This window comes from Streptomyces sp. BK208 (assembly GCF_004364245.1).
Lineage (GTDB): Bacteria > Actinomycetota > Actinomycetes > Streptomycetales > Streptomycetaceae > Streptomyces.
In genome coordinates this window covers 343,617-458,959 of the sequence record NZ_SOAV01000003.1, presented here as the reverse complement: position 1 = coordinate 458,959, position 115,343 = coordinate 343,617, and the positions used below count along the sequence as shown (strand labels likewise).

92 protein-coding genes and 1 riboswitch (2 of these 93 cut by a window edge) are annotated in these 115,343 nt (G+C 71.2%); of the genes, 57 read left to right on the top strand and 35 right to left on the bottom strand.

Going from position 1 to position 115,343, the window contains the following annotated elements; genetic code table 11:
* Together EV562_RS10410 and EV562_RS10405 are read left to right on the top strand one after the other, a co-directional pair.
* Positions 1-3,949 carry the 3' portion of a DEAD/DEAH box helicase gene (locus EV562_RS10410; protein ID WP_133886428.1) on the top strand. 2,729 nt of this gene lie to the left of the window's left edge, so 3,949 of the gene's 6,678 nt are visible here — the last part of the coding sequence; its start codon lies beyond the left edge, outside the window; it ends in the stop codon at positions 3,947-3,949.
* Positions 3,946-6,216, top strand: coding sequence for a UvrD-helicase domain-containing protein (locus tag EV562_RS10405; RefSeq protein WP_133886427.1), 2,271 nt, complete (start codon positions 3,946-3,948; stop codon positions 6,214-6,216). Before EV562_RS10410 ends, EV562_RS10405 begins: the two co-directional genes overlap by 4 nt.
* 168 nt (positions 6,217-6,384) lie before the next feature.
* Here EV562_RS10405 and EV562_RS10400 read toward each other — a convergent pair whose 3' ends face one another.
* The gene (locus EV562_RS10400; protein ID WP_133886426.1) at positions 6,385-7,818 is read right to left on the bottom strand and encodes an endo-1,4-beta-xylanase; all 1,434 of its coding nucleotides are present in this window, start codon (positions 7,816-7,818) and stop codon (positions 6,385-6,387) included.
* Between the two features lie 483 nt (positions 7,819-8,301).
* On the opposite strand from EV562_RS10400, the gene EV562_RS10395 reads away from it, so the two are divergent.
* On the top strand, positions 8,302-9,726 hold the full coding sequence (locus tag EV562_RS10395) for a non-reducing end alpha-L-arabinofuranosidase family hydrolase (protein WP_133886425.1): 1,425 nt from the start codon (positions 8,302-8,304) through the stop codon (positions 9,724-9,726).
* 54 nt (positions 9,727-9,780) lie between these two features.
* Here the strand turns inward: EV562_RS10395 and EV562_RS10390 are convergent, their stop codons facing one another.
* From EV562_RS10390 to EV562_RS10380, 3 genes are all read right to left on the bottom strand, one after another.
* A complete protein-coding gene (locus tag EV562_RS10390; RefSeq protein WP_133886424.1) occupies positions 9,781-10,566 on the bottom strand; it encodes an OBAP family protein in 786 nt (261 codons plus the stop codon).
* 133 nt (positions 10,567-10,699) lie between these two features.
* Complete coding sequence (locus EV562_RS10385; protein ID WP_133886423.1) at positions 10,700-11,905, bottom strand: acyl-CoA dehydrogenase; 1,206 nt, start codon at positions 11,903-11,905, stop codon at positions 10,700-10,702.
* A gap of 25 nt (positions 11,906-11,930) precedes the next feature.
* Positions 11,931-13,514 (bottom strand): AMP-binding protein, encoded by a 1,584-nt coding sequence (locus EV562_RS10380; RefSeq protein ID WP_133886422.1) that lies wholly within the window; start codon positions 13,512-13,514, stop codon positions 11,931-11,933.
* A 140-nt stretch (positions 13,515-13,654) separates the two neighbouring features.
* On the opposite strand from EV562_RS10380, the gene EV562_RS10375 reads away from it, so the two are divergent.
* Complete coding sequence (locus tag EV562_RS10375) at positions 13,655-14,251, top strand: TetR/AcrR family transcriptional regulator (RefSeq protein ID WP_133886421.1); 597 nt, start codon at positions 13,655-13,657, stop codon at positions 14,249-14,251.
* Here EV562_RS10375 and EV562_RS10370 read toward each other — a convergent pair.
* The gene (locus EV562_RS10370; protein WP_243860019.1) at positions 14,218-15,996 is read right to left on the bottom strand and encodes an MFS transporter; all 1,779 of its coding nucleotides are present in this window, start codon (positions 15,994-15,996) and stop codon (positions 14,218-14,220) included. The two genes, EV562_RS10375 and EV562_RS10370, sit on opposite strands and share 34 nt — an antisense overlap.
* 104 nt (positions 15,997-16,100) lie before the next feature.
* Between EV562_RS10370 and EV562_RS10365 the strand changes: the two genes are divergently transcribed.
* The 3 genes from EV562_RS10365 to EV562_RS10355 all read left to right on the top strand — a co-directional run bounded on the left by EV562_RS10365 (position 16,101) and on the right by EV562_RS10355 (position 20,241).
* Positions 16,101-17,288, top strand: coding sequence for a serine hydrolase (locus EV562_RS10365; RefSeq protein ID WP_166661702.1), 1,188 nt, complete (start codon positions 16,101-16,103; stop codon positions 17,286-17,288).
* Positions 17,289-17,713: 425 nt separating this feature from the next.
* Complete coding sequence (locus EV562_RS10360; protein WP_133886420.1) at positions 17,714-19,111, top strand: MFS transporter; 1,398 nt, start codon at positions 17,714-17,716, stop codon at positions 19,109-19,111.
* Positions 19,108-20,241 (top strand): FAD-dependent monooxygenase, encoded by a 1,134-nt coding sequence (locus tag EV562_RS10355; protein ID WP_133886419.1) that lies wholly within the window; start codon positions 19,108-19,110, stop codon positions 20,239-20,241. Before EV562_RS10360 ends, EV562_RS10355 begins: the two co-directional genes overlap by 4 nt.
* A 118-nt stretch (positions 20,242-20,359) precedes the next feature.
* Here EV562_RS10355 and EV562_RS10350 read toward each other — a convergent pair whose 3' ends face one another.
* Positions 20,360-21,835, bottom strand: a complete 1,476-nt coding sequence (locus EV562_RS10350; protein WP_133886418.1) for an MFS transporter — start codon at positions 21,833-21,835, stop codon at positions 20,360-20,362.
* A 145-nt stretch (positions 21,836-21,980) separates the two neighbouring features.
* On the opposite strand from EV562_RS10350, the gene EV562_RS10345 reads away from it, so the two are divergent.
* The 4 genes from EV562_RS10345 (at position 21,981) to EV562_RS10330 (ending at position 26,598) form a co-directional block, all read left to right on the top strand.
* Positions 21,981-22,640, top strand: a complete 660-nt coding sequence (locus EV562_RS10345) for a TetR/AcrR family transcriptional regulator (protein ID WP_133886417.1) — start codon at positions 21,981-21,983, stop codon at positions 22,638-22,640.
* 53 nt (positions 22,641-22,693) lie between these two features.
* Complete coding sequence (locus EV562_RS10340; RefSeq protein ID WP_133886416.1) at positions 22,694-24,040, top strand: APC family permease; 1,347 nt, start codon at positions 22,694-22,696, stop codon at positions 24,038-24,040.
* Positions 24,041-24,171: 131 nt separating this feature from the next.
* Positions 24,172-24,819 (top strand): TetR/AcrR family transcriptional regulator, encoded by a 648-nt coding sequence (locus tag EV562_RS10335; RefSeq protein ID WP_133886415.1) that lies wholly within the window; start codon positions 24,172-24,174, stop codon positions 24,817-24,819.
* Between the two features lie 156 nt (positions 24,820-24,975).
* Complete coding sequence (locus EV562_RS10330) at positions 24,976-26,598, top strand: MFS transporter (RefSeq protein ID WP_133886414.1); 1,623 nt, start codon at positions 24,976-24,978, stop codon at positions 26,596-26,598.
* 42 nt (positions 26,599-26,640) lie between these two features.
* Here EV562_RS10330 and EV562_RS10325 read toward each other — a convergent pair whose 3' ends face one another.
* From EV562_RS10325 to EV562_RS10305, 5 genes are all read right to left on the bottom strand, one after another.
* Positions 26,641-27,489 (bottom strand): ATP-binding cassette domain-containing protein, encoded by an 849-nt coding sequence (locus EV562_RS10325; protein ID WP_133886413.1) that lies wholly within the window; start codon positions 27,487-27,489, stop codon positions 26,641-26,643.
* Positions 27,486-28,235: a cobalt ECF transporter T component CbiQ gene (cbiQ, locus tag EV562_RS10320; protein WP_133886412.1), complete on the bottom strand. Its 750-nt coding sequence runs from the start codon at positions 28,233-28,235 to the stop codon at positions 27,486-27,488. The genes EV562_RS10325 and cbiQ overlap by 4 nt, the downstream gene beginning before the upstream one ends.
* Positions 28,236-28,577, bottom strand: a complete 342-nt coding sequence (locus EV562_RS10315) for an energy-coupling factor ABC transporter substrate-binding protein (protein ID WP_133886411.1) — start codon at positions 28,575-28,577, stop codon at positions 28,236-28,238.
* A complete protein-coding gene (locus EV562_RS10310; RefSeq protein WP_133886410.1) occupies positions 28,574-29,281 on the bottom strand; it encodes an energy-coupling factor ABC transporter permease in 708 nt (235 codons plus the stop codon). The genes EV562_RS10315 and EV562_RS10310 overlap by 4 nt, the downstream gene beginning before the upstream one ends.
* A gap of 29 nt (positions 29,282-29,310) precedes the next feature.
* Positions 29,311-29,497: riboswitch (cobalamin riboswitch) on the bottom strand.
* Positions 29,498-29,733: 236 nt separating this feature from the next.
* Complete coding sequence (locus EV562_RS10305; RefSeq protein ID WP_133886409.1) at positions 29,734-31,086, bottom strand: chloride channel protein; 1,353 nt, start codon at positions 31,084-31,086, stop codon at positions 29,734-29,736.
* A 406-nt stretch (positions 31,087-31,492) separates the two neighbouring features.
* Between EV562_RS10305 and EV562_RS10300 the strand changes: the two genes are divergently transcribed.
* The 8 genes from EV562_RS10300 to EV562_RS10265 all read left to right on the top strand — a co-directional run bounded on the left by EV562_RS10300 (position 31,493) and on the right by EV562_RS10265 (position 40,337).
* On the top strand, positions 31,493-31,954 hold the full coding sequence (locus EV562_RS10300) for a hypothetical protein (RefSeq protein WP_133886408.1): 462 nt from the start codon (positions 31,493-31,495) through the stop codon (positions 31,952-31,954).
* Positions 31,955-32,229: 275 nt separating this feature from the next.
* Positions 32,230-32,622, top strand: a complete 393-nt coding sequence (locus tag EV562_RS10295; RefSeq protein WP_208298327.1) for a cell division protein SepF — start codon at positions 32,230-32,232, stop codon at positions 32,620-32,622.
* A 195-nt stretch (positions 32,623-32,817) separates the two neighbouring features.
* Positions 32,818-34,053, top strand: coding sequence for an ATP-binding protein (locus EV562_RS10290; RefSeq protein ID WP_133886406.1), 1,236 nt, complete (start codon positions 32,818-32,820; stop codon positions 34,051-34,053).
* 58 nt (positions 34,054-34,111) lie between these two features.
* Positions 34,112-34,474, top strand: a complete 363-nt coding sequence (locus EV562_RS10285) for a nucleotide pyrophosphohydrolase (protein ID WP_133886405.1) — start codon at positions 34,112-34,114, stop codon at positions 34,472-34,474.
* A gap of 183 nt (positions 34,475-34,657) precedes the next feature.
* Positions 34,658-35,128 (top strand): DUF6099 family protein, encoded by a 471-nt coding sequence (locus tag EV562_RS10280; protein WP_133886404.1) that lies wholly within the window; start codon positions 34,658-34,660, stop codon positions 35,126-35,128.
* Positions 35,129-35,198: 70 nt separating this feature from the next.
* The gene (locus tag EV562_RS10275) at positions 35,199-36,122 is read left to right on the top strand and encodes an LLM class F420-dependent oxidoreductase (RefSeq protein ID WP_133886403.1); all 924 of its coding nucleotides are present in this window, start codon (positions 35,199-35,201) and stop codon (positions 36,120-36,122) included.
* Positions 36,123-36,288: 166 nt separating this feature from the next.
* The gene (locus EV562_RS10270; protein ID WP_133886402.1) at positions 36,289-37,776 is read left to right on the top strand and encodes a 3' terminal RNA ribose 2'-O-methyltransferase Hen1; all 1,488 of its coding nucleotides are present in this window, start codon (positions 36,289-36,291) and stop codon (positions 37,774-37,776) included.
* Positions 37,773-40,337: a polynucleotide kinase-phosphatase gene (locus EV562_RS10265; RefSeq protein ID WP_133886401.1), complete on the top strand. Its 2,565-nt coding sequence runs from the start codon at positions 37,773-37,775 to the stop codon at positions 40,335-40,337. The genes EV562_RS10270 and EV562_RS10265 overlap by 4 nt, the downstream gene beginning before the upstream one ends.
* 69 nt (positions 40,338-40,406) lie before the next feature.
* Here EV562_RS10265 and EV562_RS10260 read toward each other — a convergent pair whose 3' ends face one another.
* A complete protein-coding gene (locus tag EV562_RS10260; RefSeq protein WP_133886555.1) occupies positions 40,407-41,693 on the bottom strand; it encodes a cation:proton antiporter in 1,287 nt (428 codons plus the stop codon).
* A 183-nt stretch (positions 41,694-41,876) separates the two neighbouring features.
* On the opposite strand from EV562_RS10260, the gene EV562_RS10255 reads away from it, so the two are divergent.
* From EV562_RS10255 to EV562_RS10245, 3 genes are all read left to right on the top strand, one after another.
* Positions 41,877-43,100 carry an arginine deiminase gene (locus tag EV562_RS10255; protein WP_166661701.1) on the top strand — a complete coding sequence of 408 codons (1,224 nt, stop codon included), beginning with the start codon at positions 41,877-41,879 and terminating at the stop codon, positions 43,098-43,100.
* Between the two features lie 91 nt (positions 43,101-43,191).
* Positions 43,192-44,199 carry an ornithine carbamoyltransferase gene (argF, locus tag EV562_RS10250; protein WP_133886400.1) on the top strand — a complete coding sequence of 336 codons (1,008 nt, stop codon included), beginning with the start codon at positions 43,192-43,194 and terminating at the stop codon, positions 44,197-44,199.
* A gap of 127 nt (positions 44,200-44,326) precedes the next feature.
* Positions 44,327-45,757, top strand: a complete 1,431-nt coding sequence (locus tag EV562_RS10245) for an amino acid permease (RefSeq protein ID WP_133886399.1) — start codon at positions 44,327-44,329, stop codon at positions 45,755-45,757.
* Here EV562_RS10245 and EV562_RS10240 read toward each other — a convergent pair.
* Positions 45,717-46,157, bottom strand: a complete 441-nt coding sequence (locus EV562_RS10240) for an ATP-binding protein (protein ID WP_208298326.1) — start codon at positions 46,155-46,157, stop codon at positions 45,717-45,719. The two genes, EV562_RS10245 and EV562_RS10240, sit on opposite strands and share 41 nt — an antisense overlap.
* 199 nt (positions 46,158-46,356) lie before the next feature.
* On the opposite strand from EV562_RS10240, the gene EV562_RS10235 reads away from it, so the two are divergent.
* Both EV562_RS10235 and EV562_RS10230 read left to right on the top strand, forming a co-directional pair.
* Complete coding sequence (locus EV562_RS10235) at positions 46,357-47,184, top strand: enoyl-CoA hydratase family protein (protein WP_133886398.1); 828 nt, start codon at positions 46,357-46,359, stop codon at positions 47,182-47,184.
* Positions 47,185-47,188: 4 nt separating this feature from the next.
* Positions 47,189-49,594 (top strand): bifunctional salicylyl-CoA 5-hydroxylase/oxidoreductase, encoded by a 2,406-nt coding sequence (locus EV562_RS10230; RefSeq protein WP_133886397.1) that lies wholly within the window; start codon positions 47,189-47,191, stop codon positions 49,592-49,594.
* On the opposite strand, the gene EV562_RS10225 is transcribed toward EV562_RS10230, so the two are convergent.
* From EV562_RS10225 to EV562_RS10215, 3 genes are all read right to left on the bottom strand, one after another.
* Positions 49,582-50,493, bottom strand: a complete 912-nt coding sequence (locus EV562_RS10225; protein ID WP_133886396.1) for a sulfotransferase — start codon at positions 50,491-50,493, stop codon at positions 49,582-49,584. The two genes, EV562_RS10230 and EV562_RS10225, sit on opposite strands and share 13 nt — an antisense overlap.
* 83 nt (positions 50,494-50,576) lie before the next feature.
* The gene (locus tag EV562_RS10220; protein WP_133886395.1) at positions 50,577-51,422 is read right to left on the bottom strand and encodes a PaaX family transcriptional regulator C-terminal domain-containing protein; all 846 of its coding nucleotides are present in this window, start codon (positions 51,420-51,422) and stop codon (positions 50,577-50,579) included.
* 1 nt (position 51,423) lies between these two features.
* Entirely contained in the window at positions 51,424-53,133 is a 1,710-nt protein-coding gene (locus EV562_RS10215; protein WP_208298332.1) for an AMP-binding protein, read from the bottom strand.
* A 76-nt stretch (positions 53,134-53,209) separates the two neighbouring features.
* Between EV562_RS10215 and EV562_RS10210 the strand changes: the two genes are divergently transcribed.
* Genes EV562_RS10210 through EV562_RS10200 form a run of 3 tightly spaced genes read left to right on the top strand, consistent with a single transcriptional unit; the run spans position 53,210 to position 55,737 of the window.
* Entirely contained in the window at positions 53,210-54,487 is a 1,278-nt protein-coding gene (locus tag EV562_RS10210; protein WP_133886393.1) for an acyl-CoA dehydrogenase family protein, read from the top strand.
* Positions 54,484-54,882 (top strand): RidA family protein, encoded by a 399-nt coding sequence (locus EV562_RS10205; RefSeq protein WP_133886392.1) that lies wholly within the window; start codon positions 54,484-54,486, stop codon positions 54,880-54,882. The genes EV562_RS10210 and EV562_RS10205 overlap by 4 nt, the downstream gene beginning before the upstream one ends.
* Before the next feature lie 27 nt (positions 54,883-54,909).
* Positions 54,910-55,737 (top strand): alpha/beta hydrolase, encoded by an 828-nt coding sequence (locus tag EV562_RS10200; RefSeq protein ID WP_133886391.1) that lies wholly within the window; start codon positions 54,910-54,912, stop codon positions 55,735-55,737.
* A 23-nt stretch (positions 55,738-55,760) separates the two neighbouring features.
* On the opposite strand, the gene EV562_RS10195 is transcribed toward EV562_RS10200, so the two are convergent.
* On the bottom strand, positions 55,761-55,970 hold the full coding sequence (locus EV562_RS10195) for a DUF5999 family protein (RefSeq protein ID WP_133886390.1): 210 nt from the start codon (positions 55,968-55,970) through the stop codon (positions 55,761-55,763).
* A 239-nt stretch (positions 55,971-56,209) separates the two neighbouring features.
* Here EV562_RS10195 and EV562_RS10190 point away from each other — a divergent pair, with 239 nt between their 5' ends.
* The gene (locus tag EV562_RS10190; protein WP_133886389.1) at positions 56,210-56,653 is read left to right on the top strand and encodes a DUF6299 family protein; all 444 of its coding nucleotides are present in this window, start codon (positions 56,210-56,212) and stop codon (positions 56,651-56,653) included.
* 130 nt (positions 56,654-56,783) lie between these two features.
* Here the strand turns inward: EV562_RS10190 and EV562_RS10185 are convergent, their stop codons facing one another.
* The 3 genes from EV562_RS10185 to EV562_RS10170 form a co-directional block, all read right to left on the bottom strand.
* Positions 56,784-57,641 carry a DUF2637 domain-containing protein gene (locus tag EV562_RS10185; RefSeq protein ID WP_133886552.1) on the bottom strand — a complete coding sequence of 286 codons (858 nt, stop codon included), beginning with the start codon at positions 57,639-57,641 and terminating at the stop codon, positions 56,784-56,786.
* 705 nt (positions 57,642-58,346) lie between these two features.
* Complete coding sequence (locus EV562_RS10175) at positions 58,347-59,048, bottom strand: NUDIX domain-containing protein (RefSeq protein ID WP_133886387.1); 702 nt, start codon at positions 59,046-59,048, stop codon at positions 58,347-58,349.
* The gene (locus tag EV562_RS10170) at positions 59,045-59,428 is read right to left on the bottom strand and encodes a DUF4406 domain-containing protein (RefSeq protein WP_166661700.1); all 384 of its coding nucleotides are present in this window, start codon (positions 59,426-59,428) and stop codon (positions 59,045-59,047) included. Before EV562_RS10170 ends, EV562_RS10175 begins: the two co-directional genes overlap by 4 nt.
* A gap of 48 nt (positions 59,429-59,476) precedes the next feature.
* On the opposite strand from EV562_RS10170, the gene EV562_RS10165 reads away from it, so the two are divergent.
* Positions 59,477-60,235 carry a DeoR/GlpR family DNA-binding transcription regulator gene (locus EV562_RS10165; RefSeq protein WP_133886386.1) on the top strand — a complete coding sequence of 253 codons (759 nt, stop codon included), beginning with the start codon at positions 59,477-59,479 and terminating at the stop codon, positions 60,233-60,235.
* 103 nt (positions 60,236-60,338) lie between these two features.
* Here the strand turns inward: EV562_RS10165 and EV562_RS10160 are convergent, their stop codons facing one another.
* Entirely contained in the window at positions 60,339-61,004 is a 666-nt protein-coding gene (locus tag EV562_RS10160; RefSeq protein ID WP_133886550.1) for a nitroreductase, read from the bottom strand.
* 177 nt (positions 61,005-61,181) lie between these two features.
* Between EV562_RS10160 and EV562_RS10155 the strand changes: the two genes are divergently transcribed.
* Both EV562_RS10155 and EV562_RS10150 read left to right on the top strand, forming a co-directional pair.
* Entirely contained in the window at positions 61,182-61,775 is a 594-nt protein-coding gene (locus EV562_RS10155) for a TetR/AcrR family transcriptional regulator (protein WP_133886385.1), read from the top strand.
* 541 nt (positions 61,776-62,316) lie between these two features.
* The gene (locus tag EV562_RS10150) at positions 62,317-62,835 is read left to right on the top strand and encodes a transglycosylase SLT domain-containing protein (RefSeq protein ID WP_133886384.1); all 519 of its coding nucleotides are present in this window, start codon (positions 62,317-62,319) and stop codon (positions 62,833-62,835) included.
* 263 nt (positions 62,836-63,098) lie between these two features.
* Here EV562_RS10150 and EV562_RS10145 read toward each other — a convergent pair whose 3' ends face one another.
* Positions 63,099-63,485, bottom strand: a complete 387-nt coding sequence (locus tag EV562_RS10145; protein WP_243860017.1) for a hypothetical protein — start codon at positions 63,483-63,485, stop codon at positions 63,099-63,101.
* A 1,026-nt stretch (positions 63,486-64,511) separates the two neighbouring features.
* Here EV562_RS10145 and EV562_RS10135 point away from each other — a divergent pair.
* The 4 genes from EV562_RS10135 to EV562_RS10120 all read left to right on the top strand — a co-directional run bounded on the left by EV562_RS10135 (position 64,512) and on the right by EV562_RS10120 (position 68,694).
* Positions 64,512-65,642: a type III polyketide synthase gene (locus EV562_RS10135; RefSeq protein WP_133886381.1), complete on the top strand. Its 1,131-nt coding sequence runs from the start codon at positions 64,512-64,514 to the stop codon at positions 65,640-65,642.
* The gene (locus tag EV562_RS10130; RefSeq protein ID WP_133886380.1) at positions 65,639-66,592 is read left to right on the top strand and encodes an aldo/keto reductase; all 954 of its coding nucleotides are present in this window, start codon (positions 65,639-65,641) and stop codon (positions 66,590-66,592) included. The genes EV562_RS10135 and EV562_RS10130 overlap by 4 nt, the downstream gene beginning before the upstream one ends.
* Positions 66,592-67,047: a nuclear transport factor 2 family protein gene (locus EV562_RS10125; RefSeq protein WP_133886379.1), complete on the top strand. Its 456-nt coding sequence runs from the start codon at positions 66,592-66,594 to the stop codon at positions 67,045-67,047. Before EV562_RS10130 ends, EV562_RS10125 begins: the two co-directional genes overlap by 1 nt.
* A 222-nt stretch (positions 67,048-67,269) precedes the next feature.
* Positions 67,270-68,694, top strand: a complete 1,425-nt coding sequence (locus EV562_RS10120) for an FAD-binding oxidoreductase (RefSeq protein ID WP_133886378.1) — start codon at positions 67,270-67,272, stop codon at positions 68,692-68,694.
* Positions 68,695-68,889: 195 nt separating this feature from the next.
* On the opposite strand, the gene EV562_RS10115 is transcribed toward EV562_RS10120, so the two are convergent.
* Together EV562_RS10115 and EV562_RS10110 are read right to left on the bottom strand one after the other, a co-directional pair.
* Entirely contained in the window at positions 68,890-69,858 is a 969-nt protein-coding gene (locus EV562_RS10115; RefSeq protein WP_133886377.1) for an acyltransferase domain-containing protein, read from the bottom strand.
* Positions 69,855-70,445, bottom strand: coding sequence for a carboxymuconolactone decarboxylase family protein (locus tag EV562_RS10110; protein ID WP_133886376.1), 591 nt, complete (start codon positions 70,443-70,445; stop codon positions 69,855-69,857). The genes EV562_RS10115 and EV562_RS10110 overlap by 4 nt, the downstream gene beginning before the upstream one ends.
* A gap of 443 nt (positions 70,446-70,888) precedes the next feature.
* On the opposite strand from EV562_RS10110, the gene EV562_RS10105 reads away from it, so the two are divergent.
* Entirely contained in the window at positions 70,889-72,334 is a 1,446-nt protein-coding gene (locus EV562_RS10105; protein ID WP_133886375.1) for a hypothetical protein, read from the top strand.
* A gap of 54 nt (positions 72,335-72,388) precedes the next feature.
* Here the strand turns inward: EV562_RS10105 and EV562_RS10100 are convergent, their stop codons facing one another.
* Positions 72,389-73,099, bottom strand: a complete 711-nt coding sequence (locus tag EV562_RS10100) for a nitroreductase family protein (RefSeq protein ID WP_166661699.1) — start codon at positions 73,097-73,099, stop codon at positions 72,389-72,391.
* A gap of 713 nt (positions 73,100-73,812) precedes the next feature.
* Between EV562_RS10100 and EV562_RS10095 the strand changes: the two genes are divergently transcribed.
* The 3 genes from EV562_RS10095 (at position 73,813) to EV562_RS10085 (ending at position 75,572) form a co-directional block, all read left to right on the top strand.
* The gene (locus tag EV562_RS10095; RefSeq protein ID WP_133886373.1) at positions 73,813-74,352 is read left to right on the top strand and encodes a hypothetical protein; all 540 of its coding nucleotides are present in this window, start codon (positions 73,813-73,815) and stop codon (positions 74,350-74,352) included.
* A gap of 76 nt (positions 74,353-74,428) precedes the next feature.
* On the top strand, positions 74,429-74,995 hold the full coding sequence (locus EV562_RS10090) for a hypothetical protein (protein ID WP_133886372.1): 567 nt from the start codon (positions 74,429-74,431) through the stop codon (positions 74,993-74,995).
* Positions 74,996-75,047: 52 nt separating this feature from the next.
* The gene (locus tag EV562_RS10085; protein ID WP_133886371.1) at positions 75,048-75,572 is read left to right on the top strand and encodes a hypothetical protein; all 525 of its coding nucleotides are present in this window, start codon (positions 75,048-75,050) and stop codon (positions 75,570-75,572) included.
* Between the two features lie 11 nt (positions 75,573-75,583).
* Here the strand turns inward: EV562_RS10085 and EV562_RS10080 are convergent, their stop codons facing one another.
* The gene (locus EV562_RS10080; protein WP_166661698.1) at positions 75,584-76,258 is read right to left on the bottom strand and encodes a tRNA-dependent cyclodipeptide synthase; all 675 of its coding nucleotides are present in this window, start codon (positions 76,256-76,258) and stop codon (positions 75,584-75,586) included.
* A gap of 261 nt (positions 76,259-76,519) precedes the next feature.
* Positions 76,520-77,476: an RDD family protein gene (locus EV562_RS35500; RefSeq protein ID WP_243860016.1), complete on the bottom strand. Its 957-nt coding sequence runs from the start codon at positions 77,474-77,476 to the stop codon at positions 76,520-76,522.
* A gap of 286 nt (positions 77,477-77,762) precedes the next feature.
* Here EV562_RS35500 and EV562_RS10070 point away from each other — a divergent pair, with 286 nt between their 5' ends.
* On the top strand, positions 77,763-78,074 hold the full coding sequence (locus tag EV562_RS10070) for a trypco2 family protein (RefSeq protein ID WP_166661697.1): 312 nt from the start codon (positions 77,763-77,765) through the stop codon (positions 78,072-78,074).
* A gap of 493 nt (positions 78,075-78,567) precedes the next feature.
* Entirely contained in the window at positions 78,568-81,024 is a 2,457-nt protein-coding gene (locus EV562_RS10065) for a hypothetical protein (protein ID WP_133886369.1), read from the top strand.
* Between the two features lie 86 nt (positions 81,025-81,110).
* On the opposite strand, the gene EV562_RS10060 is transcribed toward EV562_RS10065, so the two are convergent.
* Complete coding sequence (locus EV562_RS10060; protein WP_133886368.1) at positions 81,111-81,608, bottom strand: hypothetical protein; 498 nt, start codon at positions 81,606-81,608, stop codon at positions 81,111-81,113.
* Between the two features lie 142 nt (positions 81,609-81,750).
* On the opposite strand from EV562_RS10060, the gene EV562_RS35865 reads away from it, so the two are divergent.
* Positions 81,751-81,873, top strand: coding sequence for a hypothetical protein (locus tag EV562_RS35865; RefSeq protein ID WP_279588480.1), 123 nt, complete (start codon positions 81,751-81,753; stop codon positions 81,871-81,873).
* 807 nt (positions 81,874-82,680) lie between these two features.
* Positions 82,681-83,214: a hypothetical protein gene (locus tag EV562_RS10050; RefSeq protein ID WP_133886367.1), complete on the top strand. Its 534-nt coding sequence runs from the start codon at positions 82,681-82,683 to the stop codon at positions 83,212-83,214.
* 391 nt (positions 83,215-83,605) lie between these two features.
* On the opposite strand, the gene EV562_RS10045 is transcribed toward EV562_RS10050, so the two are convergent.
* Positions 83,606-85,135, bottom strand: a complete 1,530-nt coding sequence (locus EV562_RS10045) for a UDP-N-acetylglucosamine 1-carboxyvinyltransferase (protein ID WP_133886366.1) — start codon at positions 85,133-85,135, stop codon at positions 83,606-83,608.
* Positions 85,136-85,221: 86 nt separating this feature from the next.
* The gene (locus tag EV562_RS10040) at positions 85,222-85,419 is read right to left on the bottom strand and encodes a DUF4236 domain-containing protein (RefSeq protein ID WP_133886365.1); all 198 of its coding nucleotides are present in this window, start codon (positions 85,417-85,419) and stop codon (positions 85,222-85,224) included.
* 305 nt (positions 85,420-85,724) lie between these two features.
* On the opposite strand from EV562_RS10040, the gene acnA reads away from it, so the two are divergent.
* Positions 85,725-88,439, top strand: coding sequence for an aconitate hydratase AcnA (acnA, locus tag EV562_RS10035; RefSeq protein ID WP_133886364.1), 2,715 nt, complete (start codon positions 85,725-85,727; stop codon positions 88,437-88,439).
* A gap of 97 nt (positions 88,440-88,536) precedes the next feature.
* Here the strand turns inward: acnA and EV562_RS10030 are convergent, their stop codons facing one another.
* Together EV562_RS10030 and EV562_RS10025 are read right to left on the bottom strand one after the other, a co-directional pair.
* Positions 88,537-89,478, bottom strand: a complete 942-nt coding sequence (locus tag EV562_RS10030) for a VCBS repeat-containing protein (RefSeq protein WP_133886363.1) — start codon at positions 89,476-89,478, stop codon at positions 88,537-88,539.
* 167 nt (positions 89,479-89,645) lie between these two features.
* A complete protein-coding gene (locus EV562_RS10025) occupies positions 89,646-90,638 on the bottom strand; it encodes an acetylxylan esterase (protein ID WP_133886362.1) in 993 nt (330 codons plus the stop codon).
* A gap of 294 nt (positions 90,639-90,932) precedes the next feature.
* Here EV562_RS10025 and EV562_RS10020 point away from each other — a divergent pair, with 294 nt between their 5' ends.
* The 5 genes from EV562_RS10020 to EV562_RS10000 are packed head-to-tail and all read left to right on the top strand — an operon-like array spanning position 90,933 to position 96,664.
* Positions 90,933-91,853: an ABC transporter permease subunit gene (locus tag EV562_RS10020; RefSeq protein WP_133886361.1), complete on the top strand. Its 921-nt coding sequence runs from the start codon at positions 90,933-90,935 to the stop codon at positions 91,851-91,853.
* Positions 91,847-92,728: a carbohydrate ABC transporter permease gene (locus tag EV562_RS10015; RefSeq protein ID WP_133886360.1), complete on the top strand. Its 882-nt coding sequence runs from the start codon at positions 91,847-91,849 to the stop codon at positions 92,726-92,728. Before EV562_RS10020 ends, EV562_RS10015 begins: the two co-directional genes overlap by 7 nt.
* A 26-nt stretch (positions 92,729-92,754) precedes the next feature.
* Entirely contained in the window at positions 92,755-94,404 is a 1,650-nt protein-coding gene (locus tag EV562_RS10010) for an extracellular solute-binding protein (protein WP_133886359.1), read from the top strand.
* Positions 94,401-95,984 (top strand): xylan 1,4-beta-xylosidase, encoded by a 1,584-nt coding sequence (locus tag EV562_RS10005; protein ID WP_133886358.1) that lies wholly within the window; start codon positions 94,401-94,403, stop codon positions 95,982-95,984. The genes EV562_RS10010 and EV562_RS10005 overlap by 4 nt, the downstream gene beginning before the upstream one ends.
* The gene (locus EV562_RS10000; protein WP_133886357.1) at positions 95,981-96,664 is read left to right on the top strand and encodes a hypothetical protein; all 684 of its coding nucleotides are present in this window, start codon (positions 95,981-95,983) and stop codon (positions 96,662-96,664) included. Before EV562_RS10005 ends, EV562_RS10000 begins: the two co-directional genes overlap by 4 nt.
* A 195-nt stretch (positions 96,665-96,859) precedes the next feature.
* Here EV562_RS10000 and EV562_RS09995 read toward each other — a convergent pair whose 3' ends face one another.
* Both EV562_RS09995 and EV562_RS09990 read right to left on the bottom strand, forming a co-directional pair.
* Entirely contained in the window at positions 96,860-98,875 is a 2,016-nt protein-coding gene (locus tag EV562_RS09995; RefSeq protein ID WP_133886356.1) for an alpha-glucuronidase, read from the bottom strand.
* A gap of 169 nt (positions 98,876-99,044) precedes the next feature.
* Positions 99,045-102,851, bottom strand: coding sequence for a GH92 family glycosyl hydrolase (locus EV562_RS09990; protein ID WP_133886355.1), 3,807 nt, complete (start codon positions 102,849-102,851; stop codon positions 99,045-99,047).
* A 746-nt stretch (positions 102,852-103,597) separates the two neighbouring features.
* On the opposite strand from EV562_RS09990, the gene ngcE reads away from it, so the two are divergent.
* From ngcE to EV562_RS09955, 7 genes are all read left to right on the top strand, one after another.
* Positions 103,598-104,941, top strand: coding sequence for an N-acetylglucosamine/diacetylchitobiose ABC transporter substrate-binding protein (gene ngcE, locus EV562_RS09985; RefSeq protein ID WP_166661719.1), 1,344 nt, complete (start codon positions 103,598-103,600; stop codon positions 104,939-104,941).
* Positions 104,942-104,948: 7 nt separating this feature from the next.
* Entirely contained in the window at positions 104,949-106,010 is a 1,062-nt protein-coding gene (locus EV562_RS09980; protein ID WP_133886353.1) for a sugar ABC transporter permease, read from the top strand.
* Positions 106,007-106,915, top strand: coding sequence for a carbohydrate ABC transporter permease (locus EV562_RS09975; RefSeq protein WP_133886352.1), 909 nt, complete (start codon positions 106,007-106,009; stop codon positions 106,913-106,915). Before EV562_RS09980 ends, EV562_RS09975 begins: the two co-directional genes overlap by 4 nt.
* A gap of 233 nt (positions 106,916-107,148) precedes the next feature.
* Positions 107,149-108,360: an ROK family transcriptional regulator gene (locus EV562_RS09970; protein WP_133886351.1), complete on the top strand. Its 1,212-nt coding sequence runs from the start codon at positions 107,149-107,151 to the stop codon at positions 108,358-108,360.
* Between the two features lie 133 nt (positions 108,361-108,493).
* Entirely contained in the window at positions 108,494-109,597 is a 1,104-nt protein-coding gene (locus tag EV562_RS09965; protein ID WP_166661718.1) for a sugar ABC transporter substrate-binding protein, read from the top strand.
* A gap of 160 nt (positions 109,598-109,757) precedes the next feature.
* Positions 109,758-110,549: an ATP-binding cassette domain-containing protein gene (locus EV562_RS09960; protein ID WP_031046702.1), complete on the top strand. Its 792-nt coding sequence runs from the start codon at positions 109,758-109,760 to the stop codon at positions 110,547-110,549.
* The gene (locus tag EV562_RS09955) at positions 110,546-111,835 is read left to right on the top strand and encodes a sugar ABC transporter permease (RefSeq protein WP_133886349.1); all 1,290 of its coding nucleotides are present in this window, start codon (positions 110,546-110,548) and stop codon (positions 111,833-111,835) included. The genes EV562_RS09960 and EV562_RS09955 overlap by 4 nt, the downstream gene beginning before the upstream one ends.
* A gap of 111 nt (positions 111,836-111,946) precedes the next feature.
* On the opposite strand, the gene EV562_RS09950 is transcribed toward EV562_RS09955, so the two are convergent.
* A complete protein-coding gene (locus tag EV562_RS09950) occupies positions 111,947-113,470 on the bottom strand; it encodes a chitinase (protein WP_133886348.1) in 1,524 nt (507 codons plus the stop codon).
* Between the two features lie 380 nt (positions 113,471-113,850).
* Here EV562_RS09950 and dxs point away from each other — a divergent pair, with 380 nt between their 5' ends.
* Positions 113,851-115,343 carry the 5' portion of a 1-deoxy-D-xylulose-5-phosphate synthase gene (dxs, locus tag EV562_RS09940; protein ID WP_133886347.1) on the top strand. Its footprint extends 436 nt past the window's final position, so only the first 1,493 of its 1,929 coding nucleotides appear in the window; the start codon lies at positions 113,851-113,853; the stop codon falls past the right edge of the window.

Here is a 115,343-nt window from a genome sequence, read left to right as displayed (position 1 = left end):
CACCCTGGGCTCGGCACAGAACTGGTACCAGGACTGGACCACGCGCTGCCTAGGCCTGCCCCGCGACGCCGCCGCGGAGTTCGTCCGCGCACTGCTGCCCCGCCTGGCCGAGGCGGGCATCCTCTGTGTCCGCACGGCCAAGGACGGAGCGACCCGCGTCTACGGACTGCAACCCGGCCACATCCGGATCCGTGCGCTCGCCGACGACGTCCTGGGCGACGCCTACGCGCGCTGTTCCGTCTGCGCGTGGCAGCAGACGGTCCACCCCGAGCGGCTGGACCACTGGCACCGCCAGCCCTGCCCGCGCTACCAGTGTTCCGGCGTCCTGCTCGCCGCCGGGGCACGGAACGCCGACCCCGACAGTGACTCCCTGGCACGCCTGCGCGACTACACCAAGGACTACTACCGGCGGCTGTACCGGGAGACCGGTGCCTACACCGTCGTGACCGCCGAGCACACCGGCGCCCTCACCCGTAAGGAGCGAGAGACGGTCGAGGCCGCCTTCCGTCGCGGCACCCACTACACCGACCCCAACGTGCTGTCCTGCACCCCCACCCTCGAACTCGGCATCGACATCGGCGCCCTGTCGGCCGTCGTGCTCGCCTCCCTGCCCAAGGGGCCGGCGAACTACGTGCAGCGGGTCGGCCGTGCCGGACGGTCCAGCGGCAATGCCTATCTCCTCACCCTCGTCGACCGCGGCCCGCGTGACCTCTACTACCTCCAGGAACCCCGGCAGATGATCGCCGGAGAGATCCACCCGCCCGGCTGCTACCTGTCGGCCGCCGAGATCCTGCGCCGCCAGTATGTGGCCCGGCTGCTCGACCTCGCGGCCCGCGGCCTGCTGCACGGACCCGACGAGGACGGCGCCCCCGAAGTCCTCCCTCTGCCGCGGCAGGCCTCCGCACTGTTCGGCGACACCGGCTGGCTGCACGACCTCACCGACGCCGCACTGGCCCGGGGCCCACATCTGGTGGAGGAGTTCCTGCACCTCTTCGTGGACCAGAAAGACGGGTCCGCGATCGATGAGGAGACAGCGGACACCCTGCGCGCCTTCGCCACCGGCGGCCTGCGCGCGGCCGTCGAGCGGGCCGCCGCCACCTGGGAAGAGCGCCTTACCGACCTGCGTGGGCGCCTCGCCGCGATCGACGAGGCCCGTGCCCAGCTCATCGCCGGTGACCCGGAGCACGTCCGGCAGGACCGTGAACTCAGGGCCGAACGGGCCGCCGTGTCCCGCCGGTTCGCAGAGATCGGCCGGGAGAACGCCCACGGCACCCTGGTCGATCTGGGCCTCCTGCCCAACTACAGCCTGGTGGACGGTGGCACGGAGCTGGAGGCGACGCTCACCTGGAGCGAGGAGGACGAGGCGGGTAACACCGTCTACGACAGCAAGGTCGTCAGCCACGAGCGGGCCGCCAGGCTGGCGCTCACCGACTACGCGCCGGGCAACTTCTTCTACTTCAAAGGCTACAAGCACCGCGTCTCCGGCCTGGACGTCGGCAGCGCCGAACGCCCCAAATGGCTGGTCTGGCGGGTCTGCCCCAACTGCGGTTACGTCCGTACCCACCGGGCCGAGGACGACACCTCCCGCTGTCCCCGCTGCCACACCAGCGCCATCGGCGACCGCGGCTGTCTGCACCGCGTGCTCCAGCCCACCCGCGTCACCTCCCGCGACCGGCGCGACGACGCCCGGGTCCGGGACGAGTCGGACGACCGTGAGCGCCTCACCTACACGGTGGTCACCGCCGTCGACATCCCCACCGAGCACATCGAGACCGCGTGGCGCCATCAACAGGCCACCTTCGGATGGGACTTCAGCCGGCGCGCAGCGGTGCGCGCGTTCAATCTGGGCCAGACGCGCTTCGACGCTCCCGCCACCGACTCCTTCGCCGGCGAGGACGTCCGCCTCAACCCCTTCTATGTCTGCACGCAGTGCGGCGGGGCGACGGCGAAGGGACGGCCGGCGCCGGACCAGTCCCCGGACGCCCTCAGCCCGTCCCTCGCCCGGCGGCCCGACCGGTCCCACCACCGTCCGTGGTGCCCCCGCTTCCGTGGAGGAGGGCGACCGGACGCCGACGTCCCCCTGCTGCTCGCCCACGAACTCCACACCGAAGCCCTGCGCATCCTGCTGCCCGCCGCCACCACCCATGTCGAGGAGCGGTTGTCCTCCTTCAAGGCGCTGCTGCGGGCCGGTATCGCCGAAACCTACGGCGGCAACCCCGACCATCTGGAGGCCGTTGTCGCGTCCATGCCCGACCAGTCGGGCGACGGCGAGATCCGGCGCCGTTTCCTCGTGCTGTACGACACTCTTCCCGGCGGCACCGGCTATCTGCACCGCCTGGCCACCCCGGACACCTTCCGGGAGGTCCTCGATGCGGCACGCCACCGCATCGACACCTGCCCCTGCACCGAGGAGGGCAGGGCGGCCTGCCACCGTTGCCTGCTGCGCCACGTCTCCGGTTCCGAGTACGCACACGTCAGCCGGAAAGCCGCGCTCGGCATGCTGCGCGAGATCCTGGGCGACACGACCGAGGGCTGGCAGGTGACGCCGGCCACGGCCACCCACGAGATCCCCCTCGGGCGTCAGGTGGAGAGCGAACTCGAGGCCCGCTTCCTGGAAGGCCTCGTCGCCTGGGCCCGCCGCAAGGACACCCAGGCGAGCGTCCGGCACGCCCAGGACCCTTCCGGCACCGTCGCCACCGACCTCAGGCTCACCGGCCCGGACGGACACACCGTCGTCCACTGGCAGATCAAGCCACAGGAGGACCTCGGATGGACGCGGCCGGACTTCGTCGCCCGGAGACTGGACGCCGAACCCCTGCGCGTCGCGGTCTACCTCGACGGCTTCCACTACCACGCCTCGGCCGACCACAACCGCATCGCCGAGGACGCCGCCCGGCGCGCCCGGCTCCGCGCCGAGGGCTGGGTCGTCTTCCAGCTGACCTGGACCGACCTGGCGCACTGGGACGGCGACGGGGCGAAGAACGGACGGCCGGCGTGGGAGCCGTACCAGAACAACGCCATGCGCATAGCGGGGCAGGTTCTGCAGGGCCAGTACGGCGGTGATCCGCGCGAACTGCGCGACGCAGTGTGGCAGAACCCGGTGGTGACGCTGCTGAAGTTCCTCGCCGACCCCGACCCCGGGCGCTGGCGGCTGCGTGTCCAGGCGGCGCTGTCCGGCCTGATCGCCCTGCCGGAAGCGGTGCGGACGGCGACGCCGGTCCAGGATGCTGCGGCAGTCATCGACGCCTGCCTCCGCGGCGGGCACACGGCGGAAACCGGCGGCCAAGGACCCCTTCAGGTCGTGCGGGTGACGGACGCGAGCGGCTGTTTGCTGGTGCTGGCCGTCGACATGACTCCCGGGCCGCTCGACGCGGCCTGGACCGGACTCGTCGTCCTCGACGACAGCGCCGATGCCGTCGCCGAGGACCCCGCGGCACACCAGCGCCGTTGGCAGGCCTGGCTGTACTGGGGAAACCTGCTCCAGTTCCTCGGCGGGGGAGACGGCGACGCCCGGCAGCTGGCCGTCGGCGAACTGCCGCTGTTCGACGCCGCACAGCTCACGGTCGCCGCTGGTCCCGCGGGGTGGCGCGACGAGCATTCGCAGATGGTCAGGGACCCGGCCTGGGACGCCGTACTGCCCCTGCTCGACGACGAGGAGCCACACCTTCTCGACCTCGCCCACCGGCTCGCCGACGCGGGCGCCCGCGCGGGCGAGGCGGGATACGAGCTCGGGGCGGCGGGCTGGCAGGCCGAACTCGCCTGGCCGGCGGCACGGGTGGCCGTGGTCCTCGCCGCACAGGAGGAGGACGGGCCCGACTACGAGGCCGCCGACCGGGACCGGGCCTTCGCGGACGCGGGCTGGGACGCCCGTACCGCCGTCCAGTGGGACCCCACCGACCTCGCACGACGTATCACCGGCACGGACCGCACGGGAGCAGACGAACGATGACCACGACCCCCTTTGCCGCACCGACCAAGGTCACCCTGCGCCTGCTGGAGAAGACCGACCGGGAGATCGTCAAACTGGACCGCGCGATCGTCGGCGCCGTCTACAAGTTCCAGCACGACTTCCGTGCCAACCCGCGGCACCCCGGCCTGCGGCTGAAGCAGCTCGAAGGCCACGACCGCTTGTACTCCGCGCGGGTCAACGCCGACTACCGGGCGCTCCTGCTGCACCTGAGCGAGTCCGAGTGGCTACTGGTAGCCGTCAAGCACCGGGGGCACGTGTACGAGAATCTGGACCGTCTCTCGTACGGCATCAACCAGGTCACGGGCAGCATCGACTACGTCGACCTGGAGATCGTCGAGTCCGGCGTGCTGCGCAAGGGCCGCCCGCCCGCGGCACCTGCCGCCTCTTCCACGGCCCCGGCGGAACCGGAGCCCGTGCGGGAGCGACCGCTGTTCGCGAACGTGACGTCACAGCAACTGGCCGATCTCGGTGTGGCGGAGCCCCTCATCCCGGTCGTCGCACGGCTCACCACTGACGAGGAGTTGCTCGGACTGGTCGAGTACGCGCCCCGGCACACCGGGGAGGTGCTGCTGCGTCTGCGTGACGTGCCGTACCAGCAGGTCCTCGAAGAGGTCACCCGACCCGTCGAGGTGAAGGACGTAGACCCGGAGGACTACCGGGCGGCGGTCGAACGCACCGACACGACGGTCATCACGACCGACAAGGATCTCGAAAGCATCATCGAGGAGCGGGACTTCGGGCGCTGGAAGGTCTTCCTGCACCCCACCCAGAAGCGGCTCGTCACCCGCCGGTACTCCGGCCCGGCCCGAGTAGGCGGCGGCCCCGGCACCGGCAAGACGATCGTGGCACTGCATCGAGTGAAGCACCTGGTGGACCGGCTGGGCCCCGGCAACGGCAAGCCGGTCCTGTTCACCACCTTCAACAAGAACCTGGCCGCGGACCTGCGCGCGCGACTGCTCGCTCTCGGCGGGCCCGAGACTCTGGCCCGGGTCGAGATCGCCCACGTCGACCAGCTGGCGACCCGTGTGGTGCGAGAGGCCGATCCGGGCAGCACCAAGAGCCGGATCGACGACACTCGCGCCCTGAACGAGTGGCGTCAGATACTGCTGGAAACCGGCGAGACGAAGTGGGACGCCGAATTCCTGATGGACGAGTGGACACAGGTCATCCTCGGCCAGGCGGTCAACTCCCGGGCCGGTTACTTCAAGGCACGCCGGGCGGGACGGGGCAGGAGCATCACCCGCGCGGACCGGGCCGAGATCTGGCAGCTTTCCGAACGGTTCACCCAGCGGCTCGACGAGAAGAACCTGGAGACCCACCGCCAGGTCGCCGAGCGTGCCGCTCGCCTGGAGATCGAGCGGACGGCGCGGATCGAGGCGGCGGCGCGGGCCCAGGAGGAGCGCGGCGGACTCGGCAACGTGCACGCCGGGTCCGCGACCGGCGCCTGGCAGCGCCATCGCTACCGCCACATCGTCGTCGACGAGGCCCAGGACCTGGCCGCCGCTCACTGGAAGATGTTGCGTGCCATGGTCGCGCCGGGACCGGACGACATCTTCCTGGTCGGCGACACCCACCAGCGCATCTATGACAACCGCGTCACGCTGGGCAGCCTCGGCGTCCACATCCGCGGCCGCTCCGCCAAGCTCACTCTGAGCTACCGGACCACGCACGAGATCCTCAAGTCCGCCCTCCGTGTGCTCGGGGACGAGCACTTCGACGACCTGGACGGTGACGAGGAGACGCTCGCCGGCTACCGCTCGGTGCTGTACGGCAGTGAGCCGGTCGTGCGGTGCACCGACTCCTTCGACGACGAGTTGGACGCGATCACCGAACAGATCAAGGCCTGGCACGACATCCGGCGCGAGGACATCGCCGTCTGCGTACCGACGAACGACATGGTCACCCAGGTCGGGAGCCGTCTGGCAAGGAGCGGCATCGTGTCGACGGAGATCACCGCCGACGGCCCACGCGGTGATGAGGGTGTCCACGTCGGCACGATGTACCGGTTCAAGGGCCTCGAATACCGTCGGATGATCATCGCGGGCGTGCAGCGAGGTCTCGTCCCTAGGGCGTCGGTGGAGGCGCTGCGCCGCACGGACCCGGCTCGCTACCAGGCGGAGTGCAAGCGCGCCCGGTCGCTGCTCTTCGTCGCCGCGACCCGGGCCCGGGACGCGCTGACCCTCGTCTGGCACGGCGAGCCGAGCCCACTGCTGGGAAGCCTCGCCCTGGCTGCCGGCCGCCGGTGAGCGGAGGAGGACGGACGGTGCGGATGACGCGGCCGCGCCGTCGTCCTCAGTGCGTCACCTGCCTTCCGGACCCGTTCGGCGAGGTGCGTCGCGCGTTGCACGGGAGGGGGGAGACGCCGCGCCGTAGCTCGTCATCGTCTTCACTCCCTCGTCAGTGACGGGATGCCGTCAGGAGCGGGTCCAGCGCTGGTTGTTGCTGTTCGAGCAGGAGTAGAGCTGGAGCAGTGTGCCGTTGGCGGTGCCGCTGCCGACGGCGTCGAGGCAGAGGCCGGACTGGACGCCGACGAGGGTCCCGTCGGAGTTGAGGCGCCACTTCTGGTTGTCGCCGCCCCAGCAGCTGTAGATCTGCACCTTGGAGCCGTTGCCGGTGCCGGCGGCGTCCAGGCACTTGTTGCCGTAGACCCGGAACTCACCGGCATCCGTGTACGTCCACTGCTGGTTGGTGCCGCTGTGGCAGTCCCACAGCTGGAGCTGGGTGCCGTCGGTCGTGACGGCGTTGGGCACGTCCAGGCACCGGCCCGAACCGACGCCCTTGATCGAGTTGCCGTCCGCGGGGGGCTCCGAGGTGCCGCCACCGTTGAGTGCGTTGAGGACGGCGGTGTAGGCGGCCTTCTTGCTGCCGTCGTTGTTGAACAGCAGCGGCGTGTCCCCGGAGCGCCAGGAGTCGCTGTCCCGCACACCCCAGACGGTGATGCCGAGGCAGCGCGCGACGGCCAGGCAGTCGTTGGTCACCGCGGCGTAGGTGGCGGCCGAGGCGCCCTGGATGTCGAGTTCGGTGATGGCCACGTCGACGCCGAGGGCGGCGAAGTTCTGCAGGGTGGTGCGGAAGTTGCTGTTGTAGGGGCTGCCGCTGTTGAAGTGCGACTGGAAGCCGACGCAGTCGATCGGCACGCCGCGCTGCTTGAAGTCCTTGACCATGTTGTACATCGCCTGGGTCTTGGCCCAGGTCCAGTTCTCGACGTTGTAGTCGTTGTAGCAGAGCTTGGCGGACGGGTCCGCGGCGCGCGCGGTGCGGAAGGCGACCTCGATCCAGTCGTTGCCGGTGCGCTGCAGGTTGGAGTCGCGCCGGGCGCCCGAACTGCCGTCGGCGAAGGCCTCGTTCACGACGTCCCACTGGGCGATCTTGCCCTTGTAGTGGGCCATCACGCCGTTGATGTGGTCGATCATCGCCTGGCGCAGGGCGCTGCCGCTGAGGCTCTGCATCCAGCCGGGCTGCTGGGAGTGCCAGGCCAGGGTGTGGCCGCGCACCTTCTTGCCGTTCTGCACCGCCCAGTTGTAGACGCGGTCGGCCGAGGTGAAGGTGAACTGGCCCCGCTGCGGCTCGGTGGCGTCGATCTTCATCTCGTTCTCGGCCGTCACCATGTTGAACTCACGGCTCGCGATCGACGTGTACGCCGAGTCGCCGAGCCTGCCCGAGGCGATGGCGGTACCGAAGTAACGGCCGCTCTGCGCCGCGGCGGCACCGAGCGTGCTCTCGGCGGCGTGCGCGGGCGGCGGCGCGACCACTGCGAGCGCCACGCCGAGGACGCCGGCGACCAGCGCGAGCAGCAGGCCGTGGATCCTCCGGCGGACTAAGGGTCTGGCAAGGGCGTACGAGCCCATGACTGAGCCTCCAAGGTAGACGTCACGAAAGGACTGAAGGGCGGGCGGAGCTTCCACACCGTTTTGGGGAGCGTGGTGGGGTCTTCGTAGCGCTCGGTCGGCGGGCCGCCGACAGGAATGATTGAGGCCTTGGTGATGCACCGTCAATGCTTCGGACGGGAGAACTTTTCTGTCCCAGGCCCGAAAGTTTCGAGCAGCCGTGCAAGTGGTCGGCGTGCCACGCTTGATGACCTGCTCTCCGATGCCCCTGTGCGGCGTGGGGTGTTGAGACCCCCAGGGCGCTGTAAAAGTTTCGGCTCTCACGGCGATACGTGCGAGAGGTGTTGACGTCGTTCACCGGCTCCCTATGATGCAGATTGCTCGACACTTCGACCCTAGTTCGGTATATCGAACACACGGTCATGGATTCGCTTATATGTCATGACCTTGCCAATCAACGTCATGACCTGCCGATCGACTCCCACTCAAGGTTGGGGAAGCCCCATGCAGAGACGAAGTTTCAGCCGCAGGCATCCGTCCGCGGTACTCGCCGCCGTGGTCGCGGCCCTGGCCGCGTTGGCGGCGGTGCTCGTCGCGGTCCCGGCCCAGGCCGCCACCTCCGGCGCCCTGCGCGGTGCCGGTTCGGGCCGGTGTCTCGACGTGCCGGGCGCCGTCCAGACCGACGGCTCGCCCCTGCAGCTGTACGACTGCTGGAACGGGACCAACCAGCAGTGGACGCTGACGGACGCCCAGCAGTTGACGGTGTACGGCAACAAGTGCCTGGACGTTCCCGGTCACGCCACCACGGCCGGTACCCCGGTACAGATCTGGAGCTGCTCCGGCGGCGCGAACCAGCAGTGGCGGGTGAACTCCGACGGCACGGTCGTCGGCGTGGAGTCCGGGCTGTGCCTGGAGGCGGCCGGTGCCGGTACGGCCAACGGCACGGCGGTGCAGCTGTGGACGTGCAACGGCGGCAGCAACCAGAAGTGGAGCGGTCTGACCGGGACGCCGCCGACCGACGGCACGTGTGCGCTGCCGTCGACGTACCGCTGGTCGTCGACGGGCGTCCTGGCGCAACCGGCGAACGGCTGGGCCGCGGTGAAGGACTTCACCACCGTCACGCACAACGGCAAGCACCTGGTCTACGCGTCGAACGTGTCGGGATCGTCGTACGGCTCGATGATGTTCGGTCCCTTCACCAACTGGTCGGACATGGCGTCGGCCGGCCAGACCGGGATGAACCAGGCCGCGGTGGCGCCCACGCTGTTCTACTTCGCACCCAAGAACATCTGGGTGCTGGCGTACCAGTGGGGTGCGTGGCCCTTCATCTACCGGACGTCGAGCGACCCCACCAACCCCAACGGCTGGTCCGCTCCGCAACCCCTGTTCACCGGGAGCATCTCCGGATCCGACACCGGACCGATCGACCAGACCCTGATCGCCGACGGCCAGAACATGTACCTGTTCTTCGCCGGGGACAACGGCAAGATCTACCGGGCCAGCATGCCGATCGGGAACTTCCCGGGCAGCTTCGGCTCCTCGTACACGACGATCATGAGCGACACGAAGGCCAACCTCTTCGAGGCCGTACAGGTCTACAAGGTCAAGGGCCAGAACCAGTACCTCATGATCGTCGAGGCCATGGGCGCGAACGGACGCTACTTCCGCTCCTTCACGGCCTCCAGCCTCAACGGGTCGTGGACCCCGCAGGCCACCAGTGAGAGCAACCCCTTCGCGGGCAAGGCCAACAGCGGCGCCACCTGGACCAACGACATCAGCCACGGCGACCTGGTCCGCGACAACCCCGACCAGACCATGACCGTCGACCCCTGCAACCTGCAGTTCCTCTACCAGGGCAAGGACCCGAACGCGGGCGGCGAGTACAACCGTCTGCCGTGGCGGCCGGGCGTCCTCACCCTGCGACGCTGACCTTCCCGGTCCACGCCGGGGCACCGGACGGAAAGGCATGCCGGACCGTGCAGGTCAGCGCTTGAAGTCGGTCTCCTCGACTCGGGTCTGCACGGTCCGGCCGCTCTCCCACATGTTGGCGCCCGGTGCCACCTCCGGCATCGGGATGTCCGCCCGGTTCTCGCGCTTGCCCGGCGTGGAGAGGCCGAGCCGGTCGTCCCGGGCACGGATCATCTCGTCCGACGCCTGCCCGTCCCCGGTGAAGCCCATCATCAGCTGGGGGATGCCGTAGGGGAAGTCGTCGCGGTCGTACTGCCAGGTGTGGAAGGTCTTCCCGTAGGTGGTGACGAGGTCCTCGAAGTAGGCGTGCTCGGCCAGCTCGGGGATGCCCGGGGCGGTGAGGCTGCCGGACTTCACCTCGTAGTGGTGGCTGTGCCAGAGCCGCTTCTCGTCCTCGGGCAGGCCGCGGAAGCGCTCCTCGCTGATGATGTACTCGATGCCGATCAGACGGGCGTCGGGCGCGTTGCGGTCGAAGATGACGCACTGGTGCAGGTCGTGCCGCAGGTGGATGCAGAAGTGCGTGGCCTCCACCTGGCGGCCCATGTCGTCGGCGTACATGTGGAAGCCGTTGAGGTAGGTGCTCATCGCCTCCAGCGGGTACTTCCGCTGGAGCGAGCCGGCGGCCAGGTCCAGCACGCGGTGCTTGAGCGGGTGGCCCTTGCCGATCTTGCCGGCAGTGGCGGCTCTGCGGCCGATCAGGAGGCCGACCGCGGCCGTCACGCCTGCCGCGGCGCCGATGCCGATGCTCGCGGCCGCGCCCAGTCCGGAACCGCGCGCATGCGAGCCCTGTGTGAATGCCATGCGCGGCGAGTGCCCGACGCCGGGCGGACGTAACGCCCGACGGCTGAGGCGGGGAGCCCGATCGGATCGGCGGCCGGCGCGGCACCCTCGGAGCCGCTGATCACTCAGGGAGGTGTCGGGGCGTCTCCCCGGCTCAGTGCTGGAAGGCGAGGAGTTTTGCGATGCCGTTGCGCTGGATCTCGGACGTGCCGGTGAGGACCCGGAACATACGGATCTTGCGGAACAGGTACTCGACCTCGTTGCCCTGTGTGAGCCCCTCCTTGCCGTGGATCTGCACGGCCTGGTCGAGGATGCGGAAGGCGGACTCGGCGACGAAGAGCTTGCACATGAAGGCCTCGGCCGGGACCTCCTTGCCCTGGTCGAGGGCGGCGAGCGCCGCGTAGGTCATGGAGCGCGCGGCGTACAGCTCGGTGGCCATGTCGGCGACCTTGTGCTGGATGGCCTGGAGCATGAGCAGCGGCTGACCGGCGACCTGGCGGGTGCGGGTCCGGTCCAGGGTGAGCCGGAGGGCGCGGCGGGTGGCACCCAGCACGGTGGGGCAGTGCAGGAGGCGGTTGGTGGTGACCCGGCCGAGGGCGATGCGCATGCCCTCGCCCTCGGCGCCGAGGAGGTTCGCGGCGGGCACGTAGCAGTCGTCGAGGACGACGTCGCTCTCTATGTGCTCGCCGGACATCGGCGTCGCGCCGTCCTCGACACGGCAGCCGGGGCTGTCGAGGTCCACGAGGAAGGCGGAGAACCGGGGCTTGTCGCCCTCCCGTTCCCCGGTCCCGGCCATCCGGGCCACGACGATCGCGAAGTCGGCGAAGGGCCCCGCGGAGGAGAAGACCTTGTGGCCGGTCAGCCGGTAGCCGTCGCGGCCGCCGTCGGTGTCGCGCACGGCGACGGTGCGCATGGAGCGGACGTCGGAGCCCGCGTCGGTCTCGGTGAGGGAGAAGCAGCAGGCCCGCTCGCCGCGGATCAGCGGCAGCAGGTAGGTGTCCAACTGCCTGGGTGTGGCGTGCTTGAGGATGTCGCCGGCGCGCAGCGGTCCGCCCATGTCGCCGAGGACGCAGTGCGACAGGACGCGTCCGCTGGCACCCACCTCCTCCTTGAGGGCGGCCAGTTGGGTGTACGTGAGGTCCTGGCCGCCGTACTCCTCGGGCAGGTGGATGCCGTAGAAGCCCAGTTCGCGGCTGCGTCGCCAGACCGGTTCGAGGTCGGCGCGGGTGAGGCGGGTGGCGTGGGTGATGCCGCGTTCGCGCTCGTAGTCGGCCAGCTCGCCGTCCAGGTAGTGGCGCAGGCGCTCGACCAGTTCGGCGGTGCGCGGATCGTCGTGGACGGGATGCAGGGAGAAGGTCACTGCGGAACTCCTGGGAGGTGACGGGTCAGTTGACGCGGCGGGTGGTGTCGGCCCAGTACGGTTCGCGGACCGCCTTGCGGTCGAGCTTGCCGTTGCGGTTGTGGGGGAGCGAGGCCGTGAACTCGACCGAGCGCGGCTTCTTGAAGCGGTCCAGGCGGTCGGCGCAGAAGGCGATCAGCTCGTCGGCGGTGACCGCGCTCCCGGCCCGGCGGACCACGACGGCCTTGACGGCCTCGCCCCACTGCTCGTCGGGGACGCCGACGACACACGTCTCCTCGACGGCGGGGTGCTCGTAGAGGGCGGCCTCGACCTCGGTGCAGTAGATGTTGAACCCGCCCGAGATGATCATGTCCTTCTTGCGGTCGACGAGGAACAGGTATCCGTCCTCCCGCATCCACGCCAGGTCCCCGGTGTGCACCCAGCCGTCGCGGAACGTCTCGGCCGACAGCTCCGGCTCCCGCCAGTACTCCCGTACGCAGTCGGGTCCGCGCACGATGACCTCGCCGACCTCGCGCGGGGCCAGCTCCCGGCCCGCCTCGTCGACGACGCGTATCTCGGTGTCGTACGTGGCCCGGCCGCACGACTGGAGGAGTTCCGCGTCCTCCTTCACGGCGTGGGCGATCTCCGCGCCGCTGAGGCCCGCGACCACGCTGGTGGTCTCGCCGAGGCCGTAGCCCTGGGCCACCACTGGGCCGAAGAACTCGACCGCGTCGCGCAGACGCTGGGGCGAGATGGGCGCGCCGCCCACGCGCACGCTGGTGAGCGAGGAGAGGTCGTGGCCGGCGGCGCCGGGGTGGGCGAGCACCGTGTTCACCATGGCCGGTACGAGGAAGGTGGCGGTGATGCGCTCCTTCTCGACCGTCTCCAGGAAGCTCTGCGGGCTCCAGGACGGCAGGACGTACGTCGTCGAACCGCCGAACACGCCCGCCAGCAGGCCCATTCCGGTGGCGTGGGTGATGGGGCCGCAGGCGAGGTAGCGGGTGCCGGGGCGGGGGCGCGACTCGTCGGACATCAGCAGCTTGCGCATGTTGGCGAGCCGGTTGCCGACGGTCTGCACCGCGGCCTTCAGCGCCCCGGTGGAGCCGGAGGTGAAGTTCAGGACGCAGGGCTGGTCCTCGTCCACCTCCACGAGGGCCGGGCCCTCGTGGCTCCCGCCGCTCCCGGCGCCCTCTTCGAGGAGCGCGGTGTACGGGACCTCGTCGGGTCCCGCGTCCGCCGGGGCGTCCAGCGGTACCGGCAGGCAGCCCGTACCGGACGCGGCGATGGCGGCCAGGGCGTCCTCGCGGTGGGCGGCGTCGAAGATCAGGGCACGGACCGGGGCGTAGCGCAGGATGTGCTCGATCTCGCCGCGCCCGAGGCGCGCGTTGACCGGTGCGCGCGTCAACCCGGCCTTGTACAGGGCGAACTCCACCTCCACCAGCTCGCCGCGGTTCCAGGCGAGCGAGGCCACCGCGTCGCCGGGCCGCAGGCCCCGGGCGGTGAGGGCGGCGGCCAGGCGGCCGGTCGCACGGTCCAGCTCCGCGAAGGTCCAGGAACGGTCACCGCACACGAGGGCCGGAGCATCGGGCCAGTAGCGGGCGCTGCGCGTCAGGTAGGTGCCGAGATTCATGGGACGGCCTGCTTCCGTGAGCGGAGAGACAGAAACTTAACACTGAGGATGTTTGCAGACAGGTTGTTCATTAACTGGCCGGGTGTCAAGGGGCACCTACACTGGGCACCGCACCGGGCGGGACGACGGAGGAGGGCCCCATGGCCGAGGACAGACGGACGAGACGGTCACGCCGTGCCCTGGGGGCAGCCCTGATCGAACTGGTCCTGGAGCGCGGCTTCACCGCGCTGACCGTGGAGGACATCACCGAGCGGGCGGACGTGGCCCGCGCCACCTTCTACGCCCACTTCCGGGACAAGGAGGACCTGTTCGCCCGGGTGACGGCGGATCTGCTGGCCGGACTCTCCGACCGGCTGACCCCCGCGATGGCCGACAGCGCGGTCGGTTTCACCGGCAAGCCGGTCCTGGAGATGCTGCGGCACGCGCGCGAGGAGCGCGACCTGTACCGGATCGTGCTGCGCGGCGAGGGCGACGGCAAGCCGCTGCAGATGTTCTCCGACGCCTGCGCCCGCGCGACGGCCGAGGAGTTCCGCGCCCGCGCGGAGCGCAACGCCGTGCAGCCCCGCATCGACCCCGAGCTGCTCGCCCGGGTGTGGGTGGGCGAGCAACTCGGAGTGCTGCGCTGGTGGGTGGAGCAGGAGACGCCGTCCCTGCCCGCGGAGGAGGTCGTGCGCATGCTGCTCGACCTGGCGATGCGTGGCCGTTACTGGGCCAGCGGCTTCGACCCGTCCGCCTGAGCGGCCCGCGCCCGGGGGGCGTCTCCGCGATGCTCCTCTCCCTGGCGGTCGTCCGCCCGGGAGCCGTCCGCGTGCCGGTCGTCTTCCCGGCGGCGGTCCGCGCACGGGACGCCCGCGCGTGCGCCCTGCGGCGGCTTGCCGCCCGCTCGCGCGCTGTCCGGGCGTGTGCCTTCGGTCCTCGGGTCGTCCGCTCGCGCGCCGCCAGGCCGTCTGCCGTCCGTCCGTGTGCCGTCCGCCTGCGTGCCGCCGGGCCATGTCCCGTCCGTCCGCGGGTCCTCCGCCTGCGGGTCGTCCGCACGCGCGCCGCCAGGTCGCGTGCCGTCCGTCCGCGTGCCGCCGGGCCGCGTGGCGTCCACCGACGCGCCGTCCGTTCGCGCGCCGTCCGTTCGCGGGCCGTCCGCCTGCGGAGGCAGGCCCAGCCGTCGCGCGTCACGTTCCGGCCGGATGGTGAACAGCGCGAGGAGTCCGCAGACCAGCATGACGGCGGCGGACAGCAGGAAGGCGTGGGTGTAGCCGGCGTCGGGGGAGGACGCCGAGTCCAGCAGGCGCCCGGTCACATAGGGGGCCACGAGGCTCGGGAGGGTGCCGGTCGCGGCGACGACGCCGAAGACCGCCCCGCGCTGCACCGGCGGGACCACGGCGGACGTGGTCATGTAGTGCAGCGGGAAGACGATGGCGTGGCCGCCGAACGCCAGGCCGAGCAGGACGAGATGGGCCGCCGTTCCGTCCACGAAGGGGAAGACGGCCATGGCCAGGGCCGCCAGGAGCACCGCGATCCCCTGGGGGGCGCCGCTCGACCAGCGGGCCGACCGGCCCCGGCGGCGGAGGCGGTCCACCAGCGGGGGCACCGACAGCAGCAGGACCAGGCTGAACCCGGAGATCGCGCTGATCAGCCCGGCGGCACCGCCCGGCGTCAGGTCCAGCTGCGTGCGCAGGTAGACGGGCAGCCAGGCGTGGCTCAACGCCAGCGCCCAGGAGGCGCCGAAGGCGCCGGCGATGCTGCCGAGCACTGTGCCGTTCAGCAGCAGGCGCCGGTACGGCAGCCGCTCCCGCGGTGCGGGGGCGAGGGTGCGGTCGGGCGGTGCCGGGGTGTGCGCGGCCGGCGTGCGGTCCTCGCCGTAGGGGCCGTCGTGCCCCAGCTTCCACCAGGCCAGGCTCCACACCACGCTCGTCACCGCCAGCACCATGAAGGCGGAGCGCCACCCGAAACCGGTGATCAGCCAGGTCACGACCGGCGCCGCGAACAGCGTGCCCAGCGCGGCACCGCTGATCTGCAGCGCCGACGGCAGGCCCCGCAGGTTCGCCGGGAACCACTTGTACAGGGCGTGCATCGACATCGAGGCCGCCGGTCCCTCCGCCGCACCGAGCAGCACGCGCCCGGCCACCAGTGCCGGCACCGACGCCACGAAGAGCACGGGCAGTTGGGCGACCGCCCAGACGACGGCCATCGTGAACAGCAGCACCCGGCTGGAGACGCGCGCCGACACGAAGCCGACGACCAGGCCGGACAGGCTGAACAGCAGGGCGAACGAACTGGAGATCATCCCGTACGTGCTGTTGCTGATGTCCAGCTCGTCCATGATCGGCACCGCCGCCAGACCGAGCACGGACTTGTCCGCGTAGTTGATCAGCATGAACGCCACGATCATCGCGGTGATCAGCCAGGCCCGTCGGCGGTCGAACGCGGGGTGCGGTGGTGCCGTGGCGGGCTCACCGGGCGGCGCGGGCGTGGACGGTTCGACCATGGGGCTCTCCTGCGGCTCTGGAGGAAGGACTCTGTCCCCCGATGTCGAACAGGTTGTACGTTAGCGGCGTCATTGTTCAAGACTCTGGAGTGGGGGAGTTGTCCATGAACGACACGACGAACGACACGACGCGGCTGGGTGATCTCCGATGGACCCGCGGCTACACGGACCCCGGCTGGATCCGCCGCTTCACGTCCGCCGGCCGTGAAATGGCCCCCAGCCGCCGTGTGTGGCGCGGCCCGGAGCCCGCCCGTGCCCTGCCCGAGCGCCCCGTCGACCTGCACGCCCTCGACCTCGCACTCGGCGGCACCACGGCCAAGCTGGAGGACCTGTTCAGCGCGGCCGAGACGGACGCGTTCCTGGTGCTGCACCGGGGCGCGATCGTCCACGAGACCTACCGGCACGGCACCGAGGCGCACACCCCGCACTTCAACGCCTCGGCGGCCAAGTCGTACATCGGGCTGATGGCGGCGACCCTGGCGCACCAAGGGCTCCTGGACCGGTCCGCCCCCGTCCACGCCTACGTCCCCGAACTCGCCGGGACCGCCTTCGGCGACGCCTCCGTCCAGGACCTGCTGCACATGGGCACCCAGGTCGGTTACGCGGGCCGCCCCTTCGACAAGGCGATCGAGGCCCAGCGGTACCACGCCGTCATCGCCCCGCAGCTGCGGCCGTTCGGATACACCGGCCCCACCACCATCCGCGAACACCTCCTGACCGCCCGCGCCACCGGCCGGCCGGGAATCGCCTTCCGCTACGAGAACGGCAACGTCGAGGCCCTGGCCGAGGTCCTGCGCCGGGTCACCGGGCTCACCACCTCCGCGCTGCTCGGCGAGATGATCTGGTCGAAGATCGGCGCCGAGGAGGACGCCTACTACGTCCTCGACGGCGAGGGCGTAGAGGCGGCCTGCGGGGGCTTCAGCGCCACGGCGCGCGACGTCGCCCGCCTCGGCGAGATGCTGCGGTGCGGCGGAGCGGTGGGCGCCCGCCAGGTCGTGCCCGAGGAGGTGGCGACGACGATCGCCGACGGGGTGCCCGAGGGCCATCCCCGCCGGGTGCGGTTCCCCGCCGCACGACCCGACTCGCCGGCCACGCTCTCCTACCACGACCTGTGGTGGATCCCGAACGACCCGTACGGCTCCTACCTGGCCAGCGGCATCCACGGGCAGCGGCTCCTGGTCTCGCCCGGCCTCGACATGGTCGCCGTGCACTTCGGCTCGCAGGTCGTCTCCCCGGCCGTACCGGCCGCGCCGCTGCTCCAGGCCTTCCTGCGGATCGGCACCCACCTCTGACCGGCACCCACCTCTGACCGGCACCCACCTCTGATCGGCACCCACCTCTGACCGGCACCCACCTCTGATCGGCACCCACCTCTGACCGGCACCCACCTCTGATCGGCACCCACCCCTGACCGGCACCCACCTCTGACCGGCACCCACCCCTGACCGGGCCCACCGCTGTCCGGCACCCCACCGCTATTCCGCACCCACCCCTGCCCGGCTCGGCCGCCGTCACCCCCTACCCCGGTAGCACCCCCAGCTTGGCTCCCGGGTATGACGCCCGGTGCGCGGGCGTCACCGCACCCTGCCTCCCGTCACCCAAGGGCCGCCGTACCACCCGAGGACGGCGCCCGCACGGACGAGGAGGCGGGGATGACGACCCGACAGGAAGAACACGACACCGGCGAGCCGGCCGGCGCGGCCGCGGCAGGACGCCCATGACCACCGCCCTGGCCCCGCCGGCCCGCGTCAGCAGGGCCGCGGTCGGCGCCCTCGGCCTGCTGGCGCTGTCCACCGGCGCCCTGGAGTCGGTGGTGTCACCGACGATCCCGCTCCTGGAACGCGAACTGGACATGAGCCAGTCCGAGGGGGCCCTGCTCAGCATCGTCCTGCTCATCACCGGCGCGCTCGTCACCCCCCTCGCGGGCAAGTTCGGCGACCGCTACGGCGGCAAGAAGGTCCTGATCCGCCTGATGGCGGTGGTCTCGGTCGGCGGCACGGTGTCCGCCCTGGCCCCGAACCTGCCCGTGCTGCTGCTCGGTCAGGTCCTGCAGGGCGCGATGATCGGCGCGCTGCCCCTGTCGTTCGTCGTGGTCCGCAGGCACCTGCCGGCCGGCGAGTCCAAGGTGGCCATCGGAGTGGTCAGCGGGCTCTTCGTCGGCGGGTCGATGGCCGGCATGCTGTCGGCCGGTCCGGTGGCGGAACAGCTCTCCCGGCACTGGATGTTCGCGCTGCCGACCGGCGCGGTCCTCGGATCCACCCTGCTCGTGAACCGGCTGATGCCCGCCGATCCGCCGGGCCGGACGGACGGCGCCGGGATCGACTGGCCCGGCCTGCTGCTCCTGAGCGGGATGCTGACCACCCTCATGCTCGTCCTCGCGCTGGCGCCCGAAGCGGCCGCGCAACCGGTCGTGTTCGTCGTCCTCGCACTGGTGCTGGCCGCGTTCGTCACCGGGTGGGTGCGGGTCGAACGGCGAGCGGCGTCACCGATGATCGACCTGCGCATGCTGGCCCGGCCCGCGATCTGGAAGGCGTGCCTGCTGACGTTCGTGATCTGCCTCGGCACCGCGATGGCGGTCTATCTCGTACCGCAGCTGCTCGACGAGCGCGGTGACGGGTACGGATTCGGGGCGAGCGCCACCGAGATCGGCTTGTTCCTGCTGCCCGGCGCCGTCGCCGCGACGCTGGCCGGACCGCTAGGCGGGATCGGGGACCGGCGTTTCGGCTCGCGCGCCGTGGTGAACACCGGCGTCGTCATGATGGCCGGGTCCCTGGTCGCCGTGGCGGCCGTGCACTCCGAGATCTGGCACCTCGTCGTCGGCAAGGCGCTGATCGCGCTGGCCAACGGCCTGTGCGTCACCGCGCTGATGACCAGCACCGCCACCGCGGTCGACCGGAACGACACCGGCATCGCCACCAGCCTCATCCTGGTCAGCCGCGTCCTCGGCTACGCCGTCGGCGGGCAGCTCGGCGGCGCGCTCCTCACCGCGGCCACCCCTTCCGGGTCGGAGGTCGCCGCCGAATCGGCGTACGTCACCGGATTCGTCGTCGCCGGCGTCGTCACGTCGCTGGCCCTGTTCGTCACCCGCACCCTGCGCAAGGGAGTCACCGCATGAACCGCACCACGCCCAGGCCCGAGGTCCTCGTCTCCGGCGCGAGCATCGCCGGCCCCGCCCTGGCCTACTGGCTCCACCGCCACGGATACGCGGTCACCGTGGTCGAGAAGGCACCGACCGTGCGCAGCGGCGGCTACCCCGTCGACGTACGCGGCGCCGCACTCGACGTCGTGGAGAAGATGGGCCTCCTGCCGCAACTGCGCGACGCGCACATCGACCTGCGACGGATCACCTTCCTGGACGGGGACGGCGACGAGGTGACCTCGCTCCACCCGCACGCCGTCACCGGCGGGGTGACCGGACGTGACCTGGAGATACGGCGCGGCGACCTGACGGACGCGCTGTACGCGGCGGTCCGGGACGACGTGGAGTTCCTGTTCGACGACTCCATCGACACCCTCGACCAGACCGGGCACGGCGTCGACGTCACCTTCCGCGGCGGCGGCAGCCGCACGTTCGACCTGGTCTTCGGCGCGGACGGCATGCACTCGCGCACCCGGGAGATGCTGTTCGGTCCCGAGGAGCGGTTCCACCGGTACCTCGGTCACTGCTTCGCCGTGTTCACCGTGCCCAACACCCTCGGCCTCTCCCACGAGACGGTCCTGTGGAACACCCCGGGCAGGGCCGCCGCCCTCTACGCCGTGGGCGACGACGACGAAGTGCACGCCTTCCTGACCTTCGCCCGGCCCGAGCCGCCCCAGGAGGCCGCCGGGGATCCGCAGGCCCGACGGGCGCTCGTCGCCGATGCGTTCACCGACGCGGGTTGGAAGGTCCCGGACATCCTGGCCGCCCTCCACGACGCGGACGACGTGTTCTTCGACGCGGTCGGCCAGATCCGCATGCCTCGCTGGTCCCACGGCCGGGTCGCGCTGCTGGGCGACGCCGCGCACGCCCCCTCGTTCCTCACCGGTCAGGGCACCAGCCTCGCCCTGACCGGCGCGTACCACCTCGCCCGCTCCCTGGCGGGCCGGGACCACGCCGAGGGCTTCGCCGCCTACGAGCACGGCACGCGCGACCTGGTGACCCGCACCCAGGACCGGGTCGGCGAGGGCGCCGGCACCCTCTTCCCGGCCACGAGGCAGGCTTTGGAGCGGCGCAACGAACGGCTGCGCGGCCTCGGCGGCCGATGACCGGGGCGAGCGAACGAGGCGTCCGGACTCGGGACCTCCCCGTCCTCGGCACCGGGCCACCACGGCAACGCCGCCGTCCCGGAGGGGGACGGCGGCGAAGGGACGCGCACGTGCGGAGTCAGGCGGACGGAGTCCCGGTGCGGCGCCGCAGGAAGAGTGCGGCGACGGCGACTCCGAGGAGCACGAGGGCCGCGTTGACGGCGATGGCCGTGGTGACGCCCTGGTGGATGGAGGAGGCGGTGGCCGCGCCCGCGGTGCCGGCGGTGGCGACGGCGGACATGACGGGCGTTCCCAGGGTGATGCCGACCTGCTGGGACATCGAGGCCAGGCCGGTGGCCAGTCCCTGTTCGGAGTCCGGAAGCCCGCTGGTGGCCGTGACCATGAAGCCGACGATCACCAGCATGTTGCCGACGCCGCCGAAGAACGTCGCGGGCAGCAGGAGGGCGAGGGACGCCCCCGTCGTCGTACCGAGGAAGAGCAGGGCCGCGGTGAAGGCCGCCTGGACGAGACCGCCGCCGACCAGCACGGTCAGCGTGGACGTCCTGGCGAGCAGCCTGGGCGCGAGCAGACCGCCGACGACGGTGCCCGCGCCGAGCACGCCGAAGGAGACGCCGGCCGCGAGGGGGGAGAAGCCCAGGGTCTTCTGCAGGTACAGGGTGAGCAGGTAGACCAGCGAGGTCTCGGTGACGAAGGCGAGCAGGCCCAGCAGGTTGCCGAAGGCCACGTTGCGGCGTCGGAGCGTGCCGAGCGGCACCAGCGGTGCGGCGACCCGCCGCTCGATCAGGACGAACGCGGTCAGGAGGAGCGTGCCCGCGAGCAGACCGGCCAGTGCGTGCGGGTGGGTCCAGCCGTGCTCGCCGGCCTGGGTCATGCCGTAGACGAGACCCAGCAGACCGAGGGTGACGGTGAGCGCGCCGGGCAGGTCGAGGCTGGGGCGGGTGGCGGGCCGGGACTCCTTGATGACGGCCGGGGCGACGAGGACGACGGCGAGGGCGACGGGCACGTTGACGAAGAAGGCCCACCGCCAGGAGAGCAGGTCGGTCAGGACGCCGCCGAGGATCGCGCCCGTGGTGAAGCCGGCCGACATCAGCGCGCCGTTGATGCCGAGCGCCTTCTGCCGCAGCGGTCCCTCGGCGAAGGAGGTCGTCAGCAGGGACAGACCCGCCGGAGTGGCGGCGGCCGTGGCCAGGCCCTGGGCCACCCGGGCGGCCAGGAGCACCTCGGGGCTGGTGGCGAGACCACCGAGCAGCGAGGCGAGGCCCAGCAGGCCGAGACTGCCGATGAAGATCTTCTTGCGGCCGATCAGGTCACCGATGCGACCGAAGAAGAGGGTGAAACCCGCGGCCGACAGGGCGAAGGAGGTGGCGACCCACTGCAGGTCGGCGAGGGAGAAGCCGAGTCCGTCACCGATCGCGGGCAGCGCGACGTTCAGGATCGAGAAGTCGACGGCCAGCATGAACTGGGCGACCAGCAGCACCGCGAGGACCAGCTTCGTACGGCCGGTGAGCCGCTGGGATCCGGGCCCGGCCGCGAGCGGGCCGGAGGCCGAACCCGGACCTGCGGCCGGCCTCGACGCGCGTTCGGTGATGGACATGGCATTCCCCTCCGAGGGGCTAATGGGTCTGTGGTTCCGTTACGGAAAGAAGCTAGCATGGCTGAGCCAGTAAGGGAACTGTGGTTCCGATAAGGTGGGGGTCATGGCGTCGCGAGCACGCCGAGCGGAGAGAGAAGGAGTCGTCATGTCGGATCCAGCCGCCCCCGGGACCCTGCGCCCGGGAGGGCGCACCGCCCGTGTCCGCGAGGCCGTTCTCCAGGTGGCGGGCGACACGCTCGCCACCGACGGCTTCGACACGCTCGACCTGGGCGAGGTCGCCCGCCGCGCGGGCGTCGGCAAGACGACGGTCTACCGCCGCTGGGGGAGCCCCGGGGGCCTCGCCGCCGACCTGCTGGCGGACATGGCGGACCAGTCGCTGCCCCGTGCCGACACCGGCACCCTGGAGGAGGACCTGCGGGCGAACGCGCGTCTCGTCGTCCGGACGCTCAACGACCCCCGCCAGGGGCGCCTGTTCAAGGCGCTGATCGCGGCCTCGCTCTGCAACGAGCAGGCGGCCGAGGCCCTGCACCGCTTCTACGCCGTCCGCGTCGACGAGTGGGCCGGCTGTGTGCGGGACGCCGTCGCGCGGGGCGAAGTCCCGGCCGGTACCGACCCGCAGGGTGTCGTGGCGGCCGTCTCCGCTCCGCTCTACTACGCGCTGCTCAACACGGGCCGGTCCCTCTCCGAGGCCGACGCCGACCGTGCGGCGCGCGCGGTGACCACCGCCGCGCGCGCGGGCGTGTGGGTGACGGACGACGGGGGCCGGCCGGCGCGCGGCACCGGGAACGGGGAGGTCACCGGCTGATTTCACGCACCCGCCGGGGCGTGATTTCCGCCCGGCGGGAAACCTGGGGCGGCATGGCGAGACTCGGAACACCACAGGCGGCCGGCGCCCAGGACAGCCCGGCCCTCAAGCGCGCGCTGACCACCCCGCTGCTGTACTTCTTCATCCTGGGCGACGTCCTCGGCGCGGGCGTCTACGTCCTGGTCGGCCAGGTGGCCGCCGACGCCGGGGGAGCGGTGTGGGTGCCGCTCGCCGTCGCGCTGCTGCTGGCGATGCTGACGGCCGCCTCCTACGCCGAGCTGGCCACGAAGTACCCGCGGGCGGGCGGAGCCTCGCACTACGCCACCCGGGCCTTCGGGCCGTTCGCCGGGTTCGTCGCCGGTTTCTGCATGCTCGCCGCCGGCATCGTCTCCGTCGCGGCGCTGGCCCGCGGCTTCGGCGGCGACTACCTGTCCGCCTTCGTGACGCTGCCGGTCGGGCTCGTCGCCGTGCTGTTCCTCGCCCTGCTCGCGCTGGTCAACGCGCGCGGCATCAAGGAGTCCACCCGGGCCAACGTCGTCGCCACCGTGGTCGAGGTCGGGGGCCTCCTCGTCATCGTCGTCCTCGGTGCCTGGCTGCTGCTGCGCGGCGACGGCGACGTGAGCCGGCTCGGGCAGCTCGGCACGCCGGAGAAGGGTGCGGCGGCGGCCGTACTGAGCGGCTCGGTCCTGGCGTACTACTCCTTCGTCGGCTTCGAGACCTCGGTGAACGTCGCCGAGGAGACCCGCGACCCGCGACGCTCCTACCCGCGCGCCCTGTTCGGCGCCCTCGCCACCGCGGGTGCCGTGTACGTGCTGGTGGGCCTCGCCGCGTCCGCCGCGGTGCCGACGGACCGGCTGGCCGGGTCGAGCGGACCGCTGCTGGAGGTCGTCGAGGAGGCCGGCGGCGTCCCGACCCGGCTGTTCAGCGCCATCGCGCTGGTCGCCGTGGCGAACGGCGCGCTGCTCACCGGCATCATGTCCTCGCGCCTGGCCTACGGCATGGCCCGTGACGGGCTGCTGCCGGCCGCGCTGACCCGGGTGCTGCCGGGCCGTCGTACGCCGTGGGTCGCGATCGCCGTCACCACCCTGCTGTCGATGCTGCTCGCGCTCACCGGCAGTGTCGCCACCCTCGCCTCCACCCTGGTCCTGCTGCTGCTCGTGGTCTTCCTCATGGTCAACACGGCCGTCCTGGTGCTGCGCCGCGACCGGGGCGAAGCGGACCACTTCCGGACCCCGACCGTGCTCCCGGTGCTCGGTGCGGCGTCCTGCGTCGCGCTCGCCACGCAGATCGAGGCCGAGGTGTGGCTGCGCGGCCTGCTGGTCGTGGCCGTGGGGACGGTGCTCGCCGCGGTCGCCGCCGTACGGCGCGGCAGGGCCAGGGACGCGGCCGGGAACGCGTAGCGGCACGGGGCGGCCGGAGGTGCCGCCCCGTCCCTCTCGGCGTCCCGCTCGTGGCGCCCCGTGACAGAATGGACGACCCGCGCCCGTATCCCCAGGCGCCCCTCCCCGCGTCGTCCCGCCCCGAGGTTGCCGTGACCAAGCCCGTCGCCCGTGAACCGCAGCGGCGCAACGCGCGGTCCAACCGGGCGCGCATCCTGGCCACCGCCCGCCGGGAGCTGGGACGGAACCCGGACACCACGCTGGAGGAGCTGGCCCGGGCCGCCGGTGTCGTACGGCGTACCCTCTTCGGTCACTTCCCGGGGCGGGCGGCGCTGCTCGAAGCCCTCGCCGAGGAGGCGTCCGAGGTGCTGCGCGGCGCGATGGCCGAGGCGGCGGAGCCGGCCGCGCCCGCCGACCGGGCGCTCGCGCACTTCACGCTGCTGATGTGGCCGGTGGGCGACCGCTACCGCATGCTGCTGGCCCTGGCCCGGCACGATCTGGGCGTGGAGCGCGTGGCGGAGATCCTGGCCCCGGCCCGCGCCGAGGTCACCGCCATCCTGGAGCGCGGCCAGCGGGACGGGGTCTTCCCGGCCCACCTGCCGCCCGCCGTGCTGAGCGCGGGACTCGAAGCGATGGTCGTGGCGCTGCTGGAGCAGGTCAACACCGGAGCCCTGGAGGACGACGGCACCCGGGCCGCCGCCGCCATCCTCATGGCGGCCGGGGTGCCGGAGCGGGCCGCGCGGACCGTGGTCGAGAACGTGGGCCCGGCGGTGCCGGCCGCGACGCTCCCGGCCGAGTAGGCAACCCACCCCTCCAGAGGCGCCCCCGAGGCCCCTCCAAAGGCGCCCCCGAGGACGGGGGCGCCTTATTTGCACGTCCATGTGCAACAAACTACGCTGTTCTTGTCTGCTCATCTATGGGCAATTAACTGCCCTCGTCCGTATCCGGGAGCCTTCATGCCCCTACTGGCCACCACCCCCGTCGAGAAGATGCCCGGGCCCTACGCCCGGCGCTGGTGGGCTCTCCTGGTCCTCTGCCTGAGCCTGCTGATCGTCGTCATGGCCAACACGTCGCTGATCGTGGCCGCCCCGGACATGACGGCCGACCTCGGGCTGAGCAGCAGCGACCTGCAATGGGTCATCGACGGCTACACCGTCCCCTACGCCGCGCTGATGCTGGTGCTCGGCGCGATAGGCGACAAGTACAGCCGCCGCGGCGCCCTGGTCACCGGTCTGGTGATCTTCGCGGGCGGTTCGGTGATGGGCAGTCTGGTCCACGAGACGGGGCTGGTCATCGCGGCCCGCGCGGTCATGGGCGTCGGTGCCGCCGTCGTCATGCCGGCCACCCTGTCCCTGCTGGTCGCGGTCTTCCCGAAGGGCGAGCGGGCCCGCGCCATCACGGCCTGGACCGCCACCTCGGGACTCGCCATCGCGATCGGCCCGCTGGTCGCCGGCTGGCTCCTTGAGGACCACGCCTGGGGCTCGACCTTCCTGGTCAACGTCCCGGTCGCGGTCCTCGCCGTCATCGGCGCGCTGGTCCTCGTACCGCCGTCCAGGGCGGCCGGCACGGGCCGCATCGACTACGTCGGCGGTCTGCTCTCGATCGTCTCCGTCGGCAGCCTCGTCTACGCGACCATCGAGGGCCCGCACTTCGGGTGGGGCGCGGGACCGGTCACCGCGGCCGTCGTCGCCGGGGTCGGTCTGATCGCCTTCGTGGCCTGGGAGCTGCGCCACCCGCACCCCATGCTCGACGTGCGCAGGTTCCTGCTGCGGCCCTTCAGCGGCTCCATGCTGGCGGTGCTGTTCTTCTTCTTCGGCACCTACGGCGCCATCTACTACGCCACGCAGTTCCTGCAGTTCGTGCTCGGCTACGGCGCGCTGGAGACCGGCGTACGGCTGCTGCCGCTGGCCGGGGCCGTGTTCGTGGGCGCCGCGGTGACCGGCCGGCTGACGCCGAAGCTCGGCGTGAAGGCCATGGTCGGCTCCGGCATGGCGATCGGCACCGTCGGAGTCTTCCTGCTCGTCCTGATCGACCAGGGCTCCACCTACGCCGACTTCCTCGCCCCGATGCTGCTGCTCGGCCTCGCCATCGGCCTGAGCGTCTCCCCGGCCACCGACACCATCATGGGCTCCTTCCCGGAGAGCGAACTGGGCGTCGGCGGCGGCGCCAACGACACCGCGCTGGAACTGGGCGGCTCGCTGGGCATCGCCGTGCTGGGCTCCCTGCTCGGCACCGCGTACCGCGACGAACTGGCCGGCCTCGTCGGCGACCGGCTGCCGGCCGCCGCCCTCGACACCGCCCAGGACTCGGTGGGCGGCGGACTGGCCGTCGCCCGGCGGCTCGCCACCGACCCGGCCGCCGGTCCCGAGCAGGCGCACGCCCTCACCGACGCCGTGAACAAGGCCTTCGCGCACGGCGTCTCGACGACCAGTCTCGTCGGCGGCGTCATCATGGCCGCCGGCACCCTGATCGTCCTCGCCGTCCTGCCCGGCCGCCGGGCCCGGCAGCAGGCCGACGAGGACACGGCGCACAGCGCGGGGCAGGACCGGGAGACCGAGCCCGCCCGCTCACAGGGCTGACCGCTCCCGGGGGTGTGCGCCGGGGCCCCGGCGCACACCGCGTCAGTCGGCCAGCGCCGCCAGCTCCTCCGCCGTGCGCGGGCCCGTCGCCGAGTCCGCCAGCAGGCCCCGGGCCCGCAGCAGCCCGGTCGCCGCGACGCCCCACGGGAGCCTCAGCCCGGCCTGCCGCAGCAGGTCGGTGCGGGCCAGCGTCGGCGCGGTCGGGCCGGTGCGCACACCGTCCGGGGTGAGCAGGGCGGCCTCGTCGGACCAGCGCAGGGCGAGGTCGACGTCGTGGGTGGCCATCACCACGGTGGTGCCCGCGGCGCGCAGCCGGTCCAGGGTGGCGAGCAGCCGCTCCTGCCCGTCCGGGTCGAGCCCGGCGGTCGGCTCGTCGAGGATCAGCACCCGGGGCCGCATCGCGACCGCCCCGGCGATCGCCGTCCGCTTGCGCTGCCCGTACGACAGCAGGTGCGTGGGCCGGTCGGCCAGAGCCGCGATGTCCAGCGCGGCCAGCGCCTCCCCGACCCGGGAGCGCACCTCCGCGTCCGGCAGGCCGAGGTTCAGCGGCCCGAAGGACACGTCCTGGCCGACCGAGGCGGCGAAGAGCTGGTCGTCCGGATCCTGCACCACCAGCTGCACCGTGGTCCGCAGCCGGGTCAGCCCCTTGCGGTCGTACGTCACCGGCTCGCCGCCGAGCGCCAACGACCCCGCCCGCGGCCGCAGTCCACCGCTGAGCAGCCGCATCAAGGTGGTCTTCCCGCTGCCGTTGCGGCCGAGCAACGCCAGCGCACGCCCCTCGCGCACCGCGAAGTCCAGCCCCGCCAGCACGTCGGGGCCCTCCTCGTACGCGAAGGACGCACCCCGCAGGGCGACCAGGGCCGGTTCCGGTGACTGCGCCGGTCCGCTCACGACAGGGGTCCTTCCAGTACGAGGGTGAGACCGGCCAGCGCCGCGAGGAGCGCGACGCTCGCCGCGGTGAACGGCACCGAGAGCCGCGCCTCGGGCACCAGCACGCGCAGGGTGCCGTCGTAACCGCGTCCGGCGAGCCCCGACTGCAGCCGCGCCGCCCGGTCGAAGGCCCGCACGAACGCGGTGGCCCCGAGCCCGCCGAGCGAACGCCAGGTCGCCGCCCGGGTGGTGTGCCCCAGCCGCGCGGCCTGCGCCTGGCGGATCCGGCGCACCGAGTCCAGCAGCAGGAAACTCATCCGGTACGTCACCAGCGCCACGTCCACGACCGGCGCGGGCACCCCGGCCCGCACCAGCCGCGGCAACAGGTCGGACATCGGCGTGGTGAACGCGAACAGCAGCACCCCCAGCGAGGCCGCCGAGGTGCGCAGCAGCAGCTCACCCGCGCGCACCGCTCCGCCGTCCGCCGCCGAAAGGAACCCGTCCGGGCCCCCGACCTGCACCAGCAGCGGCAGCGCCCCCGTCACGCAGAAGCCCAACGGCACCCGGTACGCCCGCCACAGCCTGCGCCCGGGCACACCCGCCGGGCCGAGCAGCACGACGAGCGCCGTCACCAGCACCAGTGCCGCGCCCGGCCACGGCGGCAGCGAGATCGCGAGCACGGTCAGACCGAGACCGAGCACGGCCTTGTCCACGGGGTGCCGGCGGCGCCAGCGACTGCTGTGCGCCGCCGCGTCGATCGGCAGCACTCAGTCCCCTCCGGGGGTGTCCCGCGGCGCCGCCGCCGACGCCCGCTCCTCACCCTGCCGCCGGCCCCGGCGCAGCCCGAAGTAGTACGCCAGCACGCCCGCGCCGAGCGCGGCCTGCAGCGCGAACAGCGCCGACTCGATCTCCCCGGAGGGCGGTTCGTACAGCGGGGAGAACCACGGTTCGTAGTCCGGCTCGATCTCGGTGATCGCCGTCTCCGCCTCCGCGTCCGCGCCGGTGAACGGCTCCTTCTTGTGGTCGCCCAGCCCCAGCACCAGCGGCAGCACCGCCAGCGCGGCGACGGCAAGCAGCAGCAGGGCGTTGATCTTCGCGTTCCGGCTCATCGGGCCACCGCCTGTGCCTTGTTCCCGGTATCCGCCGACGTCTTCGTCAGGAGCACGCCCAGCCGGGTCAGTTCACCCTTGCTGGACTGCACCAGCAGTCGCATGACGATCACGGTGAGCAGGCCCTCGCTCACCGCCAGCGGGATCTGCGTGACGGCGAAGATCGAGCCGAACTTGCCGAGCGCGCCCAGGAAACCGCTGCTCGGGTCGGGGAAGGCCAGCGCCAGCTGCACGCTGGTGACGCAGTACGTGGACAGGTCGGCGACGAACGCCCCGAAGAACACGGTGACCATCAACGGCACGTCGAAGCGGCGCAGCAGGCGGTAGACGCCGTACCCGGCCCAGGGGCCGACGATCGCCATCGAGAAGACGTTGGCCCCGAGCGTGGTCAGCCCGCCGTGGGCGAGCAGCAGCGCCTGGAAGAGCAGGGTGATGGTGCCCAGCACCGCCATGATCGGCGGACGGAACAGGACGGCGCCCAGACCGGTGCCGGTCGGGTGGGAGCAACTCCCGGTGACCGAAGGCAGTTTCAGGGCCGACAGGACGAACGTGAAGGCCCCCGAGGCCCCGAGGAGCAGGGTGCTCTCCGGGTGCTCCCTGACCTCACGGGTGAGTGACCGGACTCCGTGGACGACGAACGGCGCGGACGCGACACCCCAGGCGATCGCGTGCGCCGGTGGCAGAAAGCCCTCGGCTATGTGCATGGCTCAGCAGACCCTCTCCAGCACCTCGTGGATGGACGACGCGCCTTGGCCGGTCTCCTGGCTTACGGGTACCACCGCCCGTGCTCCGCCTTCCCGGATCGCAAGCGATCCAGTGGCTGCCCGCGAGGGCCGGAGCCGGACTTCCCGATTCACAGTGGCGAGGGCCGCACCGGCATCACACCGGATTTCCCGTTCACCAAGGCGTGGCGACAGTAGTGCTCGCACCGGGCCGGGCACAAGCGGGCCTCACGCCGGGCGGACGCCCCGCCGGGCCGCCGAATATGCCCGGGGCCTGCGGAAACACAAGGCGTCACCGGTCCGGCATCCGCCGCCGGCCCTCCTCGCTCGACGTGGCGAAGATCTCCGCGCGCCCGTGCTGCGCGGCACCGGGATCCGCCGGACCGCTCCCGCTGATCCGGGGGACCCGACCACCATGTCCCGCATCCGGCCGGTCACCGTGGCGCCCCCGACGCCCCCTTCGCCGCCCTGTCCGCCTCCGGCCCGGTCCGGCGCACCAGTTGGGCGACGACGAAGGCGACGACCGACGCCATGACGATCAGCGGCGTCTGGTCGTGCGCGTCCCGGCCCAACAGCAGCACCGCCAGGACCGCGCTGGCCAGCGGCAGCCCCGTCACCGCGGCCGCCGCGGCGGAGATGCCGAGGGCGAGGGCCGGGGTCGCGCCGAACCCGGGCAGCCCGGCGCAGGCCAGGGCGATCGCCGCGCCCAGCAGCACCGACGGGAAGATCGGGCCGCCGCGCAGGGCCCCCAGCGCGATGCCCCAGGCCAGCCCCTTGCACGCGACCAGCGCGACGAGTGCCCCGACGGACCACGCGTGGGGGTGCGCGGCGAGCTGGGCGAGGGCGGCCTGGCCGGACAGCGCCGCCTCGGCCGGGGAGCGGCCCGTGATGAGCGCGTACGCGGCGATGCAGACGCCGACGGCGGTGGCGCACACGACGGTGCGTGTGGCCGTGCGGTGCCGCGTCCAGGTGACGGTGCGGTGGCCCAGCCCGCGGGCCAGCGTGACCAGTACGGCGATCAGGGCCGCCGTGGGGAGGCCCCACAGGAAGTCGCCCGCGTCCGGACCGGCCTGCGGCGGCAGATCGGGCAGGGCCAGCGCGCCGATGTCCAGCCCCGTCCACTGCCCGAAGCCGGTGAAGACCAGGGCGCCCGTCGCGCTGGCCAGCAGACAGGGCAGCAGCAGCGTGACCATCTGCGCCCCGGCGAGCCCCGCTCCCTCGATGAGCAGGACCGCCGCCGCGACCGGACCGCCGAGAATGGTGGAGATCGCGGCGGTGGAGCCGGCCGTGGCGAGGATCGCGCTCGCCCGCTGGTCGCCGCCCGCGCTTGCCCGCCGCACCGCCAGCAGGGCGAGCCCGCTGCCGACGGCCATGAGCGGAGCCTCCGGTCCCAGCACCACGCCGAGCGGCAGCGTGGCCAGCGCGGCGAGCACCGCGCCGGGCAGGGCGCGCGGGCCGACGGGCGCACCGCCCAGGCCGTTCACCGGGAGATGGCCGCCGCCGCCCGGCATCCGGGTCACGATCGGCGCCAGGATCAGCCCGGCCAGGAGCAGCGCGGGCAGCGGCCACCACCAGGGCGGCGTGTCGTAACCGGCCGCCTCGGGCAGCGAGGTCCACACCCAGTGCTGCAACTCGTGCTGGAGACCGACGAAGAAGAAGCAGGCCAGCGCGATGGGCACGCCCAGCAGCACGCACAGCAGCAACAGCCGCCGGTAGCCGGGGCTGAGCAGGATCTGCCGCAGGGACTGCTCCGCCCGGTCCGCGGCGGCGTTCGCGGGCGCGCTCACAGCACCGGCCCGCGCGGGCCCCGCCGGGAGAGCGGGCCCATCCGGGTCGGCGGACGCCGCCGGGACAGCGAGCACCGCCGGGACAGCGAGCACCGCCGGGACAGCGGACCCCGCCGGGACAGTCGGGACAGCGGCCGACTCGTCACACGCCCTCCTTCGTCCGCGCCGCGTTCCGTCGCCGGCCCCGCCGGTCCCGTCACCGGTCGGTCGCGGGCAGCCGCGGGTGCCGTTCAGTCAACGCGAGTCCGCGAGCGCCCGCATGCGCAGGACCGGAGCGCGGTTCACCCGTTCGGCGTACCCGCGTGGCCGGGGAGCCCGGACGCCCGCAGGCTCGGAGCGACCTGTCGGTGCCGTCGGCGCCGGTGGGCTGCTGCCCCGTACGGGGGACACAGAAAGGACTCCGCTCATGAGCCAGCACGCCGAACCCACTCCCGGCCGGCCGTCCCGCGGCGACGCCTCCTGGGCTCAGCGCTCGGGCGACCGCACCAGCGGCTGGGTGACCGGCGGGGTCGTCTTCGCGGGCGTACTGCTGCTGCTGAACGGCGCCCTCGCCGTCCTGCAGGGCATCGCGGCCATCGCCGAGGACGACGTGTACGCCCGTATCGGCACCTACGTCTACGAGATGAGCCTCACCGGCTGGGGGATCGTCCACGTCATCCTGGGCGCCCTCGTGTTCGTCACCGGTTTCGGCCTGCTCAAGGACATGGCCTGGGCGCGGGTGGCGGGCATCGTCCTGGCCTCGCTGAGCCTGGTCGCCCAGTTCCTGTTCCTGCCGTACTCGCCCGTCTGGTCCGTGATCATGATGGCGATCGACGTGTTCGTGATCTGGGCCCTGGCCAGCCGCCAGGAGCACCCGTCCCGAACCTGACCCCCCAACCACGACGGCGGTCACCCCGCGCCCGCGGTGGTGACCCCGCCGAACTCGACGACGAGGCCGGCCGCCTGCGGGCACTCCTCCGTGTGGTGTGTACGTCCGTCGGCATGGCGGTGGGGGCCCGCTCGGAGCCGGCGGCCGTCGCTGAGTACCCCGGCAATCAACGGACACGGAGCGTCGCCAACCGTGTCGCTGTTGGGCCGAACGGGTGACTTGGCGTAAGAATTGGCTGGTGCAGGCAATGAAGGCGAGTGAGATCGGGGGAGCCGGTGAACAGCCACGACGTCACCGATGAACAGTGGGAGGGGCTCGCCCAGGTCGTTCCGTTGCGCGGGCGCGACGCATGGCCGTCGGCGGTCGGCCACCGGGCGATGCCGGAGGCGGAGACGGAGCGGCGGCGCCGGTTCGTCGTGCTGCGGGTCAACGTGTTCGCGGACGCCCGCGAGGTCGCCGAGACCCTGATGGCGGGCATCCCGGTCCTGCTGGACCTGACCAGTGCCGAGGGCGAGGTCGCCAAGCGGGTCCTCGACTTCAGTACCGGCGTCGTCTTCGGCCTGGCCAGCGGGATGCACAGGGTGGACCGCAACGTCTTCCTGCTGACCCCGGCGGGGACCGAGGTGAACGGGCTGATGGAGAGCGCGGCGGGGGTCCCCGGGGTGTGACGGCCCTGAGGGGGGCGACGGCTCCGAGGGGATGACGGCTCCGAGGGGATGACGGCTCCGAGGGGGTGACGGCTCCGGTCTCGGCGGCTCCCGGAGAGTGACGGTCGCCCCCGCCCTGACCGCGCGGTCCCCCGATCGTAGGAACGCCGTTCGGGCAAAACGGTTCGGCGCCCCGCGGAGTCCTACGGTCCGCATATGGCTGCGTCATCTGCGTCTTCCTCGTCTTCCGCGTCTCCTGCGTCATCCCCGCCACCGGCGTCCTCGGCGTCCTCGGCGTCGTCCGCGCCGGCCGGGCCGACGGCGCCCGCCGGGGCGCTTCCCGGCCGGCCCCGCGTCACCCAGCTCCGGCTGGCCGCCTTCGCCGGGCACCGCCGCGCCGTGCTGCGGCTCGGGCCGCTGACCGTGCTCGCCGGGCCCAGCGGCAGCGGCAAGACCAGCGCGCTCAGGGCGTACGACGCACTGGCCAGGCTCGGCGGCGGCGCGGAACTCGGCGCGGTGTTCGCCGATCCGGGCGCCTGCGTGCCCGAGCGGGCCCGGCCCGACGCGCAGCGCCGGCGGGGCTTTCGCATCGGCTGCACGGCCGACGGCGCCGAGGGGCCGGTGCACCTGGACGTCGCCGTGCAGGCCGAGCCGGAACTGCGCATCGTGGGGGAGCGGTTGACGGCCGACGGCGTCGTACTGCTCGAGACCGCCCTGCGCGATCCCGGCCGTCGTGCCGTGCAGGCCGCCTGGCACACGGCCGGGTCGGCGCCCGTGACCCGCGCACCCCTGCCCGACGACCGGCTCGGCACCCCGCTGCTGCCGCTGCGGGTGGCCGGCAAGACCGACGGGCAGCGCAGGGTGCTGGCGGCGGCCGAGCAGATGGTCGTCGCCCTGCGCTCCGTCTTCGCCTGCGATCCGCTGCCGGGCCGGATGCGGGAGCCCGTCCCCACCGGCTCGGGGCGGCTGCTCGGCGGCTGCGACAACCTCGCCGACGTGCTGGGGCGCACCCGCGTCGAGTGCGGTCGGCGGCACGCGCAGTTCGTGGCCGCGGTACGCACCGGATGCGCGGGCCCCGTCGAGGACGTCCTGGCCGAACCCGTCGTCGGCGGCGTGATCCGCGCGCTGATCGACCGGGGCGACGGCGTCCGCACCGGCCTCGGCCGCCTCGGCTACGGCGAACTGCGCTACCTCGCCCTCGCGCTCGTGCTGTTCACCGGGCCCGGCGTGCTGGAGGTCGATCCGGCCGGTGAGGTGCCCGCTGCACTGCAGACGCTCACCGTCCTCGCCGACGGCTTCGACCGCGGCCTCGACGTGCGCCAGCGCGCCGAGCTGCTCCGGCTGGCGGCGCGGATGTGCGAGCGGGGGCACATCCGCTTCGTCGGAGCGGTCGCCGACGCGTCGTGGGCGGAGCGGGCGGAGGGGGTCACGGTGGTACACCTGAGCCCGTGAGCGGGTCGGGGCGGTACACCTGAGCCCGTGAGCGGGTCACAGTGGTACACCTGAGCCCGTGAGCGATGACCCCCGTGACCTCGATGCCCTGCGGCGCAGGCTGGCCGCGTTCGCCGCCGCGCGCCACTGGCAGCCGTACCACACCCCGAAGAACCTGGCCGCCGCGCTCAGTGTGGAGGCGTCCGAACTTCTGGAGATCTTCCAGTGGTCGACGCCCGAGCAGTCGGCGCGGGTGATGACCGACCCGGACGCCGCCCACCGGGTCCGCGACGAGGTCGCCGACGTCCTGGCGTACCTCCTCCAGTTCTGCGACGTGCTCGGCGTCGATCCGCTGGCCGCCCTGGAGGCGAAGATCGAGCGCAACGAGATCCGCTTCCCCGTGGCGGGCGGGACGGGCGAGGCGGCCGGACCGGAAGGCTAACCGGAGGAGCCGACGGCTCCGTTATCACTCTCCGCAGTCAGTATCCGGCCAGACCTCGTCATGTTGTCCGAAGATTTCCGCCTTCCTCTGGCTTTTTGCCCCACACACCCTCACTCTGGGTAGTGAGTAACGGAGTTCGGGCGGACGCGCCGCGAGCGCGTCGGAGACAGACGGGGGCAGCGCATGGACGCTGTGCGGCTCATCGTGGCGAGTGGACGCGCCCTGGCCGCCGGTGGCGAGGTGCCGGAGGTCCTGACGGAGGTGTGGCAGGTGCAGGCCCTGGCCCAGGCGATCGGCAGTCGTCTCGCGGTGTACGGCCCGCCCGAACTGCGGGGCGAGGCCATCGGGTTGACCGAGCTGGCGGGCCGAGGCTGCGGAGTGCTGCGCACTCCGGAGCTGGCTCCGGGTGAGCTGCGCGCCGCCCAGCTCACCGAACTGGGCGACGCCCGTCAGGCGCTGATGCGCCTGGGCACCCTGCTGGGCGAGACCGGTATCGCCCTCGTGGGCGCGGCCTGCGCAGCAGACGACGAGGCGACGTACTGGCAGTGCGTGGAGGCCATCGACGCGGCGGACGAGTCCCGCGACCGCGTCCTGGAGATGCTGCGCAAACTGACGGACCGCGACGCGGAGTTACCCGAGCGGGAGGCCGGTTAGGATCCGCGTGCCGCGCGGCGCGGCGGCAGCCTGTGCCGGACACCCGCACCGAGCAGGCAGGATGGGAGACATGGATCTCCGCATCTTCACCGAGCCCCAGCAGGGGGCCACCTACGACACCTTGCTCACCGTGGCCAAGGCGACCGAGGACCTCGGCTTCGACGCCTTCTTCCGCAGCGACCACTACCTCCGCATGGGCGCCGCCGACGGTCTCCCCGGCCCCACCGACGCCTGGATCACCCTGGCCGGACTCGCCCGGGAGACCAAGCGCATCCGCCTGGGCACCCTCATGACCGCGGGCACCTTCCGGCTGCCGGGCGTCCTGGCCATCCAGGTCGCCCAGGTCGACCAGATGTCCGGCGGCCGCGTCGAGCTGGGCCTGGGCGCCGGTTGGTTCGAGGAGGAGCACAAGGCGTACGGCATCCCCTTCCCGAAGGAGAAGCTCGCCCGCCTGGAGGAACAGCTGGCGATCGTCACCGGCCTGTGGGCCACCGAGACCGGCAAGACCTTCGACTTCCACGGCACCTACTACGACCTCACCGACTCGCCCGCGCTGCCCAAGCCCGCACAGGCCAAGGTGCCCGTGCTCATCGGCGGCCACGGCGCCGCCCGCACCCCGCGACTGGCCGGTCAGTACGCCGACGAGTTCAACATGCCGTTCGCCTCCATCGAGGACACCGAGCGCCAGTTCGGCCGGGTACGGGCCGCCGCCGAGGCGGCCGGCCGCGGCGCGGACGCCCTCACCTACTCCAACGCCCTCGTCGCCTGCGTCGGCAAGGACGACGCCGAGGTCGCCCGGCGCGCCGCCGTCATCGGCCGCGAGGTCGACGAGCTGAAGGCCAACGGCCTCGCGGGCTCCCCGGACGAGGTGGTCGAGAAGATCGGCCGGTACGCCGAGGCCGGTGCCCGGCGGATCTACCTCCAGATCCTCGACCTCGACGACCTGGACCACCTGGAACTGATCTCCTCCCGCGTCCAGTCGCAGCTGTCCTGAGTCACGCCCGGCGCCCGGCCGGATAACCGAAGGCGCCGGTCACCCGCCCTGTGCGATGGTGTGAGCGCCGCCTGCCGGAGCCCCCGGGGAACACCCCCTGGGGGCTCTCGCGCGCACGGCGCCGAAGCAGCCGTCCCCCGCAACCCCGACCCGGCCGGAGAGGCCCATGTTCCTGACCGTCACCACCACCGGTACCCCCGAGCACCCCGCGACCGACCTCGGTTTCCTGCTGCACAAGCACCCCGACAACGCGCAGGCGTTCTCCACCTCCTTCGGCACGGCCCACGTGCTCTACCCCGAGGCGGACGAGCAGCGCTGCACGGCCGCGCTGCTGCTGGAGGTCGACCCGGTGGCGCTGGTCAGGCGCGGCAAGGGCAAGGGGCGCGGCGGCGCCCCCGACGCGGCCCTCGCGCAGTACGTCAACGACCGCCCGTACGCGGCCTCTTCACTGCTCGCCGTCGCGCTGAGCAACGTCTTCTCCAGCGCCATGCGCGGCGTGTGCAAGGCACGCCCCGAGCGCGCCGCCCGGCCGCTCCCGCTGCGCGTCGGCATCCCGGCGCTGCCCGCCCGCGGCGGCCCCGGCCTCGTACGCCGCCTCTTCGAGCCGCTGGGCTGGACGGTCGCCGTCGAGCCGGTCCCGCTGGACACCGAGTTCCCCGAGTGGGGCGACTCGCGCTACGTCCGGCTGCTGCTGGAGTCCACCGCCCTCACCCTCGCCGAGGCCCTGCGCCACCTGTACGTCCTGCTCCCGGTGCTCGACGACGCCAAGCACTACTGGGTCTCGCCGGACGAGGTCGACAAGCTGATGCGGGCCGGCGAGGGCTGGCTGCCCCGCCACCCGGAACAGAAGCTGATCACCAGCCGCTACCTGTCCCGCCGCTGGTCCCTCACCCGCGAGGCGATGGACCGGCTGGAGCTGATCCGGCTGGCCGAGTCCGACGACAGCGAGGTCGAGGAGATCGACAACGCGGTCGAGGCGGAGGCCGAGCAGGAGGCGAAGCCCACCCCGCTCGCCGTGCACCGCCGCGAGGCGATCCTCACCGCCCTGCGCGACCACGCCGCCGGCCGCGTCCTCGACCTCGGCTGCGGCGAGGGGCACCTGGTGCGCGAGCTGCTCAAGGAGCCCCGCTTCACCGAGATCGTCGGTGTGGACGTGTCGGTGCGCGCCCTCACCATCGCCTCCCGGCGCCTCGGTCTCGACCGCATGGGCGAGCGGCAGGCCGCGCGCGTCCGGCTCCTCCAGGGCTCCCTCGCCTACACCGACAAGCGCCTCAAGGGGTACGACGCCGCGGTGCTCAGCGAGGTGATCGAACACCTCGACCTGCCGAGGCTGCCCGCTCTGGAGTACGCCGTCTTCGGCTCGGCGCGGCCCCGCACCGTCGTCGTCACCACGCCCAACGTCGAGTACAACGTGCGCTGGGAGGCCCTGCCCGCCGGCCACGTCCGCCACCGCGACCACCGCTTCGAGTGGACCCGCGAGGAGTTCCGCGCCTGGGCCCAGGCGGTCGCCGAACGGCACGGCTACGGCGTGGAGTTCCGCCCCGTCGGCCCCGACGACCCCGAGGTGGGCCCGCCCACCCAGCTGGCCCTGTTCACCCTCGAGCCCACGAACGAGACCGCGACCCCGACCGAGAAGGAGGCGAAGGCCGCATGAGCACCACCGACACCACCGAGACCACTCCGGCGCGGGCCCGCGCCCTGCCCGTCACCGACCTCTCCCTCGTCGTGCTGATCGGCGCCTCCGGCTCCGGCAAGTCCACCTTCGCGCGCCGCCACTTCGCGCCCACCGAGGTCCTCTCCTCCGACTTCTGCCGCGGTCTGGTCGCCGACGACGAGAACGACCAGAGCGCCAGCCGGGACGCCTTCGACGTCCTGCACTACATCGCCGGCAAACGGCTCGCCGCCGGCCGCCGCACCGTCGTCGACGCGACCAACGTGCAGCAGGACGCCCGCCGTCAGCTGATCGACCTGGCCAGGAAGCACGACGTACTGCCCATAGCCGTCGTCCTCGACGTGCCCGAGCAGATATGCGCCGAGCGCAACGCCGGCCGTACCGACCGCGCCGACATGCCCCGCCGGGTCGTCCAGCGCCACACCCGCGAACTGAGGCGCTCCCTGCGCCACCTGGAGCGCGAGGGCTTCCGCAAGGTGCACGTGCTGCGCGGTACGGAAGAGGTCGAGCACGCCACCGTCGTCACCGAGAAGCGGTACAACGACCTCACCCACCTCACCGGCCCCTTCGACATCGTCGGTGACGTCCACGGCTGCGCCGCCGAGCTGGAGACCCTGCTCGGCAAGCTCGGCTACGACACGGACGGGGTCCACCCCGAGGGCCGCACCGCCGTCTTCGTCGGCGACCTCGTGGACCGCGGCCCGGACAGCCCCGGCGTGCTGCGCCGCGTGATGTCCATGGTCAGGTCGGGCAACGCCCTGTGCGTCCCCGGCAACCACGAGAACAAGTACGGCCGCCACCTCAAGGGACGCAAGGTCCAGCACACCCACGGACTGGCCGAGACCGTCGAGCAGATGGAGGCTGAGAGCGAGGAGTTCCGCGCCGAGGTACGGGAGTTCATCGACGGCCTGGTCAGCCACTACGTCCTCGACGGCGGCCGGCTGGTGGTCTGCCACGCCGGGCTGCCCGAGAAGTACCACGGCCGCACCTCCGGCCGGGTCCGCAGCCACGCCCTGTACGGCGACACCACCGGCGAGACCGACGAGTTCGGGCTGCCGGTGCGCTACCCGTGGGCGGAGGACTACCGGGGCCGCGCGGCCGTCGTCTACGGACACACCCCCGTCCCCGAGGCCACCTGGCTCAACAACACCATCTGCCTGGACACCGGCGCCGTCTTCGGCGGGAAGCTCACCGCGCTGCGCTGGCCGGAGCGGGAGATCGTCGACGTACCCGCCGAGCGGGTCTGGTACGAGCCGGCCCGGCCGCTGCGCACCGAGGCGCCCGGCGGACACGACGGCCGCCCGCTGGACCTGGCCGACGTCCGGGGCCGCCGGACGGTGGAGACCCGGCACGCCGGGCGGATCACCGTGCGCGAGGAGAACGGGGCGGCGGCCCTGGAGGTCATGAGCCGCTTCGCCACCGACCCCCGTCTGCTGCCGTACCTGCCGCCGACCATGGCACCGACCGCCGCCTCCGGCGTGGACGGCTACCTGGAGCACCCGCGGGAGGCCTTCGCGCAGTACGCGGCGGACGGCGTCGCGCGGGTCGTGTGCGAGGAGAAGCACATGGGCTCCCGGGCCGTCGTCCTGGTGTGCCGCGACGCGGAGGCGGCGCGCGCCCGGTTCGGCGTCGACGGGCCCACCGGGTCCCTGTACACCCGTACCGGCCGCCCCTTCCTCGACGACGCGGCCGTCACCGAGGAGATCCTCGGCCGGGTGCGCACCGCCGTCGGCGAGGCCGGCCTGTGGGACGAACTGGCCACCGACTGGCTGCTCCTCGACACCGAGCTGATGCCGTGGTCGCTCAAGGCCTCCGGTCTGCTGCGTTCCCAGTACGCCGCCGTGGGCGCCGCCTCCGGGGCGGTGTTCCCGGACGCGCTCGCCGCGCTGGAGGGCGCCGCGGCGCGTGGCGTCGAGGTGCGGGACCTGCTCGACCGCCAGCGTGCCCGGTCCGCGGACGCGGCCGCCTTCACCGACGCCTACCGCCGCTACTGCTGGACCACCGACGGCCTGGACGGCGTCCGCATCGCCCCGTTCCAGATCCTCGCCGTCCAGGGCCGCAGCCTGGCCGCCCTGCCGCACGACGAGCAGCTCGCCCTCGTCGACCGGCTCGTCGAGCACGACGGGAGCGGCCTGCTGCAGACCACCCGGCGGCTGTACGTCGACACCGGCGACCCGGAGTCGGTGGCGGCCGGGACCGACTGGTGGCTGGAGATGACCGGCCGCGGCGGCGAGGGCATGGTCGTCAAGCCCGTCGGCGCCCTGGTACGCGACGGGAAGGGCCGCCTGGTACAGCCGGGCATCAAGTGCCGCGGCCGGGAGTACCTGCGGATCGTCTACGGTCCCGAGTACACCCGCCCCGAGAACCTCGCCCGGCTCAGGCACCGGTTCCTGAACCACAAGCGGTCCCTGGCGACCCGCGAGTACGCCCTGGGCCTGGAGGCCCTGGACCGCCTCGCCGACGGCGAGCCGCTGTGGCGGGTGCACGAGGCGGTGTTCGGGGTGCTGGCGCTGGAGTCGGAGCCGGTGGACCCGAGGCTCTGATCCGGCCGTCCGGCCCCGCCCGTGGCCCCGTGACCGGCCCCGCAGCGGTGGGGCGCGCGCCGGCCGGGGTCACCCGGCGTACGGCTTCACCGCCGTGGACCGGGCCGACTCCGGCCGGCGCTCGCGGGTGGCGAGCCGCGCGTTCAGCCGCAGGAGCGGCTGGGTCAGCAGCGTCGTGACGAGGGCCATGAACACGAGGACCGTGTAGAGCGGGGCGCTCAGCAGGCCCGCCTCCCGGCCGGCGTCGAGGGCGATCAGCTCGGTCAGGCCCCGGGTGTTCAGCAGGATGCCGACGGTCCGTGCGTCGTACCGGTCGAGGCCGTTCATCCGGGCCGCCGCCGTCCCGCTGCCGATCTTCGTCGAGACCGCGAGCACCGTCACCGTCACCAGGGCGGTCCAGCCCGTGCCGGTCATGTTGTCCATCGCCACGGACCGGCCCGAGAGCACGAAGAAGAACGGCAGCAGCAGTGAGGCGACGGACAGCAGCGGCCGCAGCAGGTCGGGATCGAGCGTGCCGCCCTCCTCGCGCGGGATCACGACACCGGCGAGCAGGGCGCCGAAGATGACGTGCAGCCCCAGCGTGTGCGTCACCCACGCCGAGCCGAGCGCGAAACCGATGAGCAGCGCCGTCCGCAGTGAGGGCTCCAGGCGGGTCCGCCACAGCAGCAGGCGCAGCAGGGGCCGGGCCGCGCACGCCATCAGGGTGACGTAGCCGACCGTCAGCAGCGTCCGCCATGGCCAGCCGAGCCCCGTTCCGCCACCGCCCGCCTCCAGCAGCGCGCCCGCCAGCACCGTCCAGCAGACCGCGTCCAGCACCCCGGCGGCGGAGACGGCCACCACTCCGGGCACCGTGCGGGAGAGTCCGTTCTCGCGCACGATGGCCGACAGCACCGGCACCGCCGTCGTCGCCAGGGCGATCCCGGCGAAGACCACCGTGCCGGGGGAGAGGTCCCTGGGCATGCCCAGGTCGTGCAGCGCGTCCCGGAACAGCAGCGCACCGCCGCAGCCCACGGCCATCGGTACCGCGAACGAGGCCAGCGCCACGGTCACCGACGTGCGCGCCCGGACACCGGGCATCCTCAGGTCCAGCTCGTAGCCCACCGCGAACAGGAACACCACCAGCGAGAACTGCGCCAGACCGGTCAGCGCCGGACCGATCTGTGCCGGGAACAGGGTCGCGTACACCGTCGGGGCCGTACTGCCCAGCAGCGAGGGCCCGAGCGCGATGCCGGTCGCCAGCTGGCCCACGATGTACGGCTGGCCCAGCCGCCGGGCGAGCCAGCCCCCGCCGTGCGCGGCCGTCAGGACCAGCGCCGACGCGCCCACGACATGGGTGATCAGCGCATCGGGACTCAACGTGTCGGGACTCAACGGACAGACCTCCCCTGACGCGCGGCCGGGCGCTCCGGCCCCTCGCCACGCCTTACGCGACGCCGCCGGGGCACCCGGCGTCGCACGGGGGCACGACAGGGGCGCACCGCGGTCACGGGCATGCGACAGCAGGGGATGAACACGCGCCCGAGTGGTCAGGATGGAGACATGGCATTCCACGTCGACTCCGAAGCCGGGCGGCTCACCCGCGTCATCCTGCACCGGCCGGATCTCGAGCTCAAAAGGCTCACCCCCAGCAACAAGGACGCCCTTCTCTTCGACGACGTGCTGTGGGTGCGCCGGGCGCGCGCCGAGCACGACGGGTTCGCCGACGTGCTCCGCGACCGCGGGGTGGCGGTGCACCTCTTCGGCGACCTGCTCACCGAGACCCTGGACGTGCCGGCCGCCCGGCGCCTCGTCCTGGACCGGGTCTTCGACGAGAAGGAGTACGGAGTGCTGGCCACGGACCACCTCCGGGCCGCCTTCGAGACCCTGCCCGCGCAGGAGCTGGCCGAGTGGCTGGTGGGCGGCATGACCAAGCGGGAGTTCCTGGCCGCGCACCCGGAGCCCACCTCGGTGCGCTTCCACGCCATGGAACTGGACGACTTCCTGCTCGGCCCGCTGCCCAACCACCTCTTCACCCGGGACACCTCGGCCTGGATCTACGACGGCGTGTCCATCAACGCCATGCGCTGGCCCGCCCGGCAGCGCGAGACGGTCCACTTCGAGGCGATCTACCGGCACCACCCGCTCTTCCGCGACGAGACGTTCCACCTCTGGTCCGAGGGGCAGGCCGACTACCCGTCCACCATCGAGGGCGGCGACGTCCTCGTCATCGGCAACGGCGCCGTGCTCATCGGAATGAGCGAGCGCACCACGCCCCAGGCCGTCGAGATGCTCGCCCACAAGCTGTTCGCCGCGGGGTCCGCCCGGACCATCGTGGCCCTCGACATGCCCAAGCGGCGGGCCTTCATGCACCTCGACACGGTGATGACGATGGTCGACGGCGACACCTTCACCCAGTACGCCGGGCTCGGCATGCTCCGCTCCTACACCATCGAGCCGGGGGCCGGGGAGAAGGACCTGAAGGTCACCGACCACCCGCCGGAGCACATGCACCGCGCGCTGGCCGCCGCCCTCGGACTCGGTGAGATCCGGGTCCTGACCGCCACCCAGGACGTCCACGCGGCCGAGCGCGAGCAGTGGGACGACGGCTGCAACGTGCTGGCCGTCGAACCGGGCGTCGTCGTCGCCTACGAACGCAACGCCACCACCAACACCCACCTGCGCAAACAGGGCATCGAGGTGATCGAGATCCCGGGCAGCGAACTGGGGCGGGGCAGGGGCGGGCCGCGCTGCATGAGCTGCCCCGTCGAGAGGTCGGCCGTGTAGGCCCCCCGCCCACCGGTCCCGTATAGAAATTCGGAGAGTCGTATATAGTTCCAGTAGTTCCCGTGCCCGTCAGTATCCCTGGAGCGCCCTCATGGCGACAGTCCCGACCGCCCTCGCCGGCCGCCACTTCCTCAAGGAGCTGGATTTCACCGAGGAGGAGTTCCGCGGTCTGGTCGAGCTGGCCGCCGAGCTGAAGGCCGCCAAGCGGGCCGGGACCGAGCCGCGGTACCTCGCCGGCCGGAACATCGCGCTCATCTTCGAGAAGACCTCGACGCGCACCCGCTGCGCGTTCGAGGTCGCCGCCGCGGACCAGGGCGCGTCCACCACCTACCTCGACCCGGCCGGATCGCAGATCGGCCACAAGGAGTCCGTGAAGGACACCGCGCGCGTGCTGGGCCGGATGTTCGACGGCATCGAGTACCGCGGCGACAGCCAGACCAAGGTCGAGGAGCTGGCCGCCTTCGCCGGGGTCCCCGTCTACAACGGCCTGACCGACGACTGGCACCCCACCCAGATGCTCGCCGACGTGCTCACGATGACCGAGCACTGCGACCGGCCCCTGCGGGAGATCACCTTCGCCTACCTCGGCGACGCCCGCTTCAACATGGGCAACTCCTACCTGGTCACCGGCGCCCTGCTCGGCATGGACGTGCGCATCGTCGCCCCTGAGTCCTACTGGCCCGCCCAGGAGGTCGTCGACCGGGCACAGCGGCTCGCCGAGACCAGCGGGGCGCGCATCACCCTCACCGAGGACGTGGCCGCGGGCGTGCGCGGCGCCGACTTCGTCGTCACCGACGTCTGGGTCTCCATGGGCGAGCCCAAGGAGGTCTGGGCGGAGCGCATCAAGGCCCTCGCGCCCTACGCCGTGACCATGGACGTCCTGCGCGCCACCGGGAACCCGGACGTCAGGTTCCTGCACTGCCTGCCCGCCTTCCACGACCTGGGCACCAAGGTCGGCCAGGAGATCTTCGAGGCCCACGGGCTCGACTCCCTCGAGGTCACCGACGAGGTGTTCGAGTCGAAGCACTCGGTCGTCTTCGACGAGGCGGAGAACCGGCTGCACACCATCAAGGCCGTCCTCGTCGCCACCCTCGCCTGACTCGTCCCCACGCGCCGTCCCCCTCACCAGGCCCTATGCTGACCGACGGTTCCGGAGCCACCCCTTCCGCGCCGCCGCCCGCGACCACCGTCGCGCCCCGCACCACCAGAAACGAGCACCACCCGCCATGCCCGCTTCCCGCGTCAAGTCCCCCCACCTGCTGGTCGCCGAATCCGGCGCCGATCGTGAAGGCCACGGCCTGAAGCGCACGATGGGGCTGTTCCAGCTCGTCTGCTTCGGCGTCGGCGCGATCGTCGGCACCGGCATCTTCGTCGGCCTGTCCGACTCCGTCGCCGAGGCCGGCCCCGCCGTCGTCGTCTCCTTCGTGCTGGCCGCCATCACCTGCGTGTTCACCGCGTTCGCCTTCGCCGAGCTGGGCGGCGCGATCCCGGTCTCCGGCTCCTCGTACTCCTTCGCCTACGCGGGGCTCGGCGAGCGCACCGCCTTCCTCGTCGGCTGGTGCCTGCTCCTGGAGTACGGCGTGTCGGTCTCGGCGGTCGCCGTCGGCTGGAGCCAGTACGTCAACGAGCTGCTCGACAGCGTCCTCGGCGTCCAGCTCCCGTCCGCCCTGTCCGCGGGTCCCGGCGACGGCGGCGCGGTCAACCTGCCCGCGGTGATCGTCATCGCCCTGGCCTCGGTCCTGCTGGTGCGCGGCGTGCGGGAGAGCGCCCGCGCCACGGCCGCGATGGCCGTCCTCAAGCTCGCCGTCCTCCTCGCCTTCTGCGCCATCGGCTTCTCCGCCTTCCAGGACGGCAACCTGACCCCGTTCTCCCCGGCCGGTCTCGGCGGCATCGGCGCCGGCACCACCGCCGCCTTCTTCTCGTACATCGGCTTCGACGCGATCACCACGGCCGGCGAGGAGGCCAAGAACCCGCGCCGGGACATCCCCGTCGCGATCCTGGTCTGCATCGGCCTGGTCACCCTGCTCTACTGCGCGGTCGCCGTCGCCGCGATCGGCGCCGTCGGCGGCGACCAGGTCGGCGACCGGCCCGCCGCGCTCTCCTACGTGGTCGACGAGGTCACCGGTTCCGCGATCGGCGGCGGCGTGGTCGCCTTCGGCGCGGTCGTCGCCATCGCCTCGGTGGTGCTCGCCGTGATGTACGGCCAGACCCGGATCCTGATGTCGATGTCCCGGGACGGACTGATCCCCGGGGTCTTCGAGAAGGTCTCGCCGCGCACCGCGACCCCGGTCGCCGGCACCCTGATCGTCGGCGTGGTCTTCGCCCTCCCCGCGGCCTTCGCCCCGCTGGACGCGGTGGTCAACCTGTGCACCATCGGCACCCTCGCCACGATGGCCGCCGTCAACGTCTCGGTGATCACCCTGCGCCGCCGTGAGCCGGGGCTGGCCCGCACCTTCCGCGTCCCGCTGTACCCGGTGACGCCGCTGCTCGGGGTCGCCTTCTGCCTGTACCTGATGTACGAGACGGGCGGAGCCACCTGGCTCCAGTTCGCCGTGTTCCTCGCGGTCGGCCTGCTGGCCTACAGCGCCTACGGGCGCCGGCACTCCCGGCTCGCCCTCAGCGCGGACGACGCTGAGCGGGTACAGCGGGAAGCCTGAACCAGACCGCCTTGCCGGCCCCGGTGGGCCGGTGGCCGCAGGACGAGCTGAGGGCGCGGATCAGCAGCAGACCGCGCCCGTCCTCGCGCCACGGGTCGGGCGGCTCCACGTCAGGCCGGGTGAGGTCGGCGGGCGGCGAGGGGTCCGGGTCGTGCACCTCGACCTGGCAGCCGGTCGGCATCAGCTCCACCACCAGCTCGATCGGTGTCGAGCCCACCGGGGTGTGCTCGACGGCGTTGGCGACCAGTTCCGCCGTGAGCAGCTCCGCGGTGTCGCCGTCGGCCGTGTGCTGCAGCTCGGCCAGGGCGTTGCGCACCAGCGCACGCGCCACCGGCACGGCCGCGGCGGAGTGCGGCAGTGCGATGCGCCAGGAGGCGGGTGCGGGGGAGTGATCGTGCACGGCGGGTCCGTTTCGTGGAGCAGGGTGTCCTGTCCTGCTTTCAACCTTATGAATGGTACGGCGCCGTCCGGCAGAGCCGTTCGACGGGCACCCCCCGGGACCTTCGGCCCTCGACACCGCGACACCACCGGGCACTCGCGCCCGCGGCGTATCGCGCACCCGTGACGACAGTCACAGAAGGGTGATAACTTCGGATGTCATGAGTCCCTTCACCGGCTCCGCCGCCCCCACCTCCGACTGGCGGCACCTGCGTGTCGAGATCACCGACGGCGTCGCCACCGTCACCCTGGCCCGCCCCGACAAGCTCAACGCCCTCACCTTCGAGGCCTACGCCGACCTGCGCGACCTGCTCGCCGAGCTGTCCCGCGGGCGGTCCGTCCGGGCGCTGGTGCTGGCCGGCGAGGGACGCGGCTTCTGCTCCGGCGGCGACGTGGACGAGATCATCGGCGCGACCCTGTCCATGGACACCGGCCGCCTGCTGGACTTCAACCGGATGACGGGCCAGGTGGTGCGGGCGGTGCGGGAGTGCCCGTTCCCGGTGATCGCCGCGCTGCACGGGGTCGCCGCGGGGGCCGGCGCGGTCCTCGCCCTGGCCGCGGACTTCCGCGTCGCCGACCCGTCCGCCCGCTTCGCCTTCCTCTTCACCCGCGTCGGCCTCTCCGGCGGCGACATGGGCGCCGCCTACCTGCTGCCCCGCGTCGTCGGCCTCGGCCACGCCACCCGGCTGCTGATGCTCGGCGACCCGGTCCGCGCACCCGAGGCCGAGCGCATCGGCCTGATCAGCGAGCTGACCGAGGAGGGCCGCGCCGACGAGGCCGCCCACACCCTGGCCCGCCGCCTGGCCGACGGCCCGGCCCTGGCCCACGCCCAGACCAAGGCCCTCCTCACCGCCGAACTGGACATGCCGCTGGCGGCAGCGGTGGAGCTGGACGCGTCGACCCAGGCCCTCCTGATGACGGGCGAGGACTACGCGGAATTCCACGCGGCGTTCACGGAGAAGCGCCCCCCGAAGTGGCAGGGGAGGTAGAGGGATGCCCTCGCCCGAGGGGACTGCGACGCCCTCAGGGGCGCGGGGCAGTGCCGACCAGCGGCTCCGCCGCGGAGCGCGACCAGCCACGACGGCGCCGCAGCCGCACGACGACCGCAGCCGCCCCCACCGCATCGCCATCGTCGGCGGCGGCCCCGGCGGCCTCTACACCGCCGCCCTCCTCAAACGCCTCGGCCCCGACCGCGAGGTCACCGTCTACGAGCGCAACGCCCCCGACGACACCTTCGGCTTCGGCGTGGTCCTCTCCGACGAGACCCTCGGCGGCATCGAACACGCCGACCCCGTCGTCTACGAGGCCCTCACCGCACACTTCGTCCGCTGGGACGACATCGACGTCGTCCACCGGAACACCCGCCAGACCTCCGGAGGACACCGCTTCGCCGCCCTCGGCCGCCGCCGCCTCCTGGAGATCCTGCACGACCGCTGCCGCGACCTCGGCGTCGACCTGCGCTTCCGCGCCGACGCACCGCCCCCGGACCACCTCGCGCGGACCCACGACCTCGTCGTCGCCGCCGACGGGGTGCACAGCGCCACCCGCGAGCGGTACCGGGACACCTTCCGGCCGCACCTCACCCCGCACCGCTGCCGTTACATCTGGCTCGCCGCCGACTTCGCCTTCGACGCCTTCCGCTTCGAGATCGCCGAGACCGAGCACGGCGTGATGCAGCTGCACGGCTACCCCTATGCGCCGGACGCCTCGACCGTCATCGTCGAGATGCGCGAGGAGGTCTGGCGGGCGGCCGGCTTCGACGCACTGGACGAGACCGAGTCCACCGTCCGCTGCGCCAAGATCTTCGCCGAGGCGCTCGGCGGCCGGCCGCTCCGGTCCAACAAGTCGGCGTGGACCACCTTCCGCACGCTCGTCACCGAACGCTGGTCGCACGGCAACGTCGTCCTGCTCGGCGACGCCGCCCACACCGCCCACTTCTCCATCGGCTCCGGCACCAAGCTGGCCGTCGAGGACGCCCTCGCGCTCGTCGCCTGCCTGGAGGAGCGGCCCACCCTCCAGGAGGCGCTCACCGCGTACGAGGAGGAGCGGCGCCCCGTCGTCGCCTCCACCCAGCGGGCGGCCAAGGCCAGCCTGGAGTGGTTCGAGGACCTGGAGCGGTACCTCGGCCAGCCGCCCCGCCAGTTCGCGTTCAACCTCCTCACCCGCAGCCGCCGGGTCACCCACGAGAACCTGCGGCTGCGCGACGCCGGCTTCACCGGCGAGGTGGAGCGCGAGTTCGGCTGCCCGCCGGACACACCCCCGATGTTCACCCCGTTCCGGCTGCGCGGCCTGACCCTGCGCAACCGCGTCGTCGTCTCCCCGATGGACATGTACTCGGCCACCGACGGCGTCCCCGGCGACTTCCACCTGGTCCACCTGGGGGCCAGGGCGCTCGGCGGCGCGGCACTGGTGATGACCGAGATGGTGTGCGTCAGCGCCGAGGGCCGCATCACCCCCGGCTGCGCCGGCCTCTACACCGGCCGGCAGGGCCGGGCGTGGCGGCGGATCACGGACTTCGTGCACGACAGCGCGCCCGGCACCGCGATCGGCGTGCAGCTCGGTCACAGCGGCCGCAAGGGCTCGACCCGGCTGATGTGGGAGGGCATGGACGAACCGCTGCCCGACGGCAACTGGCCCCTCGTGGCGCCCTCCCCCCTGCCGTACCGGCCCGGCGGCCAGACCCCGCGCGAACTGTCCCGGGCGGGACTGACGGACGTGCGCGAGCAGTTCAGGTCCGCCGCCGCGCGGGCCGCCGGGGCCGGTTTCGACCTGCTCGAACTGCACTGCGCCCACGGCTACCTGCTCTCCGGCTTCCTCTCCCCGCTCACCAACCACCGCACCGACGCCTACGGCGGCTCACTGGAGAAGCGGCTGCGCTTCCCGCTGGAGGTCTTCGACGCCGTACGCGAGGTGTGGCCCGGCGAGCGGCCCATGACCGTGCGGGTCTCCGCCACCGACTGGGCCGAGGGCGGCACCAGCGCCGAGGAGGCGGTCGCGATCGCCCGGGCCTTCGCCGCACACGGCGCCGACGCCATCGACGTCTCCACCGGCCAGGTGGTCGCCGGTGAACGGCCCGAGTTCGGGCGGTCGTACCAGACGCCGTACGCGGACCGCATCCGCCACGAGGCGGGCGTCCCGGTGATCGCCGTCGGTGCCATCTCCTCCTGGGACGACGTCAACTCGCTGGTCCTGGCCGGCCGCACCGACCTGTGCGCCCTCGCCCGCCCCCACCTCTACGACCCGCACTGGACGCTGCACGCCGCCGCCGAGCAGGGCTACGACGGTCCCGGCGCCCCCTGGCCGGCCCCGTACCGGGCGGGCAGCCGCCCACCGCGCACCGGGCGCACCGACGCCCCGCGGCCGAGGCTCACGCTGCGCGGCCCGCGTCAGGACGTGTAGCCCCAGGCCGCGCACATCGGGCGCAGCCGCTCCGGGATCTCGTCCGCGCCGGGCAGCGCGCGCCCCGGCTGCACGGTGCCGGTGCGGATGTTCTCGCGCCAGTCGCCCAGGCCCCGGACCAGTTCGGCGCCGCTCCTGCGGCCGTAGTGCAGCATCGCCGGCGCGTAGTCGACGTCGAGGTGTGCGCACAGGCGCCGCATCTCGCGCTCGGGGTCGTCGGTGATGTCCTCGTAGCGCACGGTGAAGCCGCCGGCGTCCGCCGCCCGGGCCTCCTCGACGGCCGTCATGTAGCGCAGCACCTCCGTGACGGCCGTGTCGTGCGGCCGTCGGACGGGGTCGCTCTCGTGCCAGGAGCGGGCGATCGACACCGGGTGGCGCAGCAGGAAGACGAAGCGCGCGTCGGGCCAGCAGTCCTTGAGCCGCTGGTACATGTAGGCGTTGGCCGGTGTCTTCTCGACCACGAAGTCCTTGCCGCATCCGATGAGTTCCCGGTGCAGGACACGGTCCCACAGCAGGTGCTCCAGGTCTCCGCGCCGCAGGCCGAGTTCACTCATCGCCCGCTCGGAGTGCCAGGTGGTGCACGCGACCTCCAGCCGGCCCAGGTGCAGCTCGTGCGGGGCGTGCAGCCGCGGGTGGGCGCCCATCATCATGCGCAGCAGGGTGGAGCCGGACCGGATGGACGAGATGATGAAGACGGGCCGTCGCAGCAGCCGGTCGGTGGGCAGTTCCCCGGCCGGCGGACATCGGTACGCGGCCGCCTGCCGGGCCGCGGGCCGCGCGGCGGCCGGCCCCTTCCCCTGCTTTCCCTTCGGGTTTCCCTTCGCCGCCTGGGGCGCCCTCCGTACCTGGAGGCCGGTGGTGGCGGTGAGGACCCGGTTCACGTTGCGCGCGAGTCTCATGCGTCCGCACGGTAGGGGGGAAACCTGAGAAGAGGGTCTGAGGAGGCTGAGGGTTCACTGATCCCCGGGGGACGCGACCGGGCTCACGTCCCGGTCGGTGGGGTCGGCTCCACGCCCGCGTAGTGCGCACCCGCGTCGCGCAGCCGCTCGTGCAGCGCCCGGAAGACGGCCGCCGAGCGGGTGCCCGGCCAGTCCTCGGGCAGCAGCCCGACGGGCAGCCCCGGGTCCGCGTAGGGCAGGTGCCGCCAGGAGTCCAGCGCGAGGAGGTAGTCGCGGTAGGCCTCCTCGGGCGGGGTGTCGGCCCGGCGCTCCCAGCCGTGCAGGACGCGCGCGTGCCGGTCCAGGAACGCCTCGTGCTCCTTGGCGATCGCCGCCAGGTCCCACCAGCGCGCCGCCGCCTCGGCGGTCGGGGTGAAGCCCAGGTGCTCGCCGCGGAAGAAGTCCACGTAGGAGTCCAGACCGAGGCGGCCCAGGGCGTGCCGGGTCTCCTCGTACAGGCGGGCGGGGGCGATCCACACGCCGGGCGCCGCGGTGCCGAAACCGAGGCCGGCCAGGCGGGAGCGCAGGACGTGCCGCTTCTGCCGCTCCGACTCCGGCACGGAGAACACGGCGAGCACCCAGCCCTCGTCCCGGTGGGGCGCGGTGGCGTAGACCCGCCGGTCCCCGTCGTCCAGCAACTGCCGTGCCTCGTCGGAGAGTCCGTAACCGGCCGCGCCCTGGGCCGTACGCGCGGGCAGCAGCAGCCCGCGCCGCTTCAGCCGGGAGACCGACGAGCGCACGGAGGGCGCGTCCACGCCGACCGCGGCGAGCAGCCGGATCAGCTCGGCGACGGGCACCGGACCCGGCGCGAAACGGCCGTACGCGCCGTAGAACGTGACGATGAGGGAGCGCGGGGCGTGCGGTACGGGCTGGTCGGACACGTTGATCATCTTATGCGGCATCGGAGTCCGGGCCGGGGGCGGGCGGGTCCAGGAGCCGGTAGCGCTGGAGCTTGCCGGTCGCCGTGCGCGGCAGCGCGTCCCGGAAGACGACCTCCCGCGGGCACTTGTACGGCACCAGTTCCGAGCGGAGGAACTCGCGCAGCGCGTCCGCGTCCCGCCCGGCGCCCTCCCTCAGCACCACGTGCGCCACCACGACCTGGCCCCGGCGCCGGTCGGGCCGGCCCACCACCGCCGCCTCCACCACGTCCGGATGCCGCAGCAGCGCGTCCTCGACCTCGGGTCCGGCGATGTTGTACCCGGCGGAGATGATCATGTCGTCGGCGCGTGCCACGTACCGGAAGTATCCGTCGGGCTCGCGCACGTAGGTGTCACCGGTGACGTTCCAGCCGTCGCGCACGTACTCCCGCTGGCGCGGATCGGCGAGGTACCGGCAGCCGACCGGCCCGCGCACCGCCAGCAGCCCGGGTTCCCCGTCCGGCACGGGCACGCCGTTCCCGTCCTGCACGCGTGCCTGCCACCCCGGCACCGGCACGCCCGTCGTGCCGGGCCTGATGTCGTCGTCCGCCGCGGACACGAAGATGTGCAGCAGCTCGGTGGCGCCGATGCCGTTGATGATGCGCAGGCCGGTGCGCCCGTGCCAGTCCCGCCAGGTGGCCGCGGGCAGGTTCTCGCCCGCCGAGACGCACCGCCTGAGGCTGCTCACGTCGTACGCGTCCAGCTCGTCGAGCATCGCGCGGTACGCCGTCGGCGCGGTGAACAGCACCGACACCCCGTGCTCGGCGATCGCGGGCAACAACTGCCTGGGACCAGCCTGTTCGAGCAGCAGGGCGCTCGCACCGGCCCGCATCGGGAAGATCACCAGACCGCCGAGCCCGAAGGTGAACCCGAGCGGCGGACTGCCCGCGAAGACGTCGTCAGGGCGGGGCTTGAGCACGTGCCGGGAGAAGGTGTCCGCGATCGCCGGCACATCCCGGTGGAAGTGCACACAGCCCTTGGGCCGTCCGGTGGTGCCCGAGGTGAAGGCGATCAGTGCCACGTCGTCCGCCGCCGTGTCGACGGCCTCGTACGGTGTGCGGGGCACCGCACCGGACGCCGTACGGGCGTGCAGGTCGTCGGGCGCGTCCCCGCCGTACGTCGTGATCCCGAGGCCCGCGATCTCCGCCTTGGCGAGATCGTCGACGGCGCGGACGTCGCACAGGGCGTGCCGCACCCGGGCGATCTCGCAGACCGCGCGCAGTTCGTGCGGGCGCTGCCGGTCCAGCACGGTGACCGCCACCGCGCCCGCCTTCAGCACCGCGAGCCAGCACGCCGCCAGCCACGGGGTGGTCGGGCCGCGCAGCAGCACCCGGTTGCCCGGGACGACGCCGAGGTCGCCGGTCAGCACGTGCGCGATCCGGTCGACGCGCTCCCGCAGCCCGCCGTAGGTCCAGGTGTCCCCGGACGCGGTGCGGAAGACGGGGCGGTCGCCGGGCGGGCCGGTGAGCAGTTCGGCCGCGCAGTTCAGCCGTGCCGGGTAGTGCAGCTCGGGCAGGTCGAAGACGAGTTCCGGCCACTGCTCGGGGGGCGGCAGGTGGTCGCGCGCGAAGGTGTCGACGTGGGCGGAGCGGTGCGGGTCCGCGCGGCGCGGATCGGCCATGGCGGTTCGCCCCCTTTGTCGTGGTGGGCTCGCGCAACGAGCGTATCGTGTTGGTGACGACAGTCAACGGGGCGCGATAACCTCGGATCCGGACCGGCGGCCCGTCCGCGGGGTGGAGGAGCAGGGGAAGGGACCGGCGATGACCGCATTCTCGCTCGAACCGGAACAACTCGCCTGGTGCGACGAGCTGCGCGCCCTCGCCGCCGAACGGCTGCGTCCACTCGCGGAGAAGGGCGAGCCGGGCCGCGTCAACCGCGCCCTGGTCGCCGAACTCGGCGCCCTCGGCCTGCTGTCCCGGCTGTTCACCTCGGGCGCGCTCGACCTGTGCCTGATGCGCGAGTCCCTCGCCCGCGCCTGCACGGAGGCGGAGACCGCCCTCGCCCTCCAGGGCCTGGGCGCCCACCCCGTGCACGCGCACGGCACCGAGTCACAACGCGCGCGCTGGCTCCCGGGGGTGAGCGACGGCACGGTGGTGGCCGCCTTCGCCCTCAGCGAGCCGGACGCGGGCTCGGACGCGGCCGCGCTGTCGCTCCGGGCGGAGCCCGAGGGCGGATTGGACGGCACGGGACGCGGCGCGGGGACGGCCTCGCCGTCGCCGGACGCAGGGAGGGGTACGACCACCGGGCAGGGGACCGCCCCGCCCCCCGCCCCCCTGACCGCCGACGCCGACGGCAGCTCCGCCTGGCGGCTCACCGGCGAGAAGTGCTGGATCTCCAACGCCCCCGAGGCCGACTTCTACACCGTGTTCGCCCGCACCACCCCCGGCGCCGGGGCCCGGGGCGTCACCGCCTTCCTCGTGCCCGCCGACCGCCCCGGCCTCACCGGCACCCCGCTCGACATGCTCTCCCCGCACCCCATCGGCGCCCTCGCCTTCGACGCCGTGCCCGTCACCGCCGACGACGTCCTGGGCGTGCCGGACCGCGGCTTCCGGGTGGCCATGGACACCCTCAACCTGTTCCGTCCCAGCGTCGGCGCCTTCGCCGTCGGCATGGCGCAGGCCGCCCTGGACGCGACCCTCGCCCACACCGCCGCCCGCGACGCCTTCGGCGGCAAGCTGTGCGACCTCCAGGCCGTCTCCCACCAGGTCGCCGAGATGGCCCTGCGCACCGAGGCGGCCCGCCTGCTGGTCTACGCGGCGGCGACGGCGTACGACGCGGGCGCGCCGGACGTCCCGAAGCGCGCCGCGATGGCCAAACTCCTCGCCACCGAGACCGCCCAGTACGTCGTCGACAAGGCCGTCCAGCTGCACGGCGCCCGTGCCCTGCGCCGCGGCCACCTCCTCGAACACCTCTACCGAGAGGTGCGCGCGCCGCGCGTCTACGAGGGCGCGAGCGAGGTGCAGCGCGGCATCGTCGCGAAGGAGCTGTACCGCACCCACCGCACGCGGCACGCCGCGACCGAGGAGGCCGGAGCATGACCGCCGAACGGGTCAACCCACCCGAACTGTCCCCGCCCACCGGCTTCTCCCACGCCGTCGTCGCCACCGGTACCCGCGTCGTCTTCCTCGCCGGCCAGACGGCCCTCGACACCGACGGCAAGGTCACCGGCGACACCCTCCCCGCCCAGTTCGAGCGGGCCCTCACTAACCTGCTCACCGCCCTGCGCGCCGCCGGCGGCACCCCCGCCGACCTCGCCCGCGTCACCGTCTACGCCACGGACGTCGCCGCCTACCGCGTCCACGCCGCCGAACTCGGCCGCACCTGGCGGGAGCTGGCCGGCCGCGACTACCCGGCGATGGCGGTCGTGGAGGTCGTACGGCTGTGGGACGAGCGGGCGCTGGTGGAACTCGACGGGTTCGCCGTACTGCCGTAGACGCCCCCCTGGCCCTACCATTCCGGCATGCCGGACATCGAACTGAGCGCGGGAACCATCGAGTACGAGGACACCGGCGGCGAGGGCCCGGTCGTCGTCCTCCTCCACGGCCTCGTCCACGACGCCACCGTCTGGCGCAACGTCGTCGCCGACCTGCGCACCGACCACCGGGTCGTGGCGCCCACCCTGCCCTACGGCGCCCACCGCCGCCCGATGCGCCGGCCACCCACGCCCGACCTGGTCAACGAACTGATCGCCGAGTTCCTCGACCGCCTGGACCTGACGGACGTCACCCTCGTCGAGAACGACTGCGGGCGCGCCCAGACGGTGGCCGCCCGGCACCCGGAGCGGCTCGCACGGCTGGCGCTCGTCGCGTGCGAGGCGTTCGACAACTACCCGCCGGGCCTGCCCGGGAAGCTGATCGGCATCGCCTGCCGGGCCCCCGGCGGCGTGTCCCTGCTGGTGCGCACCCTCGGCCTCAAGCCGCTGCGCCGCCTCCCGGTCGGCATCGGCGCCCTCACCAAGCGGCCCGTGCCGGACGCGGTCGTCGACGGCTGGCTGCGACCGCTGCGCACCGACCCGGCGATCCGGCGCGACTTCCGCCACTACGGCACCCACGTCCGCCGTGACGAACTGCTGGAGGCCGCCCAGGGGCTGCGGAGATTCGACCGGCCCGCACTCGTCGTCTGGGCGACCGAGGACCTGATGATGCCCCGTGCCCACGGCCGGCGCCTGGCCGAACTCCTCCCGCAGGGACGGCTGGTGGAGGTCGAGAACACCCGGACGCTGATCCCCGAGGACCAGCCGGAGCTGCTCGCCTCCCTGCTGCGGGAGTTCATCGCCGAGAAGCACTGACCACCGTCGCGGCCCGCGGGCGGTCAGGCGGCCGTCGCCAGGTGTCCGCCGGGCACCCGGTGCGGGACGACGACCAGACCGTCGGGCCGCAGCTCTCCGGTGTCGTCGAAGACGATCGTGCCGTCGCACAGCAAATTCCACCCCTGCTCCGGGTGGGCGGCGACGACGTGCGCGGTGACGGCCCGCGCCTCGGGGGAGCCGGCCGCGGGGCAGGAAGTCCGGTGGGTACACATGGCGCACCTCCACGTCGGGAGACCGTCCCGTCGTCGGGACCGTCGCGTGTACCGACCGTGCGCCCGCCGTGGGCGCGTCGCCAAGTCCCGCGCGGCAAGCGTGACAACACCCGGACACACCGGCGACGGTTCCACTACGGCCGACGCGGACTCGCCACCGAAGGGGTGACGGTCACGGTCGCCGGCCCCTGCGCCCGGTACCAGTGGAACCCCTCGTTCCGCACTTCCGGGAGGTTCCCATGTCCGTACGGTCCGCCGCCCTCGCCACGGCCGCCGGCGCCGTCCTGCTCCTGCTCGCCGGGCCCGCCGCCACGGCCGCACCCCATGACGCCCGCCTCGTCGCGGAGTCGGTGACCGTGGACCCGGCCGGCCGTCTCGCCGCCGACGGCCGCGTCACCCTCTCCGGCACCTACCGCTGCACCGGCGGCACCGGACCGGTCTACGTCAGCTCCACGGTGAGCCAGACCGACCCGTCCGTCCGGTACGGCGTCGGCGGCACCCGCGCGGTCTGCGACGGCCTGGAGCACCGCTGGGTCAACACCGGCACGCCCGACACGGTCGTCCTCAAGCCCGGGGCGGCCCACGTGGAGGCCACCCTGATGGAACTGCGCCCCATGGGCATCGTGCCGCTCCCGAGCTTCCACGCCCGGCAGGCGCAGGACGTCACACTGACGGCGGCCTGACCCCTCGCCCCCGGCGCTCGCCCTCCGGACCTCCCCGGACGCGGCCCGGTCCGCGTTCCGCATCTCCCCTTTCCCCTACGCCCCGGGGAGGAAAGGGGGACCGGTTCCTATCAGCTTGTTCCGCCGGGGTTCAGGCTCTTTTCCCGGGGCCCGTGCCGGGTCGCGGTGAACGCACCATGTGCTGCCGCTGCTGCGGGAGGGCCACCGGGTCGGAGGCGGCCCTGCCCGACGCCTCGTCACCCGGTGCGACCGCGGCGCGCTGCCGGTGGCGCGGCACCGCGCGCCGGGGCGGCCGGGTGAGCGTGATCTGGCGGACGACCTGCTGGAAGCAGACCAGCGAGGCCAGACCGGGCAGGGCGGCCGCGGCGGCGTCGCTGACGGTCCTGGGCGCCTCGGCGATGCACAGCAGCATCGCGATGGCCGAGAACAGCAGCACGACGGCCCAGGAGTGCACCGCGCGGCGCTGGTGCAGCGCCGACCGCAGCACCGCGAGCGAGGCCACCAGCCAGGGCCCGTAGACCAGCAGCGGCCACCACGACACGACGCTGCCACGCGTGCGGGTCACGGCGGCCAGCCGCAGCGGCTCGTAGGCCACCATGCCGCCGAACAGGCTCACGGAGGCCGCGATGACCGCGGCCAGCGCGGCGACGAACAGGCTCGCGGCGCGCAGCCTGCTCACCCTTCTCCCTCTGCGGACCCTGCGATGGCTCGTCGGGGACTCCCTCAACGGGGGCAACTCCGCCGTGATCTCCTGGAGATTGCTCAGCGGTGTGCCCGGGGCGGGCGCGAGCGCCGAAGTGTCCGTGGCGGCGGGGGAGGGGGCGACGGTCTGCTGCTCCATCGCGTCCTGGAGCAGGAACGCGAGTTCCTCGGCCGGGTCCCAGCCGGGTTCGGGCGGGACCAGGACCTCCTGGTAGGCCGCCTCGGGCGCCCGGTGCCTGCCGGTGCCGGTGCCGGTGACGCGGAAGGCTCCCTCGCCGTACGGCATGTCGGGGTGCGGGTGTTCTTCGTACACGGGGCGCCGATCACTCCGGCCGGGAGCACGTCAGCGAACCCTGCGTACGGCCCCATCGCTCGGCGAGGCCGATCTCCAGCTCGGTCATGACGTCGAGGAAGCGTTGCAGCACGGGTTCGGTGACCCGGAGCGGGACGGGCTGACCGCCTCTGGTCAGGGTTCCGTCACCCGGTGACGGAAAGTGATCTCTGCCGGGCCTGTAGGCGTACGGGCCGAGCGCTGTCAATTCCCCGTGTTCCTCGGTCATATCCGAAGTAACGTCTGCCTACTCCGTCGGATGCGCGGCAGTCGAGTGAACGATTTCTGCGATACTTACCCAATCTCGAATTCACACCGGTACGGATCGTGACCCGGTACGAAAAGCACCGAACAGCGCGCGAACGGTGGAAACCGCTTCGTTCGGCCGCGCGTACGGGTGGTCTTTCGAAAGGCGAGCCGCGGCGACGGCCCCGCGGCGGTCGGCTGTCCCGTTCGGCAGATGCGGGCCCGCCCTCCGGGCCACGAACGCGACCGGTTCGACATCGCGGCCGCCACCCTCGCCCACTGCTTCCGCCACAGCATCCCCCAGCCCCTGCCGGCCGCCATGCGGAGTATCACCCACCGTGATGCCGACGCGGCCGGACCCACCCGGAACTCCGGCACGTGGCGCGCGCCGTCGCGTACCGCGCCGGCCGGACGTCATCGGTGAGGTGAGGTGGTGGCGACCGGGCCTGCCGGGTGCGGGGAGAAGGGGCCGTCCAGGGCCGCCCATTGCAGGAGCAGGACGGTCTTGCCGTCGGTGATGCGTCCGTCGCGGGTCATGGCGAGGGCTTCGGTGAAGGGCACTTCGAGGACCTCGATGTCCTCGCCTTCCTCTTCCACTCCGCCGCCGGCTCCGACGCGGTCGGCGGGAGAGTAGGGGGCGGCGAAGAAGTGGAGGCGTTCGGTGACGGAGCCGGGGCTCATGTAGGCGTCGAGGACGTGGGTGAGCGGGCCGAGGGTGACGCCGAGTTCCTCGGCCGCCTCGCGGCGGATCGCGGTGTGCGGATCGTCCGCGTCGAGCAGACCGGCCGCGGCCTCGACGAGCATGCCGTCGGGGTGGTCGTTGACGTAGGCCGGGTACCGGAACTGGCGCGTGAGCAGGACACAGCGGCGTCCGGTGTCATAGGGCAGGACGACGGCGCCGTTGCCGCGGTCGTACGTCTCGCGCACCTGCGTCTCCCAGCGGCCGTCGCGGCGGCGGTAGTCGAAGGTGGTGCGGCGCAGTACGTGCCAGCCCTGGGACGTCAGCTCGACGTCGCGGACCCTGACGGCCGGATTGCGGTCGAGAGCGCGCCCGGTCCGGTCGAGCCCTGTCCGCCCGCGGTGGTCCGGGACGTCCACACCGGGGCGGGGCGTCACGCCGCGCCCTGCCGGTCGAGGGCCGGGATCTCCGCGACGTCGTAGTAGACGGGCAGGCCGCGGCGGCGCGCGAGAGCGACGTCCTGGTCGGCACCGGCGGACTCGCCGGGCAGCCGCAGCACGGCGTCGCAGCGGGCCAGCAGGCGCTCGGCCGTCGGGTACAGCACCTCGTCGGCGAGGCGGTCGGTGGGGCCCGCGCCGGCCGAGCGCAGCACGGGCAGGGCGATCCACTCCCCGATGACGGGGAGGTGCCCGGCGGCGAAGACGGGCCACGCCGCCGATTCGAGGCGCGCGAGATTGGCGGCCATGGCCTGTGGGTCGCCGTCGGTGCCGGACCGATAGGGACCGGCGATGAGGATCAGCATGGGCTTGTCGGTCATGGGCGCTACGATACATGCAGAAACGTGCAAGAACGGGAGAGAACAAGGATGCTGGCTGCCGAACGACGCGATCACCTGCTGGATCTGCTGGCCCGGCGGGGCAAGATCGTCGCCAAGGAGGTTGCCGCCGAGCTGCGGATCTCCGAGGACTCCGTGAGGCGTGACCTGCGCGACCTGGCGAGTGAGGGGCTGTGCCAGCGGGTCTACGGCGGGGCGCTGCCCGTCTCACCGGCCGTGGTGGACTACGGCGCCCGGCAGAGCGTGGCCCCGGACGGCAAACGGAAGGTCGCGGCGGTGGCCGCCGGGCTCGTACGGCCCGGCGGCACGGTGATCCTCGACGGCGGCACCACCGCCCTGGCCGTCGCCCACGCGCTCCCGCGGGATCTGGCCTGCACCGTGATCACCCACAGTCCGCCGATCGCCGTCGCGCTGCTCGACCACCCGCAGGCCGAGGTCTTCATGCTGGGGGGCCGCCTCTTCAAGCACTCGGCGGTCGCCTGCGGCGCGGCTGCGGTCGAGGCCGCGCAGAACGTCTCCGCCGACCTCTTCCTCCTCGGCGTCACCGGCGTGCACCCCGAGGCGGGGCTCACCACCGGCGACGCGGAGGACGCGGCGATGAAGCGCGCTCTCGCCGCGCGAGCGGCGGACACCTACGTGCTGGCCTCCTCCGAGAAGATCGGCACCGCTTCCCGGTTCCGTGTCCTGCCCTGGGAGGACATCACCGGCCTCATCACGGACCGGGCCCCGCACGACCCGGTGATCGAGCAGCTCGCGGAGAACGGGGTCGACGTGCTGCGGACCGAGTGAGGGCGGCGGAGATCCGGCTGCTGAACGCGACCGACGCGGCCTGCGGGACACGGGGTCGCGTTCCTCGACGAGACGTCGTGGTCAGGACCCTGCGGAAGGGTCTCTAGGCGTGGAAGGTGGTGGTCGCCGACAGCGCCGCCCGGCCGGTTGAGACCCGGTTCACCGGCGCGTTCTCGTCGGCGTAGCCGAAGGAGATCCCCACGAGCAGCTTCCCCTCTTCCACTCCCAGTTCGTCGCGGACGGTGTCGGCGTAGAAGCTCAGCAGGCCTTGCGGGCAACTGGACACGCCGTGGGCGGTCAGGGCCAGCAGCAAGGTCTGCAGGTAGGCGCCGACGTCGGCGGCCAGTCGCGGACCCCCGTCGCCGGTGACGAACAGGAATGCGGCATGGGGTGCCCCGTAGAAGCCCAGGCTCTCGGCGTCGTAGGCCGCACGGGCCGTGTGGTCCTCGGGGCCGATGTTCAGCGCCCCGTACAGGTCGGCGCCGAAGGCGGCCCGTCGCTCCTGGTGGACCGGTGCGTACATGCCCTCGGAGTACGGGTAGTCGGGCGTGACGCGTTGCTCGGCGTGGGCCGTGCGAAGGGCGTCGGCCAGGCGGTCCCGCTGTGCGCCGCCGACGACCTCGACCCGCCACGGTTGCGCGTTGGAGTTGGACGGCGCGGCGCCGGCCAGGGCGAAGACCGCGCGCAGAGTGTCTTCGGGCACGGGGTCGGGGCGGAAGGCCCGGGTCGCGTGGCGTCCGCGGATCAGCTGCTCGGCGTACCGCGGCATCGGCGTCCCGCCGGTCCGTATCCCGCCGGTGGGCGTCTGGGTCGCCCGGGTCGGGGTAGCGGTCGGCTCACTCATCGAACTCTCCTCAGGGGCGGCTTCGAGTAAACGCATTCGTTTACCTGAGGGGACTGTACCCAAGCGCCCCCGTTGAAGTAAACGGCGCCGTATACTTGCGTCATGACCTCGGTGACGACGACGCCTCGACGGCAGGGACGCGGAGGACGGGAGCGCATCCTGGCCGCCGCAGCAGGACTGTTCGCGGTCCAGGGGATCAATGCGACCGGCATGGAGCAGATCGCGGAGCGGGCGCCGGTGTCCAAGCGCACCCTCTACGCGCACTTCCGCACCAAGGACGATCTGGTCCTCGCCCACCTGCAGGACCTCGCCTCGACGGGGCGCACCCTGGAGGCGACGCTGGTGCGCGAGGACGTCCCCGCCAGAGAGCGCGTCCTCGCGCTGTTCGACCCGCTCCCGGCGGGCACGGATCCCGTGCGCGGATGCCCGTTCATCGACGCCGCCGTGGAGTACCCCGACCCGCAGAACGCGGTCCACTCCTACGCGCGCGAACGCAAGCTGCTGATGGTGCACCTGGTGGCCGGGCTGGTCGCGGAACTGGGCTGCCGCGAGCCCGCCGTCCTCGCCGAGCAACTCGTGACCCTGGCGGACGGCGCCGCCAGCCGGGCCATGGTGCTGGACGATGCGGACTACGGGCGGCATGCGCGGGCGGCCGCGGCAATCCTCCTGGACAACGCGCTGCCGCCCAAGGGCTGAGGGGCTCCACCGGGATGCCATGACGCGGTCGGCGAAACGCTGTGCACCCGGCGGGCGCCGGCCGGCCGGCGTAAGCCGCCAGGATGCCGGACAGGTGCCGGGACGTCGGCCGGCCCTCCCGGCCGGCACCCCGAACGGTGGCCGAACCGTACCTTTGAGTGACACACCCGTCTCCGCAGGGTGATGGCAAGCTACCGCTGGGTGACCGGTTCTGTGAGGGCGCGCACAGGGCTCACGTCACACAGGGCCGGGGTTAGTAGACGCCCGACGGCCGCTCGCCCGCGCCGGCCCCCAACCGTCCGGGCCGTCGCGCCGCCCGTCTGCGAAGCGGCGTAGTAGGTCACACACTTGTCGCGGCGCCGGGGCGTTGCGCAAGGTGTTCGACGTACCGGGGAGCCGAGCGCCGGGACCGGACGGCAAGAGCCCGTCCGTGATCCAGACACCGGCCCTGATGACGCGAAGCCGCGTCCAACGCGGACACCGCGTCGCCGACCCCCCGTCGGCCTCCCCATCACGTCCCCGAATGGAGAGGTACACCCCCATGCACGCCATCATGCGCCGCCCCAGCATCCGCAAGTCCGCCGTGGCCTCCCTCGGCGCCGCGGGAGCCGCCGCCGTCGCCCTCACCCTCGCCCCGAGCCCGGCGCACGCCGCCGCACCGGCCAAGGCCTCCACCGCGCAGACCCAGGCCCAGACCGACAAGATCGAGGCCCTCGTCAAGGCCGGCAAGAAGAAGCACGGCAACGACCTCGACGGCTGGATCCGCACCGCGCTGGACGTCATGGACGCCAAGAACATCCCGGGCACCTACGAGGGCCTGCACCGCAACATCATGCGCGAGTCGTCCGGCAACCCGAAGGCGCAGAACAACTGGGACGTCAACGCCCAGAACGGCATCCCCTCGAAGGGCCTGCTCCAGACGATCCAGCCCACCTTCGACGCCTACCACGTCAAGGGCACCAAGGACTCCATCACCGACCCGATCGCCAACATCGTCGCCGCCTGCAACTACGCGGCCGACAAGTACGGCTCGATGGACAACGTCGACTCCGCCTACTGACCGGCGGACCCACTGACCGCCTGAGCCCCGGGGACACCGGTCCCACGCGGAGGCCGGCGGGGCCCAGGCAGCACGGCGGGGCCGGAGGGACCACACGTCCCTCCGGCCCCGCCTGCGTGTGCATGCGAGTGCGACATGACCGCTGGTCGCGAATCGGCCCGGCCCGAACGGGCGGCAACCCGCCCTGCTCGAACGGCCTTCAGCCGACGAAGCGCACCCCCCCCAGCCTGGGCGCAAGGGGGCCGGGGAACCGCGGGTGGACGTCACCTGCGACGCAGTGCCATGAAGTAGGCAGGCACCTCGGCGTGTTGACCGGTGGGCAGTGCGTACGTGGTGTGGACGGTGGTGTCCGACTCGGCGAGAACCACGAACTCGTCCGTGCCGAGGAGGGCAAGTGCTTCTTCCCGACCGACGCTGCCGGGGCGGACCCCGGTGTCGAGGACGCGGGTGAGGGCGGGGGGAGGACCGTGCTTCACCATGAGCTCTTGCAGGTACTCCTCAGCACCTGGGGACAGCTCGACGAAGGCCAGGACTCCGTTGTCGCCCATCAGGGTACGCAGGGAGGCAGCGAAGGCGGGACGGTGCTCCGGACGTATCTGGTGAAGGACGGCGCGCATGTACATACTCGCGTCGCCGAGCGTTGCGTGCATGGCGTGCACGCACCGAGGCGTCGAGCAGGTCGAGCACCAGGTAGGCGTGGTCGGGATCGCGGACGCGCGCCGCCCTGACGGCGGAGACGGAAACATCGGTCCCGATCACCCTCTTGTGATGCCGGGCGAGGAAGCGGGTCTGGGTCCCGTTGCCGCAACCGATGTCGAGGAGCGTCTGCTCGGGGTCCAGGTAGGGCTCGAACAGAGGGAGGTCACGGGCGCAGGCGAACTCGGGAGCACAGTCCCACAGCGACGGTTTCCCGTCGGCCGCCGCTTCGGCCCAGTAGGTCTCCCAACTGTCGGCATAGCCGGATGTGTCGGTGTCCATGTACAGATCCCTTGTGACGGTCGGAGCGGATGACTTCGGTGGTGGATCGCGGGGTGGACGGCGGCCTCGCCCGAGGGGCCGGCACGGCGATCCGGGGCCCGCGGCGGAAGTGCCGGAACGCGGGCAGTCCCGTGACGGCGGTCAGCAGGGTGCGCCGGCGAGGAATGATTTTTCCGGGCGGCTGCCTCGTGGAGCTCGGCCCTGCAGCGCTCTCATGTGTTCGCACCCGCGCGGTGACTATCAGTACAGCGCCGTACGGAGCGGCAGGAGAAGCTGCACGGGCACGGGAGACGTGAACGTGTTGAAGGCCTGTGCCCTCCTGCCCGCCCGGGCGGTCCGTGTCCTTGTACCCGGAGGACGCACGGCCTCCGGGCCCGGGCAGTGACCGCGCGGCGCGTCGGACCACGCCCCGAGCCCGGGCGCCAGGGGACGACCGGCTGGTTCACCGCCGATCAAGGCGCGAGGGGACGGCCCTCCGCGGCGTCACGCTCAACGTGTTCACACCCCGCGTCCTCCGGGCGAGTTTTCCGCTGATCGTGGAGGTTACGCGACCGTCTGTACCCGTACGAACGACGGACGGCATCCGGCACCACGAGCAGGCGCCGCCGTCGCAGAGGCGGGCGGACGAGTCGGCGCACGCGCCGCAGGAATACGCCGAAGCCGCCCGGCCCGCCGAATCCGAACCACGAAGGAGCCTCATGGCTGTCCTGTGCTGCCCCGCGGTGGGCGTCCCCGAACACACCATCAGCATGGATCAGACCCTCCACCTGGCCGAGCGGCTGCACGGTGATCACCCGCGTCTGCCCCTGGCGTTGAAGCTCATCTCCAACACGGGCGTGCAGAACCGGCGCCTTGTCCAGCCGCTGGAACGAACGCTGCGCCATCCCGGTGTCGAGGAGCGCACCCGTGTGTACGTGCGCGAGGCCCAGGCGCGTATACCGGACGTGGTCGAGCAGGCTCTGGACAACGCGGCGCTCACCGTGCAGGACATCGACGCGATCGTCTTCGTGTCCTGTACCGCGTTCACCATGCCGTCGCTCACCGCATGGATGATCAACGAGCTGGGCTTCGGTCACGACACCTGCCAGATCCCCATCGCCCAACTCGGGTGCGCGGCCGGCGGTGCGGCGATCAATCGCGCGCACGACTTCTGTGCGTCCCACGCCGATGCCAACGTGCTGATCGTCTCCTGCGAGTTCTGCTCCCTGTGCTACCAGCCGGACGACCTGGAGGTGGGCAATCTGCTGTCCAACGGCTTGTTCGGCGACGCGGTCGCCGCAGCCGTGGTCAGGTCCCGCTCCGAGCACGGGCTGTCCCTGGAGGCGACCGGCTCCCGGCTCGTCCCGGACACCGAGGACTGGATCTCGTACGCCGTGAAGGAGACCGGTTTCCACTTCCGGCTCGACCGCCGGGTCCCCGGCACCATGGAGCAGCTCGCCCCCGCGTTGCGGGCCGTCGCGGCAACGCACGGCTGGGACGCCTCGGCACTCGACTTCTACGTCATCCACGCCGGCGGCCCCCGCATCCTCGACGACCTCTCCCGGTATCTGGGCGTGTCGTCGGATCTCCTGTCCTTCAGCCGCGCCACGCTCACGCACCACGGCAACATCGCCTCGGCCGTGGTCCTGGACGTCCTGCGCCGACTGATCACATCCGGCTCTCTGAGCCCCGGGCATCGCGGAATCGTCGCCGGGTTCGGGCCGGGCATCACCGCGGAGATCAGCCTCGGCACCTGGCTGGGTGACGGCAGGGACGCGCCCGGCGCGACGAAGTCCGCCTCCAATTCCGGAGGCACGCCGGTGACAACCATCGAAAGGAGCACCGAATGAGCACCTCGATCCAATCACCCAACCCCAGCTTCACCTTCGCCGACGGCCCGTGCGTCCGCCGTCTGGGCTTCGGCGCCATGCACCTGACCGGACCCGGCATGTGGGGGCCGCCCTCCGACCCGGACAACGCGGCCGCGGTCCTGCGGCGCGCCGTCGAACTCGGCGTCGACTTCATCGACACGGCGGACTCCTACGGGCCCGGCTACAACGAGGAGCTGATACGCACCGCGCTGTCTCCCTACCCGGAGGGGCTGGTCATCGCCACCAAGGGCGGGATGCTGCGCAGCGGGCCCGGCGACTGGATCAGGGGGGAGAACCGGTCCCCGTACATCGTCGCCCTCGGCCGGCCGGAGTACCTGCGTCAGCAGGTCGAGGTGAGTCTCCTCCGCCTGGGCCTGGACCGCATCGACCTCTACATGCTGCACCGCATCGACGAAACGGTGCCGCTGGAGGACCAGTTGGGAGTCCTCGCCGACATGCGGAGGGAGGGAAAGATCCGCCACGTCGGGCTCTCGGGCCAGCCGGAGGTGACCGTGGAACAGCTCGACCAGGCCCGGCGGATCACCGAGATAGCGGCGGTGGAGAACCTCTACAACATCGCGGACCGCTCGGGCGAGGACGTCCTCGACTACGCGGAGCGGCACGGGATCGCCTTCATCCCCTGGTTCCCGCTGGGGCACGGCGACCTGGTCGGCCCGGACGGCATCCTCACCGAGGCGGCCGCACGGTACGGCGTCACCGGCGCCCAACTCGGCCTGGCCTGGCTGCTGCACCGCTCGCCGAACACACTCCTGATCCCCGGCACCACGTCCGTGGCCCACCTCGAGGAGAACACCGAAGCGGCCGGTCTCCAGCTCGACGACAACCAGTGGCGTGAGATCGAGCAGCTGTGTGCCAAGGCAACGCCGTGGCGCCCCACCGCTCATCACGATCAGGCAGGAGCCCGCTGATGACCACCGCCGGACCCCCGGAGCCGGCCCCCACCGCGCATCCGCACGTGCGCCTCCTCGAAACGGTCTACGCCGACCTGATGCGCCTCGCGGATTTCGCCGCGCCCGACATCGTCCTGCACCCGGCGGACCGAGGCGTCGACGACAGCCGGGTGTGCCGGGGGAAGGAGGACGTCCTGGCCCACGAGCGGGACCTTGTCCGGGCCACCGAGGGCACGCTCGTCATGGACACCCAACACATCGTGGCCAACGACCACTTCGGTGCCGTCCTGGGGACGCTGCGGGCTTCCCGTCCCCGGGTCGTCGCGATGCCGTTCTGCGGACTCTGGCGGTTCGCCGACGGCCTTGTCGTCGAACACTGGGAGAACGCTCATGCGCCTGATCACCTCCAGCGGTTGCTCGCACCCTCTGTCCCGGCCGGCACCGGAGGGGGAGATGTGCCCCGACGCCGGTGAGGCCTTCGCCGGCCGCCGCGTCCGGACGTCCGGTTCACGACGCGAGGATCGGCTCGCCTCCTTCCTCTCGGAGATCCACGCGGCCCCCGCGCTCGCCCGGGACCCCGACCTGACGGCCGGAGAACTGATAGCGGCCGCATACCGGTTGACAGAGGTGAGTCGAGACGGCCACGTCACGACGCTGCCGGGGCCCGAGCGGTGACGGCGACGAGCGCACGTCGGGTGTCGGCAGCCCTCGCCTCGGAGTTCCAAGGGAGGCTGCTGACGCCCGGAGACGAGGACTACGACCGGCAGCGCACCGTCTGGAACGCCATGGTGGACCGCCGCCCCGCCGTCATCGCGGTGTGTTCCTCGACGCGCGATGTCGTGCGTGCCGTGAACGCCGCTCGGGCCGAAGGCCTGCCGCTGTCGGTGCGCGGCGGGGGACACTCCGTCTCGGGCCATGCGCTGCGCGACGGGGGCCTCGCCATCGACCTCTCCGGCATGCGCCGGGTGACGGTCCACGCGGACCGGGGACGGGTGGACGCCGAGGGCGGCTGCCTCCTCGCCGATCTGGACCGGGCCACCGCCCCGCACGGCCTTGCGGTGCCGGCCGGCACGGTGTCCGAGACGGGGCTCGGCGGTTTGGCACTCGGCGGTGGGACCGGATGGCTGACTCGGTCCTATGGCCTGACCTGCGACAACATCGACTCGTGCGAGGTGGTGCTGGCCGACGGCCGCGTGGTCGAGACGTGCTCGGTCACGCGGCCGGACCTGTTCTGGGCACTGCGAGGCGGAGGCGGAAATTTCGGGGTCGTCACCCGGTTCACCTTCCGAGCACACCGATTCGGCCCCGACATGCGGGTGGCCGTGTCCTTGTACCGGCCCGAGGAAGCCCCCGAAGCCCTGGCCGCCTACTCGGCTCTGGCGCCCGGACTGCCCAGGACGATCGGCTGGCACGCGTCTCTGAAGAAGCGTCTGCCGCCCTATCCGTTCGTCCCCGCCGACCGGGTGGGCGATCCGGGGTTGCTGCTGATCGCCATGTGGCTCGGCGAGGCGGACGACCCGGCGGCGACACGACTGCGGCAGCTGACCCGAGTGGGGAAACCGTACGCGCAGGAAGACGTCGTACTGCCCTTCGCGGGCGGCGTGCAGCGGCTGATGGACGCCGAGTTCCCGGACGGGAGGCGCTATTACACCAAGGAAACCCATCTGCGAGCCCTCGAACCGGAGGCGGTCGCCGCGATCACCCGCTTCTGGAGCGACATGCCGATGGACGGGGAGATCGTCCTCCTGCTGCTCGGAGGGGCGTTGCGAGACGTGCCCGAGGGCGAAAGCGCCTTCTCCCGCCGCGGCAGCCCGTGGTGGTTGCAACTGCTGTTGCACTGGCAGGACCCGCGCTGCGACCGTCTCTACGCCCAGCAGGCTCGGGAAGCCGTCGGCCGGCTCGGCGCCAGCAGGGCGCCGGGCGCCTACTTGAACATGCGCAACGCGGACGAGGACGGCGACGTCGGGACCCTTGTGGAAGCGTACGGAGGACCCGGGAAATACGCCCGGCTGCGAGCGGTGAAGGCCCTGTACGACCCGGACAACGTCTTCAGGACCAACTGGAACATCTCCCCGGCCGGTCCGGGAGGCACGGCCGGAGACGGCGGCGATCCGGCATGACCTCGGCGCGTACCCGCCGTTCCGCTGTCGGACAGGGGGCGGCATGGCCGTACTGCCCGGCTCTCAAGCCGTCGGCATCGGGGTCTGAGGTCACGCCCAGCTGAACTGTGCCACTCCCTTCGGCCCCGGTGGGGCACCTCACCGACCACCGGGGCCGCAGGTCACGGGAGACCGCGTCAGCGGCACCACCGCGCCTCACCAGGCGAAGGCGGACTCGCTGAACGGGGCGTGCACGGCGACCGTGGACCGGGACAGGATCCTGCGCGCACTCGAAGCCAGGGCACCGCCGGTGTCCAGGTCGAAGACGACGCGTGCTCCCGGGAAGAGGCTCTGCCGCAGTGAGGCCGGGAAGTCCACCGGCGAGACGAGGTTCTCCGCCATGGCCAGGGGCACCGTGTCACCGTCCCGGTACACCCGGCCGCCGGCAGCCGAGTGCACGGGCATCGTTGCGGGGTGCCGCTCGTAGGAGGCCACTACGCCCCTGAGGGCTCCCATCTGAGGGGACAGGCTCGGATGGTGCGAACCGAACGGCACGGGCGTGACGACGGTCTGGACGCCCGTCGCAGACGCCGCCTCCCGCAGAGCACGTACCTCGCCCCCCGGGACGGTGACCACCACCGAACGGTCGTCGAACACCAACGCCACGCGCGCGTCACGATCCCCGCTCCGCAGGATGATCTTCTCGGCCTCCTCGCACGAGCACTTCAAGGCGACCATCCGGCCCGGGCAACCGCGCTGCACTTCAGCGGCCCTGAGGGCCAGATGTGCTCCGTCCCGAAGGCTGAAGACCCCGGCGGCCGTCATGGCGGCGAAGTCCCCTGCGCTGACGCCGAGGACGACCGCCGGCCTCCCGTGCGCGTCACAAAGCGTCCGATGGGCGGCGAGAGACGTGACGAAGGAGGCGAGTTCGAGGCATCCCGTCTGCTGCAACTCCTCGACGGACGGCGGCTCGGCCTCGGTGAGGAAGCGCGACAACCGCACTCCGCCCTCAGCGGCGGACACCTCGTCCGTTTGCTCTGTGATTCGGGCGAGGGCATCAGCGAAGCGCTCACTGCGGCCTGTTGCCGCGGTGACGGCCGCGGGCACGAAGGTGCCCTGGGGCGGGAAGACGTGGACGGATGCGCCGGCGAAACCGGTTGCCGACTCCTGAGCCGACTCGATCACGACGCGTCTCCTTGCGTGTGGGGCGACTGGGTTCCCCGCTGCTGCCCGGACAGCTCGGAGATCGCTGAGGCGATCTCGTCACTCGCAGACTCGAAGTCCACCTCCAGGGCGTTCAGCAGGTTCGCGAGCATGACGTAGTAGCCGATCAACATGATCAGTTCGACCGCCTGCCGCTCGCCGAGGGCCTGACGCAGTGCTGACACCGTGGCGTGTTCAAGCGTGTGTTCCCGCACCAGCTCGCGGGTCGCCGCCAGTGCGACCTCCTCGGCCTCCGTGAATCCGTCGATGTGCACGGTCCCGTCCACCGTGGCGGCGGCCTGCTCGGAAGTCATGCCGCTTCGTTCGGCGATAGGGGCGTGTTGCACTTGTTCGTACGAGCAGCCGAGGCGGCCGGCGACAGAAAGGATCACTGCCTCGCGCAGGCGTGCGGGCAGGCCGGTCGCCGAGAGCAGGGCCACCCCGAGGTCGATGGTGGGCTCAGCCACCGCCGGCGCGTGCGCGAGCATGCGGAACACGTTGAGAGGCACCGGGGAGCGTGTCAGTACCGCCTGGGAGCTGCGTTCGTCCGGATAGGGAAATCGAGCCATGCCGTTCTCCGTCTCTGAGGTGAGGGCTGCCTCCTCGTCGGTGAGGTCCCCGTGCTGCGGGGGCGCGGAGTGCCCGTCGGAGGGTGCACCTGCGTCGTCGTCGACGGCCGCGGAGCCGGACGAGTGATCACCGACCTGTGGTGTCCGGCTTGCCGATCCGGGCGACCGCACACCACCGCGGACCCACGGAAGGCGTGAACGCGATGAACGGGTGTGCCTCAGGTGAACCGCCGCATCAGGGCGCGGCCTCGGCCTGGAACCGTGGTCGGCGCACACGGCCCGGCCGCGCGGCGACGCCCGGCGCGTACCCCGTGGCGTCCGGCTCGTGGATGTGCGTTCAACGCGTTCACGCCTGGGCCGGCGCCGGGCCCCACGGTCCTCGCCGAGTCCTGGCGCGGATCGCGCAGCCGTGCACAATGGACTCACACCAGGCGAACCGTCCGATGCTGCACATGTCGTCACTTCGTGCGGTAAGCGGGCGCTGCCGGAAGGAAGGCATCGTCATGCCGCGTCGTCGCGAGCACAACGCCCAACTCGCCGGCCTGTTGACCGAGTCAGGCACCACCGCCGCGGAACTGGCGAGGAGCGTCAATCGTCTGGCAGCCGCGGAAGGGCTGCCCTTGCGCTACGACCGCACCACGGTGGCGCACTGGCTCACGGGATCCCGTCCCAGAGGGCTCGTTCCCCAGCTCGTGGCCGAAGCGCTGAGCCGCAGGACCGGCCGCCTGGTCAGTGTGAGCGAAACCGGACTCGGCGACAGATCGCCGGAGGCCGGGCTGATGCCACCGGACCACGGTGAGCAGGGGGACGTCGTCGGCAACCTCATAACCTTGGCCAGGACAGACGCACATCCCACGCTTCGGGGCAGGGCGACGAAGAGCGTCTTTCGCTCGATGCCCGTCCCGCCCGTGAGCACGGAACCCGGGTCCACGGGCGTGAGGAGGAGCGGAGATAGGACCGCCGAAGTCGGCCAGGCCGACATCGACCGCGCCCGCTTCATGCTGTCCCACTTCACCAGCAACTGGTACCGGTACGGTGGCCGTCACGCTCGCGCGGCGCTCGCCTCCTACATCGGGGACGACGTGGCGCGGCAACTGTCGCTGTCCGCATCGCCCGACGCGCGCCGCGAGTTACTGACGACCACGGCGCAACTGACGCATGTCCTCGCTGACATGTCAGCGGACAACGGTCACCAAGGTCTGGCGCAGCACTACTACACGCTCGCCTTGGGTATCGCGTCCGAGATCGGTGACCGGAGCCTGCGGGCGATCACACTGCGCGCGATGAGCGTCCAAGCGCTCCGGATGGAAGCGTTCCGGTACGCCGCGGTCCTGGCCGACGCCGCTGTCAGCAGCACCGAGGGAGCCGAGAACGGTGACTTACAGGCGTTCGTCCTCGTGCAGCGCGCCCACGTACGCGCGAAGGCGGGTCAGCACCGCTCAGCCCGCCTCGACATCGAGGCGTCGGAAGAATGCCACGGGAGGGCGGACTCCGGTGAGGGCCCCTTCTCCTGCTATCCGGAGACAGGACTTGCCTACCGGAAAGGGCTGGCGCTTCATCAACTCGGCGACCGAGAGGCGGCACTGGCCGCACTGCGCTTCGCGGCGGAGGACCGGCCTCCGCACGAGTTCCGGTTGAAAGCCCTCAGTGAGGCACGGCTGGCCCTGGTGCTCCTGGAACAAGGCAGCGTGGACGAGGCATGTGTCCACGGGCGTCAGTTCACCCAGGTGTACAGGATGGCGCACTCACGCCGCTGTGAACTGATGCTTCACGCACTACAGGCCAGGCTGACGCCGTTTCGCCGTGTTCCCGAGGTGGCTTCCCTGCTGGCCACCTTGACGGCTCTGGGAAGCGGACCTGTCCCGGCGCAGAGGGTGCGAACTCGGTAGCTCGTGTCCCACGGTGAGCCGAAGCGCCTCCCGGACCGGGCGGAGTGAGGCGCCCTACGCGTTCCGGGCAGGTGAGGGGGCCGGGCGCCAGAACTCCTGATGCTGCACCGCTTCGACGGACCTGCGCGGTGCCGGGCAGACATGGGTGCCCTCGGGTCGAGCCACGGCAAGAAGACCGGCCTGGGTCACATGATCCGGCAACCGCAGGATGCCGGCCGCCTCGCGCGCGCGGGCCAGGTGGAGGGTCGTCACCGCGCAGGCCAGACCACGCAGGCGCAGGGCGAGCACCAGGCCCCACAGGGCGGGCCAGAGTGCGCCGTGATGCACCGAGTGCGCCACACCGTCCACCGGCGTAGCGAATCCGGGCTTGCCGAATCTGTCCTCGAAGGCGTCGGGTGACATGCTCAGGCAAGGCACAACCAGGACGGGAACCCGGTGCAGGTGCTCGGCGAGATCGACGGACGCCCGCCAGGACCGGCATCGCTCCGGATCCCCGGCCGCCTGCCCGCCCATCGCCTCCAGATACGGCCGGGACGCCCGCCGATAGCACTCGGCCAGCCGGTTGCGCTGTTCGGCGTCCGTCACGACGACCCACTGCCAGAGCTGGTCGTCGGAGCCGCTGGACGCCGGCAGCGCCGTCGACAGCGCCGCGTGCACCGAAGAGAGGTCGACCGGCAGGTCAAGGTCAAGTCGTCCGCGTTCGAGCCGTGTCGTCGTCAGCGCCGGGCTCACTGGTCTCGGGGGTGGGTCCAGCGGATCGTTCACAGGTGGTCCCTCTCTCTGCCGGGTCTCGCGCCCCAGGTCGCGGCGTGCTCCGATCCCCGTCCCACTGGAATGCACCCCTAGCAGGGCTCCCACACCCAGTGACACACGAGTACGGGTGAACGCGTTGAACGGTGCTCGTGGGAAGCCCTGGGCTCGCTCGCGGCGCGCGGAGGAAAAGCCGCACGGAGACCGGCGTCCACACCGGACCCCTGGCCCTCGACCGGGCCGCTCCGCGGTCGGTCACGGTCGGTACGGCTGCTTCCGGCGAGGGACGTACGGCGGACCAGGACGGCAACGTGGTCGTAGAGCGGATCATTCATGGGGTCATCGTTCAACCCCCGGTGGTCGGCGTCCCGTCCTGCGCCTCCCTCCGGGTGACGGGTACGCGGGTAACCCTGCGCAAGGGCTTGACCGGCGTTCAACGCGTGCACGCGCCGACCGAGGCCGGACGGTGTGCGGGGCGCACCCGAGGAGGGACGCTGTAGTCCGGCGGCCGGAACCATCCGGAAGCGTTCGGAAGGGAACCGGGCGGAGCCGAGTGACCCCGGATCGCTTCGGAAGGCCGCCGGGCTTGCCGGTCAGGACCACGAAGACATGGGCAGCGTCCGCCGCTCGCGCTCCTCGGGTCCCCCACACAAGGCCGGACCGCTCGAGGCCCTGCCGACGTCACTCACTCGACGTGTGAGTGGATCACTCGAAGGACGGTCCGTGCCATGCGCAGAGCTTCCGCTTCTCTTCTGGCCGCCTCGGCCCTCGTCGCCGCTGTCTCCCTCCCCGCTGCTTCCGCGGCGGCGGTCGAGGACGACAGCGGTGTCGTCACCTGCCCCCTGGGCGTGCAGAGCACCTCCTACACCCCCGGGCTCACCCTCACCACGCCCGCGCCGCTCGTCGACGTGCAGTCCAGCGGCACGCTGGGGCCGTGCGTCTCCACCGATCTCCAGCACACAGCGGGGACCTACACCTTCCACGGCAGTGGCAACCTCAACTGCCTGGGAGGAGGCAGTGCGGGAACGGGGAAGATCGACTGGGCCGATCCCGCCACCCAGCCGTCCCGGTTCACCTACACCAGTTCACTGGCCCTACGACCCGACGGCACAACGGTTCTCGTCGCCACCGGGCCGATCACCCAGGGCGACTACACGGGCCACACGATCGTCAACACGGTCGTCATCACCAGCCTCGACCTCCTCGCCTGCACGACGACAGGCGGGCTGACCACCACCTCCGGCCCCTTCCTGGTCACCGTGCTGTGACGAAGCGGCGGCCGGCCGGCCCGCGGCCGGGGGCGGCACATCCAGCAGGGCCGGCAGTTCACGAAACGGAGCAGCAATGGGCAACCGTCCCGAACGAATACTGCGCAAGCTCCTCGCGGTGTGCGCAACCGCAGCGCCCGCCGCGCTGTGCATGACCGTCCCGCTCGGCGCGACGCCGGCAGCCGCATCGGACACCGCTGCGGCTGCCCTGGTGACCTGCGTCGGACAGCAGGTCACCGACTACAGCCCCGGCCTCCACCTCACCCAACCTCGGAACGTCGTCTACCAGGCCAATGGGACGTACGCCTCGTGCCCCCTCAACGACGGAGTGAGCGGGGTGACCTACAGCGAAGGCGGAGCGGTGCCGGGCGCCACCTGCCTCGCCTTTCCTAGCACCGCCACGGCGACCCTGACCTGGAGCAACGGACAGCATTCCACTGTTCAGGTCACGGGCACCGAGATCGACGTCGCCGGGGCCACCCAGGTCTACGTCTCGCTGGGCACGGTGACGTCGGGCCGCTACGCCGGTTCGCTGGTGAACGTGACCACGGAGATCATCCCGGACCTGACCAATCCGCTTCCGTGCCTGACCTCGACCGGTCTCACGCACGTCAGCGGACTGTCCACCCTCGCCATCCTCTGAGCGCTCGGACCCGGGTGACGAGAACCCAGACATCTCTCGCAGGGAGGCTGCGATGTACGGATTCCTCAGACGCTTCACAACAGCCGGCGCGACGCTGCTCGTCACGGGCCTCAGCCTGGCCGTGACGGGGGGCACCGCTCAGGCGGACGACCCCCCTCTGGCCACGTGCACCGGTGTCACCACCGCTCAGCACGACCCAGGGGTCACCTACACGCCCGCGGACATCGACGTGGAGATACACACCAGCGACACCTGTGTGCTGCCCCTGCTGGAGACGGTGCGGCACGACGAACACTTCGTCGCACCCGGCCTGTCCTGCCTGAACCTGCTCAACGGCGGTCCGGGCTCAGTGACACTGCACTGGGGCAACGGACAGCAGAGTGTGTTCCAGTACAGCTCCCAGGTCACCTCCGCCAACGGCGTCACCACGGTCACGGAGACCGGAGTCATCACCAGTGGACGCTTCGCCGGCCGCAACGCCGTCGAGACGCTCGTCGGCGCCTCACTGAACCTCACCGCCTGCCTCAGCGGCGGCATCACCGGCTACTCCTTCAACTCCGCCCTCGTCATCGTCTGACAACGCCTCAGTCACTGAGCGTATACGCGGACAAATCCCTGATTCCCTGTTGGCCGTAACGAAAAGGACCGGTTGAAGAAGGCACGGTCAAAATCGGTCGGTCGGTGGTAGCAGCGTACGGAGGAAGGGGCGCCGACAAGGGATGGGGTGTCGATGTACGTCGGTAGTTTCGTCAGTAGGTAGCGCGCGGCCATGCACTGACGTGCACGGTCTGACGTGCTGCCACGCAGTTCCCGACCGGCCAGAAAGTCACGGGCGTTCTGCAGACAGGCTTCGCGGAATTTCTGATCGTTGCGGAAGGCCTCATGGGTGCGGGTGCGGAGGTGCGCGTACTGCGCGTTTTCTTGCAGCGTGCCGAGGTCGACGATATAGCTGTCTGCCTCGTGAACTCCCAGGTCGTCCAGGGCGTGCCTGATCCGGTTTCTGAGAGCCCTCACCTCCTTTCGCGCCTTTCGATGGGCATCGGTCTCACCGTAGCCGATGGCGCGAAAGGTGAAGTAGGTTCCCTGCTCCGGCAGGTAAGCATGCACGGAGTCGAATTCATCAAACGCCCACTGTAATATCTGGCGTATTTTGGAGCGAGAAAAGTAGCTGTTGCCGGGGCTCATTCCGAACAGTGCATGGTGCCTCTGCCGGTATATGTGTCCGCAACGCTCCGTGAGAGGTTCAGTGTCTATGTGAGGCATGGGTGCTGCTCCGACTCGAGGGCCGCAGGCGCTCTGGAGCGCGGATACGGCGGCTTGTGGTCGGTTACCCCCGGCGGTCATGCCTACACACCGCGGACGGGCGACTGGCCACCGGCCACGTGGGCCGTAATGGCGAGCGCCGTGAGCGGGCACGGCGGTGGCCTCGACGCGCACGGTGCCGAGGCCGTCGGGGGCGGGCATGGAAGGCCCGTCCGCCCGCAGCGCGGCATAACCGCTTCGTGCAGGCCGCCACCGGCCTCGTCAATCCTCCTGGCGGATCGGTGGCCGAGGCGCCACCGGGGGAGGCGGGGGAAAGTACGGGACGGGGGCTTCGGGGTGGGCGAAGCCGGTGAGAGGGGGGTGAGGCGGAGGCGGGGGCGCGTCGTCGCGGCGCCTGCGGGTGGCGGCGGCCTTGGCACGGTCGAACGCAACCCGGCTCTTGCGCACAGCAGCCCGGTTCAGGTCGGAGTCGACGACTCGCCGTAGGGTCTCGTGTCCGGCGACCCTCTCCCTGCCGTCCCGAGTGTTCTGGACCGCGTTCTTCCAGGCTGCCCGGGTGTCACGGGCCCTGGTGAGTCCCAGGTCCATCGTCTGGCCGATGCCCTGCCGTGCGGCGCCCCAATCGGGCTGGGGCACCGTGATGTTGCCGACGGTGGTACCGGCCATGCGGTCGGCGAGGGAGAGCCTGCGGCCCCGGAGGGCGGGGGCACCATTGGCCCAGAAGACGGCCACCGCGACCGTCCAGCACAGCACCGACAGCACCACTGAGCCGCTGACCAGCACGCAGCAGGCCACCGCGAAGCAGCCGACGTCGGCGAGCGTGCTGACACCGGCTCGGATCGCGGCCCGGCGAGCACCGAGGGCACCCGGCCCGGTGGGGGAGACGCGCAGGCCGGTCAGCAGCTTGCCCAGGGTGCGGTTGGTCAGAACGAGCGCCGCGAAATGGTAGGCGAAGGTGATGAGTACCAACGCGACGAACGCCTGTTGGACGGCACTCACCGCGGAGCCCCAGACGTGGTCCCACACCCGCTCGGTGGCATCAAGAGGGTGGCCACCCGAGGTGAGCACCTCCCATGCGCTGCTGCCGATCAGCTCGGTGGTGTCGGTGATCATCGCGCTGATGCGATGGAAGGTGAAGGAGCCGAGAAGCACGGCCACCGCGACCACGAGGGCGAAATCGATCAGCCAGGCCGTGATCCGTCGACTGGCCCCGGGCATACGCGGTCCTTGGGCCAAGCCGTATTCTCCGGCTGCTCCAGGCCAGGTGGGCCCCGAATAGTGAGCCATGCACGCCCCCGTGATGACGAAGAGTCAACAAGCAGAAATCGACAGCGGCAGGTTAACGCAACCTCGTTGCGCCAGACAGGTGTGCGTGGGGGACGAAAACCGGACATGGACGCACCGGGGCGCGGTCCTGCGCCGCCCAGGGGAAGACCGGTGTTTGCTGGTTGTGGCTCCAGGGGAGATCGGGACCCGATACGGTTCGAACCGAGGGGGTATCGACGTGCCGCAGGAACCGTGGGCCGAGCTGGGGGAGACCATCAGCGCGATTCGCGCCGAGCTGCAGAGCGCCATGGAAACGGGAGAGGGGGAGCCGCTGAAATTCAGGACCGGGCCGGTTGAACTCGAGTTCACGGTGGAGGTCAAGAAGGACAGCGGGGTCAGGACCAGGGTATTCGTTCTTCCGTGGACGGTTGAGGCCCAGGGTGCCGCAAGTGCGAGTCGGGTCCACCGTGTCAAGCTCACCCTGCAGCCGGTCGACGGCGACGACAACGATCTGAAGATCTCCGCCGACTCTCCACAGCGTCCGAAGTAGCGCGCACGGTCCGAGTGGGGAGCAGCTCGTCTGGTGAGGGGCGGGACGGGGGATGGACCAGACACGGGTCATGGAGATCTGGAACCCGGCCTCGAAGAGGGCGGGCAGCGGGTACCTGATCGGTGACCGCTTGGTGCTCACCGCGCACCACGTCGTGGTCGACGTTCCCTTGCACGGCGGTGTGGAGGTCCGCCAACTGGACCCCGAGGGTGGCACGGACTGGACAGCCGCCGAACTGGTGTGGCTGCCGGAAGCAGCGGCTTCGGAGGTGCTGCCGGACGCGGACGGGGCGCTGCTGCGGATCATCGGGCCGCACTGGCGACCGCCGGTGACTCCCCCGGTGCGTTTCGGACGGGTGGTGGGCAAGCACCGACTGCCCTGCCTCGGACTGGGTTTTCCCGACGCGGTGAGACGTTCCGACCACGTACGGGACACCATGCCCATACGCGGGCATGTGGACCCGTTGCACGGCATGAAATCGCGGATGACGACGGTGCACGTCGACGAGGGCATCACGCCGAGCCGTTCGGGCTGGAGCGGCGGTTCGGGTGCCGGGCTGCTGTGCGGACCGCACCTGGTCGCGGTCGTGACCACGGAGACGAGGTTGGCTCCCGGCGTGCTGGAGGCCGTACCCGTCAGCGTCCTGGCCGAACTGCCGGGATTCGAGCAGACTCTGCACGCCCACGGAGTGCACTTCGTCACCGAGGAGATCGACGGAGCGCCTCCGGATCCAGACGACGAGCCGGACTGCACGCCGGTCGCCATACCTCCGCCCTCCTCGCGGCACCGTCTGAGGAAGCTGCTGGCGCCCGCGGCGGCAGGGACGACGACAACCCTGGCGCTCTTGGCGCTCTCCCCGCCCTCGCCGGGCGTCACTTGGCCGGTCGGGTCGGCTCTCTCCGGCCTTCTGGCGGGGTGGAGCATGGACTGGTTCCGTGGCACGCGGACGGCGGGAGACGGCCGGGAAGCCGCCGTCCGAAGGCTGCGCGAGACCGTTCGCAGGGAGGTGGGACGACGCCGTCGGCAACTGCTGGGCAACGACGACAAGGCCATCAACGTCACCTTCGTCACCTTGCCGCAGGGCGGCAGGGACGCGGACAGGGCGTGGCCGCGCGGTGATTTCGCCGGCATCGCCCGTTACCTGGACGCTCTCCGGCCGCAACGCCTGGTCATTACGGGCGGTCCCGGGTCGGGCAAGACGCTCCTGGCTTACGAACTCGTTCATCGGTCGCTCGCCCGCAAGCACTACAACGGTCCGGTGCCGGTCCCGGTCGACCTGTCGGGGTGGGACACCAGCGTGATGTTCGCAGACTGGTTCAGCGCTCGCCTGAGTCAGGAGTACCTGGGCGGTTCCGAGACCAGGGCACGGGACTTGTTGGCCTCAGGCCGCGTCATGCCGGTCTTGGACGGCCTCGACGAGATGGACCCCGCGGACGGAGCGCGGCCCAGGGCCGTCGCCGCGCTCGAAGAGCTCAACCGGTTCGCCGGGCCATTGGCGCTGACCTGCCGTTCGGACGAGTATGCCGGGCTCAGCCGCGCCGGTCAGCGTCTGCTGGACTGTGCGACGGTGCGGATCGAGAGGGTCCGTCCCGTCGACGGCTGGCGGTTCCTGGTCGAGCGGTCGGTGGACAGGGCCCGGCTCGCCGAGTTGGAGAACGATCTCTGCACAACGGGGACGGCCATGGGAGCGGTGCTGTCCTCACCCTGGATGCTCACACTGGCGTCACTGGCCTCGCAGACGGAAGCCGGAGCCGCGAGACTCCTCACGTTCATCGGGGTGCCGGCCTCAGGTGGCCGGGCGCCGGAAGAGTTGCGCGCCACCTTGTTGGATGAGCTCATCCCGTCCTTGTGCGAGCCGGATCCGGCCGACCGGCGCCGAAGGTACCAGGCCGAATCCGTGACTCGGTGGTTACGGCTGCTCACCGCGAGCCTCAGTGGCGACCAGACGACACCGGCCGACGGCAGCGGCGCCGCCGTGCCGACCCGAGACCTGGCCATCCACACGCTGTGGCCGGTCGCGGGAGCCCGCAGCGCACGCTACGCCGCCGCGGCGATCACCCTCGCCTGCTGGCTCCCCGCCCTGCTTTCCCTGGCGGTCTGCCTCCACCACAACCACGCCCTGCCCATGCCCGGCGCCGTGCTGCTCGCACTACTGACCCCTGCGCCACTGCTGTCGGCCTGGAACGCACGCGCACGGTACGTCGAACCCCGTCGCATCCTGTTCCAGCGGCTGGGCAGCAGACTCGGCTGGAGCCGGATATTTCTGGGCGCCACACTGGGCGGTGTCGTGATGCTGCCCCTGACGCCTGTGTTCGGCCCGGGCTTCGCGTTGGCCGCAGGCACCGGTTCCGCCGCCGTCTTCGGCTTCGGCCTGGCACTGTCGGTGCGGGCGGACATCGACCGCCCTCAGCTGATGGCCGTCAGTATCCCGACTGCCCTGTCGGTGACGGTGGGGGCGGGATTCCTCGTCGGCCGGCTCGGCGATTTCGTCGGGCTCATCGCGGGATGCGGTGCCGGAGCGATCGGACTGGCCGCGGGAGTGCCCGCAGGGCTGCGTGCCGCTCGGCGCAACAACGGCGGAGAACCGGACCCGGATCCGCCCGGGGTGCCCACGCCGCTGGCTCCCCTGCGCAATGACGTGATGGCAGGAGCGGTGTCCGGTCTCGTCGTCGTGATACTCACGCTCTACGGGACGCTGTGCGTCGAGTGGTTGCGGGTTCCCTGGCCCCTCGCTGTCCTCACGGCCCTGGCCTGCGGGGTGGCAGCCGGGCCCGGATTCGTCGCAGTCACCGGTCGCCAGTACCTCGGGCTGCTCCTGGCCATGCACGGAAGGCTGCCGTGGCGCCTGACCGCATTCCTCCGCTGGTGCCACGAACGCGGTCTGCTGCGATCAGCCGGCACCGCCTACCAGATACGTCACGACGAACTCCTCGAGTGGCTCCGGCGTTGACCCTGTCGCCCGCGTCGCCGCGTGGCGTGATGACAGCTGCCGCCCCCGTCCCCGCAGGCCGACGACACCGGGCGGGATGGCCCTCGTCACACCCTGACGAAGATCTGCATGTTGTCGAATGTGCACTGATCTGCAGTGGGGCAGACCCGTGAGGCGGTGCCTGCACCGATCTGGTTGAGGCCACTGTCGGCGATTACGGCGACCATCGCATTGGCCAGCGGACCGACGTAGGTGAAGTTCAGGGTGCCGGCCGATTCGGCAATTTTCTGGCTGGCTGCGTTATACCAGCCGATCTTCCAGGACGGGGCGGTGATGGCGGCGTTCGTGGGGGCGCCTGAGGCATGGGCCTCGGAGGGCTCGACGACACCGCGGACGATGGCTGGGAGGGTCACCGAAACGCAGTCGTGCCAAACGGTGGAGTTCACCATCGCCTCTCCGTTGGCGAAGTTCACGTCGATCTGGTTGGCCGCACTCGCGCAGACCACGCTGGGGTTCTGCGGAAGGGGATCGGCCTGAGCCGGTGCGGCGGCAGCGAGGACAGCAAGAGCTGCGACGGTCGTCGGCGCAGCGCTACGTATACGCACGATTGCACTCCTACTCGAGGAACGAACGAACCAGAGATTTACTGCGAGTCCATCTGCAGAACGACAGTCCCGCCCCCGGGCTGCCGCACCAAAGTGTCCCTCCTCGCGTGTGTACAGCACTCCTTCGGGCTGTGGATGATGCGTGCGCGCTGAACCCGCCCAGGAGGAGTACGAGACCCGCCAGGCGGAGGTCGACGGGCTCGACGCCGGCGACCGGGAACTCGCCGAGCGGCACGACGGACTGGTAGTCCCGCGCTGTTCCTGACATCCGGCGTGTCGCCATCGGTCTCGGCGGCCGATCAAGCGCCTGAGCCTCACGCCGATGGCACGCCGGAACGCCCCGCCGACTGACATGGCGAAGCATGCGCCCACGGCAGACAAGCTCCTACGTGTGGAAGCCCGCTCTGGCGAGGGCAGGACGCTGGACGAGGCCGGCATGGTCGGTGCTCGCCTGCGGGAGCCGTCCCGAGAGCACGGCTTCCATGCCCTGCGCCACCCCTACGCCTCCGAGGAACTGGAGGCCGGCGCATCGGTCGACGCCCTGGCCCGCTGGCCGGGCACTCAGGCCCCGGGATCACGCTGCGGAAGTATCGCGGCAGCGGACATGGAGCCCGCGCCGTCCTGCGGCAGGCCCAGGAAGGGTGAGTCACTGGCACGGTGTTCTTCGCGTCGTCCGCCGGGTCGCCCCGGAGTGCCGAAGCCTCTTGCTGTCCCGCCGGCAGCAGCACGGGCAGCTCTGAACTCTTCGGGAGAGCCAGAGCGTGATCGACGGCCAGGTAACCGCGGTCTTCCTCCGGCAGCCGCGGCGACTCCTTGCCGGTCGCGTCAAAGCACTGGCGGGATCCGGAAGTCCACGTTCCTCAGCCGTCTCGCTTCTGGTCACGGAAAGGAGGAACGCGCCCTCGCCCAGCGGCGCGCGCCCCGATCCTCCGGAATTCGAAAGGGTCTTGGCCACGCCCCTTGTCAGAGGTGTTCAGCAGTGGGAACGTGACTACCCACCAGGACGATCACATCGGGCATAGGTGCGTCTCGGCAGCGCGGGCGTGCCGTCCATGACCGGCAGGACAGAGTCATGATCTTCAGGCGCACACGGATCATCGCCGCCGCGGCGGCTGTAGCCGCCGCCGTCCTGCCCCTTACGCCTCTGGTGCCGGCCTCCGCCGCGTCGGCCGACACACCCCTTCTGACCTGCCTTGGCGCAGTCACCCAGTCCTATGACCCAGGTCTGCTGCTCACGCCCCGTACCGTGACCTTCACCGCGCGGGTCACCTACAGCACATGCGTCGGCGGAACGGTGTCAACAGGGACGCAGACCGTGACAGCCTCGATCGTGAACAGTTGCCTGCTGAACGACCCCTTCTCCTCGAACGTCGGTCTCGTCGAATGGAACACCGGGCAGACATCGGAACTGACCACCTCCAACGTGAAAGTCATCAGTGGCGGACAGATCGTGGTAACTGACACCGGGACCGTCACCTCAGGACTGTACGCGGGTAAAAAGGTCGTCCAAGTCACGACCATCGCCACTCCCAACGTTCTCGACTGCGTCGGGTCCGGAGTGACGTCCGCCTCCGGAGTGGTCTCCCTCACCATCCTGCCGGTGTAGAACCTGCGTGACGTTCGCGGCGGACCTCGTGAGCCGGCTGCTGCCCGACGGGGCCATGTCCCCCGGGCGAAGGTGAGCGACTGCTGTGTTCCGTGGCTGCGAAGCTCGCGGGGCACAGCATCTGCGCGACAGCGAGCCCTTGTTCGGCGACTTGCGGGACGGGATTTCGGATCCGGCCGGACTCGACACTCGGGGCCCTCGACGAGGCGCTCGGAGCCCCGGCTCACTCACGTTGGCGTGTGGCTGTATCACCCGACCCCCGGTGAGACCGTTCTCGACGCCCGAACACGAGGCGGGCACGTCCCAGAGAATCCCACGGGGCAACGCGGTTCCCCTCCTGCCCGCATTCGTGCAGGTCAGGAGGGGGTCGCGCTGCTCTTCCTCAGCGCCTTCAAATATCCCGGAAGATCTCGATCTGCGCCCCGATCGAGTTCAGCCGCTCCGCCAGGTCCTCGTACCCCCGGTTGATGACGTACACGTTGCGCAGTACCGACGTGCCCTCGGCGGCCATCATCGCCAGCAGGACGACCACGGCGGGGCGCAGGGCGGGCGGGCACATCATCTCGGCGGCGCGCCAGCGGGTGGGGCCCTCGACCAGGACGCGGTGCGGGTCGAGGAGCTGGAGGCGGCCGCCGAGGCGGTTGAGGTCGGTGAGGTAGATCGCGCGGTTGTCGTAGACCCAGTCGTGGATGAGGGTCTGGCCCTGCGCCGAGGCCGCGATGGCCGCGAAGAAGGGGACGTTGTCGATGTTCAGGCCCGGGAAGGGCATGGGGTGGATCTTGTCGATCGGGGCTTCGAGCTTGGAGGGGCGGACGGTGAGGTCCACCAGGCGGGTGCGGCCGTTGTCGGCGAAGTACTCCGGCGTGCGGTCGTGGTCGAGGCCCATCTCCTCCAGGACCGCAAGCTCGATCTCCAGGAACTCGATCGGGACGCGGCGGACCGTCAGCTCCGACTCCGTGACCACGGCGGCGGCGAGCAGGCTCATCGCCTCGACCGGGTCCTCGGAGGGGGAGTAGTCCACGTCGGCGTCGATGACCGGCATGCCGTGCACGGTGAGGGTGGTGGTGCCGATGCCCTCGACGCGGACGCCCAGGGCCTCCAGGAAGAAGCAGAGGTCCTGGACCATGTAGTTGGAGGAGGCGTTGCGGATGATCGTCACGCCGTCGTGGCGGGCGGCGGCCAGCAGCGCGTTCTCCGTGACCGTGTCACCCCGCTCGGTCAGCACGATCGGGCGGCCCGGGCGGACGGAGCGGTCGACCACCGCGTGGTAGTGGCCCTCGGTCGCGGCGACGTCCAGGCCGAAGCGGCGCAGCGCGATCATGTGCGGCTCGATGGTGCGGGTGCCGAGGTCGCAGCCGCCGGCGTAGGGCAGCCGGAAGCGGTCCATGCGGTGCAGCAGCGGGCCCAGGAACATGATGATGGAGCGGGTGCGGACGGCGGCCTCGGCGTCGATGGCCTCCATGTCCAGCTCGGCCGGCGGCACGATCTCCAGGTCGGTGCCCTCGTTGACCCACCGGGTGCGCACGCCGATGGAGTTGAGCACCTCCAGGAGGCGGTAGACCTCCTCGATGCGGGCGACCCGGCGCAGCACCGTGCGCCCCTTGTTGAGCAGCGAGGCGCACAACAGGGCCACGCAGGCGTTCTTGCTCGTCTTGACGTCGATGGCGCCCGAGAGGCGCCGGCCTCCGACCACGCGCAGGTGCATCGGACCGGCGTAGCCCAGGGAGACGATCTCGCTGTCCAGCGCCTCGCCGATACGGGCGATCATCTCAAGGCTGATGTTCTGGTTGCCGCGCTCGATGCGGTTGACGGCGCTCTGACTGGTGTTGAGCGCCTCCGCGAGCTGTGACTGCGTCCAGCCGCGGTGCTGCCGGGCGTCACGGATGAGCCTGCCGATGCGTACGAGGTAGTCGTCTGCCATGAGGTTGAGGCTATCTCAGATATGAGATGGCGCCTCTCGGGGGGTCCGTTCGGGTGACGCGACGTCAAGGAACCGCAGGTGAGGGCTCAGCGGCGCTTGCTCGTCGTGGTGCGGTGCCATCCGAAAGGTCCCGGCAAATCCATCGATGTCGTACGACGTCCGGTGCTGCTGCGCGTGTGGCGCGGGCCGTTCTTGCCCCCGGTCGTGATGGACCAGGAGCGCTTGTTGATGTTCAGGCGCACTCCGGGGAGGATCCGGAAACTCTTGCGGAACGTGAGTGGCATCGTGCCCCCTTCCGATTCGTGCCGGGTCGGTCCGGCACGCATCGGATACCCCCGTTCGGCGTAGTGATGGCCGCGCGGGTCACCCGGGGTGGGGCGTACGCCACACTGCGCCCGGACATGACCGGGCCGCCCCCATGTACTAGAGTTATCTCGACATCGAGATATCTGCCGAGGCGTACCGCAGTCGCGCGCCGCCAGTCGGTCTGGCGGTAAGGGTTACCTAACTTAGCCTTACCTTAGCGGATCGGCCGGGGACCGTGGCGGCAGGATGCGGTGGTACGCGCACATGAATGAAGGAGACTGTCGTGTCGGCGAACAGCTTCGACGCCCGCAGCACGCTGCAGGTGGGCGACGAGTCGTACGAGATCTTCCGGCTGGACAAGGTCGAGGGCTCCGCGCGCCTTCCCTACAGCCTGAAGGTGCTGCTGGAGAACCTGCTCCGCACCGAGGACGGCGCGAACATCACCGCCGACCACATCCGCGCCCTCGGCGGCTGGGACTCCCAGGCCCAGCCGTCGCAGGAGATCCAGTTCACGCCGGCCCGCGTGATCATGCAGGACTTCACCGGCGTGCCCTGTGTCGTCGACCTCGCCACCATGCGTGAGGCCGTCAAGGAGCTGGGCGGCGACGCGAACAAGATCAACCCGCTCTCCCCGGCCGAGATGGTCATCGACCACTCCGTCATCGCCGACAAGTTCGGCACCAACGACGCCTTCAAGCAGAACGTCGACCTGGAGTACGGCCGCAACAAGGAGCGCTACCAGTTCCTGCGCTGGGGCCAGACCGCCTTCGACGACTTCAAGGTCGTCCCGCCGGGCACCGGCATCGTCCACCAGGTGAACATCGAGCACCTGGCCCGCGTCGTCATGACCCGCGACGGCAAGGCCTACCCCGACACCCTGGTCGGCACCGACTCGCACACCACCATGGTCAACGGCCTGGGCGTCCTCGGCTGGGGCGTCGGTGGCATCGAGGCCGAGGCCGCGATGCTCGGCCAGCCGGTCTCCATGCTCATCCCGCGCGTCGTCGGCTTCAAGCTGACCGGCGAGCTCACCGCCGGCACCACCGCCACGGACCTGGTGCTGACCATCACCGAGATGCTGCGCAAGCACGGCGTCGTCGGCAAGTTCGTCGAGTTCTACGGCGAGGGTGTGGCGGCCACGAGCCTCGCCAACCGCGCCACCATCGGCAACATGTCGCCGGAGTTCGGCTCCACCGCCGCGATCTTCCCGGTGGACGGCGAGACGCTGAGCTACATGCGCCTGACCGGCCGCAGCGAGCAGCAGGTCGCCCTGGTCGAGGCGTACGCCAAGGAGCAGGGCCTCTGGCTGGACCCGAAGGCCGAGCCGGACTTCTCCGAGAAGCTGGAGCTCGACCTCTCCACGGTCGTGCCCTCCATCGCCGGCCCGAAGCGCCCGCAGGACCGCATCGTCCTCGCGAACGCCGCCGAGCAGTTCAAGCAGGACGTGCGCAACTACGTCGACAGCGTGGACGAGGCGGGCCAGGAGTCCTTCCCGGCCTCCGACGCCCCCGCCGTCAGCGACGGCGTGCCGTCCAACCCGGTCCCGGTCACCGCCCCCGACGGCACGACCTACGAGCTGGACCACGGCGCGGTGACGGTCGCGGCCATCACCTCCTGCACCAACACCTCCAACCCGTACGTCATGGTCGCCGCCGCCCTGGTGGCCAAGAAGGCGGTCGAGAAGGGCCTGACCCGCAAGCCGTGGGTCAAGACCACCCTCGCCCCGGGCTCCAAGGTCGTCACCGACTACTTCGAGAAGGCGGGCCTGACCCCCTACCTCGACAAGGTCGGCTTCAACCTCGTCGGCTACGGCTGCACCACCTGCATCGGCAACTCCGGCCCGCTGCCGGAGGAGGTCTCCCAGGCCGTCAACGAGCACGACCTCGCCGTCACCTCGGTGCTCTCCGGCAACCGCAACTTCGAGGGCCGGATCAACCCCGACGTCAAGATGAACTACCTGGCCTCCCCGCCGCTGGTGGTCGCCTACGCGCTCGCGGGCTCCATGAAGGTGGACATCACCAAGGAGGCCCTGGGCGCCGACCAGGACGGCAACCCGGTCTACCTCAAGGACATCTGGCCCTCCGAGGCCGAGGTCAACGACGTCGTCGCCAACGCCATCGGCGAGGACATGTTCTCCAAGTCCTACAGCGACGTCTTCGCGGGCGACGCCCAGTGGCAGGCGCTGCCGGTCCCGACCGGTGACACCTTCGAGTGGGACACCGAGTCCACCTACGTGCGCAAGCCCCCGTACTTCGAGGGCATGGGCATGGAGCCGGCCCCGGTCGAGGACATCTCCGGCGCCCGTGTGCTCGCCAAGCTGGGCGACTCGGTCACCACCGACCACATCTCCCCGGCCGGTGCGATCAAGGCCGACACCCCGGCCGGCAAGTACCTGACGGAGCACGGCGTCGAGCGCCGCGACTTCAACAGCTACGGCTCGCGCCGCGGCAACCACGAGATCATGATCCGCGGCACCTTCGCCAACATCCGCCTGCGCAACCAGATCGCGCCGGGCACCGAGGGCGGCTACACCCGCGACTTCACCCAGGACGGCGGTCCGGTGTCGTTCATCTACGACGCCTCCCGCAACTACATCGAGCAGAACATCCCGCTCGTCGTCCTGGCCGGCAAGGAGTACGGCTCCGGCTCGTCCCGCGACTGGGCCGCCAAGGGCACCGCGCTCCTCGGCGTCAAGGCCGTCATCGCCGAGTCCTACGAGCGCATCCACCGCTCGAACCTCATCGGCATGGGCGTCCTGCCGCTCCAGTTCCCGGAGGGGCAGACCGCGTCCTCCCTCGGTCTGACCGGCGAGGAGACCTTCTCCGTCTCCGGCGTCACCGAGCTGAACGACGGCACCACCCCGCGCACGGTGAAGGTCACCACCGACACCGGCGTCGAGTTCGACGCGGTCGTCCGCATCGACACCCCGGGTGAGGCGGACTACTACCGCAACGGCGGCATCCTGCAGTACGTGCTGCGCAGCCTGATCCGCAAGTAGGCGGCGGCGCACAACAGTCGAGGGCCGCACCCCCGTCGGGGGTGCGGCCCTCGCTCATGCCCTCAGGCCCTCATGCCTCCGGAGAGGCACCGGGTGCTCAGAACAGCAGGCGGTACGTGTTCCAGCCGCCGTTGCCGATCTTCACGCGGGACTTGTACGGGGAAGCGGCGTTGCCGGTGCCCTTGTACAGGTACAGCGCACCGCTCTTGTCGCGCGCGACCAGGTCGGTGATGCCGTCGATGTCGATGTCACCGACGGAGACGATGTTGTTGTACGTGTTCCAGCCACCGCCGACGCGGGTGCGGGACGAGAACGGCGCCTTGTAGTTGCCGGTGCCCTTGTAGAGCCACAGCACGCCGGACTTGTCCTTGGCGACGATGTCGTCCTTGCCGTCACCGGTGAGGTCGCCCTTGCCGGTGATGTTGGTGTAGGCGTTCCAGCCGGCGCCCACCTTGTAGCGCTGGGTCAGCTTGCCGTTGCCGTAGCCGAGGTACAGCCACAGCACGCCGGAGCTGTCCCGGGCGAGCAGGTCGTCGGCGCCGGCGCCACCGACGTTGGCGGGCGAGAAGAGCTGGTTGTAGATCTTCCAGCCGTTGCCGACGAACAGGTGCTCGTCGCTGCCGGTGCCCCACTCGCCGTAGTAGAGCTGACCGCCGGACGTGACGTGGAAGAGGCCGTCGGAGAACCCGTCGGCGTCCTGGTCGACCTGCGTCATGGCGCGGGCGGTGTCCCAGCCGTAGCCGGAGTCCCAGCGGGCGTCGAGCCCACCCTCGAAGTCCGGGTCGTAGCTCCACAGGTCACCCTTGCCGTCCACACCGAACAGCGGGTTGATCTGGGCGTCGCCGGGCAGGGCGGAGGCTGCGAACTTCTCGCCGCCCGAGGGCTTGACGTCGAGCTGGTGCCGGGGAGCCGTGGCGGCTCCCGGTCCGTCGGCGGCGACGGCGCTGCTCGCGCCCGTCGCCACCAGTGCGGCAGTGAGCGCCGCAGCCGTGGCACGCGCCAGAGCGCGACGCGTGTTCAGGCCAGAGCTTTTGGCCACGTGGGTCCTCCGTTAGGTCATGCCGATGGGATCGGGCGCCCGGGTGGGGCACAGCATGATCCCGATAACTCCGTGATCCTTACACATGGTCTTTACCTGTCAATCGGATTAGATGAAATTGATACGGGAAGGCACCGTAAACGCGCCCAAAGGGCAACGAAGTTGCCTCAGGCGGCCCCCGCGACCTCCGCCAGCCACGCCAGTTGGCGCCTCACGTGCACCGCGTCCCCGTGCTCGTGCCCGTTGAAGGGGTACGCGTGGATCTCCTTGCGGGGCTCCGCGTCCGACCGCTCCCCGTACCGGTTGAAGGCGGCGTACGCCCCGCTCGGCGGGCAGACCGTGTCGCGCAGGCCGACGCCGAAGTGGGCCGGTGCGCACGCCCTGCGGGCGAAGGAGACGCCCTCCAGGTAGGAAAGGGTGCGGTACGCGGCGCTCTCGGCGCCCCGGTGCACCGACAGATACGCCGCGATCTCGCCGTAGGGCCCGGCGTCCGTCAGGTCCAGGGCGCGTCGGATCCCGCACAGCAGCGGTGCGGAGACGAGCACGGCCGCCAGGTCCGGCACCAGACCCGCGACGGCCAGCGCGAGCCCGCCGCCCTGGCTGTTGCCGACCGCCGCGACGCGCCCCGCGTCCACCCCGGGCAGGGCCCGCGCCGCCTCGACCGCGCGCACCGCGTCGGTGATCAGCCGGCGGTAGTGGTGGTCGTGCGGGTCGAGCAGGCCCCGCACCGCGGGGCCCGGGCCGCCCGGAGCACCGGCGTGCGGGTCGGGGGTGTCGCCCCCGCAGCCGTACTGGTCGCCCTGTCCCCGGTTGTCCATCAGCAGATGGGCGTACCCGGCGGCCACCCAGGTCAGCCGCTCGTGGGGGAGGCCGCGGCCGCGCCCGTACCCGGCGTACTCGACGACCGCGGGCAACGGCCCGTCCAGGCCGGCCGGTCTGCTGAACCAGGCGCGCACCGGGTCACCCGCGAAGCCCCGGAAGGTCACGTCCCAGGTCCGGGTCAGGCGCAGTCCGGTCTCCACCGGGTGCGCCGACAGCAGGGGACCGCCCGGCGGGGGCCCCGCGAGGGTGTCGCGCCAGAAGGCGTCGAAGTCGTCCGGCTCGTCGGGGAGAGGACGGTGGCGGGTCAACTCCGTCGGCGGCAGGTCGAACGCGGGCACGGCGGCACCTCGCAGCGGGTCGGGGGAGGCCGGAACGATGAAGCACGGACGTTCCGTGAGGACCGATCGTTGCGATGTCCGTGCAGAAAGGTGCGACCGACCGTAACAGCTTCCGGCCGCCCGGCCCAGGCGTCGATCACGGATCGACCGAAGCTTCACACGGCTGTTTACACCTCAAGAACCAGCTCTGCACCGGCCATTGACAGCGCTTTCCCGGTGCCTCTAAGTTGCCGCGAAGTTACCGGTGGGCATTCGAAACTTTCGAAAATCCGCATTTACGGGGAGGCCTGATCCATGAGCACCTCCACCGCGCCGCCCGGCTGGCGGCGTGCGCTGCGCCGCGACTGGCAGCTGTACTCACTGGCCGTCCTGCCGCTGCTGTTCTTCCTGGTCTTCCGCTATCTGCCGATGATCGGCAACGTGATCGCCTTCCGGCGCTTCGAACCCGGCGGGTCGATCCTGGGGGAGCAGTGGGTCGGGCTGCGCTACGTGGAGATGTTCCTCAGCGACCCGACCTTCTGGCAGGTGTTCCGCAACACCCTCTGGATCGGCGGCCTCACGCTCGTCTTCTGCTTTCCCCTCCCCATCGTCCTCGCGCTGCTCCTCAACGAGGTCCGCACCCGGGCACTGAAGCGGTTCGTGCAGTCGGTGTCGTACCTGCCGCACTTCCTGTCGGTCGTGATCGTCGCCGGCATCACCCTGCAGATGCTCGCCACCGACGGCCCCGTCAACCACGCGCTCGGCTGGTTCGGCCAGGACCCGATCCGGTTCATCCAGGAACCCGAGTGGTTCCGCACCGTCTACGTGGGCTCGGAGATCTGGCAGACCGCGGGCTGGGGCACCATCCTCTACCTGACCGCGCTCACCACGATCGACGACGACCTCTACGAGGCGGCACGCATCGACGGCGCGAACCGCTGGCGGCAGATCTGGCACGTCACCCTGCCCGGCATCCGGCCCACCATGATCACGCTGCTGATCCTCAACATCGGCACGTTCCTGGCGGTCGGCTTCGAGAAGATCCTGCTCCTCTACAACCCGCTGACCTATGAGACGGGTGACGTGATCTCCACCTACCTCTACCGCACCGGTGTCGAGTCCAACAGCTTCAGCTACGCCGCGGCCATCGGCCTGTTCGAGGCGGTCATCGGCCTGGTGCTGATCACCTCGGCCAACCTGCTCTCGCGCCGCACGGTGGGCACGAGCCTGTGGTGAGCGTCGACCGGCCCACCCGCGGCTACCGCGTCTTCCAGGGCGTCAACGGGCTGATCCTCACCGCTGTCGTGGTGGTGACGCTGTACCCCTTCCTCAACATCGTCGCCCGCTCCTTCAGCGGGGAACGCGAGATCCGGGCCGGCGAGGTGACGCTGTGGCCCAAGGGCTTCGACCTCACCACGTACAGGATCGTCTTTCAGGACGGCACCTTCTGGCGCAACTACGGCAACACCGTCTTCTACACGGCCGTCTCCACCGCCGTCGCCATGGTCCTGACGACCTGCTACGCCTACGTCCTGTCCAAGAAGCAGCTCAAGGGGCGCGGAGTCCTCGTCGGCGTCGCCGTGTTCACCATGTTCTTCTCCGGCGGGCTCATCCCCACCTACGTGCTCGTCACCAGCCTCGACCTGAAGAACACGGTGTGGGCGCTGGCCCTCCCGAACGCGATCAGCGTCTTCAACCTGCTGGTGATGAAGGCGTTCTTCGAGAGCCTGCCGGACGAACTGGAGGAGGCCGCCCAGATCGACGGCCTGAGCACCTACGGCATCCTGTTCCGGATCGTGCTGCCGCTGTCCAAGGCCGTCGTCGCGACCATGGTGCTGTTCTACTCGGTGTCCTACTGGAACTCCTGGTTCGGCGCCTTCCTCTACATGGACCGCATCGAGCTGATGCCGGTCACGGTCTATCTGCGCAACCTCATCGCGGGCGCCACCGGGGGCACCGCCGCGGGCGCGGGAACCGAGCAGCTCACCCAGGTCGCGGCCAACATCCAGGCCGTCACCATCGTGCTCACCGCCCTGCCCATCCTCTGCGTGTACCCGTTCGTCCAGCGCTACTTCGTGTCGGGCGTGATGCTCGGCGCGGTCAAGGGCTGAACCCCAGCCACACCGAGGGAGTAACCGTGAAGAACGTCAGACAGCTCTCGCGACGTCAGATGCTGGCCGCCGCGGGCTTCGCCGGCCTCGCCGCGCTCACCGGCTGCGGCAGCGGCGACGACGGCGGGGACTCCAAGGACCTGTCGAAGAAGCGACACGGTGCCATGAAGGAGTACCGCGCCGGACAGCCGTTCAAGGCGACCGAGCCGCTCACCTTCCCGCTGCTGCACCTCAGCAACCCCAACTACCCGCCGAAGGACGGCTGGCTGCTCTGGAAGGAGCTGGGCAAGCGCACCGGCGTCACCTTCGAGCGCACCGACGTCCCCCTCAGCGACTACGAGAAGAAGCGCAGCCTGCTCATCGGCGCGGGCGACGCGCCCCTGCTCCTGCCCAAGACCTATCCCGGGCAGGAGACCCCGTTCGTGTCGTCGGGCTCCGTCCTGGCCGTGAGCGAGTACGTGAAGCTGATGCCCAACTTCCGCGACAAGGTCGGCAGGTGGAAGCTGGAACCCGAGGTCGACTCCCTGCGCCAGTCCGACGGCAAGTACTACCTGCTGCCCGGCCTGCACGAGAAGGCCAAGTCCAGCTACTCCCTCGCCCTGCGCACCGACGTCCTCGACAGACTGGGCCTGAGCCTGCCGTCCACCCTGGAGGAGACGGCCGACGTCTTCCGGGCACTCAAGTCGGAGTACCCCGGCAGCCACCCCTTCTCCGACCGCTGGAACCAGCCCGAGCCGGGCGGCGCGCTGCTCGGCTACATCGGCCAGGCGCACGGCGTCCGGGCGGGCTGGTCGTACCTGAACACCAGCTGGGACGCGAAGGCCGGGACGTTCGTCTTCACCGGCGCCACGGACGGCTACCGGCAGATGATCGAGTACCTGCGGGGACTCGTCGACGAGAAGCTGGTGGACCCCGAGGGCTTCACCCAGAGCGACGACGAGGCGGTCAAGAAGCTGCTCTCCGAGAAGTCCTTCGCCATCAGCGCCAACCCTCAGGAGCTGGTCCAGAACTACCGCTACAACCTCCAGCGGCAGGTCAAGGGCGCGAAGATGGAGATGATCCCGGTGCCGCTCGGACCAGCGGGCCCCGTGGTGCTCGGCGGCTCCCGTCTGGAGAACGGCATGATGATCTCCGGCGACGCCCTGGACCGCGACGACTTCGTCGCCCTCCTGCAGTTCGTGGACTGGCTCTGGTACTCCGACGAGGGCCAGAAGTTCACCAAGTGGGGCGTCGAGGGCGTCACCTACACCGAGTCCGGCGGCACCTACCGGGTCGCCGACGGCATCAGCCTCATGGGCTCCGACCCGGACGCCCCCAAGGACCTCCAGAAGGACTACGGCTTCTACAACGGCGTCTTCTCCTACGGCGGCAGCTGGGAGCTGGTCTCCTCCTCCTTCAGCCCCGACGAGAAGAAGTTCCAGCAGGTTATGGCGCAGCGCAAGGAACTCCCCGTCGACCCGGCCCACCCCCTCCAGTCGGTGGAGCAGGAACAGGCCACCCTCTGGGACACCCCCCTCAAGGACCACGTCCGGCAGAACACCCTCCGGTTCATCCTCGGCAAGCGCCCCATGACCGAGTGGGACGCCTACCTGACCGAGCTGAAGGCCAAGAACATGGACCGGCTGGTCGACGTGCACAACAAGGCCTACGAGCGGTTCAGGAAGGAGCAGGGGTGAGCCGGGTCCACGTCCCGGCCGAAGCGGTCGGCGTCCTCCCCGACGCGTGGCGGTACTGCGTCGGCACCGGCCGCCTCGACCTCGCCCTGCGCCGCGACTACCAGGACTCCCTCGCCCTGCTCCAGCGCGAGATCGGCTTCCGGTACGTCCGCGGCCACGGGCTGTTCAGCGACGGCATGGCCGTCCACCGCCCCTACACCCACCGGGGCGCCCGGTACGTGCACCACTCCTTCACCCACGTCGACCAGGTCGTCGACGCCTGCCTGGCGGCGGGCATCCGGCCCTTCCTCGAACTGGGCTTCATGCCGAGCGGCCTGGCGAGCGGCGAGCAGACGGTGTTCTGGTGGCGCGGCAACGTCACCCCGCCCCGCGACCACGCCGAGTGGGCCGCGCTCGTCCAGGCGACCCTCGCCCACCTCATCGACCGCTACGGCCTCGACGAGGTGCGCACCTGGCCGATCGAGGTCTGGAACGAACCCGACCTGCCCGACTTCTGGCGGCACGCGGACCAGGACGCCTACCACCGCCTCTACGAGGCCACCGCGCACGCCGTGAAGGAAGTGGACGCGGAGCTCCAGGTGGGCGGCCCGGCGCTGTCACCCGGCGCCGGGCCCGACTGGCTGGAACGGTTCGCCGACTTCACCGGCCGCCGGGACGTCCCCGTCGACTTCGTCTCCCGCCACGCCTACAGCTCCGGGCCCTCCCAGCACGTTCCCTTCGGCGTGCACCAGACACTGGCTCCGGCCGGCAGGCTGCTCGACCAGTTCGCCGAGCCCCGCCGCACCCTCAAGGGCACCCGGCTCGCGGACGTGCCCGTGCACATCACCGAGTTCAACTCCTCCTACCGGCCCGACAACCACGTCCACGACACCGCCTTCCACGCCGCCTACCTCGCCCCCGTCCTGGCCGCCGGCGGCGACCTCGTCGACTCCTTCTCGTACTGGACGTTCAGCGACGTCTTCGAGGAGGCCGGCGTCCCCACCGCCCTCTTCCACGGGGGCTTCGGGCTGCTCACCCACCGCCAGGTCAGGAAACCGACGTTCCACCTCTACGCCTTCCTGGCCCGGACCGGCCCCGAGCTGCTGACCCGCGGCGACGACCACCTCGTCACCCGGCACCCGGACGGCCGGGTCACCGTCCTGGCCTGGGCGCCCGTCGACCCGTCGGGCGCCACCCCCGGCCCCGACGGGCACGCCCTGCGGCTGTCCCTGCCGGTCGGCCCCGCCGGCGGCCGGGGCGAGGCGTTCGTCCGGCGCCTCACCGTCGACGAGGAGCACGGCAACGCGTACACCGCGTGGCGCCGCATGGGCAGTCCCCGCTCGCCCCGCCCCCACCAGCTCGACGTCCTCCACGAGGCCTCCGAACCCGCCCGCGGCCACTGGAGCCTGCCGGTCGAGGACGGCCGGGTGGACCTGCCCCTCACCCTCGCCCGGCACGAGGTCGCCTTCGTCGAGGTGAGCCCCGTCGAGGACGAGACCCCGCCCTGGTGGGACGAGCGCCGCCTGCTCGGCGGGGACCCGGACGTCGGCCGCGCCCAGGACGTCGGCCGCGACCCCGAGCCCGGCCGGGACCCGGCGTGAGCACCGCCCGCAGCGCCGACTTCGGCAGCGGCGTCCTCTCCCGCGCCGTCGCCCTGATCCACACCCTGCTCACCGTCGAGGCCCTGCTGCTCCTGACCGGCGCACCCGGCCTCGCCGTCCTCTTCCTGCTCGCCCCCGACCCCGCCAACCTCCCCCTGGCCGCCCTCTGCCTGCTGCCGCTCGGCCCCGCCCTGTCGGCCGCCGCGTACGCCCTGCACCACCGCAGCGCCGACCTCACCGAACTCCACCCCGCCCGCGCCTACGCGCGCGGTTGGCGGCTGAACGCCCTGCCCGCACTGCGGCTGTGGACGCCCCTGCTGGCCTGGCTCACCGTGATCGCCTTCACGCTCACCCACTTCACGGCCACCGGCCTGCCCCGCTGGTGGGCGGCGCTGCTCGCGCTGGTGGGCGCGGGCTCCCTCCTGTGGGGCGCGCACGCCCTCGTCCTGACCTCCCTGTTCACCTTCCGCGCCCGCGACACCGCCCGCCTCGCCGCGTACTTCCTGCTCCGGCACGGCCGCGCCACCCTCGGCGCCGCGTCCCTGCTGCTCCTGGCCGCCGCCCTGACCGCCCTGCTGACCGAGGCCCTGCCCGCCCTGCTGGCCGCACCCCTGCTGCTGTCCCTGCTGCACAGCAGCCGGCCGGTGATCACCGAAGCCCGGGAGGAGTTCACCGCGTGAGTGCGCCCCGCACCCCGAAGGTCCCCTACGACGGCGGCTACAGCCCCGAGCAGTGACCGGAGGACGTGCGGGACGACGACCACCGCCTGGTCACCCGGGCCGGCACCGCCGCCCTCCCGCCCCGGTCCGCCGAGCGCCACGCCGGCGATCCCGCGCTGCTCGCCCGGCACGTCGGCAACGCGTCGCGGCCCGTCCTCAGTGGATGGTCCGCCCCCGCTCGTCCGGCACCCCGGACTTGCGCAGGAAGTAGCTGTTGACCTGGTCGCGCCACTCGCGCGCCGAGCGCACCTGCTCCTCGTACAGCTCCGCCACCCGCGCGTGCCGGGCGGGCGCCATCAGGTCCGCGAGGCCCGCCCACACCCGGCGGGCCTCCTCGGCCTCCTCGACGCCCTCGAAGTGCGTGTCGTAGATGTGCTGGATCACCGTTCTGCCGCTGTGCAGCACATGGCCGTAGGGCACGTGGTGGAAGAACAGGAGCAGTTCGTCGGGGCAGGTGCCCGGCGTCTCGTACAGCTCTGCCCAGCGCTTGGCGTACTGGGCCGCGTAGCCGGTGCCGGTCCCCGCGCTGCGGTCCACGCCGACACCGTCCCGGTCGGCGAAGTGGTAGGTGCCCCAGGGGCTGTACTCGTAGCCGTCCACGCTCGGCCCGTAGTGGTGCCCGGGCTGCACCATGAACCCCACGCCGAGCGGCGCCGTGTACTTCTCGTACGTCGCCCAGGAGCCGTCGAGCACGGTGTGCAGGCCCTCGGTCAGCCGCCGGCCGGCGCCCGGGTGGGTCAGCGCGATCCACTCGCCGAGGACCGCCCGCGGGTCGGCCGCCGGGTCCCAGGCGAGTCGCCCGAAGGCGTACAGGTTGGCCTGGGCGAGCGGGTGTCCGGTCCAGAACGGGTCGTCGCCCGCGTTGGACACCGCCACCAGGGCGTCCGCCAGCTCCCCGACGCTCACCTCGCCGTCCGGACGCGCGCGCAGCACCTCGCTCCACATCGGGCCCAGCCAGCACACGTGCCGCTGCTGCCCGGTGTACTCCTGCGTGGCCTGCACCTCCACCGCGAGCCTGGTGCCCGGCATCGCCCCGATCAGCGGTGACAGGGGCTCGCGCACCTGGAAGTCCATCGGGCCGTGCTTGACCTGGAGCACCGCGTTCGCGGCGAAGGCGCCGTCCAGCGGCACGAAGTGGTCGTAGGCGGCCCGGGCGCGGTCCGTCGTCCGGTCCCGCCAGTCCTGGCGGTGGTCGTAGACGAACGCCCGCCAGTGCACGGTGCCGCCGTACGGGGCGAGCGCGGCGGCCAGCAGGTTTGCGCCGTCGGCGTGTGTGCGGCCGTACGCGAACGGGCCCGGCTGGCCCTCCGAGTCGGCCTTCACCACGTACCCGCCGAAGTCCGGGACCGCCTCGTACACCCGCGCGGTCGCCCCCGCCCACCAGTGACGCACCCGCTCGTCCAGCGGGTCGGCGGTGGGCAGCGCGCCGAGGACGACGGGGGCCGCGAAGGTGACCGACAGGTGCGTGCGCACGCCGTAGGGCCGCAGCGCGTCGGCGATGGCCGCGACCTCGCCGATCCGGTCGGTGAGCAGGTGCGCCTCGGTCGCGTGGACGTTGACGTTGTTGACGCACACCGCGTTGATCCCGCAGGCCGCGAGCAGTCTGCCGTAGGCCCGCACCCGGTCAAGACCGTCGCGGGCGCGGCCGTCGGACCAGAACAGCGAACCGCCCGCGTAGCCCCGCTCGACCTGGCCCATCACCGGGTGCACGGCCACGTTGTCCCAGTGGTCCAGCATCCGCAGCGCGAGGGCCGGGCGGTGCCCCTCGCGGACCGGGCCGCCCAGGAACGCCGACTCGCCGAGCCGCACGACGTGGAACAGGCCGTACAGCAGCCCGCGTCCACCGGAGGCCGTGACGGTGGCCCGGCCGTCCGCGCGGACGAACCAGAACCCCTCGTCGCCGAAGTCCGAGCCGTACCCGGCGTTCTCGGCGCCTCCGCCGGCTCCGTCCCCGCCCGCGCCCCCGCCCGCCAGCTCGAGCACGAGATCGGCCGGGGCGTCCTCGCGTACCAGGGCGCCCCCGAACCGCTCGCAGGCCGCGGCCACTTCACCGCGCACCGTCTCCGCGAGCGGGCCGGTTCCGCGCACGAGGGTGCGCCGGGTGCCGATCGCGCGGAAGGCGGCGTCCGGGAGCCACGCCGGGTCGATGTCCTTGCCGTCCGAGTCCCGCATGCGTCGAGCGACCGCCCCTTCGACCACGAGTGGTGTGCCTCCGGCGCTGCCGCCGGCGCACGGCCATTCTGGTCCATCCGGCGGGCGCGGGGAACGGGGCGGAACGCGCGGACGGCGGGCCCGGGCCGAAGCCCGGACCCGCCGCCCGTCCGTCAGCGCTGCCGACCGCCTACGCCAGCAGTTCCACCTCCGCCAGCGTGTGCTCGCCGTCCAGGACCAGCCGGTACTTCGCGTACGTGCCCGGCGACTTCACCGAGAACGCCCGCGTCTGCCGGTCCCAGGCGAAGGACTGGCCCGAGCGCTCGTCCAGCGTCCGCCAGGTCGTGCCGTCGGCCGAGCCCTCCAGCTTCCAGCCGGCCGGTGCCGCGGTGCGGTCCGCCGAAGAGGTCAGCGTGTACTGGACCGCCTCGGCGCCCTCCCCCGACACGGGCAGGTCCACCGACGTCACCTTCGCGTCCGTCGCCGAGGTGTTGTCGAACAGCGCGCCCTCGCCCTCGATCGCGTCGGCGCGCGGCGTCGGCACCTCGTCGTCCCGGGTGATGGACGGCGGCGCCGCGTTCTCGCCGGTGGCCCACGAGGACGGCTTCGCGCCCATGTCGAACTCCAGGACGCCGCCCTTGGCGAGCAGCGAGTGGGGCAGCGACGTGGAGTTCCAGCGCTTGCCGTTGACCTTCAGGCCCTGCACGTAGACGTTCCGCGTGCTGTTCTTCGGCGCCTTGACGACCAGCTCGCGGCCGTTCTCCAGGTGGACCGTGGCCTTGGTGAACAGCGGGGACCCGACGGCGTACTCGCCGCTGCCCATCACCAGCGGGTAGAAGCCGAGCGAGGAGAAGAGGAACCAGGCCGACTGCTCGCCGTTGTCCTCGTCACCGTGGTAGCCCTGCCCGATGTCACTGCCGGTGTACAGGCGCTGGAGCACCTCGCGGACGTTCTTCTGCGTCTTGTACGGCTGCCCGGCCGCGTCGTACATGTACAGGGCGTGGTGGGCGACCTGGTTGGAGTGCCCGTACATGCCCATGCGGACGTCCCGCGCCTCGACCATCTCGTGGATGACGCCGCCGTAGGAGCCCTTCAGCTCGGGGGAGGCCGTCTCCGGGGTGGAGAGGTACTCGTCGAGCTTGTCGCCCAGGCCGCCGCGGCCGCCGTACAGGTTGGCGAGGCCGCGGCTGTCCTGCGGAGCGGTGAAGGCGTAGCCCCAGCCGTTGGTCTCCGTGTAGTCGTAGCCCCACACGCGCGGGTCGTACTTCTCGGAGTCCACGCGCCAGTTGCCCTTGGCGTCCTTGCCCTGGAAGAAGCCGGCCTTCGCGTCGAAGAGGTTGACGTAGTCCTGGGCGCGGTTGAGGAAGTACGCGGACTCCTCCTTGTACCGCTTCTCGCCGGTGTCCTTGTAGAGCTTCTCGCCCATCTTGGCGATGCCGTAGTCGTTGAGGTAGCCCTCCAGCGCCCACGACAGGCCCTCGTGCGTCTCGGTGCCGGTGTAGCCGAGGAACGGCGAGGTCTCCATGCCCTTGCGGCCCACGCCCGAGGACGGGGGTACGACGGTGGCGTTCTTGACGGCCGCGTCGTACGCCGCCTTCGTGTCGAAGTCGACGCCCTTGACGGAGGCGTCGGCGAAGGCCACGTCGGAGGAGGTGCCGGTCATCAGGTCCGCGTAGCCGGGGGAGGACCAGCGCGAGGTCCAGCCGCCGTCCTTGTAGTGCTGCACGAAGCCGTCGACCAGCTCACCGGCCTGGGAGGGGGTGAGGAAGGAGTACGCGGGCCAGGTGGTCCGGTACGTGTCCCAGAAGCCGTTGTTGACGTAGACCTTGCCGTCCACGATCTTCGAGCCCGTCTCCGTGGGCGTGTCCGCCTTGACCGCCTTGGAGAACGGGGAGGCGTACCGGTACTTTCCGCCGACCTTCTCGTGGCCCGAGTTGGGGTACAGGTAGAGGCGGTAGAGGCTGGAGTACAGCGTGGTCAGCTGGTCCCGCGTGGCGCCCTCCACCTCGACCCTGCCGAGGATCTCGTCCCACTGCTTCTGGGCGTCGCGCTTGACCTTGTCGAACGAGGCGCGCTTCGGGATCTCCTGGCGCAGGTTGTCCTTCGCCTGGTCGACGCTGATCAGCGAGGTCGCGATGCGCAGCGTCACGGCGTGGTCCCGGCCGGCGTCGAAGCGCAGGTGGCCCTTGACGCCGCTGGAGTCGCCGCCGGTGACCTTGCTGTCGAACTCGCCGTAGACGAAGAGCCGGGTGGCGCCGGTGGAGCCACCGGACTTGACGTCCGAGTAGCCGGTGAAGGTGCCGTTCTCCTTGTCCAGGGTCAGGCCGGCCTGGTCCTCGACGTTGTCGAAGAGCACGCTCGCGTCGTCACCCGGGTAGGTGAAGCGCATCATCGCCGCGTGGTCGGTCGGCGTCATCTCGGCCTTGACGCCGTTCTCGAACCGCACGCCGTAGTAGTACGGCTTCGCGGTCTCGTTCTCGTGGCGGAAGGCCAGCTCGCGGGCCTCGCGGCCGGTGTCCGGGGTGCCGGCCGCGGCCGAGGGCATCACCTGGAAGGTCTGCCGGTCGCCCATCCACGGGCTCGGCTCGTGGCTCGCGCTGAACGCCTGCACGGTGGGCAGGTTGTCGTCGTTGTTGCCGCTCGCGTACTCGTAGAGCCAGCTGAGCGAGCCGGCGTTGGTCACCGGCGTCCAGAAGTTGAAGCCGTGCGGTACGGCGGTCGCGGGGAAGTTGTTGCCGCGCGAGAAGCTGCCGCTGGAGTTGGTGCCGCGGGTGGTGAGCGCGTAGTCGGACAGATGGGCCTCGGGGCGCTCCGGCGCGGCCTGCCTGATCTCCACGTCGTCCAGCCAGCCGCGGAACTTCGCGGGGCCCTTGGCGGAGTCGTACGCCACCAGGATCCGGTCGACGGTCTTGCCGGCCGCGACCGAGCCGATGCCGGACTCGACGCTGTTCCACTGGTTGACGTAGAGGATCTTGGCGTCGCCCTGGCCGCGCGGCGTCAGCGGGAACCCGTGCTGGTCGGTGGCGTTCAGGCCGCTCAGGTAGGTGCCGTCGGTGAAGGCGAGGTCGACGGAGACGTTGGTGGCGTCGTAGTCGAGGTCGCCGTCCGCCATCGACGGGAAGATCTTGTACGACAGCTCGGTGCGCCGGTCGACCTTGACGTCGACGTCGAAGACCTTGTTGTACGAGTAGGCCCGGCCGTCGGCGGTGTGGCGGCCCGCGTAGCGCAGCGCGTGGGTGCCGGTGAATCCCGCGTCCGCCTTGGCGGTGGGTGAGCCCGCCGGGCCGTCGTCGACGGAGGAGAGCATGTCCTCGGGGGTGGGGACCTCGGTGTCGCCGGTGGCCAGCTGGACGTCGGCGAGCTGGAGCGCGTCGCCGGCCCCGTTGTTCTTGGTGATCTCCAGCCGGAAGTGCCGGTATTCGGCGGTCTCGGCCAGTTCGTAGGTCTTGGTCTGGAACCGCTCGCCGAAGGACTCCCCGCCGCGGGTGTCCAGCGTCTGCCAGTCCTCGCCGTCCGCCGAGCCCTTCAGCGTCCAGTCCACCGGGTCGCGTTCGTCGTGGTCGTTGGCCGAGGTGAGCGCGTACTTGGCGATCTTCTGGGGGGCGTCCAGGTCGAACTCGACCCAGCCGGTCGGGGCGAAGGTCAGCCACTTGGTGCCCGGCTCGTTGTCGAAGAGGTTCTCCTTCACCTCCCCGCCGCCCGTGTTCTCGGCACTGGCCCGCACCTCGGTGACGTGCTCCGTGACGTTGCCGGGTATGCCGGTGCTGAAGCCGCCGTCCACGCCGGAGGCCCGCTTGCGGCCGTGTGCGTCGGTGTCCACGGTGTCGAGCCAGTCCGGAGCCGGGTCGCCGGCCTCGAACGACGACGAGAACTCCCGGTCGGCCTTCGCGGGCGCGCCGGGCAGGGCGACGGCCGCCCCCTGAGAGCCCACCGCCAAGGCGAAGGCGGTCGTCATCACGACCGCCGGACCCCATCTGTGCCGAACTCTGTCCTGCATGTCCTGGCCACCCTCCCTGCGCTGGGGACAACGTTGTCAATTCGATCGCGCAAGGACCAGTAGGGGTCAAGTGGTAAGTGATGTCAAGGGTGTTGGATGTGGCGTTCGGGGGTTATGCCAGGGATTCTTACGGCATGCGATACACAGGCCACTCATATTTCCGGGAGGTCTCAACTCGGAAAAGACGTACCGGGAACCTTGCATTCGATCTTGCTCCGCCGACGGAAAGTGGACTATACCTGTCGGCCACCGGGGGATACGGGGGGAACCGCGACGAGGAACCGCCCACGCGCCCGAACAGCAGTGACACCATCGTGACTGCACAGGCGGTACCCGCTTTTCCTGCAAGGCCCAGCACGACCCAGCACGACCCAGCGTGACCCGATCGCGGTGCCGGCGAGGATCCGGTTCACCGCCTGAGTCCTGGAGAAGGCGAGGACTTGAGCATGGGATCCACCACCGGCGTGGGTTATCACGATCTGATCAGGCGGAGCGCGACCGTCGCTCCGGCCCCGGCGACTGTTGTGCCGGCATCGCTCAGCTGATCATCGGCGCCGCACCGCGGCTCCGAGACGACGGCGACAACGCCTCACGTGTGGCCGGCGCAGGACCGGTCCGGTCACGGCGGCCGCACATGCAGCACACCCGGACAGAACCAATCGATCAGTGAGGATGCAAAGATGACCATTCGTGCCGGCTCTCTTGACAGGCGGACGCTCCTGCGCGGCGCCATCGCCACCGCGGCGATGGGCTCGTTCGCGGTCGCGTGCAGCTCTCCCTCCAGCGAGGACAACGACAGCGACGGCGGCCCGAAGGGCGAGAAGAGCGCCCAGAACCCGTTCGGTGTCGCCGCGAACTCCACGATCGAAGCGGCCATCTTCGACGGCGGCTACGGCACCGACTACGTCGACTACACCAACCAGGTGCTCGGCAGCCACGTCAAGGGACTCAAGGTCCAGGTCAAGCCGGTCGTCGACATCGCCCCCCAGCTCCAGCCCCGCTTCGTCGGCGGCAACCCGCCGGACCTCATCGACAACTCCGGTGAGGACCAGATCGGCTTCCTCGGCATCCTCGACCAGCTGGAGGAGCTCGACGACCTCTTCGAGGCCAGCACCTACGAGGGCAAGAAGATCGCCGACATCGTCTACCCCGGCGTCAAGGACCCCGGCACGTTCAAGGACAAGTTCGTCGCGCTCAACTACGTGATGACGGTGTACGGCGTCTGGTACTCGAAGACGCTCTTCGAGCAGAACGGCTGGACCCCGCCGAAGACCTGGGACGAGGCGCTCGACCTCGGCCAGGAGGCGAAGAAGAAGGGCAAGTACCTCTTCGTCCACGGCAAGGAGGCGGCGACCTACTACCGCACGCTCCTGATCGACTCGGCGATCAAGGAGGGCGGTGACGAGGTCCGGCTCGCTCTGGAGAACCTGGAGAAGGGCTGCTGGTCGCACCCGGCCGTCCAGGGCGTCATCAAGGTCATGGAGACCATGGTCAAGCAGAAGATGTTCGTCCCCGGCGGCTCCGGCACCCAGTTCCAGAAGGCGCAGGCGATCTGGAGCAACGACCAGAAGGCGCTGCTCTACCCGTCCGGTGGCTGGATCGAGAACGAGATGAAGAAGGCCACCAAGGCGGACTTCCAGATGACCGGAATCCCGTCGATGACGCTCACCGACAAGCCGGCGCTGCCCTACGAGGCGCTCCGCGCGGCCGCCGGTGAGCCGTTCATCGTGCCCAAGCAGGGCAAGAACCGGGCCGGCGGCAAGGAAGTGCTGCGGGCGATGCTGTCGGAGAAGGCGGCCGCCAACTTCTCCAAGACGAAGCTGGCCCCGACGATCGTCAAGGGCACCGTGCCCGCCGACGGCTACGGATCGACGGCGCTCGTCTCGCAGACGAAGATGCTGGAGGCCGCGGGCACCAACATCTTCAACTACATGTTCGTCGAGACCTACGGGCTGAACACCGACCAGCTGGTGCCGTGGAACTCGTTCCTCGCCGGTGACCTCGACGGCAAGGGGCTGACCTCGGCGCTGCAGAAGATCTCCGACAAGGTCCGGGAAGACGACTCCGTCGACAAGGTCAAGGTCAGCTAGCACCGCGATGAAAGACACGATCCCCACTGCCGAAACCGCGAGCCGCCGGCCCGAGCCGGCCGCTCGCGGCGGGCGGCCATGGCGCCGCAAGCTCACGTTCGACCGGGTGACGTTCTTCCTCGCGTTCCTCGGTGTCCCGCTGGCCATCTTCGTGATCTTCGTTCTGATCCCGTTCGGCCAGGCGATCTTCTGGGGGATGACCGACTGGCGCGGCTTCAGCCCGGACTACAACTTCGTCGGCTTCGACAACTTCACGAAGATGTTCCACGACGACATCTTCCTGAAGGCCTTGCGCAACGTCGCACTCCTCGCGGCCTTCGTGCCGCTGGTGACGCTGACGCTGGCCCTCGGGGTCGCCGTGGCCATCACCCTGGGCGGGCCCAGCAAGGGCCCCGTCCGAGGGATCCGGGGAGCGTCGTTCTACCGGATCATCTCGTTCTTCCCCTATGTCGTGCCTGCGATCATCGTCGGTCTGATCTGGGCGCAGATGTACGACCCGAACGCCGGCCTGCTCAACGGCGTCCTCACCGGCCTCGGCCTCGACCAGTTCGACACGTTCGCCTGGCTGGGCGAGAAGGCCACCGCGATGCCGGCCGTGATGTTCGTCATCATCTGGGGGCTCGTCGGATTCTACGCGGTGCTCTTCATCGCCGCGATCAAGGGCGTTCCCGGCGAACTGTACGAGGCGGCGAAGATCGACGGGGCCGGCCGGTTCCGCACCACGATCTCGATCACCCTGCCGGCGATCCGGGACAGCGTGCAGACGGCGTACATCTACCTGGGCATCGCCGCCCTCGACGCGTTCGTCTACGTCCAGGCGATGGTGCCGAACGGCGGCCCGGACAACTCGACCCTGACGATCAGCCAGCGTCTGTTCAACGTCGCCTTCGCCAAGCAGCAGTTCGGATACGCCACCGCGATGGGCGTCGTCCTCGCCGCCGTCACCCTGGTGTTCGCGGCGCTGGTGTTCCTCGTGAACCGTCTCACGGGCGGCGGCGAGGGCGAGAGCAAGAGGAAAACGCCTGGGTCCAGAGCTCGGCGTGCCGCAGCCAAGGGAGGTGCCCGGTGAGCGTCATCGCCGCCGACCGGAAACCGGCCAGTGACCGGAAACCGGCGAGCGACCGCAAGCTGACGAGGGCCGCCGCGAGCAGCGACCGCAGATTCGCGGCGATCTCGCACGCCCTGCTGATCCTGTGGTCCGTGATCGTGATCGTGCCCATGCTGTGGGTGCTGGTGTCGTCGTTCAAATCGACCGGCGAGATCCTTTCGTCGCCGTTCTCACTGCCGGATCACTGGCGCTTCGAGAACTACGCGAACGCGTGGACCGACGCGAACATCGGGAAGTACTTCCTGAACTCCGTGATCGTCGTGGTCTCGGCATTGATCCTGGTGATGCTGCTCGGCGCGATGTGCGCCTACGTTCTCGCCCGGTTCGAGTTCCCCGGACGCCGGCTGATCTACTACGTGATGCTCGCCGGCCTGACCTTCCCGGTTTTCCTGGCGATCGTTCCGCTCTTCTTCCAGTTGCAGAACTTCGGACTGCTGAACACGCGTCCCGGACTGATCCTCACCTACGTCGCGTTCGCGCTGCCGTTCACGATGTTCTTCCTCTATTCGTTCTTCCGGTCGCTGCCGCACGACGTGTACGAGGCCGCGCTGATCGACGGCGCCGGGGACTGGCGGGCGTTCTTCCAGGTGATGCTGCCGATGGCCCGTCCGGGCATGGCGGCCGTGGCGATCTTCAACTTCCTGGGCCTGTGGAACCAGTTCCTGCTGCCGGTGGCGCTCAACACCGACCAGGACAAGTGGGTCCTCACGCAAGGCATGGCCGCCTACGCGTCCTCGCAGGTCTACGACATCGACTACGGTGCGCTGTTCGCGGCGATCGTTATCACGGTGGTGCCCGTACTCCTCGTGTATTGCGTCTTCCAGCGGCGCATCGCCGGTTCGGTGTCGCAGGGCACCTTCCGCTGACGCCCACTGCCGCTTCACCCGTCGTACGCAGGGGTCCGTCCCCGGAGAGACAGCTCTCCGGGGACGGACCCCTGCGGTGCACCGCAGGCAGCCGGTCGTGGACACGGCCTGGAACCGATTTCTTTCAAGGGCTTGACGCCACTGGGCGACTCAGCGGAGTTTGGGGTTCATAACTTGTACAAGGTCCGCATCGCACCGGGTGACGCGGACCCAGGGGATGAGGGTGAGAGTCAATGGAGACTCCCGGGTCGCAGTCGTCGCTGCACCGAGCCAACCTGGAACGGGTCGTGCGAGCGGTGCGGCTCGCCGGTTCGCTCACGCAGGCGGAGATCGCGAGGACGACGGGTCTGTCCGCGGCCACCGTCTCGAACATCGTCCGGGAGCTGAAGGACGGCGGAACGGTCGAGGTCACACCCACCTCCGCGGGCGGCCGGCGAGCCCGCAGCGTCTCGCTGAGCGGCGACGCCGGGATCGTCATCGGCGTGGACTTCGGCCACACCCACCTGCGCGTCGCGGTCGGCAACCTCGCCCACCAGGTGCTCGCCGAGGAGTCCGAGCCGCTGGACGTCGACGCGTCCGCGGCCCAGGGCTTCGACCGGGCGGAGCAGCTGGTCAGCAGGTTGATCGCGGCCACCGGCGTGGACCGCGCCAAGATCGCCGGGGTGGGTCTCGGCGTGCCAGGACCGATCGACGTGGAGTCCGGGACGCTGGGCTCGACCGCCATCCTGCCCGGCTGGGGCGGCACCCGGCCCGCCGAGGAGCTGCGGGGGCGGCTCGGCGTGCCCGTGCACGTGGACAACGACGCCAACCTGGGCGCCCTGGGCGAGCTCGTCTGGGGCAGCGGCCGGGGGGTGCGGGACCTGGCGTACATCAAGGTCGCCAGCGGCGTCGGCGCCGGTCTGGTGATCAACGGGAAGATCTATCGCGGCCCGGGCGGCACAGCGGGTGAAATCGGGCATATCACCCTCGATGAGGCCGGTCCCGTCTGCCGGTGCGGCAACCGGGGTTGCCTGGAGACCTTCGCGGCAGCACGCTATGTGCTTCCGCTCCTCCAGCCCAGCCACGGCACCGACCTGACGATGGAGGGCGTCGTCCGCCTGGCACGTGACGGTGACCCCGGTTGCCGTCGGGTGATCGCCGACGTCGGCCGCCACATCGGCAGCGGAGTCGCCAACCTCTGCAACCTGCTCAACCCGAGCCGAGTCGTCCTCGGCGGCGATCTCGCCGAGGCCGGCGAGCTGGTGCTCGGGCCCATAAGGGAGTCCGTCGGGCGGTACGCCATCCCCAGCGCGGCGCGTCAACTCTCCGTACTTCCCGGGGCCCTTGGGGGCCGTGCGGAGGTGCTGGGGGCCCTCGCCCTCGCCCTCAGCGAGATGGGCGATTCGACGCTGTTGGACGGATCTGCGACCGGCGCCCTGCCGGCGGCCACGCCTGCCTTCACTTAGAGCACGGATGGCACCGTTGTCATCTCGTTAAGGATTTACTTCTTGACGTCGCACGTGTGGCCGAGTTGACTTCCAGCCACCTCGGCCGCAACGTCGCGGCCTCGTCAGGGAGGTTTGTGAAGTGAACACGCGTATGCGTCGCGCCGCCGTAGCTCTCGCCGCCGGTGCCATGGCCGTCTCTCTCGCCGCCTGCGGCAGCGCCAAGGAGTCCGGCGACAAGAACGACTCGTCGGACTCCGCGGCCAAGAAGGGCGACGACATCAAGGTCGGCCTGCTCCTTCCGGAGAACCAGACCGCGCGGTACGAGAAGTTCGACAAGCCCATGATCGAGAAGAAGGTCAAGGAGCTCACGAACAACAAGGGCGAGGTCGTCTACGCCAACGCCAAGCAGGACGCCAGCCTGCAGAACCAGCAGGTCGACACGATGGTGACCAACAAGGTCGACGTGCTGATCATCGACGCGGTGGACTACAAGGCCATCGCGGGCTCGGTGAAGAAGGCCAAGGACGCCGGCATCAAGGTCGTCGCCTTCGACCGCCTGGCCGAGGGCCCCATCGACGCCTACACGTCGTTCGACAACGTCACCGTCGGCAAGACGCAGGGCGAGGCCCTCCTCCAGGCCCTGGGCGACAAGGCCAAGGACGCCCAGATCGTCATGATGAACGGCTCCTCCACCGACCCGAACGCCGCCCAGTTCAAGGAGGGCGCCCACTCCGCCCTCGACGGCAAGGTGAAGGTCGGCCGCGAGTACGACACCAAGGAGTGGAAGCCGGAGAACGCCAACGCCAACATGGAGGGCGCCATCTCCGCCCTCGGCAAGGGCAAGATCCAGGGCGTCTACTCCGCCAACGACGGCATGGCGGGCGGCATCATCACCGCCCTGAAGGCCGCCGGCATCGCGAACGTCCCGGTCACGGGCCAGGACGCCGAACTCGCGGGTGTGCAGCGCATCGTCACCGGTGAGCAGTACATGAGCGTCTTCAAGTCCTACCCGAAGGAGGCCGAGACCGCGGCCGAGATGGCCGTCGCGCTGGCCAAGGGCGAGTCGCTCGACTCCATCGCCAACGACAAGGTCGACAGCGCCACCGCCAAGGGCGTTCCCGCGGTCATCGTCCCGGTCGTCTCGCTGACCAAGGACAACATCAAGGAGACCGTCATCAAGGACGGCTTCTACACGATCGACGAGATCTGCACCGCCAAGTACAAGGCCGCCTGCGACAAGATCGGCCTCAAGTAAGCGGATCCGCGTCCCGGGCCGCGTGAGCGCCCCGGGCCGGCCGCCCCGGCTCCTCCGGCGCCCCGCACTCATCAGCCCCGCAAGCTACGCGGGGCGCCGGACGGAACAACCCCCCAACAAACTTCTGCACAACCTCCCGCCGGGTCAGGCGGCGAAGGAGATGGTTCACGTGTCCGCTACGCCCGTGCTGGCGTTGCGCGGGGTCTCCAAGCGATTCGGTGCCGTCCAGGCGCTCACCGACGTAGAGCTTGAGGTCCACGCCGGTGAGGTGGTCGCCCTGGTGGGCGACAACGGAGCCGGAAAGTCCACGCTGGTCAAGACGATCGCCGGCGTGCACCCCATCGATGAAGGCGCCATCGAGTGGGACGGCAGGTCCGTCACGATCAACAAGCCGCACGACGCCCAGAACCTGGGCATCGCGACCGTCTACCAGGACCTCGCGCTGTGCGACAACATCGACGTGGTCGGCAACCTCTTCCTGGGCCGGGAGATCCGCCGGCGCGGTGTCCTGGACGAGGTGGAGATGGAGCGCCGCTCCCGCGAGCTCCTCGACACGCTGTCCATCCGCATCCCGAGCGTCCGCATCCCGATCGCCTCGCTCTCCGGCGGTCAGCGCCAGGTGGTGGCGATCGCCCGGTCCATGCTCGGCGAGCCCAAGCTGGTCATCCTCGACGAGCCCACCGCGGCTCTCGGCGTCGAGCAGACCGCACAGGTCCTCGACCTCGTGGAGCGGCTGCGCGAGCGCGGCCACGCCGTCATCCTCATCAGCCACAACATGGCCGACGTCAAGGCGGTCGCCGACAAGGTCGCCGTCCTGCGCCTCGGGCGCAACAACGGCATCTTCGAGGTCAAGTCGACCTCGCAGGAAGAGATCATCTCCGCCATCACGGGCGCCACGGAGAACGCCGTGACCCGTCGTGCGGCGCGCACCAATGGGGAGATAAAGAAGTGAGCATCGACAAGACCTCCACCCCCGCCGCGGACTCGGTGGAGAACCCCGCGGCCGCCGCCGGGGCGGCCACCGTGGTCGACCCGCGGCTGCTGGTGCGCGAGCAGGGCCTCGCGGGCTACATCGGCGAGTTCAAGCGGAAGATGAAGGCCGGTGACCTCGGCTCCATCCCGGTCGTCGTCGGACTGCTGATCATCTGGGCCATCTTCACCAGCCTGAACTCCAACTTCCTCACCGCCGGCAACTTCTCCGACATGTCGGTCGCCATGGTCGGCACCGGCATGATCGCCGTCGGTATCGTCTTCGTCCTGCTGCTCGGCGAGATCGACCTGTCGGTCGGCTCCGTCAGCGGTGTCGCGGGCGCCACCTTCGCGGTGCTCAGCGTCACGCACGGGATGAACGAGTGGCTCGCCCTGGTGCTGGCCGTTCTCACCGGCACCGTGGCCGGTGCCCTGCACGGCTTCGTCTTCGCCCGCATCGGCGTGCCGGCCTTCGCCGTGACGCTGGCCGGACTGCTGTTCTGGCAGGGCTTCATGCTGCAGATCCTGGGCGACAACGGCACGATCAACCTCGATTCCGAGGGCGTGGTCGTGAAGATGACCAGCTACTACTTCAGCGACGTGGCCGCCGCGTACGGCCTGGCGATCGTCGTGACCGCGGGGTACTTCCTCACCGCGTTCTTCGACAACCGCCGCCGCGAGGCCGCCCAGGTGCCCTCCCGGCCGCTGAACGAGATCATCGTGCGCACGGTGCTGCTCGCGATCCTGGCCTTCGCCGTGGCGATCGTCTTCAACCAGTACAAGGGCCTGCCGCTGGCCGTGGTGATCTTCCTGGCGTTCCTGCTGCTCACGGACTTCGTCCTGCGCCGCACCGCCTACGGTCGCAAGATCTTCGCCCTCGGTGGCAGCGTCGAGGCGTCCCGCCGTGCCGGTATCAACGTGGAGCTGGTCCGGATCTCGGTCTTCGCGATCGCCGGCGGCTTCGCCGCGATCGGCGGCCTCTTCGTGGCCTCGAAGATCGCCTCCGCCAACCAGGGCGCGGGCACCGGCGAGTTCCTGATGAACGTCATCGCCGCGGCCGTGATCGGCGGTACGTCCCTGTTCGGCGGCCGCGGCCGCACCTGGGACGCGCTGCTCGGTGTGATGGTCATCGTCTCGATCCAGTACGGCCTCGCCCTGGAGGGCATCGCCTCGCCGGTCCAGTACATGATCACCGGTGGCGTGCTGCTGGCGACCGTGGTCATCGACGCGGTCACCCGCAAGACGCAGAAGTCGGCCGGCCGCGCGTAGCCTCTCGCACGGCCGACGACGGTCCGCCCGCCCGCCCAGCTGAGCCCTGGGCCGGCGGGCGGACCGCTTTCGCCCTACCGCCTTCTCCCTACCGATGCCTCCGTGCCGCCGTCAGCAGGCGCCGAGGTCCTGCCAGACGCCCCACTGACCGGTGGTCCCGGGCTCCTCGCCGGTCGTCCACCACTTGGCCTTCCAGGTGTGCCCCGCGTGCGAGACCTGCTGCCCGCCGGTGTAGACCGCGCCGGTGTTCCACGGGGCGGCCGTGCACTGGCTGCCGTTGCCACCGGTGACGGTCAGCGCGTACGTGGCGCTGTGGCTGCCGGACGGGCTGGTGCCGGTGACGGTGACGGAGTAGGTCCCCGACACGGCCTTGTCGGTGGTGGCGAGGGTCAGCGTCGACTGCCCGCCCGCCGTGACCGAGGCGGGACTGAAGGACGCGGTGACCCCCGCCGGGACCCCGCTCGCGGTGAACCGCACCGTCTCGGCAGCGCCCGACTTCACCGCGGTCTTCACCGTGGTGGTGGCCGAGGCGCCCGCCTTCACCGTGCCGGCGGCCGGGGCCGCGGAGAGGGTGAAGTCGTTCGCCGGGGCGGTGCTGCCGCCGGTGAACGGCGCGAAGACGTGCGAGAAGTCCCAGGTGTTCTGCTGGATGCCGGAGCAGTTGTCGGCCGCCGCCCCGCCCGCGCAGCCGCCGTTGTCCCGCTGCAGCGCCCAGAAGGACAGCGTGTTGATGCCCTGCTTCAGGGCCCAGTCGTAGACCGTGCGGGCGTTGGCCAGGGTGAAGGTCTCCGCCGGTCCGAAGTCGTCGACGCCGATCATCTCGATGACGCCGATCATGTGCCACAGCTCGGCGGAGGACTTCTGCGGGTACAGCCGGGCCAGCACGTCGTGCAGGCCCTGCGTCGCCGTCTGGGTGTCCTTGGCCATGTCGTGCTGCTGGTTGTCGTAGTAGTCGAACGTCATGAGGTTGACGACGTCGACCTTCGTGCCGTTCTTGACCGCGTTCTCCAGCAGGGCGACGCCGTTGCTCGCGAGGCCCCGGGTGGTGGTGGGCAGCGTGTAGGAGATCTCGACGTCGCGCCCGTTGGCGGCGGCCCAGTCCTGGACCAGCTTGATCGCCTTGTTGCGGCGGTCGATGCCCGCGGTGTTGTCCAGCGAGTCGATCTCGATGTCCATGTCGAGCCGGCTGACGTCGTAGGTCGTGATGACCTTCTCGTAGACCGCGGCGATCTGCTGCACGTCGGTGCAGCTGTCGGCGATCTCGGTGCCGGTGGTGTCGGCCGTGTAGCCGCCGAACGACGGGATGACGTCGCCGCCGTTCGCCTGGATGGTGTCGAAGTCGGCGCCGAAGGTCGACTGGGCGACCGGCATCGACGTGTCGCCGTTCCAGTACGCCGTGCAGGAGCCCGGGGTCGCCGTCTGGAGGAAGGCCATGGTCAGGTGCTTGGCACCCGACTGGGCGGCCAGCGCGGCCGGGCTCTCGCCGGTCCAGGCCTCGAAGTAGGGGGCGAAGACCCGGTCCGGCAGCGGGGTCGCCGCCTGGGCCGTGCCGGTGCCGGACAGGGCGAGGCCCGTCGCGGCCACGATGGTGGCGGCCGCGGTCAGGGCCGCGCGGATGGAACGCATGCGTCTCATGTCAGTCCCGGTGTGTGTGGGTGGACGTCGAATCCCGTGCTGCGCTGCGGTGTTGCCGGGTACGGGGATATCGCCGGAGCATCGGGGGACGCAATGGTCTGGACCAAAATGGGACTAGACCAATTGGCCGAGCCGGACCCCGCCCGGCCTGGACACCGTGCGCCCGGGGCACTGGACCACCCGGGTAAAGGTGTCCCCAAGCCGGACGGCGACGTGCCGGACGCCACGGACGGGGAAGACACCACCGCAGAGACGTAGAAGGGCCCGCCGCTGGGTAAGGCCGAACGCGTGACGTACGACGCACCGCCCGGACACGTTCCGCCGGAGCGGAACATTAGACTCGACGAGCCCGGCAACAGCTCTACTGCAAGGAGGCACGGGTGCCGCTGCTGACCCGCATCACGGGACCGCGCGATCTGGACCGGCTCAGCCTGGAAGAGCTGAACCAGCTGGCCGAGGAGATCCGTACCTTCCTCGTCGAGGCCGTGTCCAAGACCGGCGGCCACCTCGGCCCCAACCTCGGCGTGGTGGAACTCACCCTCGCCCTGCACCGGGTCTTCGACTCGCCGAAGGACAAGGTGCTCTGGGACACCGGCCACCAGTCCTACGTGCACAAGCTGCTCACCGGACGCCAGGACTTCTCGAAGCTGAAGATGAAGGGCGGCCTGTCCGGCTACCCCTCGCAGGCCGAGTCCGAGCACGACGTCATCGAGAACAGCCACGCCTCCACCGTCCTGGGCTGGGCCGACGGCATCGCCAAGGCCAACCAGGTCCTGGAGCGCGACGACCACGTCGTCGCCGTCATCGGCGACGGCGCCCTCACCGGCGGCATGGCCTGGGAGGCGCTGAACAACATCGCCGCCGCCAAGGACCGCCCCCTGGTCATCGTCGTCAACGACAACGAGCGCTCCTACGCGCCCACCATCGGCGGCCTCGCCAACCACCTGGCGACCCTGCGCACCACCGACGGCTACGAGCGCTTCCTGGCCCGCGGCAAGGACCTCCTGGAGCGCACCCCGGTCGTCGGCCGCCCGCTCTACGACACCCTGCACGGCGCCAAGAAGGGGCTGAAGGACTTCATCGCCCCGCAGGGCATGTTCGAGGACCTCGGCCTCAAGTACGTCGGCCCGATCGACGGCCACGACCTCGAAGCCCTGGAGTCCGCCCTCACCCGCGCCAAGCGCTTCGGCGGCCCGGTGATCGTGCACTGCCTCACCGAGAAGGGCCGCGGCTACCAGCCCGCCCTCCAGGACGAGGCCGACCGCTTCCACGCCGTCGGCAAGATCCACCCCGACACCGGCCTGCCCATCTCCACCTCCGGCGCCGACTGGACGAGCGTCTTCGGCGACGAGATGGTCAAGCTCGGCAGGGAACGGGACGACGTGGTCGCCATCACGGCCGCCATGCTCCAGCCGGTCGGCCTCGACAAGTTCGCCAAGGCCTTCCCCGACCGCGTCTACGACGTCGGCATCGCCGAGCAGCACGGCGCCGTCTCCGCCGCCGGCCTCGCGCACGGCGGCGTCCACCCGGTCTTCGCCGTGTACGCCACCTTCCTCAACCGCGCCTTCGACCAGGTGCTGATGGACGTGGCCCTGCACAAGTGCGGCGTGACGTTCGTGCTGGACCGCGCCGGTGTCACCGGCACCGACGGCGCCTCCCACAACGGCATGTGGGACATGTCGATCCTCCAGGTCGTCCCGGGCCTGCGCCTCGCCGCCCCGCGCGACGCCGACCAGGTCCGCGCCCAGCTGCGCGAGGCCGTCGAGGTGGACGACGCGCCCACCGTGGTCCGCTTCTCCAAGGGCGCCGTCGGACCCGCCGTGCCCGCCGTGGGCCGCGTCGGCGGCATGGACGTGCTGCGCGCCCCCGGCAC

What these genes read in the sequence shown, in the direction of transcription:
- EV562_RS10405 (WP_133886427.1), top strand. Translation starts at nt 3,946, where the DNA reads ATGACCACGACCCCCTTTGCCGCACCGACCAAGGTCACCCTGCGCCTG.
- EV562_RS10400 (WP_133886426.1), bottom strand. Translation starts at nt 7,818, where the DNA reads ATGGGCTCGTACGCCCTTGCCAGACCCTTAGTCCGCCGGAGGATCCAC.
- EV562_RS10395 (WP_133886425.1), top strand. Translation starts at nt 8,302, where the DNA reads ATGCAGAGACGAAGTTTCAGCCGCAGGCATCCGTCCGCGGTACTCGCC.
- EV562_RS10390 (WP_133886424.1), bottom strand. Translation starts at nt 10,566, where the DNA reads ATGGCATTCACACAGGGCTCGCATGCGCGCGGTTCCGGACTGGGCGCG.
- EV562_RS10380 (WP_133886422.1), bottom strand. Translation starts at nt 13,514, where the DNA reads ATGAATCTCGGCACCTACCTGACGCGCAGCGCCCGCTACTGGCCCGAT.
- EV562_RS10375 (WP_133886421.1), top strand. Translation starts at nt 13,655, where the DNA reads ATGGCCGAGGACAGACGGACGAGACGGTCACGCCGTGCCCTGGGGGCA.
- EV562_RS10370 (WP_243860019.1), bottom strand. Translation starts at nt 15,996, where the DNA reads ATGGTCGAACCGTCCACGCCCGCGCCGCCCGGTGAGCCCGCCACGGCA.
- EV562_RS10365 (WP_166661702.1), top strand. Translation starts at nt 16,101, where the DNA reads ATGAACGACACGACGAACGACACGACGCGGCTGGGTGATCTCCGATGG.
- EV562_RS10360 (WP_133886420.1), top strand. Translation starts at nt 17,714, where the DNA reads ATGACCACCGCCCTGGCCCCGCCGGCCCGCGTCAGCAGGGCCGCGGTC.
- EV562_RS10355 (WP_133886419.1), top strand. Translation starts at nt 19,108, where the DNA reads ATGAACCGCACCACGCCCAGGCCCGAGGTCCTCGTCTCCGGCGCGAGC.
- EV562_RS10350 (WP_133886418.1), bottom strand. Translation starts at nt 21,835, where the DNA reads ATGTCCATCACCGAACGCGCGTCGAGGCCGGCCGCAGGTCCGGGTTCG.
- EV562_RS10345 (WP_133886417.1), top strand. Translation starts at nt 21,981, where the DNA reads ATGTCGGATCCAGCCGCCCCCGGGACCCTGCGCCCGGGAGGGCGCACC.
- EV562_RS10340 (WP_133886416.1), top strand. Translation starts at nt 22,694, where the DNA reads ATGGCGAGACTCGGAACACCACAGGCGGCCGGCGCCCAGGACAGCCCG.
- EV562_RS10330 (WP_133886414.1), top strand. Translation starts at nt 24,976, where the DNA reads ATGCCCCTACTGGCCACCACCCCCGTCGAGAAGATGCCCGGGCCCTAC.
- EV562_RS10315 (WP_133886411.1), bottom strand. Translation starts at nt 28,577, where the DNA reads ATGAGCCGGAACGCGAAGATCAACGCCCTGCTGCTGCTTGCCGTCGCC.
- EV562_RS10310 (WP_133886410.1), bottom strand. Translation starts at nt 29,281, where the DNA reads ATGCACATAGCCGAGGGCTTTCTGCCACCGGCGCACGCGATCGCCTGG.
- EV562_RS10300 (WP_133886408.1), top strand. Translation starts at nt 31,493, where the DNA reads ATGAGCCAGCACGCCGAACCCACTCCCGGCCGGCCGTCCCGCGGCGAC.
- EV562_RS10290 (WP_133886406.1), top strand. Translation starts at nt 32,818, where the DNA reads ATGGCTGCGTCATCTGCGTCTTCCTCGTCTTCCGCGTCTCCTGCGTCA.
- EV562_RS10280 (WP_133886404.1), top strand. Translation starts at nt 34,658, where the DNA reads ATGGACGCTGTGCGGCTCATCGTGGCGAGTGGACGCGCCCTGGCCGCC.
- EV562_RS10275 (WP_133886403.1), top strand. Translation starts at nt 35,199, where the DNA reads ATGGATCTCCGCATCTTCACCGAGCCCCAGCAGGGGGCCACCTACGAC.
- EV562_RS10270 (WP_133886402.1), top strand. Translation starts at nt 36,289, where the DNA reads ATGTTCCTGACCGTCACCACCACCGGTACCCCCGAGCACCCCGCGACC.
- EV562_RS10265 (WP_133886401.1), top strand. Translation starts at nt 37,773, where the DNA reads ATGAGCACCACCGACACCACCGAGACCACTCCGGCGCGGGCCCGCGCC.
- EV562_RS10255 (WP_166661701.1), top strand. Translation starts at nt 41,877, where the DNA reads ATGGCATTCCACGTCGACTCCGAAGCCGGGCGGCTCACCCGCGTCATC.
- argF (WP_133886400.1), top strand. Translation starts at nt 43,192, where the DNA reads ATGGCGACAGTCCCGACCGCCCTCGCCGGCCGCCACTTCCTCAAGGAG.
- EV562_RS10245 (WP_133886399.1), top strand. Translation starts at nt 44,327, where the DNA reads ATGCCCGCTTCCCGCGTCAAGTCCCCCCACCTGCTGGTCGCCGAATCC.
- EV562_RS10235 (WP_133886398.1), top strand. Translation starts at nt 46,357, where the DNA reads ATGAGTCCCTTCACCGGCTCCGCCGCCCCCACCTCCGACTGGCGGCAC.
- EV562_RS10230 (WP_133886397.1), top strand. Translation starts at nt 47,189, where the DNA reads ATGCCCTCGCCCGAGGGGACTGCGACGCCCTCAGGGGCGCGGGGCAGT.
- EV562_RS10225 (WP_133886396.1), bottom strand. Translation starts at nt 50,493, where the DNA reads ATGAGACTCGCGCGCAACGTGAACCGGGTCCTCACCGCCACCACCGGC.
- EV562_RS10220 (WP_133886395.1), bottom strand. Translation starts at nt 51,422, where the DNA reads ATGATCAACGTGTCCGACCAGCCCGTACCGCACGCCCCGCGCTCCCTC.
- EV562_RS10210 (WP_133886393.1), top strand. Translation starts at nt 53,210, where the DNA reads ATGACCGCATTCTCGCTCGAACCGGAACAACTCGCCTGGTGCGACGAG.
- EV562_RS10205 (WP_133886392.1), top strand. Translation starts at nt 54,484, where the DNA reads ATGACCGCCGAACGGGTCAACCCACCCGAACTGTCCCCGCCCACCGGC.
- EV562_RS10200 (WP_133886391.1), top strand. Translation starts at nt 54,910, where the DNA reads ATGCCGGACATCGAACTGAGCGCGGGAACCATCGAGTACGAGGACACC.
- EV562_RS10195 (WP_133886390.1), bottom strand. Translation starts at nt 55,970, where the DNA reads ATGTGTACCCACCGGACTTCCTGCCCCGCGGCCGGCTCCCCCGAGGCG.
- EV562_RS10190 (WP_133886389.1), top strand. Translation starts at nt 56,210, where the DNA reads ATGTCCGTACGGTCCGCCGCCCTCGCCACGGCCGCCGGCGCCGTCCTG.
- EV562_RS10185 (WP_133886552.1), bottom strand. Translation starts at nt 57,641, where the DNA reads ATGCCGTACGGCGAGGGAGCCTTCCGCGTCACCGGCACCGGCACCGGC.
- EV562_RS10170 (WP_166661700.1), bottom strand. Translation starts at nt 59,428, where the DNA reads ATGACCGACAAGCCCATGCTGATCCTCATCGCCGGTCCCTATCGGTCC.
- EV562_RS10165 (WP_133886386.1), top strand. Translation starts at nt 59,477, where the DNA reads ATGCTGGCTGCCGAACGACGCGATCACCTGCTGGATCTGCTGGCCCGG.
- EV562_RS10160 (WP_133886550.1), bottom strand. Translation starts at nt 61,004, where the DNA reads ATGCCGCGGTACGCCGAGCAGCTGATCCGCGGACGCCACGCGACCCGG.
- EV562_RS10155 (WP_133886385.1), top strand. Translation starts at nt 61,182, where the DNA reads ATGACCTCGGTGACGACGACGCCTCGACGGCAGGGACGCGGAGGACGG.
- EV562_RS10150 (WP_133886384.1), top strand. Translation starts at nt 62,317, where the DNA reads ATGCACGCCATCATGCGCCGCCCCAGCATCCGCAAGTCCGCCGTGGCC.
- EV562_RS10145 (WP_243860017.1), bottom strand. Translation starts at nt 63,485, where the DNA reads ATGCACGCAACGCTCGGCGACGCGAGTATGTACATGCGCGCCGTCCTT.
- EV562_RS10135 (WP_133886381.1), top strand. Translation starts at nt 64,512, where the DNA reads ATGGCTGTCCTGTGCTGCCCCGCGGTGGGCGTCCCCGAACACACCATC.
- EV562_RS10130 (WP_133886380.1), top strand. Translation starts at nt 65,639, where the DNA reads ATGAGCACCTCGATCCAATCACCCAACCCCAGCTTCACCTTCGCCGAC.
- EV562_RS10125 (WP_133886379.1), top strand. Translation starts at nt 66,592, where the DNA reads ATGACCACCGCCGGACCCCCGGAGCCGGCCCCCACCGCGCATCCGCAC.
- EV562_RS10110 (WP_133886376.1), bottom strand. Translation starts at nt 70,445, where the DNA reads ATGGCTCGATTTCCCTATCCGGACGAACGCAGCTCCCAGGCGGTACTG.
- EV562_RS10105 (WP_133886375.1), top strand. Translation starts at nt 70,889, where the DNA reads ATGCTGCACATGTCGTCACTTCGTGCGGTAAGCGGGCGCTGCCGGAAG.
- EV562_RS10095 (WP_133886373.1), top strand. Translation starts at nt 73,813, where the DNA reads ATGCGCAGAGCTTCCGCTTCTCTTCTGGCCGCCTCGGCCCTCGTCGCC.
- EV562_RS10090 (WP_133886372.1), top strand. Translation starts at nt 74,429, where the DNA reads ATGGGCAACCGTCCCGAACGAATACTGCGCAAGCTCCTCGCGGTGTGC.
- EV562_RS10085 (WP_133886371.1), top strand. Translation starts at nt 75,048, where the DNA reads ATGTACGGATTCCTCAGACGCTTCACAACAGCCGGCGCGACGCTGCTC.
- EV562_RS10080 (WP_166661698.1), bottom strand. Translation starts at nt 76,258, where the DNA reads ATGCCTCACATAGACACTGAACCTCTCACGGAGCGTTGCGGACACATA.
- EV562_RS35500 (WP_243860016.1), bottom strand. Translation starts at nt 77,476, where the DNA reads ATGCCCGGGGCCAGTCGACGGATCACGGCCTGGCTGATCGATTTCGCC.
- EV562_RS10050 (WP_133886367.1), top strand. Translation starts at nt 82,681, where the DNA reads ATGATCTTCAGGCGCACACGGATCATCGCCGCCGCGGCGGCTGTAGCC.
- EV562_RS10045 (WP_133886366.1), bottom strand. Translation starts at nt 85,135, where the DNA reads ATGGCAGACGACTACCTCGTACGCATCGGCAGGCTCATCCGTGACGCC.
- EV562_RS10040 (WP_133886365.1), bottom strand. Translation starts at nt 85,419, where the DNA reads ATGCCACTCACGTTCCGCAAGAGTTTCCGGATCCTCCCCGGAGTGCGC.
- EV562_RS10020 (WP_133886361.1), top strand. Translation starts at nt 90,933, where the DNA reads ATGAGCACCTCCACCGCGCCGCCCGGCTGGCGGCGTGCGCTGCGCCGC.
- EV562_RS09995 (WP_133886356.1), bottom strand. Translation starts at nt 98,875, where the DNA reads ATGCGGGACTCGGACGGCAAGGACATCGACCCGGCGTGGCTCCCGGAC.
- EV562_RS09990 (WP_133886355.1), bottom strand. Translation starts at nt 102,851, where the DNA reads ATGCAGGACAGAGTTCGGCACAGATGGGGTCCGGCGGTCGTGATGACG.
- ngcE (WP_166661719.1), top strand. Translation starts at nt 103,598, where the DNA reads ATGGGCTCGTTCGCGGTCGCGTGCAGCTCTCCCTCCAGCGAGGACAAC.
- EV562_RS09980 (WP_133886353.1), top strand. Translation starts at nt 104,949, where the DNA reads ATGAAAGACACGATCCCCACTGCCGAAACCGCGAGCCGCCGGCCCGAG.
- EV562_RS09970 (WP_133886351.1), top strand. Translation starts at nt 107,149, where the DNA reads ATGGAGACTCCCGGGTCGCAGTCGTCGCTGCACCGAGCCAACCTGGAA.
- EV562_RS09965 (WP_166661718.1), top strand. Translation starts at nt 108,494, where the DNA reads ATGCGTCGCGCCGCCGTAGCTCTCGCCGCCGGTGCCATGGCCGTCTCT.
- EV562_RS09960 (WP_031046702.1), top strand. Translation starts at nt 109,758, where the DNA reads ATGGTTCACGTGTCCGCTACGCCCGTGCTGGCGTTGCGCGGGGTCTCC.
- EV562_RS09950 (WP_133886348.1), bottom strand. Translation starts at nt 113,470, where the DNA reads ATGAGACGCATGCGTTCCATCCGCGCGGCCCTGACCGCGGCCGCCACC.